This window comes from Acholeplasma equifetale ATCC 29724 (genome assembly GCF_000687735.1).
Taxonomy (GTDB): domain Bacteria; phylum Bacillota_I; class Bacilli_A; order Acholeplasmatales; family Acholeplasmataceae; genus Acholeplasma; species Acholeplasma equifetale.
The window spans coordinates 1-115,343 of the sequence record NZ_JHXL01000003.1; the positions used below are offsets into that span (position 1 = coordinate 1).

A 115,343-nucleotide genomic window follows, 5' to 3' on the forward strand; every position below is an offset into this window, starting at 1 on the left:
ACAGATTATTTATCAGGTAATTTATCATACGAGAAGTTAGTTCGCGAGGATAAGTCAACAGGTATTGACTATATACCTACGGGTGGAGTTACATCTGCAGTTGTTAACCTTTTAGAAGCTCAAAAATTAAAGGATTTAATAGCTAAATTAAAAGGATTATATGATTATGTTTTAGTTGATAGTCCTCCGGTTATTGCAGTTTCTGATGCGCTATACATTTCTAAATTGGTTGATGGTGTTATCTTTGTTGTTTCACAACATGAAGCAAAACGATCAATTATTAATGAAGCTATTCAAACTTTAAGACAAAATAACGTGAATATCATAGGTACAATCTTTAAACAAGTAAATGTACGTGATTCAGAACTTTATACATATGCATATAGTTATGAATACGGCTACTTAAATCCCAAAAACAAAGATTAAGGTTTAATTAAGTTATGTTTGATATTCATAACCACATTTTACCGAATGTTGATGATGGTTCTAAATCAATCGAAGAATCTTTATTGATGATTGATATGCTTTATCAACAAGGTATTAAAAAAATTGTTTTAACACCTCATGTTCAAAATAGCGTACAAAAAGTATCATCCAAATTATTTCCAGAAAAGTTTAATGCCTTTAAAGATATCGTTAAATCGCATAACCCAGATATTGAATTATATTTAGGTTATGAAGTACGTTACGATCCATCAAAAAATACAGATTATGAAAAATTTGTATTTCAAGGGTTTAGTCAAAAATATCTTTTAATCGAATTTTCAACAAAAATAGAAGAACCAATTGTTGATATAATGTATAATTTAAAAGCAAAAGGATTTCAACCAATATTAGCACATCCTGAAAGATATATATATATTAATGAAAAAGATATTGCACGAATGAAACAAGATGGTATTTTAATCCAAGTAAATGCAAATGCAGTTTTGGGTATTGATGGTAGAATATATAAAAAGCGTGCATTAAAGTTTTTAAAACTACAATTAGTAGATTTTATAGCAACCGATGCACATAATAGTACAGATAGAAAACCTAATTTAGGATTAGCACTTAAAAAGGTTTCTAAAATTTTTTCAAATAAGGAATTGTGAGGGGAAAAAATGAATCCATTTGTAATCGTAACAGATTCAACTTGTGACTTACCAGATCGTATTGCACAAGAATATAACCTAGTTGTTATGCCGTTAAAGTTTCATTTAGGGGAAACAGCATATGTGAATTATTTAGATAATCGCGAATTAGATCCTAAAGAATTTTATGATTTACTTCGTGGTGGTGCCAAACCAACAACATCTCAAATTAACCCAGATGAATATGTTGAAACATTAACACCAATTTTAAAGGAAGGTAAAGATGTTTTAATTCTTTCATTCTCAAGTGCATTATCAGGTACTTTTAATAGTGCTAGAATTGCAAAAGAAATGTTATTAGAAACATTCCCTGAACGTAAAATAATGCTCATTGATACAAAAGCAGCTTCATTGGGTGAAGGGTTATTAGTTTATCAAACAGCAAAAGAAGTTAAATCAAAAAATTTATCATTAGAACAAGCTTATGAATTTGCACTTAATTTAGCACCACAAATCGCACATTGGTTTACCGTTGATGATATCGAACATTTAGTTCGTGGTGGTCGTATTACTAAAACTGCAGGTATTGTTGCAAAACTTGTAAATATTAAACCAGTCATGCATGTAAGTGACGAAGGTAAACTTGTTGCACGCCAAAAAGCAATAGGACGTAAACGCGCAATAAAAGCGTTAGTTGATGAAATGGAAAAATCAGCTAAACCTGGTAAACAAGTTGTCTTCATTGGACATGGTGATGATTTAGAAAGTGCTGAAATGTTAAGAGATTTAATTCGAGCTAAATTTGATGTTGAAGAATTAGTTATCCATATGATTGGACCAGTTATTGGTAGTCATGCTGGACAAGGTGTGTTAGCACTATTCTTCATTGGTCAAAATCGATAAAATAAGAAGATGTCTTAAGACATCTTTTTTTTGTTTTAATATATCTATTCTCTAAAGTTTGTTATAATAGATAATAGTCAATGAATAATATAAATGGAGTTTATATGCAATTTACAGTATTAATGTCGGTTTATCATAAAGACCAACCAAAATGGCTAGAAGAAGCACTAGATAGCATTCTAAATCAAACACTTATGCCAAATGAAGTTTTAATTATGATTGATGGGCCTATAGGTGAATCTTTAAATGACGTTTTAAATCAATATAAATCAAAATATAGTATTGTAAGAACACATCAACTTGAAAAAAATATGGGTTTAGGTTTAGCATTAAAAATGGGTGTTGAACTTGCTAGTTACCCACTTATTGCTCGTATGGATTCTGACGATATATCAATACCTACTCGATTTGAACAACAAATCAAACATTTTTCATTATATGATGTTGATTTAGTAGGTTCTGTAATTTTAGAATTTGAAGATAAACCTGAAACTTCAAATATTATTCGTAAATTACCAGAAAAACATGAAGAAATTGTTGAATTTAGTAAAAAACGAAATCCAATTGGACATTCTTCGGTCATGTTTAAAAAAGAAGCAGTTTTAAAAGCTGGTAATTATAGAGATTACTATTTAGTTGAAGATTATGATCTTTGGATACGAATGATTGAAACAGGTTCAAAAATGTATAATTTTCAAGAACCAATCACATATATGAGAATATCAAAAGATTTTTATAAACGTCGTGGTGGTTTAAAGTATTATAAATCTATACATAGATTTAAAAAAGAAATGTATAAGAAAAAATATATTACTTATCCTCAATATCTAAAAACAAACTATGCATCATTTATTGTAACGATGATGCCAGGATTTTTAAGAAGTTGGATCTATAAAAAATTATTAAGAAAGAAAAAGTGATTAAATGTCATTAAAAATATATATTGCAGCTCATAAACCATATCCAAAATTAACTAAGTATATTGATGATGCCTATCAATTTATTCAACCTGGTCAAAAAGGAAAAAAGCTTATCGAAGGTTATATTTCTGATGATTTTATAGGTTCAATAAGTGATAAAAATCCATATTATAGTGAACTTACTGCATTATATGCAATTTGGAAAAATTTAAAATCGGATTATGTTGGATTAGTTCATTATCGTAGAATATTTTCAAATAAGAAAATCACATTATTTAAGTATCAAGGATTAAAAAAAGAAAAAGCTTTAAAAATACTAAAAAATTACGATATGATCTTACCTTTAAAAACTTATTTAAGAAAAACTAATTATAAAAACTATGAAGAAAATCATTATATTGATGATTTATTAAAAGTTGAAGCAATCATTAAAAACTTATATCCTGATTATTTAGATGCGTATTATACATTTTTAAATCAAAAAGAAGCGTATTATTATAATATGTTTGTAATGAAATGGGATCTTTATGATCAATATATGAAATTTATGTTTGATATATTATTTGAACTAGAAAAAGCTGTTAATATAGAAAATTATGATGACTATCAAAAACGTATTTTCGGATTTATTTCTGAAAGATTATTTAATATATGGTTAATTAAAAATCAGCCAAGAGTAAAGGAAATGGATGTAATTTTAATTGAAAAAAATCCATTTGTTGTTACAATGAAGAGGTTTTTATCTAGAATATTTGGAGCATCAGGGAAGGTTAAATGATGAAAATAAAAATATTACATATATTAACTGAATTACAACTTACAAATGGTGTAACTAGTTATGTGATGAACCATTATGAGCGATTAAACCATGAAGAATTCGAAGTGGATTTTTTGATTGTGGGTAAGGCAGATCAAAAATATATCGAAATGATAGAAAAAAATCAAGATAGAATTATTTATGGCATCGAACCAAAGGTTAAAAACTATAAATTAATGAAAAATCATGCGAAAAAATTATTTGATGAAAAAATATACGATATTATACACTCACATGTATTTAATTGGAGTGTTCCGTATTTAAAAGAAGCAAAAAAACGTGGGATAAAGATTCGTATTTTACATGCGCATGCTACACAAAGCTCACCATCACTTATTAAACGTATTCGAAATGGTTTATTAATTCCTAAAGCGTTAAGCTTTGCTAATCAATATTGGAGTTGTAGTAAAGTTGCTGGGGATTTCTTTTTCAAAGACAAACCATATTATTTATCGCATAATGCAATAAACGCTGAAAAATTTTTATTTAATGAAGAGAATAGAAGTGATATAAGACAGTTATTAAATATTGGAAATGATAAAAAAGTAATTGGTTTTTTTGGACGATTTGATGATCAAAAAAATCCATTATTTATTTTAAAAGTTTTCCAAGAAATTGTTAAAAAAGATTCTAATATTTATCTATTAATGGTAGGCTCAGGAAAAAGAGAAGCAGAAATATTAAAATGGATTGATAAAGAAAATTTAAAACGAAATGTAATCGTATTTTCTCCAAGAAGAGATATATATAAATTTTATTCCGCAATTGATTTATTATTTTTACCATCCTTATATGAGGGGTTACCAGTTGTAGGGGTTGAAGCTTTATTTAGCAATTTACCACAACTTTACTCAACATATATTACACAAGAAATTAACCTTTTAAAATCTATTAGCTATGTCGATTTATCATTACCAATCGATAATTGGGTTAATAAAGCGATTGAACTGTTAAATAAAGATGTTATACGATTTACCAAAATTGATGAAAGATTAAGTATTTATGATATTCAAAATTCAGCAAAAATTGTTGAAAATAAATATAAGGAACTTATAAAAAATGAAATTTGAGTATGATTATTTAGTTGTAGGAGCAGGTATATTTGGTTCGGTTTTTGCATATGAAGCCAAAAAACGTGGTAAAAAAGTATTAGTCATTGATAAAAGAGACCATATTGGCGGTAATATGTATACAAAAAACATGGATGGTATTCATGTGCATTATTATGGTGCACATATTTTCCATACATCAAATAAAGAAATTTGGGATTACATTAATCAATTTGCTGAATTTAATAATTACATTAACTCACCAATTGCTAACTATAAGGGAAAACTATATAATCTACCATTTAATATGAATACTTTTTATCAACTTTGGGGAACAAAAACACCAAAAGAAGCAATGGATAAAATTGAAGAAGATAGAAAAAATCATTTTGTAGAAAATCCAAAAAATTTAGAAGAACAAGCAATTAATTTAGTTGGATTAGAAATTTATGAGAAATTAATTAAAGGCTATACAGCTAAACAATGGGGGAAAGATCCAAAAGATTTACCAGCATTTATTATTAAAAGATTACCTTTAAGATTTACATATAACAATAATTATTTTAATGACCGATATCAAGGTATTCCTATTGGCGGATATACTCAAATATTTGAAAAAATGTTAGAAGGCATCGAAGTTAGACTTAATACAGACTTTTTTGAAAATAGAGAAAAATTTGAGCATATTGCAGAAAAAATACTTTATACAGGTGCAATTGATGAATTTTTCAATTTTGAGTTTGGACATTTAGAATATCGTTCATTAGCATTTGATCATCAAGTATTGGATGTTGAAAATTTTCAAGGAAATGCAGTTATAAATTATACTGATTTAGAAACACCTTATACTAGAATTATTGAACATAAACATTTTGATGATGCAAAATCAAAACATACCGTTATTACATATGAGTATCCTAAAAAATATGAAATTGGTTCTGAGAAATATTATCCAGTGAATGATGATAAAAACAATGAAATTTATAAACGTTATAAAGAAAAAGCAGCAAAAGAGTCTAAATACTTATTTGGTGGTCGACTAGCTGAGTATAAGTATTATGATATGCACGCAGTCATCATAAGTGCTTTGGCGATGGTGAAAAATGAATTTAGAGACAAAGAATAGTTTATCAAAAAACTATATTTATAATTTAATTTATCAAGTATTAGTGGTAATCATTCCACTAATACTTATTCCGTATATCTCTAGAACACTTCAACCAACTAATGTTGGTGTTTATTCATTTGCTCATTCTATTACAACGTATTTTAGTCAGTTTGCTCTACTGGGGGTAAACTTATACGGAACAAAAATTATAAGTACAAAACGCGATAAACCAAATGAATTAAAGAAAAATTTCTGGGAAATTTTCGTAGTTAAAGGTATTGTTGCAATAACAATAATCTTACTTTTTTATACGTTCTTTACGTTCTTATATGATTTACCTTTGTTTAGTGTAGATGGAAATTTAATCTTCGAACATCCAGAAATTTATTATATTTTTGGGATCATCTTATTTTCAAATTTTATTGATATTACGTATTTATATACAGGTACAGAAAAATTTAGTAGTATTGTTATTCGTAATTCAATGATCAAAATACTCACATTAATTTTTGTATTTGTATTTGTTAGAAAATCAGAAGACTTATGGGTATATGCATTAATCATGGCATCAGGTGAACTCATAGGTCAAGCCATTTTATGGTTTGGTTTAATGAAAACACCACTTTTTATTAAAGATGAAAAAATAGAAGGATTTCATCCTTTCTCTCATCTTAAAGGTTTATTTACGTTATTTTTACCACAAGCAATTATTTTACTTTATACAAGTTTAAATGTTGTAATGATTGGTATATTATCTAATGAACAAGAAGTTGCGTTTTTTGATATGTCATCAAAAATCATTAATACCGTATTAGTGATAGCAACCGCTTTAGGAACAGTTGTTGTTCCAAGAATTAGCGCTTTATTTGAAGAAAATGATTTTGAAAAAATCAAAGATATTCTTAAAAAAGCTATTCAAATATCGACTTACCTATCATTTCCTATGATGTTTGGATTAATTGCTTTATCTTATGAATTTGTACCATGGTTTTTTGGAAATGAATTTGAACCTGCAATCATTGTTTTATCACTTTATACAATTAAAGTTGTTTTTGTAACAATTACAAATGTTATAGGTATTCAATATTTAATACCAACGAATCAAAATAAAAAGTTTACATATTCAGTTTTAGTAGGTGCTGTAATTAATCTTATTTTAAACATCATATTTATTAAAAATTATGGAGCAGTAGGAGCAGTTATTGGTTCACTCATTTCTGAATTTGGTGTATTGATTTATCAATTAATATCAACTAAAAATGAAATACCATTTGCAAAATATATTATGCAAACTTATAAGAGTTTATTAAGTGCCCTAGTAATGTTTGGAGTAGTATATTTCGTTAAGATAAGTACATATGACACTTTACTTCACTTTATGATGAATATTTTAAAACATGATTTCATAAGTGGATTTATTACATTAGCTTTATACGCAGTATTAGGTATTGTAGTTTATGTAATTACATCTCAACTTTTAAAGAATTCAATTCAAAAAATAATTATTACAAGATCATTTGATAAAATACGTGGAATTTTTAATAAAAATGATTAAGACATCTCAAGTTTTGAGATGTTTTTTTATGGTTTAAACTAAAAAAGAAAATAAAGATATTTGTCATTTTTATAAAAATTCGACAAAAATAATCAATAAATGGTATACCTAATAAATAGTATGAATGTATTTTTATATAGTATCATTAAAAATCCTGCTTTTAAAAGTTTCATGCTAAAATAAACTTAAAGAGGAAGATTGGGGATTTTGAAAACATTTATTATACGAACATTAATCGTTTTTGGTTTTATTTATGTTATGTTAGCTTCAATAATTATATCAATCACCCATTTATATCAAAGTGATTTTAGTGATAAAGTTGCACTTGAATATGGATATAAAGAACATGATATTGAAGGTATACAAAATCAGTCAAGTTTATTCTACTTTACTGCACTTAATAATCAGATTAATTACCGATTTGGACGAAATATGTCTGGGGCATATAACTTTAATATCATACCGCCGATTTATCAAGGTGAAACAGAAGGTTCACTTATTCAAGGTGAACGTTATCAGTACACAATGTATCTTAAGGAATATGGTGTAGAGGATTGGTTTGATCCAAAATATGAATTACCTGAACTAGATTCTGAAGGTCTTTATACAGGGAAATATTTCTTCATTTTAAGTCAAACAACGCGTCCTATAACAAGAGAGTTCGCGATTGTTATTAAACCTATAACACAGTCAGGATCATGGGGATTAAATGATGAAAATACTTCATGGGATCAACAAAAAAATAAGGCTTAACTATTAAAAGTTAAGCCTTTTTCTTATTCATTACGAACTTTTCTAATAAACATAAGTATTTCTTTTTTTAGTTGACGTTCAAGTGTTGTATGCTTACCATTTAACGTAACAAATGTTACACGGAGTGTTACTTGATGTAATAATGAATCTACAACTCCGACCAATTTTGGAGCTTCAAGCATATTTACATTATCGTTAAATTGATTTAAGATAGCTTTAAATTGATCAGTTTCAAAAAGATTTAAATCAAAGTTTGGTGATACTTGGAATTCAACAACTCCAACACTCTCACCAATTGAGAACTGAGTAATTGTACGAATATCACCATTATTAATCAAACGAACTTCATTTTTATAATTGACAATTTTAGTACGGCGAATACCAATATCGATAACAGTTCCTTTGAAATTATTTACCTCGATGATATCACCAACATTAAAAGCTTGTTCGAAAATGATGAAAAAACCACTAATTAAGTCTTTAATAAGTTCTTGAGCACCAAATCCAACAGCAAATCCTAATATACCAGCACTGGCTAATATAGGTGCTACATCAAACCCCATTTCTAATAAAATCATCATTATGATGATAAACCAAAATACATAGCGAGTAATTGAAATGACTAAAGCAGCAATTGTTTTTTGACGTTTAACAAGTCGTTTTTCTTTAGCTTTCATGCGTGCGACTAAAAACTTTGTTATAAAGTGAACAAGATAACCAATTAAACACCAAACTATAACCATTAAGACTTTTACAATTAAATTTGTAAGTTGAGTTTGATTGGATAACCATTCAGAAAATAAATTTGATAAAAATTCTCTTATTATATCCATAAAAAAACACCTCTTTACTGATAATAATATACCATACTTTAGAGGTGTTTTTGTTATATTCGTTAAAATGCAGGAATTGCAGCGTAACCGTAATTATCAATAATCCATTGTTTCACTTTTTCACTTGTTAAAATTTCAATGAATTTTTGAATTCTTGAATCATTTAACATAGAACTTCTTACAACAAATGAAATTGCATAGGTTTGAGTAATTTCATTGATTTCTTCATTAAATAGGAATTCGCTATCATCACCTAAATTAATAGCTGTTTTAGCATAACTAGGATACATGATTGCTAAACGTTTACCACTATCGCGATATTTAAAAGCAGTATCTAGTAATCCGTGTTGTTCAAATTTTAAATTTTTCGGATTTGATACAATGTCATCTAATGTCGCATCAGTGGTTTTACCTTCTTTTAAAGTGATCAAACCAGCACTTTGTAAGAGTAGCAATGCTCTTGATGTATTAACAACATCAATAGGCATATAAATAGTTTCGTTTTCTTCAATATCTTCAACAGATTCGTAGTAAGCACTATATAACGCAAATTTTGAGTGATATACAGGTTGAGCAACAACTAAATCAGCATTTTGTGCGTTATTAAAGAAATTCATAAAATGTTGATGTTGAATTAAATTACCATCCATTTCATTTCTAAAGAGAAGTGCGTTTTGAGCATTGTAGTCCATTTGAAGTTTACGAACCTTTATACCTTCTTTTTCTAAATCGGATTCAATTAAATCAACAATTTGTGGCATTGGATAAAAATCAACACCAATGATAAGTGCATCATCATTACTACATGAAATAAGTAATAATGATAATAATAATGTAAATATGATGTATAGTTTCTTCATGTTATAAACCTTTCTTTTTCTTTTTGTTATAATGATTTGCAAGTATAGAACCAAGTAATTGGATAAACTGTACTAATAGAATGATAATAATGATTGAAAACCACATGAGTTCTTCACCGACAGGAGAATAATAACCCATTTGAATTGCAGTAAAACCCAATCCACCACCACCAATTATATAGACGACGGTAGAATATGCTAATAAACTAATTAAAGATGAAGTGTAACCGAGTATTAAAGAACTCTTAGCTTCTTTGAAAATAAAATATTTAAATAATTGGAATTTTGATGCACCATATGCATAAGCTAAATCAAAAATATAAGGATTTAAATCAATAATCGATTGCTCAACGAGTCTTGCGACTGTTGCGATGCCAATTAAACTTAATGAAAGTATGGATGGGATAAAACCAATACTTGTACCAAATAATGTATAAGATACTGGGATAATTAAGATCATAAGAAGTATAAATGGAATTGAACGAATGATACTAACACTGATAGATAAGAACGATGCTATCCATTTATTTTGATAAGGGCGATTTTTTCCATAAAGAGCAAGTATAAAACCAACAATTGTGCCAAGTGGTAAAGAAATTAGAAATGAAATAAGTAATAGGTATAATGTTTCAATAGTCGCTTGTGTAAGATCACTTTGAAGTGAAAATGTTATGATTGCCATAAAAGTTCCTCGTAAGTATATGATTTTAATTTGTGATTACTTATTTTTTCTATGCGTTTAACTTTACCATTTTCAAGCAACATGACACGCTCACATAAATATTTAATTGCATCAATTTGATGTGATATAAAAATGATTGTTGGTTTAAATGTTTTATGGATTTTTAATATTAAATCTAAAATATCAAAACTTGTTTCTAAATCTAAAGAAGAAGTGATTTCATCTAAGAATAATATATTAGGTTCTGTCACTAAAGCTCTTGCAATTGAAATTCTTTGAGCTTCACCACCAGATAGAGTAATTGGATATTCATTTGCTTTGTGACTTAATCCAACAAACTCTAACATTTCTTTGGCGCGTTTAATTTGAACGTCTTTTGGAACCTTTAAGATTTTTAAAGGTAATAAGATGTTGTCTAAAACAGTCAAATTATATAATAAAGAAAAGTTTTGATATACAAAAGATGTTGAACGTAAAAATGTTGTCTTTTCTTTTGTGTTGAATGTTAAAGTGTTCTTATTATCTATAAAATATTCGCCGGTATCTGGTTTTAATTGAAGTGATAAAATCTTTAATAAAGTTGACTTACCTACACCGCTTTTACCAACTATTCCAAAGATTTCACCATCTTGAATTTCTAAGTTTATGTTATCTAGTGCAATCTGTTTTTCTTTGTTGGTATAAAAATATTTAGATATATTTTTTAATTTCAACATATAGATCCCTCTTAGTTTCCTACACTATTATACTTAAAAGGATATATGCTATATTCTTAACTTGCATAAAAAACGAAAATATCGTAAATATTATAGTATAATACTAATATAACAGTAAAAAAGAGTTGATAAAAGTGAAAATATCGAAAATAGTTATAAGTAATTATAAATGTATTAAAGAAAGATTTGTTTTAGAACTTGATAATGTATCAACTGCAATATTTGGTAATTTAGGTACTGGAAAAACCACACTTGTTGAATCACTATATGATTTTTATCAAGGCTTTTCAAATGGTTTTAAATATTCTAAAAATCAAGTTGATAATCATACAAAATATACATTTGAATTTCATATTCAAAATATAATTTACGCATACGAAGTAGTCATTAATTTTGAGCGTAATGAAATAGTTGAAGAAATACTATTTAATATATCTAAAAAAGAAATATATTTTAAAAGAAGTTCGAATGATCTTATTTTTTCAGCACTTAAAAAATTATTTAATGAAACAGACTTTTTAAGACTTCAGACATATATGTATGATCTTCGATTTGATAGAAGAAGTTTGATACTATCTGAACTTTATCAAAAAGATTTTAGTGATTCGCCTCAAACGAAGTTTATAGACTATATTGGTCAATTAATTCATAAAATGTATATTGATTATGATAATGATTTTATTAAATTTTATTCGAACATTACTGATAGTCACTATAAAGAATTGATTCAACTTTTAACGAAATTAAATTTACCAATAGAAGCAATCAAGTATAAAAAATTAGAATTAGATGATTTGAGGATGTTGCTAAATCGACATCGATATGATCATTTAATTGATATGTATCGAAATGAAATGATATTATCGAATAAAAATGAATTTTTCGTATATAGTTATGGATATTTATTAAAACTTAAGGGGCAAAATTTCGATGATTTAGATATCAATATGCTTGAATTTCACTTTAAAGACGAAAGTGTTTTAAATTTTCATCAGTTATCAAGAGGATTAAAAAATCTTTTAATTAAGCTTATGTATTTATTAAGAACTGAAAGAAATGTTTTATATATCGTTGATGATATGTTTGATTCAATTGATTATAAGTTATCTTTAGAAGTTATTTATTATATAAAAGAAAGATTGAAAAACTTCGATTCAGCAATTCTTTTTACAACAAATCAGTATTTATTATTTGATCAAAATGTATTTAATCAAAAAGAGATGTATATATTAGAATACAAGAATAATCTAAGACTTAGTAGGCTTGATACGCTAGGCATTCGAAAAGATAAAAAATTATTAAATTGGTATCTTGAACAATAAAAAAATCGGTTTAATACCGATTTTTATTTTCCAATAATCTCATCAATCATTTTAAGTTCTTCATCAGTAAATTCTAAATTATCTAAAACTTGAAGATTTTCATAAAGTTGAGAAAGTTTAGAAGTAGATATTAAGGTTGATGTCATTTTGGGATTTCTAATGACCCATGCTAAAGCCATTTGTGCGATAGATTGATTGCGTGCTTTGGCAATTACATCTAATTGTTTTAGTTTGTATCTTACTTCTTCAGTAATATCTTTTTTCGTAAACCAAATTGAATTTGGATTGTTAGCTCTTGAATCTTTTGGAATATCATCAATGTATTTATTTGTTAATAGACCTTGTTGAAGAGCGCTATAACAAATTGATCCACCACCTAACTCGTCAAATTGGGTATCTAATAAACCATCATGTTCAATCCAACGATTTAACATTGAATAACTAGGTTGTGTAATCACGTATGGTACATTAAGAACGCGTAAGATTTTGTAAGCTTCTTTAAGCTGTTGACTATTATAATTAGATAAACCAATATATAAAGCTTTACCCTGTAAAACAATATCTCTTAATGCAAGCATGGTCTCATAAAGATCCGTTTCTTCATCAAATCGATGATGGTAAAAGATATCAACATAAGGGATACCTAGACGTTCTAATGATTGATCAATTGAACTCATTAAGTATTTTCTAGAACCACCATTCTGATATGGTCCTTCCCACATTTTAAAACCAGCTTTTGTTGAAATAATAAGTTCATCTCTATAAGGTAATAATACCTCTTTTAAAATTCTTCCAAAAACCATTTCGGCATATCCTGGAGGTGGACCGTAGTTATTTGCTAAATCAAAATGAGTAATGCCGTGATTAAAAGCTTCGATAATCATTTTCTTACAAAGTTCATAATCGTTATCTTTAGAAAAATTTTGCCATAAACCAAAAGATAAAACCGGAAGCTTAAGTCCGCTTTTTCCGAGTTTACGATAAATCATTTTATTGTATCGATCAGGATTAATCATATTACACCCCTTTTTTATTATTATATATTGAAAAAATAAAAAAAGCCATTGCTGGCTTTTCATGAATTAGCAATTTCTTGAACTAAATAAGTAAGTATTTCAACAGCTTTTTCCATTTGGTTGATACTTGCAAATTCTAAACGACCATGGAAATGGAATGCACCTGTTCCAAGGTTTGGACATGGAAGACCGCCATATGTTAGTCTTGCACCATCGGTACCACCACGAATGGCTTCAAATTTTGGAGTTATGTTTGCTTTTTTAGTTGCATTTACAGCGTAATCAATAATATACATGTTTTTCTTTATAATTTCAGCCATGTTTAAATATTGTTCTTTAATGACTAGTGATACGGCTTCGTATCCATATTTTTGATTTAAGTAATCTTTTATTACGTTGAATTCATGAATTTGTTGTTTAAATTCATCTAAATTGTGATTTCTAATAATATATTCTGCAACTGCATATTCAACAGAACCTTCTGTTCTTGTTAAGTGGTTAAAACCTTCATAACCTTCAGTAAAAGCTGGATTTTTAAATGTTGGTAACATATTAAAAAATTCCATACTTAAATGCTGAGCATTAATCATTTTATTTTTTGCAGAACCTGGATGAATGGACTTTCCTATAAATGAAACCTTAGCAGAAGCGGCATTAAAGTTTTCGTATTCAATGCCTCCAACTTCAGAACCGTCCATTGTATACGCAAATTGTGCTTTGAACCAGTCGTAATTAAAACGATCCGCACCTTTACCAATTTCTTCATCAGGAGTGAAGCAAATGTAAATATCACCGTGTTCAATTGAAGGGTTTTCAATTAAACGTTCGATTAATTCCATAATTTCTGCAACACCAGCTTTATCATCAGCTCCAAGCAACGTATTACCATCGGTTGTAATAATATCATCACCGATAACTTTAGCTAATGAAGGATATTGACTTGGTTCCATACTATAATATTCGTTTAATTGAATTAAAGAACCATCATATTTTTTAATGATTTGTGGGTTAACAGGATAACCTGGTGCATCAAAAGATGTATCAACGTGAGCGATTAATCCAAAAGCTGGAATATTTTTTTTAGAATTTGATGGTAATTTAGAATAAACATAGCCGTCTTTATCTAAAAATGCATCTAATCCCATCGCTTTTAATTCATCAACTAACATTTTTGATAAGTTTAATTGTTTTGCTGTTGATGGAAAAGTATCTGAATTTGGATCAGATTGTGTATCAATTTTTACATATCTTATAAATCTATCAACTAATCTTGACATAATATCACCTTACTATTTTCTAACTGTTATTAATTATATGCTAAATTAATTAAAAAATCAAAAAATCGAAGTCTAAAAAAGGTAAAAATAAAAAAAATTAATCGACAAATTAAAAAAATTAATTTTTACTTTATCATTTTTGTTGACAACCCATAAAAAAATAAATAAAATTAAACTATCAATTAAAAAAATTAAGGAATTAATAGATAAAAATGAAAAAAATTAAAATATTGAAAAAATTATCTAAAAGAAAATTATCAATTGAAGAAACTTATCAAAAGTTATTTATTGATCAAAAATATGTGAAACAAAAGCGATCAAAAGTAAAGATTCATATAAAAATTAAAGAACATCGATTAATTAGCTTCTTTATAAATTTTATTTTTATCTTTCCAATTTCTATAAAAAGAATTAGTAAAATTCTAAAGAAAAATGAGAATTTTGAATTTGATATGACAGATATTGAAGAATTATTAAATTGTAAAGGGGTATCAATTGAGGTTATTAGTGATGAAGCAAATATTAATATAAAAACAGTATAGAAAGAGGTAAAAAAATGAAAAAGAAAATGCCAGTTATTACTTGTTGTCCAATTTGTAATCATGATTTACATATTACACAACTTAAATGCGATCATTGTGAAACAGAGATTAAAGGTGAATTTACATTCTCTAAATTTAATTATTTAGATTCAGAAACGCTTTATTTTATTGAATTATTTATTAAAAACAGAGGAAATATTAAAGCTGTTGAAAAAGAAATGAATGTTAGTTATCCAACAGTTAAGAAATATTTAGAAGAAGCAATTATATCTTTAGGGTATACAGTTGAGGAAGACGATGAAAAAGTAGAAGAAATATCGAAAAATATTCATTTAAGTATTTTAGATCAAATTAAAGAAGGTCAACTTAAAGTTGATGAAGCAATTGAAAAAATTAAAAAATTAAAAGGAGAATAAACATGGCTGATTTATTAAAAGAAGAAAGAATGAAAATTTTAGAATTATTAAAAGAAGGGAAAATTACCGCTGAAGAAGCAGAAAAATTATTAGAAGCTTTAAGTGATTCAAAAAATGAAAAAGTTGAATCAAATAAAAAGAATCCATTTAAAATGTTAAAAGTTCTAATTGATTCTGAGGATGGCGATAAGGTTAGAATTAATATACCTATTGAATTTGCAAAACTTCTTAAGAATGGTAAATTTGGAAATGTTAACCTTGATGATTTTGAAATAGATGTGGATTCAATTGTATCAATGGTTCAATCCGGTGTTAATGGAGAAATCATTAATATTGAATCAGAAGATGGCGATATTGTAAAAATTATAGTAGAATAATTACAATATGCTTTGAGGAAAGAACTTAATTATTTTAAGTTCTTTCTTCATAAAATAGGTAGAAAAGGAAAATGCATTATGATATTTTTAAAACACTTCCGTCATTACTACATTAAATATGGGTGGGCATTTTTATTAGGAATTTTAATATTGGTTGGAATTGACTATTTTCAATTAGAAATACCTAGAATGCTTAGAATTATTGTAGATGGTGTAGATCCTGAAAAACCCGTTTTTACAAATGTTGTTGAGATTATGCCAATTATTAATTATGTTGTAATGATTGTTATTGGTTTGAGTTTAGGCCGATTTTTATGGCGTTATTTACTATTTGGTACAGGACGAAAAATAGAAACAGATATAAGACAAGAGATGTTTGAACATGCGACTCGCCTTGGACAAAACTTTTATTCAAAAGAAAAAATTGGTGGATTAATGAGTTATTTTATTAATGATTTAAACGCTGTAAGAGAATTATATGGTTTTGGATTATTAATGTTAGTTGATGGCGTAGTATTAGGATTATTTGTTTTATATCGTATGTTTAATTTAGACTGGCTAATGACATTATATGCATTTATACCAATTGCATTAGTTGGTGTATTAGTATTTTTTATTAACATACGTATGGAACAAAAGTTCAAACAAAGACAAGAAGCTTTTGAAAAAATGAGCGATTTTACTCAAGAGTCATTTACAGGTATTCAAGTTATTAAAGCTTATGTTCGTGAAATGAGAGAAGCATTAACATTTAAGAAAAAATCTCAAGAAGTTTCTGATAAAACAATTGATCATATGCGATATGCAGTGATTGTTAACAATATTATTGATGCAATGATTTCATTAGTTGTTATCGCAATTATTGCATATGGATCATATTTAATGGCAAGAACAGAATTAACTGGTGGACAATTAACAGAATATATTTCATATTTCTTCACATTATTATGGCCTGTATTTGCTATTGCATCTTTCTTGAACTTAAATGGACAAGCTCAAGCATCAGCAAAAAGAATATATAAGTTTTTAGAATCACCTATTGATATTTTTGATAAAGATGACGCCATTGATGTTTCAGAATTAAAAGGTGGTATTAAGTTTAATCATTTAACATTTAAACATGAAGATAGTGAAGAGCCTGTTTTAAAAGATATTAGTTTTGAGATTAAACCAGGCGAAATGGTTGGCATACTTGGTAAAACAGGTAGTGGTAAATCGACCATTGTTGAACTTTTATTAAGAACATATAATGTTGATGATCAAATGATTTATTTTGATGATTATGATATTAATCAAATTAAAGTTAAATCTCTAAGAAGTCATATTGGTTATGTTCCACAAGATAATTTTTTATTCTCAGATACAATTAAAAATAACATTGGGTTCGCATTTGATTCTATTGATGATGAAAAACTAATTGAAGTAGCAAAACTTGCAGATATTCATGATAACGTCATGGAATTTCAAGATCAATATGAAACAATATTAGGTGAACGTGGTACAACTGTTTCTGGTGGTCAAAAACAAAGAATATCAATTGCTCGTGCATTAGCTAAAGATCCAACAATCCTAATACTCGATGATTCAGTTTCAGCAGTTGATACTAAAACCGAAGAAGCAATTATATCTAATCTTAGAAAACTTAGAAAAGGTAGAACAACAATCATGATTGCTCATCGTATATCTACAGTTAAAAAGTTAGATAAGATTGTGTTACTTGATCAAGGGAAACTTATTGGTTTTGGAACTCATAAAGAATTATTAAAACAAAATAGTGTCTATCAAGACATGGTCAAACGACAAGAATTAGAAGCTTTAGTAGGGGAGGTATAACGATGAGAGACTTTGCAGATCAACACGAAGCACGTCGTGATTCTCAACTAACTAAAAGACTATTAGGGTATGTTAAACCATATATAGGTCAATTTATATTAGTTTTCTTCTTAATGATTTTCTCAGTTGCAACTTCAGTTATATTACCTTCTGCAACTGGGATTGCAATTAACGTGATGAATGATTCAAACATAACTTATGAGGATAAAATTATATTTATCATCATAGGAACTTCATTATTAGTGGTAGTCTTATTTGTATCAATTATCATTAATTATTTTTTAACAATGATCCTACAAAAAATTGGACAAAAAATTACTCATCAAATAAGAACAGAAGTATTTACACATATTCAAAACTTATCAATTGGACAAATTAATATGTTACCTGTTGGGAAACTTGTTACGCGAGCTACAAACGACCCAGGTAATATAAGTGATATGTTTACGAACTCAATTGTTAATTTAGTTCGTTACATCTTAATGATTTTAGTTATGGGGGTTGCATTATTTGTTATTGAATGGAAAATGGCTTTAATAACAATGATAACAGTACCGTTCATTATTACAGCATCATTATTATTTAGAAAATATTCAAGAAAAGCATATAGAGAAGTAAGAAATAACGTTTCAGAAGTTAACGGTTACTTATCTGAAAACTTATCTGGTATGAAAATTACACAAGTATTTAATCAGCAAGATAAGAAAATACAACAATTCAATAAAGTCAATAAAAACTTACAAAAAAGTTATATCAAAGAAATTTTAGTATTTGGTATCTATCGACCAATTATTTGGTTATTATCAATGGTTGCAACCATCTTAACAGTATATTTAGGTGCAGAGAATATATTAACAGGTGGTGGATTGTCAATTGGTGCATTCGTATCATTTTATGTTTTTGTTGGTCAATTTTTTGAACCAATTCAACAAATAGCTGAACAGTTTAATACACTTCAAAATGGCTTTGCAAGTGCAGAAAAGATATTTGATGTATTAGATACTAAACCCGATATTGAAGATGAAGAGGATGCTATTGAATTAAATGAATTTAAAGGATCAATTGAATTTAAAGATGTATGGTTTAGTTATATACCTGATGAATGGGTGTTAAAAGGAATATCATTTAAAGTTAATCCAGATGAAACTGTAGCATTTGTAGGTGCAACAGGTTCAGGGAAAACAACTATCCTACAATTAATTGTTAGAAACTACGATATTCAAAAAGGCGAAATTTTAATCGATGGTATTGATATTAAAAAAATTAAACGTTCATCACTAAGAAAATTTGTTGGTCAAATGTTACAAGATGTATTTTTATTCTCTGGTACAGTCAAAGATAATATTACATTATTCGATGATTCAATCAGCGATGAGAGAGTTATTGAAGCTAGTGAATATGTTGGTTTAAATCATGTACTTAATCGCTTACCTGATGGTTTAAACCATGAAGTTAGAGAACGAGGGAATAATTTCTCAAGCGGTGAAAGACAATTAATTTCATTTGCTAGAGCAGTTGTTTATAAACCATCATTGATGATTTTAGATGAAGCAACAGCGAATATTGATTCAGAAACTGAAGCAATTATTCAAGAGTCTTTAAAGAAGATGATGAACATTTCAACAATGCTAATTGTGGCTCATAGATTATCAACAATACAACATAGTGATAAAATAATAGTGATGCACAAAGGTGAAATCAAAGAAATGGGTAATCATCAAGATTTGCTTAAACGTAAAGGGTTGTATTATAATCTATATCAACTACAATATGATAATCAGGAGGTCATAGAAAGTGTTTAATTTAACAAAAGAGCAATTACATGAATTGTTACAGTTAGGGTTAGAAACAGGTGCAGATTTTTCTGAAATCTTTTTAGAAGACACTAATCAAAGTTCAATTCGTGTAAGTAATGGTGATGTTATTGCCACATCAACTTCAAATATACATGGTGTAGGTGTTCGCTTATTACAAGGTATTGATGAAGTATATGGATATTCAAATGAAGTGACTTATGAGTCTATTCAAAAATTAATGTTAAATTTGCGTGGATCTTTTAAAGGAGAAGCTCAAAAAGCATTACCACTAGGTGATAAAAAACCATATGTGAATGATATAAAAATTCCAATGGACGCATTATCACCAAAAGAAAAGAGTCAAAAATTAATTCATTTATCTAATTTAATGAAAAATTATGATGATAGAATCATTCAAGCGGGTACAAATCTTATTGAATGGCATCAAAAAGTTTTAATAGCTAATAGTCGCGGAGTTTATCAAGATGATGAAAGAACATATACACGTGTCTTTTTAAGTTGTGTTGCTCAAGATGGTGACCTTATGCAAGATGGATATGATGCACCAGGACGTAATATGGGATTTGAAATTTTTGATCATATAGACTTTGAAGCACTTGCAAAAGAAGTTGCTCAATCAGCTATCACTTATCTATATGCAGATAATATGGAACCACAAGAAATGCCAGTAGTTATTCATAATGGATTTGGTGGTGTTATTTTCCATGAAGCGGTAGGTCATCCACTTGAAACGTCTGCTGTATCCAAAGGATTAAGTCCATTTGCCGGAAAACTCGGACAAAAAGTAGCATCAGAAGTTGTTACAGCATATGATGATGGTGATGAACCAGGCCAATGGGGGCGTTCAACATATGATGATGAAGGTAACAAAACAAGAAAAAATTTATTAATTGAAAAAGGAATTTTAAAAGGGTATCTTTCTGATTATCGTAGTGGTAAGCGCATGGGCTATGAATCAACAGGTAGTGGACGTCGTCAAAGTTATAAGTTCGCTCCAACTGCTCGTATGAATACAACGTATATTGAAAATGGTACTGATAATTTTGAAGATATTATTAAAGATACTAAATATGGATTGTTTGCTAAAAAGTTAGGTGGAGGAACTGTAAATCCAGCTACAGGTGAATATAACTTCGCAGTATTAGAAGGTTATATGATTGAAAATGGTCAGATTACAAAACCAGTTCGTGGTGCAATGCTTATTGGTCACGGTGCTGAAACTATAATGAATATTGACCGTGTTGCAAACAATAAATCATACGGTCAAGGTATGTGTGGTGCTGGTTCAGGATCAATTCCTGTCGACGTAGGTCAACCAACGATTCGTGTATCTAAAATGCTTGTTGGTGGACAAGGAGGTAAACGTTAATGTTTAAAGAGTGGATTGATTTAGGATTAAAAATGGGTTTTAGCGATATTGAATTTTATTCATCACGCTCAAAAACATTAAGTATAACTGTATATCAAGGAAAAGTTGAAAATTTTGAAAATTCAGATGTTACAGGGGTTAGAGTTCGTGCTATTTATGATGGCAAATTAGTATCTGGAAGAATTGAAGATTTAACACCAGAAGGAATGAAAAGTTTCTTTAAAAAATTAAAATTAAATGCAGAAGCATTAACTGTTAAAGAACCAGCAATTATTTTTGAAGGTTCTAAAGAATATCCAACAATTAAAGAAAATAATTATAATTTCGATCTTATTCCTGTTGAAAAGAAAATTGAATATTTAGTTCAATTAGAAAAAGAAGTATTAAAACATGAATTAGTGACACAAGTTGAATCATCATTTTATGAAGAAAAATATGGTGAAACACATATTGTTAACTCTAAAGGGTTAAATCTTCATAAGAAATTTAACTTAGCATACGCTGGCGCATCAGCTATCTTTGAAAAAGATGGCGATATCAAAACAGCTTATGAAATAAAATTAGCAAATAGTTTTGAAGAGTTTGATGCAAATACTGAAGCAGAAGCGGTTATTAAAGAAGGTTTATCAAAGATTGGTGGACAACCACTTAAAACTGGAATCTATGAAACTGTGTTTTCTTCAAAACGCTTTGCAGATATGTTACAAGTCTACTCAGGATTATTTTCAGGAGAAGCGGCATATCGTAAAGTTACAGCTTTAAAAGATAAAGTAGGTAAGCAAATTGCGAATTCTAACTTTACACTTTGGGATAACCCATTACACGAATTAACACCATATCCAAATGCATTTGATGATGAAGGTGTTGCATCATTCCCTAAAAAAATTATTGACCAAGGTGTATTTACTGGATTCTTGCATAATTTAAAAACAGCTGCATTACTCAATGAAGCACCTACAGGTAACTCATTTGGTGGTGGTATTGGACCTGCTGGTATGTATTTAGAACCTGGAACTCAATCATTTAATGAACTCATTAAAGATATTAAAGAAGGTTTCTATGTTACTGACTTAGTTGGTTTACATGCCGGTGTTAATGATACATCTGGTGACTTCTCACTGCAAGCTGCAGGTATTTACATTAAAGATGGTAAATTAGATCATCCTGTGAAAATGGTTGTATTATCAGGAAATTGGTTTGAACTCATTAAAAATGTGAAAGCTATTGGTAATGATCTTAAATTCCAATTATCAGGCGTTGGATCTCCAACTGTCTATGTAGGACCATTAAGTGTTGCTGGCGAAGAAAAATAATTAAGAATAAAAGGTACTCAAAATGAGTATCTTTTTTTATGTAAAAAATACATTTTTTCAAATGAAAGCGTTTAAAAAAAACATTTATGTGTTATAATCGGAAATAGATTTTAAATCGTTTTAAGAAATTATCAAAATTAGAGGATGGTGTTAATGTACAAGAAGTTATTGTTTGATAAAATTAAAGAATCTTTTATGGCTGTTTTACCAATGGGAATAGCTGTAGTATTGGTAAGTTTTTTTTCTGGACTTGAAAGTCAATTGATATTTAATTTTGTTGTAGGAGCATTATTATTAGTTTTGGGTTTGGCACTCTTTTCTATCGGTGCTGAAGCTTCAATGATGGATATTGCATCAAAGATAGGTGAGTTTTTAGTTAAAAGTAAAAAATTAATCCTAATTATTGCTATAGTATTTGTATTAGGATTTCTTGTGATGTTTGCTGAACCTGCTTTATATGTGTTAACAGAACAATTTAAAAGTGTTCCCGCATGGTTATTGATTTTAGTTGTATCACTTGGAATGGCCATATTTGTAACGATTGCAGTATTACGTATTATTTTCCAAATATCATTACGTGTTGTAGTTTGGATTGGATATGGATTAGTTTTCTTATTAGGATTAATTGTTACTATAGTTAACCCTGATTTTATTGCAGTTGCATTTGACTCAGGAGCTGTTGCAACAGGACCATTATTAGTTCCATTTATTATGGCACTTGCTTATGGGATTACAAAAAACATTGGAAATAAAGATGCTGAAATGGATTCATTTGGATTAATTTCAATTATTAGCCTAGGACCTATTTTTGCGGTATTAATATTAGGATTATTTAACGATTCAAATGCACCTGATCCAGCATTAATACCTTCAAGTATGTTTGAACTTTTCATGTATTATTTAGGTTCAAATTTCAAAGATATGTTACTTGCAATTACACCATTTGTCGCATTCTTTTTAATTTTCCAATTTACAGTCTTTAAATTTGATATTAAGAAAGTGATTAAAGTATTAGTTGGATTTTTATATATTTATTTAGGGTTAGTATTATTCTTAACAGGCGCTAACGCTGGATTGGTTCAGTTAGCGACAGAACTTGGAAACACAATTGTTCAAGCGGGTGCTAGTTGGATATTAATTCCAATTGGTATGTTGTTTGGATCAATTGTAGTCGCTGCTGAACCTGCTGTAATGGCACTTAATAAGCAGGTTGAAGAAGTATCTGCTGGTGCTGTATCTAAAAAATTAATGATTGCAAGTTTATCTATTGGTGTAGCAATTTCAGTAGGATTAGCGGCAATAAGAGTTTTAACGGGAATAAGTATTTGGTGGATTTTAGCACCAACTTATGCTATTATTTTAGTGTTGCTTATTAAGACACCTAGAATGTTTTATTCAATCGCACTTGATGCAGGAGGTGCTGTATCAGGTGTATTGACAACAACTTTCCTTATGCCTTTTATATTAGGTGCAGGACAAGGTGCTGGTGCAAATATTTTAACTGATGCATATGGATTAGTTGCATTCATTGCAATGACACCAATTTTAACAGTTCAAATCATTGGTTTACTTGTTACTGAACGTCAACGTCGAATAGATCTTGCTTTAGGCGTTGATAATGAGGTTATTAACCTTGAAAGTGAGGATGCATAAAATGAAATTGATGATTATGATAACAAATCGTCATGAATCAGATGCGATTATTAAAGAAATTAGTATAAATGATCATATGTTAAAATCAATTACATTCATGGGTCATGGTACTGCAACAAGTGAAATATTAGATGCTTTAAATTTAGAAGCTTCTGATAAAGATGTTGTCTTGGCAATCGTTGAAGATAATCATGTTCAACCGATATTTGAAATTTTAGAAGAAAAATTCCAATTTTCAAGAAAAGGAAAAGGTGTAGCACTTACAGTAGCATTAAATGGTATTAGTGCACAGACATTTAAACTACTGACAGAAGTCAAAGGAGAAGAGATATAATGGAAAATCAAGTAAATAAATCACTTGTAATCTATGTATGTAATCACGGTTTTGCTTATGATGCAATGAAAGAAGCTAAAAAAGTTGGTGCTCGCGGAGGAACAATTCTTCATGGACGTTCATCTATCTCGCATGAAAAAGCTAAATTTTTTGGATTATCATTGCACCCAGAAAAAGACATGTTATTTATCGTTGTTAAAGAGAATCAAAGAGAAGCGGTTATGAAGGCCTTATGCGATAAATATGGTGTAACAAGTGAAGCTAGAGGTTTATGTTTCTCACTAAAAGTTAGTGATGCTATTGGATTTAGTTTTGAACCTTTAGAATTAGAGCATGAAAACGAATAGGTAAACTTAAAAAAGTTTACCTTTTTTTGTATTCTTTAATCCCTTTTTTACATTGCATGATAAAATATAGTCAAAATAGATAACAAAAGTAAGGTCTTTGCAAATGAAAAAACGATTATCTCCATATGTAATTATTCCGTTATCATTCGTAGTTATAAATTTGATTGGAACTCTAATTTTATATTTACCAATTTCTCATCAAGAAACAGCAGATGTTAAATTTGTTGATGCTTTTTTATTATCGACATCTGCATTGACTGTAACTGGACTAACTTCAATCATGGATATTAGTATGACTTTTAATACATTTGGTAAAGTAGTTATTGCGGTACTCATTCAAATTGGTGGGTTAAGTGTTATTACAATCGGTGTTTTTCTAATGATTTTAATTGGTACAAAAATTAATATTTCAAATCGTCTTCTAATTAAAGAATCGATGAACCAAGTAAGTGCTAAAGGTGCTGTAAAACTTGTTAAAAACATTGTATTAATTACACTATCTATTGAATTCATAGGATTCGTGTTGAATCTGTTTATTTTTATGTCGTATTATCCTTTTTGGGAAGCGGTAGGTTATAGTGCTTTTCATTCGATATCAACTTTTAATAATGCAGGATTAGATATATTTGGAAGTCAGAATATGATTCCTTTTAGTGGTGAAATTATTTTATTAATCATTTCAATGATAATGATTATGATTGGTGGGTTAGGCTATGTTGTTATTTATGATATTCTCACCAAAAGAAGGTATAAAAAACTTAGCATTCACTCAAAAATTGTATTGAAAGTTAATCTTTGTTTATGGTTATTTGGATTTGTAATGTTTATGATAGGGCAACTTCAAAGTAATCAATATACACCGCTTGAGGCAATGTTTTTAAGTGTTTCAGCAAGAACTGCTGGATTTAAAGTAACGGATATGACAAGTTTATCCACATTGTCAATTGTTGTTTTAGTATTTTTAATGTTTATCGGTGGATCACCTTCATCAACAGCAGGTGGTATAAAAACAACATCTTTATATGTGATTTATAAAAGTATAAAGGGTTATGCATTTGGTAAAAAAACTATAACATATAATCGATATATTGCAGATGAATCAAGATACAAAGTTTATATTTTAGTTACATCAATGCTAGCGATAATATTTACATCAATCGTTGTAATATTAATTATCCAACCACTTTCATTAGAAGAAGTTTTAGTTGAGGCAGTTTCAGCAATTACAAATACAGGACTAAGTATGGACACAACTCAAAAACTATACTCAACATCCAAAGTAATAATTAGTTTATTAATGTTAGTTGGACGTGTTGGTCCATTAACGGTGTTATTAATATTTAATCGAAATTGGCCTTTAAAAGAATCAAAACATGTGAAATATTTAGAAGAAAGAATTATGATTGGGTAGGTGAAAAAGATGAAAAAAAGTATTGCGATTATTGGACTTAGTAGATTTGGCTTAAATTTAGTTCAAAGTTTTTCAAAATTATCAAATGTTGATATTATTGCTATTGATAAAAATAAAGAAGCTGTTGAACATGCAAGTGAAATTATTCCAAATGCATTTATAGCTGATTCAACAGATGAAGTAGCATTAAAAGAATTAGGATTTAAAAATGTGGATCATGCAATTATTGCGATTGGACAAGACAATTTAGGAAATCTTGGTCAAACAATCATGACAATTTTAAAACTTAAAACACTTGGTGTGAGTGAAATTACAGCAAGAGTTGATGATGGTGAATATGCGGAAGTTTTAAAATTAGTTGGAGCGACAAATATTGTTTCCCCATTATTTATCGCAAGTGAGCGTATTGCAAATAAAATTGCTGCTGGAAATGTTGTTGATTATTTCAACATAAAAAGTAATTATGACGTGTTTGAACTTAAGTTACCACCACATTTTAAGCCATTACCGGTTGTAGAATTAGATTCAAGAAGTAAGTTTAAAATTAATATTTTACTTATTGAAAGAGTCAATGAATTAATTACACCAGATAAAGAAACTGTCCTTCAACCAAACGATGAAATATTCATATTTGGTGATAAGAAAAACATTCGTCGTATAGCTGATTTTTTCAATGTATCTGAATAAGGTAAATTCGCGTAAATTGTTTTAAAAAAACAATAAGCATGATACAATATAATGCGTAGGTCACTTTTAAAACAACATAATAAATATTAGATATCATGTATAGATATACATGAGTTTTCATAAATATACATAGACAGGGGGAAACTGTTTTGAGTAAATTACAAGAGATTATTGCTTTAGAGTTAAGCATGAATCAAAAAATTGAAGAAGCTAAAGCAAACGCATCAAAGTTATTAGAATCTAAAAGAAAAGAAGCTCAAAAAGTTTTAGATGAAGATAAAAAAGAAATTGATGCTTATTTAACTCAACTTAAAAAAGATGCTGAAAAACAAATTGATGAACTTAAAGCTCAATTTGAAAAAGATAAAAAAGCACTTCACGAACGTATTCAAAACGAATACCAACAAATTGTAAATAAATATATACAATTACTTAAAGATGAGGTAAATAAGATATGATTGTTCCTATGAAAAAAGCAAAACTCTTTTTCATGGATCAAGAATCTAAAAGAGTTTTAAAGATATTACAATTACATGGCTTAATTATGCCGGATAGTCAGTATCTTCAACAATCAAATCCATCTTTAACTTTAATTGAGACGCAAAAAGCGATTTCTATTATTGAAAAATACTTAAAGAAAAAATCATTTGGTAATAATGAAGTTTTTAATAAAGATGAGTTTATTGAAATTAATGATAAATCAATTCAAGATGTTAAAAATATTTTATCAATCCAAGATGATTTATTGATGCACGAGGATATACTTAAATCTTTAGTAGAAGAAAAGAAAAAAATTACCCCATTCGAAACATTTGATATTCCAATTAAAAATATTTCAATGTTAACAAATCTTTTGGTTGTTATGGGGAAGATTAATATAGAAAAAAAAGATAATTTCTTAGGTGCAATTCAATCATTAGATTTATATTTTGATGAAGTATCCTTAACTGAACATGAATCTTATTTAGCAATTGCAGTACTTAAAGAAGATTATGAAAAATTATCATCAATCATCCGTCAAAGTGGATTCATTGTTGAAACATTTAATTTATATGATGCTAAGTTTAGTGAAGTACTTATTAATTTAAATGAAAAAATACAACAAGAAAAGAAAGCAATTGAAGAAGCTAAAGAAAAACTTGAATCAAATATAGATAAACTCCCTCAATTGAAGTTATTACATGACCAATTATTGAGTGATGAAAAACTAAATGAAATTAAACTTAATTCAACTGAAACGACAAAATACATCGAAGGATGGATTCGTAGTGACCAAGTTGATTTATTAAAAAGATTACTTGATGATGAAAAAATTGCATATGAACTTGACTTAAGAGATCCATTAAAGGAAGAATTAAGTCCAACAGCACTTAAGAATAATACTTTTGTACAACCTTTTGAAAGTATTACAAATCAGTTTTCTATTCCAAATCCTAAAGAAATGGACCCGAACCCAATGATGAGTTTCTGGTATTGGATTATCTTTGGTATCATGATGGGGGATATGGGATATGGATTGTCAATGGTCATTATTTTTGGATTAGCACTTAAGTTTTTAAAACTTAAAGGTACTGTAAAAGATTTAGCTAAAATATTCTTATTTACAGGTTTTACAGCAATTTTAGCAGGACTTATGTTTGGTTCATTCTTCGGAATAACAGTTATAGATAAACCATTATTAGATCCAATAAATGATCCAGTACCAATGCTTATTGTTTCAATAGGGATAGGTATCGTCCATATTATATGTGCTTTAGTGATGAAGTTTATATATTGCATCCGAGAAAAAGATATACTAAGTGGATTAAATGATGCAGTAAGCTGGATATTAATTTTATTAGGTATTAGTTTGTATGCATCAACGATTGCTGGAATTTATAGTGAAACGATGTTACCAATTATTAATTACTTATCCATTGGTATGATTTTATTAGGGGCATTAATTATTGTTTTACTTAATGGCCGAAATTCTAAGAGTATAGCAGGTAAACTTGTAGGGGCATTTACAGGTCTATATGGTTCAACAAGTTATTTATCAGACATACTAAGTTATTCAAGAATTTTAGCATTAGCATTATCTAGTGGTGTTATTGCATATACATTTAACCTTTTAGGAGGAATGGTTTGGAATTCAATCCCGATTTTAGGATATGTATTAGGATTATTGATTTTCATTGTAGGTCACGTATTTAACTTTATTATGGGCTTACTATCTGCATATGTTCATGCGGGAAGATTACAATACTTAGAATACTACGGTAAATTTTATGAAGGTGGAGGGTTCTTATTTGAGCCATTGCAACTTCAACTAAAATATGTATATCAAGTAAATTTAGAAGATAGAAAGAATAAATAGGAGGAAATATACAATGCCATTTGTATTTATGGAATTTGATGGAATGACATGGGCACTTTTAGGTGCCGCTTTAGCAGCAGCATTAGCAGGGGTAGGTTCTGCAATTGGTGTTTCATTAGGAGGTAACGCATCAGCAGGTGTTCTTAGTGAAAAACCCGATTTATTTGGTAAAACTTTAGTCTTACAAGCATTACCTGGTACACAAGGTATTTACGGATTCTTAGTTGCAGTTTTAATGTTAGTTCGTTTAGGTTGGATTACAGGAAATCCAATTGCATTAACTCAAGATCAAGGATTAATGTATTTTGCAGCAGCAATGCCAATTGCAATCGGTGGTTTATTTTCAGGAATTTATCAAGGTAAAGTTGCAGCAGCATCTATTTTAATGACAGGTAAAAGACCAGAATTATCAACACGTGGTATTACTATGACGGCGTTAGTTGAAACATATGCGATTTTAGCATTACTAGTATCTATCTTAATGTGGATTAATTTACCACAATGAGGTTGATAATATGTCTAAACTAGAAGAAAAAATTGTTGCAAAATCTGAAGAACAAATTAAATTTATTAATGAACAAGCAAAAATAGATGCTCAAAAATTGTTTGATAATTTAATCAAACAAGGTAAAAAAGAGTTAGAAGAAACTAAAAATAAACAAACTAAAAAAATAGAAATAGAAGTACATAGTATTAAACAAGAATTAGAACGAGAATTAAGAGATCAAAGTGCTATTGCAAAGCAAGGATTGATTGCTTCAGTTTTTGAAGAAATTCAAAAATATTTAGAATCACTAGATGGTGAAAATTTATTTAATTATTGTTTAAAAGCTATTAAAAATGCTGAAGTTACTGGTAATGAAGTGATGAAAGTAAGCAAAAAAGATTATAACAAGTACTTAAAGGCACTTTCTACACAGACAGGAAGCATTGTTTCATTAGATAAATTAAATGATAAATTGGGAAAAGATTTTAAGTTAACACTTAGTAAAGAACCTGCTTTAATTGAAAATGGTTTTATTCTTGAAGGTGAATATTTTGATTTAAACTTTTCGTTTGATGAAACCTTAGAACAATTAGCTAAGCAATATGAAAAGAAAATTTATGAGGAAATGAATTAATGATGGATTTAACATTTGTTTATGGTCTTATTGCTGCAAAAGAACATATTTTAACTCAAAAGGAAATTGATGGATTAAAAGAATTAGATAAAAATGGTTTTTTAAATGCACTTTATGCTCATCAATTTGGGTTAGGATTTCAAAGACCATTTGAACTCATGATGTTAGAAGAAGAATTAAAACTTAAACAATTTTTAGAATCTGTTCTTAAAGATCAATTATTGTTTAAAGTTTTATATATCAAATTCAATCATTTATTCTTATCAGGTTTACTTAAATCACATCATCTTGGTGTAAAGTTTAATGAATCTATTGAAGGGTTATCTATTTATCCTGAATATCTATATCAGCAATACTTAATTTATGGTATCGATAAGGGGTTAAATCTTGAGGATAAAGTGTTTATAGATAATTTGATTAATAAAACAAAAGATTTAGATGCTCAAAGTATTTCTGATATAGTCATTAATACATTAAATCAAGAGATTATTGAATCTTTTGATAAGAAAACAGATAAATATTTAGTAAAATACTATAAACATGAAATAGCGATGCAAAATATCTTACTTCTTATACGTTCTAAACGATATAAACTTGATAAATCATATTTTGTTTCAAATTTATTAGAAGGATCTGCAATCGAAAATTATCGTTTAGTTGAACATTTTGATAAAACTTTAAGTGAAATTGGCGACTACTTAAGTTTTCATTTAGAACCATCAATTAAAGATATATTGTCTAAAAGTGATAGTTTACATTTTATGCAAGATGTTCAATTTGAGCTTGATAAAACATTATCAAAAATATTAAATGATTTTACATTTGAACAAACAAGCTACGGTGCAATTATTTCATTTGTACTTAAAAAACGATTAGAAATTGTTCAAATAAAGAAATTATATTATGAGAAGGTGTAATCATGAAAGATATTAAAGCGATCAGCACCAACTCTTCATTTTTAGTTTTAACATCCATTGGTATCGATGTTGAAATTGTACAAAAGGAAGAATTAAAGAAAGCATTTCAAAAATCTGTAAAAGATGATTTTAAAATTGTCATTTACGATAAAACGGGTGAAGAAATATTAAATGAGATGCTTGATAGATATGATGAATCACTTTACCCAATATTTTTAAAATTACCTACAGGACTAGAAGATGAAGATACTTTATTGGAATTGAAACGAATCATCGAAAAATCCATTGGTATCTCAATAATCTAAGGGGGAAAACATGGCAAAACACGGAGTTATTACAAAGGTATCCGGTCCACTTATTGTTGCGTCCGGTATGGAATCAGTTCAAGTATATGACGTTGTTCGCGTTTCTAATAAAGGTTTAATTGGTGAAGTTCTTGAATTAAGAGGTGATCTTGCATCTATTCAAGTTTATGAAGAAACCGCTGGTATTGGACCTGGAGAACCAGTCTATTTTACAAATGAACCTTTATCAGTTGAACTTGGACCAGGTTTAATAGAAGCTATTTTTGATGGTATTGAAAGACCACTTGATAAGATTTATGAATCACATGGAGCGAATATCCCACTTGGTGTTGATATACCTAAATTAAATCGTGATCGTATTTGGTCATTTACTGCTACCAGAAAGGTAGGATCACATGTTTCTGGTGGAGACATTTTAGGTACTGTTCCAGAAACGGAATCAGTTTTACACAAAATTATGGTTCCACCTCTAATTTCAGGTGAATTAATTGAACTTGAATCAGGAGATTATAAAATTACAGATGTTATTGGTAAAATTCGCTTAAAAGATGGCACGATTTATGAACTAAAAATGTTACAAACATGGCCAGTTCGTAAAAAACGTCCTTTTTCAAAAAAATTAGCACCAAAAGAACCAATGGTTACAGGACAAAGAGTTATTGATACATTATTCCCAATTTCAATTGGTGGTATTGCTGCAATTCCTGGACCATTTGGAAGTGGCAAAACCGTTGTTCAACACCAATTAGCAAAATGGGCTGATGCTGATATTATTGTTTATATTGGTTGTGGTGAACGTGGTAATGAAATGACTGACGTTTTAATGGAGTTTCCGGAACTTAAGGACCCAAGAACTGGCCAATCATTGATGAAACGTACGGTTTTAATTGCAAATACATCAAACATGCCAGTTGCTGCTCGTGAAGCAAGTATTTATACAGGAATTACAATTGCCGAATATTATCGTGATATGGGATATAAAGTAGCAATTATGGCTGACTCTACATCTCGTTGGGCAGAAGCTTTACGTGAGATGTCTTCACGCTTAGAAGAAATGCCAGGTGAAGAAGGATATCCTGCTTATTTAGGTTCAAGAATATCAGAGTTCTATGAACGTGCGGGTATTGTTGAATGTTTAGGTGATGACCAAAGATTAGGTGCAATTACCGCAATCGGAGCTGTATCACCTCCAGGTGGTGACACTTCAGAACCAGTCTCTCAAGCTACTCTACGTATCGTTAAAGTATTCTGGGGGCTATCTGCAAGTTTAGCGTATCGTCGTCACTTTCCAGCTATTGATTGGTTAAAGAGTTATTCCTTATATTCTGAGCAAATGAAAGATTTCTTTGATACAAATGTTGATAGAAACTGGAGTAATTATGTTCAAAATATTATGACACTCTTACAAGAAGAAGCTTCACTTCAAGAAATTGTTCGTTTAGTTGGTATTGATGCTTTAGGATCATCTGACAGACTAAAACTATTAGTTGCACAAATGATTCGTGAAGACTATTTACACCAAAATGCTTTCCATGAAGTTGATACCTATTCATCTCTTAATAAGCAATTCCAACTTATGAAAATGATTTTAACATTTAATGAAAAAGGTAAAGAAGCTATTCAAAATGGTATTCACTTTAAACAAATTGATAAACTTCCAATTAGAGAAAAAATCGGACGATTCAAATATGTGAAAGAAACAGACGTTAATCAAGTTGCACAAGACATTCATTTAGAAATGATGCAACAATTTGAGTCTTTAGTAAAGGAGTAGAGGTATGGCAATTAAAGAATATAAAACCATTAAAGAAGTTGTCGGACCTTTAATGCTCGTTCAAAAAACTAAAAACGTAAAATATGATGAATTAGTTAAGATAAAGTTAGCTAATGGAGAAGAACGTTTAGGAAAAGTATTAGAAGTCTCTGAAAGTGAAGCATTAGTACAATTATTTGAATCTAGCCAAGGTATCAAAATTGATGATGCTAAAGCTGTGTTTTTAGGACATGGTCTAGAACTCGATGTATCACCTTTAATTTTAGGTAGAGTATTTTCAGGTATGGGGCGTCCTATGGATGGTAAAGGTAAAATCATTCCTGAAAAGAAAATTGACATTAATGGGTCACCTTTAAATCCTGTTGCACGTGACTATCCGAGTGAATTTATTCAAACAGGTGTTTCTGCAATTGATGGATTAAATACATTAGTACGTGGACAAAAATTACCAATATTTTCAGGGTCAGGTTTACCACATAACCGTTTAGCTGCAATGATTGCAAGAAACGCTAAAGTTCTTGGTAATAATGAACCGTTTGCTGTTGTTTTTGCAGCGGTTGGTATTACATTCGAAGAGTCAAACTTCTTTATTGAAGAATTTAAAAAATCAGGTGCAATTGATAGAACAGTTATGTTTATCAATCTTGCAAATGACCCAGCGATTGAACGTATCGCGACCCCACGTATGGCGATTACAGCTGCTGAATACTTAGCGTTTGATTTAAATATGCACGTATTAGTCATTATTACAGACCTAACAAACTATGCTGAATCACTACGTGAAATTAGTGCAGCGCGTAAAGAAGTTCCTGGTCGTCGTGGTTATCCTGGTTATATGTATACTGATTTAGCAAGCTTATATGAGCGTGCTGGACGCGTAAAAGGTAAAAAAGGCTCAATTACACAATTACCAATTTTATCAATGCCTGAAGATGATAAAACACACCCAATTCCAGACTTAACAGGTTATATTACCGAAGGACAAATTATTCTTTCTCGTGCTTTACATCAAAAAGGTATTATGCCACCAGTTGATGTATTACCATCATTATCTCGTTTGAAAGATAAAGGTATTGGTAAAAATAAAACACGTGCAGATCATGCAGATACATTAAATCAATTATTCGCATCATATGCTCGTGGTAAAGAAGCAAAAGAACTTGCAACTGTATTAGGTGAATCAGCATTATCTGATATTGACCGTTTATATGCTGAATTTGCTACACAGTTTGAACAACAATATTTAAATCAAGGATTTGATTCAAATCGTTCAATTGAAGAAACATTAGATTTGGGATGGAAATTATTAAGAATTTTACCAAGATCTGAATTAAAACGTATTAGAGAAGAGCACTTAAACGAATATTATAAAGAGGTATAATTATGCAAAATGTCGTTAATGCGACTAGAATGGAGCTCACTCGTCTTAAAAATCAATTAGCAGTGACAAGAAAAGGTCATCAATTACTAAAAGATAAACAAGATGAGATGATGCGTCAATTTCTAGTTCAAATTGAATCGTACAAGAAATTGCGAGCATCTGTTGAAAAAAGATGGTTAGAGGCATTAAAAACTTATGATCAAGCCAAAGCATACCATTATGAAGATGAATTGAAAGAAAAGTTTTTAGTACCTGCAACTACATTAGACCTCGTTTTTAAAACTGAATCCGTTATGAGTGTTTCAGTACCTAAGATTGAACTTAAAAAAGAAGCAGAACCTAAAATTACTTATTCATTTCATGGAACACATCCAATATTGGATGATGTAGTGATTATGCTTTCAAAACTCTTGCCTGATTTAATTAAATTAGCAGAACAAGAAAAGAAAAATCGTATTTTAATTAAAGAGATTGAAAAAACAAAAAGAAGAGTTAATGCGATTGAACATATAATTATTCCAGAAATAATGGAAAATATTAAAGACGTTCGAATGAAAATTTCTGATGCAGAACGTAGTAATACTGTTCGTATCATGAAATCAAAAGATTTAATTATAAAAAAGGCTTTGGAGTCTAAACAAGATAAGTAATTAATACAATAAAAATCAAAACATTAGATGTTAGTAGATTATGTTCTACTAACATTTTTTTATGATAAGACAACCTTGATGAATATATAATGGTCATTAAGTAGATAAAATCATATATTTCCCTTATAATAGTAACAAGGTTGTTTTTAATGAATGTGATATACTTTTTACATGTTCTTATCTATACAATCAATAGTTATCAACGAAGGAGAAAAGAAGATGTTTGAAAAATTAAGAGAAATGAGCAAATCAGGAAATGCACTAATTGTGTTATTAAGTATATTTGTTTGGTTTGAATTTTATCAAATATCCAGACTTGTTCAATTTTTGGATTTTAGTAATTCAATTAGTGTATATACATTAATAGTTACAGCTCTTACTATTTTTATTAAAACGATTATTATATATATTTTTGAAAGAAAACAAAGTTTTTTTGTTTCAAATTTATTATTACTTATATTTTTTGTTCCAGAAGATTTTAAGAATATTTTTTCAATTTTTCAGTATCGTGATGAATTTTTCTCTTTAATACCTATAATTTTGAATATATCGATTGCAGTTTATGCTATATTAAAGATTTATGCACATAAGGATGAATTAAATTATTCAATAAAGAAACCAGATCAAAAAACATTTATTCTTATTACACTATCTTTAATTTCTGTATATTATGATTTCGATATAGCTACTTTAGCATTATACATTTTATTGTATATTGCAATTTTAATGAATGCTCGACCAATAGAAACTTTATTACTATCAGCATACATTTATATCATTAGAATTTTCTCCGATATTCGAATGTTAATCCTATATAGTGGTTTCAATGAAGTTAGTATTCGAATGATTATAAATCTTGTTATAAGTAGCGTGATTTTATACTTTATTATTAAAACATATTTAGATCAACAAAAAAATAAAATTTCATATGATGACTATTTGAATTAAAAATATATATAATCTATTCATAAAAAAAGATGTTAGTCGTGTATTTGACTAACATCTTTTTTAAATTTATTCTTAAAAGATGATTAGAATTTATCGAAGTAAATAAATTCTTCAGGCATACCTTTTTCTTTTAGAACTTTAATACATGCATCAATCATACCTGGGCTACCACATAGATATGCTTCACTACCAGATAAGTCACCTGTTAATCTTCTAACAACATCAGTAATTAAACCAATTTCACCATCCCAATTATCTTCCTTTTGTGGATCAGATAATGCGGGAACATAAGTGAAATTTGGATACATCTTAGATACTTCTTGGAAGTATTCTGTATAGTATAAGTCTTTTTTAGTTCTTGCACCAAAGAAGTACATCGCTTTTCTAGGCATATTTTGATCCATTAATTTAAAAATGATTGAACGAATAGGAGCTTTACCACTACCACCTGCAATCATGATGATTGGACGAGTAGATTGTTCTTGTAAGAAAAAATCACCAAAAGGTCCAGTAATTTTTATCTTATCACCTGTCATTAAAGCTTTATGTATAAATGATGTTGCAACACCATTTGGAACATATCGAATAATGACTTCTGGATGATATAAATCTTTTGAATCGGATGCAATAGAATAAGCTCTTGTTGTTTCAATACCGGGAACTTCGATTTGAAGATATTGACCAGGTTTGAATTCAAATGGTTCAGTCATTTCAAATTTAATACGTTTGATATCATGTGTTAAATCTTCAATTTCAACAACTTTAGCCATAAATGGTTTTGAATTTAAAGCAGAAGCTGGGACTTGAACTTCAATATCATGAGTTACCTTAACTTGGCAACTTAAGCGATAACCTTCTTCAATTTCTTCTTTTGATAAAAATGGAAGTTCAGTTTGGCGAGGTGGCTCATGATCACCAATTAAACGGAATTTACATGTTCCACATGTAGCTTTACCACCACAAGAAGAAGGTAAGAATACTTTATTATTAGTTAATATATTAAGCGCAGTGTCATCACCCGTAACAGTAATGACATTATCTTTATTGACGATAATTTTTCTTTCGCCACCGCCACCAAGTAATTTATCAATTAAAATTACAAATAATGTAATGATAACTAAAACACCTAATAAGATAACAATTGTCCAGATTGGATTCATTGCAATTCCTCCTTAATTAATAAATGTGACGCGTCCAATACCTGTGAAACCAATGAACGCTAATGCAAGAATACCTAAAATAATGAAGGCAATTGCGCGTCCACGTAATCCTTTTGGTAAATTGGATACACGATACATTTTTTGTCTGACACCTGCAAGTAAGATCATTGCGAATGCCCAACCAATAGAAGATCCTAATGCGAATACAGTTGTTTGAGCAAATGTGTATTCACGTGTTTGGAAAAATAATGAAACTGCTAATACAATACAGTTAACTGTAATTAATGGTAAGAAAATTCCAAATGCTTCGTAAATTTTAGGTGAATATTTTGCAAGAAACATTTCTAAAAACTGTACAAAAGCAGCAATAACAATAATAAATACGAGTAAAGATAATTGAGTTGTACCAGTGGCTTTTAAAAGCTCATAAATTGGCCAGTTAATCATTGCAGTTAAAGTTGTAACAACAATAACAGCAACACCCATGTTAACAGAGTTTTTAATTGAAGTAGAAACGGCAATTAATGAACACATACCAAGAATGAAAATAAGAGCAATATTATTAGATAACATTGAAGCTAAGAATAATTCAATAAGTTCCATCATTGTACACCATCCTCTTCATATTTGCCCATTAAAGCTCTAAATCCCCAAGCTATCATTCCTAAAACGAAGAATCCACCTGGAGCTAATGCCATAACGTTCCATTTAATCCAGTTTTCAAATCCTGGAATAGTCATACCAAAGTATTGTCCAAATGCTAAAGGTTCACGAACAGAAGCAATTAATACTAATACAAGCATATAACCTAAACCGTTCGCCAAACCATCAAAAAGTGTATATTTAACTGGATTTTTAATAGCGAACGCTTCTGCCCTACCCATAACAATACAGTTTGTAATAATTAAACCTGTATAAGAGCCTAATCTATCAGCGACTGTTGGAACAAATGCTTGTAAGAACATTTGAACAACAATTGTAAAGACAGAAATAATTACCATGTATGCAACCATACGGACTTTACTTGGAATCAAGTTTCTAAGTAAAGATACTAATGCGCTTGACGCGATGATAACAAAGGTTACACCTAATCCCATGAAAATAGCATTTTCAACACGGTTTGTAACAGCTAAAGAAGAACAAATACCAAGGACAGTAACGATAATTGGATTTTCTTCAGTTAGTCCTCTTCTTAATAGAACAAACCATTTTTTATATTGAAGTCTTAACCAGGTGCTTGGTTTCTTTTTAGATTGATCCATTATTGGTTACCTCCTTGAAATGTAGTGTAGTAAATTTGATATGTATCATTCATTCCATTAATGAATTTAGTTTTTGTTTGAGTTGCTGTGCTAAAACCATCTAGCACTTCATTTTCGTTATTTGGATCAGTTGTAACAATTATGACTGGTTTGAATTTCTTACCAACATAACCATCAAAAAATGTAGGATTATTTTGAATAATAGCACCCTGGCCTTCAGATTGTGATAAGACAGTAATTTTATGAATTGTTACAAAATCTTCTTTTAATGTAATTACAGCCTCAATCGGACCTCTAAATCCTTCAGTTGTAAATGCGTATGATTTATAATTTGTAGTCTTGTTGACATAAAGAGTTAAGTTATTTTTGTTAACAACTTCAAAGTGTGTATAGAATACAGAATTATAATTATCATCATTATATTCAATTGTATGTTGAGATAAGATGGCTTTCTTAAGTGGTGCTAAAATATCTTCACCAGAGAATGTATTATAGTATTTTCTAAAATTAGTATTTAATAACCCAATAAATGCATTGGTTGTACCAGTAGCACCAGTAATTGCATCTACCTCTTGGTTTGTTGTTGCACCATTTTTAACAGCTTTTAAACCAGTGTCACCAAATTGTTTTCCAACATAATTACTTAAATACTCAGGTTCTGCAACAACCCCACCTAAACCTGGAGTTTCAGCTTGTTTAGTAACAGTAATAGCAACAACCGTATTAAAGTCTGGTTCTAATGTAATAACTCCTTCGATTACATCCCATAAACCATTACCAAAAAATCTAAATGAAATACGATTGTTTACCTTATTTGTGTAAAGTGTTAATGTATTACCATCTTCATAAAATTCAGTTTGAACAGTAAATGACTCATCAAATACTTCAGAAAAATCAAGTTGTGTATGTGGAATTTCGTGATGTTCTAAAATCGAATGTTTCCAAGCATATTCAGCATTTTTTGCTATATAATCTTTTGTTATCTCGTTAGCACCAACTAAAATACCAGAAGCAACTAATCCTAAGACAATAACGAATAGCATCATTTGTAGATATTTTTTCATGCTTCAACCTCCTCTAATAGAGGGATATCCTTAACTTTAGGTGTTGTCCAAACATCAATTAAACCTGTCATTGCATTCATGAATAATATAGCATAGATTGTTCCCTCTGTATTTGGTGCGGATGGATTAAATAACCAAGTATTTTGGATAATCCATGATACAAAACCTAATAAAACACCGTAAATAATTCGGCCTTTAGTATATAAAGGTTGAGTTTGAGGATCTGTAGCCATAAACATTGCTACAAATAATAAGTGTCCCATTAATACTGAATAGAGGGCATATAAGAATGAATCGCCACCCATTCCACTTAATAGGAACTTAAGTAAAGAGAATAAGTAGTATGTACCTAAAAATGTTGCTGGTATTTTCCAATCAGAAATTTTTAGGATCATTAACACTAATCCTAGTAATAAAATTCCTAGTTTAAATGTAGTTCCCATGGCACCAGCATATTGACCCATAAGTAAGTCAACGAGTGATGTTGAACTTACAATTGCTGCAGGTGTATTTTTAAAGATAGTTGCAAAAGTAGCTGGATCAACAATTTTAGTAATTGGATCTAAGAATCGGTTAACTTGAACTGGGAATGCTAACGCGATAAAGACTAATCCTAAAGCTGCTGGATTGAAAATGTTTTTGCCTTCGCCACCAAAAATTGTTTTAGCGAAAAACACACCAAATGCAGTTGCAACAATTACCATCCAAAAGTCTGAGACAATTGATGGTGTTGTCATCAATGTAATAATGAGCGGAGTAATTGAGAAAGTAGTTGGGTCGAACTTTTCTTTTCTCAATTGACTATTTAATAATTCAATGACAAATGAAGTCACTAATGCTGCTAATGCTACAAGCAATACATGAGGACCAAAAATCACTGATGCAGCAATAAGTAACACTATTAGTGACCCTGTCACTATTAGTCTGTTTCTTTGTTGTGTATTCATTCTGACTCTCCTTCGTTTGTTATTAGTTTTATTTTAACATGAGATACTATAAATCTTTATTATGTTGCACCAAGAAAATTAGAACTTTAAATATATATTTAAAACGCTTAAAAATGCAATTTTAATAGATCATTTTTTATGATGTATCAATTTTAATGCTATAATGAATAAGAAAGGAGTTGATATGATGATTATCCCCGAAGATGATTACTATAGTTATAAGCATATAAAAAATCTTTATAAAGCCAATATTCATCATATGAAACTCACTTTTAAAAAAGGATGTTTATTGGCTTAACTTTATAGGAGGTAAGCCATGTTAAAAGATTTAATAAATCGCTTAACTAGCGATGAATTAAAAGATATATTAGAAATTCAGCATGCCTTTGACATAGCGCAAGCATTAGATGAATTAGATGAAGAAGAAAAAAAGACTGTCATTAACTTATTAAGTATGGATAAGTTAACTGAAGTTCTATCATATCTTGAACCGGAAATTGCAGCAGACATATTATCAACTTATAGTTTGTTACATCAAAAAGTTTTAGTAAGTGAATTAGATCCAGATGATGCAGCAGATATTATTAATGAATTGGAAGAAGAGAATAAAAACGAGTTATTAAAAATACTTGATAAAGATGAAGAGGTTTTATCACTTATTCAATACGATGAATCTTTAGCTGGTGCGTATATGACAAACGCATTTGTTAAAGTAAATATTTCTGATGATGTTAAACAAGCAACAAAAAAAGTAATCGATATAGCTGAAGATGTATCTACGATTCAAACAATTTTTGTTGTTGACCATGATAATCATTATTGTGGTGAAATACCTTTAAAAACTTTACTAAAGTCAAAATATCCACTTACAGTTAAAGAGATATTAACTGTTGAACCAACATTTCATGTAAATGACGGTATTGATAACTTACTCAAACACATTAAGCATTATGGTAATACAGAAGTAGGTATCGTTGATGAAGAAAATCGATTACTCGGTATTATTACACAAGATGATGTATTAGATATCTATTTAGAAGAAACTCAAGAAGACTATGAAAAATTAGCAGCATTACCAGACACCGACTTTAAAGAGGGGTCTTTTAAAACCGCAATGCATCGTATACCTTGGTTATTGATATTGCTTACAATATCCATTCCAAGTGCATTTGTTACAAGTAATTTTACTGGCATTTTAGGTACCTTTGTCATTCTAGCTTTTTTTCAACCGCTCATATTGGATGCAGGTGGAGATGTTGCAAGTCAAACGCTTGCAGTTACATTAATTGAACTTACCAAAAAAGATTCAAAAGTTATATCTAATGGATTTAAAGAAATCTTAACTGGGGTAATCAATGGATTTGTCATGGGATTAATTTCATTTTTAATCACCATCATATTTTCATATGTTTTACATTTTGATCATGGTGTTTGGATTGGATTATCTGTGGGATTATCTTTATGGATAACCGTGATCATTGGACCAATTTTAGGTTTTTTTATACCACTATTTATTAAAATGTTAAAGTTTGACCCTGCGGTTGCATCAGGGCCATTTATAACTAACTTAATTGATATACTTTCAAATGTTGTGTATTTTAGTTTAGCAACTATAATTTTAGGAGGTTTTGTCGCATGAAACATATCGATTTTAAACTTTCTGATGCTAAATTAAAAAATATACTTGCTAAACTTCATGAAAGCGATATCGCACAATTATTTGAAGAAAATAGTGATGAAAGAGAAAGAATATTTAAACTTATTGGTATTAAAAAGTTTAGTCTGGTATTCACTGAATTAAATGAAGAGTTAGCTATGAAGACTTATTTAAGATTAAGTCTAGATGCAAAAAAATCTTTATTGCGTCATTTAGAAATTGATGATATTAAATCATTTGTTGAACTTTTTAAAATTTCTTATCATGATGAAATTATCAAACTATTAAATAAATCAACACAAGAAAAAGTTAGAAAACTTTTATCATATGATGGTGATAAAGCTGGTTCAATTTCATCTCCGCACTTTATAGTCACAAATTTAGATGATAAAGTAAAAGATGCAACAAGAATGGTTATCAAAGAATCAACTGAAAAAGATGAAATCGGTGCAATCTTTGTTAATGATGAAGAAAATAAGTTTGTTGGTGGTATCGAACTAAAAGATTTAATTATTGCTAGAGGCAATACAATAATTAAAAATATAGTAAATGAAAGTTATCCGTATGCATTTGAAGATGATTCTGTTGAAAGTGCATTAAGAAAAATTAGAGACTATGACATTCAAGTATTACCAGTTCTGAATAGTGATTACATATTAATTGGTGTAATTACTGCAGAGGATGCTTTAGAATTTATGGAAGAAGAACATATTGATCGTGTTGAAAAGTTAGTTTCAATTGAAAGCCACGATGAACTATCTAATCCTTTTAAACGCAGTATGAACCGATTACCATGGTTATTAATATCAGTTGTACTTAATATTATTATTGCTAGTTTTTTAACTGTTTTCTCTGGAACGATTGATCAAAATGTAGCATTAGTGTTATTTCAACCAATGATACTTGGTATGGCTGGTAATATTGGTACACAGAGTATTGCAGTAACTATATTAGGTATTAATCAAGATATCATTGAGCCTAAAAAACATATTTTAAGAGAAATAAAAGTTGCAAGCATTAATAGCTTATTATCAGGTATTATCGGTGTTATCATTGTATATCTATTCTTAATCATTCTTCCTAACAGTTATGGTGATATTCATATTATTGCTTTAATTGTTGGGTTATCTTTAATGTTATCAATGTTTATTTCTGCATTAATTGGTGTGCTGATTCCGTTTGGATTAAGAAAAGTTGGTGTTGATGAAAAAGCAGCATCTGGACCAATTATTTCCACAGTCAATGATTTTAGTGCATTAGGCATTTACTTTTTAATTGCAACATTCTTGTTAATGCTTATTTAAAAATGAATGTTCTTAAAAAGAGTATAATAGGATAGATAATAAATAATAGGATTGGTGAAATTATGAAAATACATTTAATGGGATTAGGAAAAATGGGTGCTAATTTAGCATTAAACTTAATGGATCACAAATATGATGTATTAGGATTTGACATATCTAAAGATGCAAGAGAACTAGCTAAAAAGTCAGGTATTAAAGTTGCTGAATCCATGAATGAATTTTTAAGTAGAAAAAATAATGAACGCATTCAATTATTCTTATTTATTCCAAACCAATTTGTTGATGATGTCATACAACAATTAATGCCATATTTACAACACGATGATATTTTAGTTGACGGTGGTAATTCAAACTACAAGTTATCATTGAAAAGATACTATGAATTAAAGGAAAAAGGTATCCATTTTGTTGATATGGGAACTAGTGGTGGAACACATGGTGCTCGTTTTGGGGCATGTCTTATGATTGGTGGAGAGAAAGACATTTATGAATACTTAAAACCAGTTTATGAAGCCATTTCCGAAAAAGATGGATATGAATATATGGGAGCACCGGGTGCTGGACATTTTGTTAAAATGGTACACAATGGAATTGAATATGGCATGATGCAAGCAATCGCTGAAGGTTTAGAATTAATGGAAGCCTCAAATTTTGATATTGATTATGAAAAAGTAACAAAGGTTTGGAATCATGGTTCAATTATCGAATCAAATTTAGTGGGATATGTTCATGAAGCATTTAAGAAGAATGCCCGATTAGATGAAATTGCTGGAAGAATTGATGATTCTGGTGAAGGTCGTTGGATGATTGAAGAAGCACTTAATTTAGGTGTTTCGATGCCTGTTATTTCAAATAGTTTATTTGTTCGATATAAATCTAGAGACGATTTAAAATTTGGAGAAAAAGTGGTTGCTGCAATGAGAAATGAATTTGGTGGCCATAAAGTATATAAGAAGAAATGAAAAAAGATATTATTATTACAATATTTGGATCAACAGGTGATTTGACTGCAAGAAAATTATTACCTGCAATATCCAAACTATATCAATCAAAATCAATTTCTCAAAATATTTTAGTTATTGCATTAGGACGACGTCCATATGATACAAATAGTTATTTAAATGCAATGCAATCATTAACTAAAGAACCATTAAATTTAGATGTTTTAAGTAAAATTGTTCATTATTATCCAATACAAATTACTTCGTATGAGGAATATAAAAATCTAAGTGAATTTATTTCAGGATACAAGACTACTTATACAAAAGAACTTTATTATTTAGCAATTGGACCTGATATATTAGCTGAAGTTGCAAGTCACATTAGTAAATCTGGTTTAATTCAACAGAATAATTTAAACCAAGTTTTAGTATTTGAAAAGCCTTTTGGTCATGATTTAGATAGCGCACGCGCAATAAACCGTATGTTATGGAAATATTTCGATGAATCTCAAATATATAGAATAGATCATTACTTAGGTAAAGAAATGATACAAAATTTAATGACTGTTCGTTTTGCTAATCGTATTTTTGAAGAATCATGGGATAATCAATCTATTGAATCTGTGAAAATTGTTGTCAAAGAAAAAGAAGGTATATTAAATCGTGCGGGATATTATGATAAATCGGGTGCTTTAAAAGATATGGTTCAATCACATTTACTTCAAATCTTAAGTTTAATTGCAATGGATATACCTAAAGCATATGAATCACAATTTATTACAGATGAAAAAGTCAAAGTTTTAAATGCTTTAACTTTTGATGAAAAGTCTGTTATCATGGGACAATATGAAGGTTATTTAAATGAACCAAATATACCTGGTGATTCAAAAACCGAAACTTTTGTCTATTTAAAAGCATTCGTTAATACAAAGCGCTTTAAAGGTGTACCTTTTGAGATTATGACAGGTAAGAAAATGGATAAGAAAGAAAGTTATATTGAAATTACTTATCTACCTACAAAAGAACAAGAAAAATGGAAACTTCCAGTTTTACAAAATAAACTTGTTATAAGAATTCAACCAAATGATGGTGTTGGATTAACAATTAATTCTAAAAAACCAGGATTAAAGAATAATTTAGAATTGGTGGAACTTAATTATCAATTACCAAAAAGCGTTGAAGGAAACATACCTGAAGCTTATGAAAAACTGTTCTTAGATGTAATTAACGGATCAAAGACTTTATTTACAAGATGGGATGAAATTGAATCGTCTTGGAAATTTATTGATTTAGTTAAAGAAAAGTCACAAGAACTTACAATTTATAAAAACGAAACAGAAATTATAAACTATATTATGAAAAAGAAAGCGTTATAAGCTTTCTTTTTTAACGAAATATGTATGAATTTTCCTAATTTTATCCTATAAAATGTTATAATAAATTGAAATTATCAATAATAAAAGGAGTACTTATGGAAACCTATATTAAAATCTATGAAGAAATGAGAAAAAAACTCAAGGCATATGGTTATGCGATGTGGGTTTTAGGTTTTGATTTAGAAACAGAAACACCTGTTGGTGGGATTAAATATCGTAATGAACAAATCAAAATTTTAACAGAAGAGATATATGCTCTAGAAACAAATAAAAAATATTTAGATGCGATTGATAAATTATATGAAAATCGTGAATCACTCGATCCACTATTAAAACGTGAAATCGAAATGGTTGAAAAACAAAATCGTCTACTTAAGAAAATGCCTAAAGATGAATATATTGAATATCAAGTTTTATTAAATGAATCAACATCTATTTGGGCAAACGCACGTAAAAATGATGATTTTTCTCTATTTCAATCAACATTAGAAAAGATTGTACACTATCAACGTAAAATCGTTAAATACTTACAAACTGATGAACTTAAAGGTTATGATGTTTTACTTGATATGTATGAAGAAGGGATGACTTCTAAAGAATATGATCAATTTTTCGAACTATTAAGAACAGAATTATTACCTTTTGTTTTATCTGCAACAAGTGGTAAGAAAACATTATCAAGAAAATTAACAAAAGGATATTTCCCTCAAGATCAACAGCGTAAGTTTAATCAGTATTTATTAGATGTTTTTAAGTATGATAGAAATCGCGGATTACTTAAAGAAAGTGAACATCCATTTACATCAAGTTTTTCATCGACTGATGTTAGAATCACAACACGATATTTAGATAATGTTTTAGAATCTGCAATTTTTTCAACGATTCATGAAATGGGTCATGGAATTTATGAATTAAATGTTGATGAAAAATTAATCAATACAAGATTAAATACTGGAGCTTCTATGGGGATTCATGAGTCTCAATCAAGAATGTATGAAAACATGATTGGTAGAAGTTATGCATTTTGGGAAGTCCATTATGACAAACTTAAAGAAATATTTAAAAAAGAATTAAAAAATGTAACACTATTAGATTTTTATCAATATATTAACCGTGCTGAACGTTCTTTAATTCGTACTGAAGCAGATGAATTAACTTATCCATTCCATATTATGGTTCGTTATGAATTAGAAAAACAACTAATTTCAGGCAAATTAAAAGTAAAAGATTTACCTAAAAAGTGGAGAAAATTATATCAAGAATATGTTGGAGTACGTCCAAAAACAGATAAAGATGGTGTACTTCAAGATATTCATTGGGCATGTGGAAACTTTGGATATTTCCCAACATATGCTTTAGGAAGCGCATATGCTGCCCAAATTTATCATGCAATGAATAAAGATTTTAATATAGAAAATGCGATTTCAAATAATCAAATCGAAAAAGTAAACAACTGGCTTAAAGATAAAATTCATCAATATGGTGCGTCTAAAACACCAAAAGAATTAATTTTAAATGCGACTGGTGAACCATTTAATCCTAAGTATTATGTGGATTATTTGAAAAGAAAGTTTTCTAAATAAGGTGATAATATGAAAATTTTAGTTATTGGTGGAGCGGGTTATATAGGATCTCATGCTGTATATGAATTATTACGAGCTAATCATAAAGTAGCAGTTATGGATAATTTATCAACAGGTGATGCATCCTTTGTTCCAAAAGATGTTCCTTTATATATAAAAGATATTACAGTAAAAGAAGATATAAAATTTGTATTAGAAACAGAAAAACCAGATGTTATCATGCATTTTGCTGCAAAACTCATTGTTCCTGAAAGTATGGTTAAACCACTTGAATATTATCATAATAACGTTGAAGGTGTTCGATTACTTTTAGAATCAATGGTAGAAACTAATGTTAAATATATTGTTTTCTCATCAACAGCAGCAGTTTATGGTGAACCAGAAAAAGGTATTTGTGTAGAAACAGATCCTGTTTTACCAATCAATCCATATGGTGAATCTAAATTAGCATGTGAAAGATTAATTCATTGGGCTAGCTTAGCTCATGGTTTAAAATATTGTATCTTTAGATATTTTAACGTTGCAGGTGCAGATAAATCATTAGAAATTGGTCTTAAGAAACAACAACTTACACATTTAATTCCTGTAGCTATCGAAGCAGCTTTAGGTATTCGCGAAAAATTAACAATTTTTGGAAATGATTATCCTACAAAAGATGGAACAAACATCAGAGACTATATCCATGTGTCAGATCTTGCTAGAGCACACGTTTTAGGGGCTGAGTTCTTAGTTAAAGAAAATCGCTCTGAAATCTTTAATTTAGGTAGTGAAAAAGGATATTCAAATTTAGATGTAGCTCATACAGTTAATGAATTATTACCATTAAAATTTGATTTTGGGCCAAGAAGAGCAGGAGATCCTGCGGTTTTAACAGCGAACGCATCTAAAGCATATAAAGTATTAGGTTTTAAAACAGAATATTCTTTAAAAGATATTGTCGCATCTGATTTGGCATATCGAAAGAAGTTGAAAGGAACTTTATGACATTTGAAGAAGGAAAAGTCATTGAAGTAACTGCGTATGAAGTTGACCGTTTTGGTAAAGGTGTTTCAAAAGTAGATGACTTTGTCATCTTTACTGATGGTCTTTTAGAAGGTGAAACAGCTAAAGTTGAAATATCAAAAGTAAAGAAAAATTTTGCTGAAGCTAAAATAAAAAAACTTATCAATCAATCACCTTTACGAAAAACATTTACTTCAAAACTTGGAGCATTAGATTTATATCATTTAAAAGATGATGAACAAATTAAGTGGCAAGAAACAATTACGAAAAACATATTGTCACGTTCATTAGGTGTAAATATAGAACTATCCAACCCAATTTTCGGGTCATCATTAAATTATCGAAATAAAGTAGTTTATCATGCTTTAGAAGATGAAATTTTAAAACTTGGTATGTATCAAAAAGATCCGATTGAGTTAATTGAAGTTCATACATTTATACTTAATCATCCACTCATTCAAAGGGTTGTATCTAAAATTCAACAACAACGAATTTTGGTTGATTATGAAGCACTAAAACATATTGTTTTTAGAACAAACGGTCAAAAAGTTTTAGTAACATTGGTTAGTTATAAAGAACAGTTTAAAGGTTTAAATGAATTGGTTCAATTAATTAAGACATTCGATGAAGTCATAGGTATAACATTAAATATTAAACCGTCTGATAAAGTCATTTTAGGACCACATGCTAAAGTATTATTTGGAGAAAATCAATTAACATATCAATTCAATCATCTAACATTGAAAATTAATGATCGTTCATTTATGCAAGTTCATACTGAAGTGATGTTAAGTGTTTATGAAAAAATATCAAAATATATTACTCAAAATGATGTTGTAATTGATGCTTATAGTGGTGTGGGTTCAATTGGTTATTCAATTGGTGAATCAGCTAAGAAAGTAATTATGATTGAAAATAATCCAGAGAACACCAAAATGGCTAGGGAACTTAAAAAACACCATAAAGGATCATATGAAATTATTGAAGGTAATGTTGAGAAAGAATTAAGAAAAGTTCGAGGAGATATCATTATTTTAGATCCACCAAGAAGTGGTTTAGATCCGAAAGCATTACCAATAATTTTTGAAAAGAAATTTAAACGCATTATTTATTTATCATGTGAGCTTAATACATTACAAAGAGACCTAAAAGTTTTATGTAATAATTATGATATCAACGCAATTCATGCTGTTCGTATGTTCCCACAAACAACATCAATTGAAACTTTAGTCATATTAGATAAAAAACACTAGCAAATCTGCTAGTGTTTTATTTAGTAAAAGGATTATGTTCTTTTTCATGTCCAATGGTTGTTGATTCGCCATGTCCAGGATAGCAAATTGTGTCATCTGGTAATGTATATAGCTTTTTTGTAATTGAATCTAATAATTGTTGATAATTTCCAAATGGAAAATCGGTTCGACCAATGGACTCTTTAAATAATGCATCACCAGTGAATAAATGTGGTGCACAATATAGCGAAGTAGAACCTTCTGAATGTCCCGGAGTTTCAATAACTTCGAAAATTAGACCTTCAAATTCTATTTTATCGTTTTCTACAACAAACTGATCAACAGGAATCGGTTCTTTCCAATGATTATAAACAGAATCAGACATCCAAATTTTATCTTTAAGTGGTGCATAAACTGGAATATGATAATGTTCTTTAATTGTTTTTACAGCACCTGTATGGTCATAATGTCCATGTGTTATATAGATGAATTGGGGAACTAATTTTTTAGACTTAATATAATCAATAATTTTATCTGCTTCAAATCCAGGGTCAATAATAAAACACTGCTTGTTAACAGTTATGATATAAGTATTTGACTTTAAATCTCCCAATTCAAGTCTTATGATTTGCATAAAAAATCACCAGAAGTTATTATACAACATAACTCAAAATAAACCAAGTCTTAAATTTATTTGAGATGAAAACAGGAGTATTTTTAGCTAAAAAATCTTGAAATATATATATTTTATATATCAAGAGTATTTAAAAACTTGATTTTATATGAACTATTCGTTATAATGAGTGAGAAGAAAAAAGGAGTTTATGCAATATGTTATTCCCAGATTATGTGATTTTAGTTTTAAGTATATTTATCATTGCTGTTTCTGCATTACAAACTACTCGTGAAGATGTCATGGAAGCTTTTACTGGAAGTAACCAAGATTTATTCAAAAATAAAAAACAAATGGGCGCTGAATTAGTACTCAACCGCGTTATGTTAGTTCTAGGTATTTTATTCCTAATTATGGTAATTTGGAGTAATTCATTAGATCGTTTCTTTAACGTTTAATAAATCTTAGGTACTCATGAAGAGTACCTTTTTTATGAGGTATTTATGCAACGTTATTTTTTAGAAAAAGAAACCAAATTTTATAAAGATGACATACATCATATACTCAATGTCATGCGTTTTAAACAAGGCGATCGTGTAGAAGTGTGTTACGATGGGATATGTTATTTAGTTGAACTAAACATCAATCAAAAAGATGTTTCTTTTAATGTTGTTGAGACATTAAAAACAAATAAACAATTAGATATAACGCTTGTACAAGGATTACCTAAAGGAGATAAAATTGATTTTGTTGTTAAATCAGCGACGATTTTTGGAGCAAAAGAAATCGTTTTTTTACCAATGAAACGTAGTATTGCAAAACTTTCAAATATAGAACATAAACTAGAAAGATTAAGAAAAATTGCTAAAGAAGCAGCTGAATTAGCAAAATTAAGTTTTATACCTCAAATTAAATTTTTAAATTCTATCAATGATTTAAGTTTAGATTATACACATAAATTTTTGTTAGATGAAGAAGAGACGAGTTTACAACTTGAAACAATAGAATTTAACCTTCAAAATCGCGTAATTTATATTATTGGACCTGAAGGTGGAATTGATATTGATGAGCGTAATATATTAAGAAATAAGGGATTTTTGACACTAAGTTTAGGTCAAACAATATTGCCAACTGAATTAGCACATATTCCACTATTAAATTATATGAAATATCGTAAAAATCTTTGACATATCTTTAAAAATGATTTATAATGATAAAGGTTTGATATATCAAACGGTTTGGAAGGAGGGCAGACATGCCTAAAACAGAAGTACGCAAAGGTGAATCATTAGAAGACGCATTACGCCGTTTTAAACGTAATGTTTCTAAAGATGGAACCCTCCAAGAAGCACGTAAGCGTGAATTCTATGTAAAACCAGGCGTTAGTCGTCGTATGCGAGCTAAAGCAGCAAAAAGTAAAAAACGTTAATCTATAAAAATGATGATAAGAAATGCACCTTTAAAGGGTGCATTTTTATCGCTTTTAAGGTAAAATATTAAGAGAGTCTCAACGGAGGAATTTAATGAAATTAAATTTGAAAGTTAAACATATAGAAACTGAGAAAATTTTAGTTGGAGTTGAAGATCGAAATCTCTTAGTATTTAAAACACATTTTGGTTTTGATGTCAGTATATTTAATGGTGATATTATTGTTGATACGGACGAATCAAAAAGAGAATTACTTGAACAAATTTTTAAAACATTAATTCTTTTAGCTGAACATAAAATTTTACTCACGGAAAGAGATGTTATTTATATTATCAAAATGGCTGAGGTTGATCAGCTTGACAACATTCTTTCATTATATAAAAATCAAGCTAAAATTTTAGTCACCGAATCTGGTAAAACAATTAGTGCTAAGACCTTTAATCAAAGAGCGTATAGTGAAGCATTAGATAAATATCCTTTAGTTTTTGGAATTGGACCAGCTGGAACAGGGAAAACTTATTTAGCTGTTGCACATGCTGTGAGTCGTTTAAAAAAAGGTTTAGTTAAAAAAGTAATTCTTACAAGACCTGCAGTTGAAGCAGGTGAATCTTTAGGGTTTTTACCGGGAGATTTAAAAGAAAAGGTTGATCCTTATTTAATTCCTCTATATGATGCACTTTATGAGTTTTTAGGAGTTAAAGAAACAACACTTCTTATGGAAAAAGGTGTAATTGAAGTAGCTCCACTTGCATATATGAGAGGAAGAACATTAGAAAATGCATTTATCATTTTAGATGAAGCTCAAAACACAACAAAAAGTCAAATGAAAATGTTTCTAACTCGGTTAGGATTTTCTTCTTATATGGTTGTAACTGGAGATCCAAGTCAAGTTGATTTAGGATATAAAAAAGAATCCGGGTTAAAAGATGCAATTGAATTGGTAAAAGGAATATCTGAGGCTAAGGTTATACAATTTGATAAAGTTGATGTCATTAGACATCCACTTGTACAAAAAATTCTTGAAAGATATGAAGCATATGAAAATTGAATTCCATGATTATACACAAGAAAATATTGTAAAACACTATGTTAAAGTGATTAAAGGTGTTTTCAAACATGTAGAAAATTCAAAAAACATGCATGTTATTTTTGTAACAAATGAACAAATCCATGAATTAAATAAAAATTATCGAAATGTTGATAGACCAACTGATGTCTTATCGTTTCCAAATGATGAAGATGAAGAAACGTTAGGTGATATTTTTATTAGTATTGAGAAAGTTGTAGAACAAGCGAATGAATATGGTCATTCAATTGATCGAGAAGTTGGATTTTTAGCTGTTCATGGATATTTACACTTAATGGGTTATGATCATCATACAAAAGAAGAAGAAAAAGAAATGATGGAATTAACAGAAATAATATTAGAAAAATCAAATTTAAAAAGGGGTGTTTAAAATGCATTTAAAGGAAGCTTTAAAAGCAAGAGAACGTGCATATGTACCATATTCACAATTTAAAGTAGGTGCTGCAATTCGCTTAAAAGATGGTACATTTGTTTTAGGTGCAAACATTGAAAATAGTAGTTATGGTTTAACTTGTTGTGCAGAACGTAACGCATTATTTTCATTGATTAGTCAAGGTTACAATAAAGATGATATTGAATCAATTACTGTAACTGGCGATACAAAAGGGCCAATTAGTCCATGTGGTGCATGCCGACAAGTCATGAAAGAATTAGTTCCAAAAGATGCAAAAATCTTTTTAACAAATTTAAAGGGTGATGTTCATGAAACTAAAGTTGATGAATTATTACCTTTTGGATTTGATTTAAATGACGATAAAAGCGTATGACAAAAAGTGCATTTATAGCAATTGTTGGGAAACCTAATGTAGGGAAATCAACCTTACTCAATGCACTCATAAATAAGAAAGTTGCGATTGTATCACCAAAAGTTCAAACAACACGTTATAACATTACAGGTGTACTTACTGAAGGGGATAATCAGTTTGTATTTATTGATACACCAGGTATGCATAAACCTATACATCAATTAGGAAGTATCATGGATAAAGGTGCAGAAAATACACTTTATGATGCTGATGTTGTATGTTGGGTAGTTGATCGTCCATTTCATCAATCTGATGAACGTGTTTTAAAACGCATCGAAAAAAGTGGATTACCTGTTATATTAGTAATTAATAAAATCGATAAATTAGAATCAAAAACGCATATTGATGAAATTATATTATCATTCATTCATCGTTATGATTTTAAAGAAGTTATTCCTATTTCAGCATTAAGTCAAACACATATTGATAAATTAAAAGAAGCATTAACTCAATATCTAATTGAAGGACCACATTATTTTCCAGATGATGAAGTTACCGATCAAAATGATGAACGACGTATGGCTGAACTCATTCGTGAAAAAATTTTATATCATACTGAAGAAGAAGTTCCTCATAGTGTTGCAGTATTTATTGAGCATTTAGAACAAAATAAAGAATTAAATACAATTGATGTCAATGCAGTTATCATTGTTGAACGTGATAGCCAAAAAGGTATATTAATTGGTAAAAACGGAGAACGTTTAAAACGTATTGGCACGGAGGCTAGAAAAGATATTAATCGCATCCTTAATATGAAAATTCATTTAACACTTTGGGTTAAAGTAAAAGAAAACTGGAGAAACGATCCAGGATCTATTGAACGTTATGGATATGGAGAATAGATTAGAGGGTATTGTTCTTAAAGTGCAAAGTTATAAAGAAAATGATCGACTAGTTTTTCTTTATACTAAACGAGGTTTTATTACATTAGTTGCAAAGGGTAGTCAAAAAGTTACAAACCCCCTAAGAACAATCGCTCAGTATATGAATTTAATCGAATTTAAGGATTCTAAAGATAAAAACATGTTCATGATGCAAGATGCTAAACTTATTTATGACTTTCAACATATTAAATCTAATTATTATGAACTTAAAGAAGCATCAATCATGTTAAATTGGATACAAAGATTTATAACTGACAATGATTCACATGATGAAATTTATACACTTATTCGTGAAGCATTATTAGATTATAAAAAAGAATGTGTTTTATCATTTTCTTTTAAACTGCTTAAGTATATTGGTTATCCAATCCAGTTAAAAGCTGATGGTAGACCAATTAAAGGTTTAAGTTTGACAAAAAGAAGTATCATATATTTAGAAGAAAATGAGAAAATTAACTTAAATTTAGTTGAAACAACACAACTATTAAAACTAACCTATTTATCTTATGATAAAATAGAAAAGATAGAAGATGAACTTTATAACAAATTAAAGTCATTTTTATATGATTATTTAGAATATCACACAGACATCAAACTAACATAAGGCAAGGGAGATACCATGGTTACATTAGAATATTTAGTTCAATATGCCAAACAAACTGGATATATATTTCAAGGTTCTGAAATTTACGGTGGATTAGCAAATACTTGGGATTACGGTCCATTAGGTTCATTACTCAAGAGAAACATTAAAGAAGCTTGGCTAAAACGCTTTTTAAGAGAAGGACCAAATATTGTTGGATTAGATTCATCTATTCTGCTAAATTCATTAGTATGGCAAGCATCTGGACATATTGCAGGATTTTCAGATCCATTAATCGAAAATAAAACATCAAATCAACGTTATCGTGCAGATAAACTTATTTTAGAACACGATCCGAATGCTAATCCAGATAAAATGACAATGGATGAGATGTATGACTACATTATTAAAAACAATATTAAAGATCCAGTAAGTGGTACTACAGATTGGTTACCAATTCGTAAATTTAATATGATGTTTAAAACACATCAAGGTGTTGTTGAAGATACTGCAAGCGAAGTATATCTTCGTCCTGAAACAGCACAAGGTATTTTTATTAACTTTAAAAACTTAATTCGTACAACAAGAAAGAAAATACCATTTGGTGTTGCACAAATTGGTAAAGCATTTAGAAATGAAATTACACCAGGTAACTTTATTTTTAGAACTAGAGAATTTGAACAAATGGAACTAGAATTTTTCTGTAAACCAGGTACTGAATTGCAATGGTTTGATTATTACTTAAATGAAATGAAGCGTTTCTTATTTGATCTAGGTATTGATAAGGATTTAATTCGTGCAGAACCTCATGCAGTTGAGTCATTAGCACATTACAGTAATGCAACAACAGATATAGAGTTTAAATACCCTTGGGGATTTGATGAATTATGGGGCTTAGCATCTAGAACTGCATTTGACCTTACACAACATCAAAACCTAAGTAAAGAAGATATGTCTTATTTAGATCCAGAAACAAATGAACGTTATATACCATATGTTGTTGAACCATCTGTTGGGGTTGAACGTTTATTATTAGTTTTTTTACTTAATGGTTTAAGTGAAGAAACATTAGAAAATGGAGAAACAAGACAATTATTAAAACTACATCCAGCTTTAGCACCATATAAAGCAGCAATCTTACCGTTAGTTAAGAAAGAACATGGTGAAAAGGCACAAGAAATCTATGATATGTTACGTAAAGAGTTTGACGTTGTTTATGATGAGACTCAAAATATTGGTAAACGTTATCGCCGACAAGATGCGGTTGGTACACCATTCTGTATTACAGTTGACCATCAAACTATGATTGATCAAACCGTTACTGTAAGATATCGTGATTCAATGGAACAAGAAAGATTACACATTAGTCAATTAGAAAACTTCATCAGACGTGCAATTAAATTTTAGTATGTAAAGAAAGGTGGTTGAATCATGAGCGATAAAGCGCTTATAGATCGAATCAACAAAGAAACAGACATTGTCAAATTGGTTTCTGAGTTCGTATCGCTTGAAAAGCGTGGCAAAAACTACATGGGTCTTTGTCCGTTTCATGATGAAAAGACACCTTCTTTTTCTGTTTCACCCGAGAAAAATTTAGCCGTTTGTATGGGTTGTAGAAAAGGGGGGAATCCTGTTACGTTTTTACAACTCATTAAAAATGTATCATATGAAGATGCTATTAAAGAATTAGCAGATAGATTAGGTATTGAAGTTAAAGTAGAAAATAAAAAGAAAGACCCTAACGAATCTTTATATAACTTAATGGATGAAGCAACAGCCTTTTATCAATATGCATTAAAACATACAAAAAAAGGACAAGAAGCTTTTCAATATCTACTTGATCGTGGATTGACTGAAGAAGATATTAATCATTTTCAAATTGGTTTTGCACCTCATGCAGATAATTTATACAAACTATTACGTTCTAAAGGCTATCCTACAACCGATATGATGAAGTTAGGATTAGTCTCACAAAATGAAGAAGGAAAATACTATGATATTTTTCGTTCAAGAGTAATATTTCCTATTAAAGATTCTTTGGGTCGAATTGTAGGGTTTTCAGGACGTACTACAAAAAAAACTGAACCAGCAAAATATATCAACTCAACAGAAACACCAATATTTAAGAAGGGTGAATTGCTATACCATTTAAGTGATGCAAAATTACATTCAGTTAAACAAGGATTTGTAGTATTAAATGAAGGTTTTTTTGATGTTATTCAAACATTTAAAGCAGGATTAAAATCAGTTGTTGCTACAATGGGAACAGCTTTAACTAAAAATCATGCACAACAGTTAAAAAAGATTACAAATCATGTTGTAGTTGTTTATGATGGTGATAATGCTGGTATTGAAGCAACATTAAAATCAATTCCTATATTAAAAGATGAAAAAATTAATGTATCTGTTTTACATTTAAAAGATAAATTAGATCCAGATGAATATATCAAAAAAAATGGATATGAATCTTATAAATCATTATTTAACGATTCATTGCAAGATCCATATCAATTTGGATATCAAATTTATCTAAAAGATAAAGATTTTAAAAGATCTGTAGATGTTGAAACCTTCAAAAAACAAATGTCAGCACTTTTATATAAAGCAGATCCGGCAATAAAAAAACAGTATGAAGCAGATATTTATCAAAAATATCACATTCAACTTAATTTAGGATTTGTTCAATATGAACTTCCGCCTAAAAAGAGTGTTCAAGTCAATAAACGAGTTATTACGAAAGCAGAAAATGCAATTGATTTAATATTAACAGATTTATTAATACATCCAAAAAGATTGGAACAATTCGTTGAAAAGATAGGAAAAGATAAACTTATTACATCACTTCAACAAAAATTAGCAAGTGATATATATAAATATTACTTAACAACAAATGATGATCATGTCAATTTAGAATATTTTTACGCTATGATTGATTATCCTGAAGCATTAAAGATTTATCTTGATAAAGAGGTTTATAAAAGAAAACTCAAATTATCAGATAATGATTTCAATCATTGTCTAGAAGCAATTGAAGAGTATCATCAAAACTACTTACAAGTAGAAACACTGATGAATGAATTGCGTACGACAAATGATGAGCAACGAAAGCAAGAAATTGCTCAAAAAATATTAGAAATACAAAAGCGAGGTAAGGTATAAATGAATTTTGATGAAATTCTAGAGACTTTAATAAAAAAAGCAGGTAAAGAAAAAACATTACAAAAAAGTGATTTGGAAGAATATTTTGAAGATGGCACAGATGAGTATATTGAGCTTGAAGAAAAATTAAGTAAAAAGAAAATTAAAATTCAATATGAAGATGATATTGAAGGAAATGAACAAGATGAAGATTTAGTTTTAGATGAAGATTTTGATGATTTGGATTTACAAGAAGAAGAACCAGATGAATTTTCATTATCTAACCTTGAAGTTGAAGATATTAAGGAAGAAGAACTTTTAAGTATTGATCAAATGATGTCAACAATTAAAGTTGATGATCCAGTTCGTATGTACTTAAAAGAAATTGGTCAAATTCCTCTACTCACACTTGATGAAGAAAAGAAATATGCAGTATGGGTATCTGAAGGAAGAATCGCAAATGAACAATTAGAAGCTTATCGTCGTGGTGAATTAAACTTATCTGATGAAGATATTCAAACGCTTGAAAATTCAGTTCGTAAAGCACAAATCGCTAAAGATCGATTAGTTGAAGCAAACTACCGTTTAGTAGTCTCTATTGCTAAAAAATATACATCTCGCGGATTGTTATTTTTAGACTTAATTCAAGAAGGTAATATGGGATTAATGCGCGCTGTTGATAAATTTGATCATGAAAAAGGATTCAAATTTTCAACATACGCAACATGGTGGATTCGTCAAGCAATTACACGTGCAGTTGCAGACCAAGCTCGTACAATTCGTATTCCTGTTCATATGGTTGAAACAATCAATAAAATGATACGTATTCAACGTCAACTAGTTCAAGAATTAGGTAGAGAACCACAAATTGAAGAAATTGCTGAAAAAATGGGTATTTCACCGGAGAAAGTTCAAAACATTCAACGTATTTCAAAAGAACCAATTAGTTTAGAAGCACCTGTTGGTGAAGAAGAAGATTCAACATTAGGTGATTTTATTTCTGATCCAAATGCATTGAATCCACATGATTATATGATGCAAGAAATGGTTAAGAAAACGTTAGATGAAGTTTTAGAAACATTAACTGATCGTGAAGAAAAAGTTTTAAGATTACGCTATGGATTACTTGATGGTAAAACACATACTTTAGAAGAAGTTGGTCGTGAATTTGGTGTTACTCGTGAACGTATTCGTCAAATAGAAGCAAAAGCATTAAGAAAATTAAGATCTCCACAACGTCAAAATAAATTAAAAGAATTTTACGTAGCTAAAAAATGAATCGAATAGAATTTATAGCAGAACTAACTAAAGGATATGACGTCGTTTTAGATATAGGTTCTGACCATGGCCTTGTATTAAAATATGCATTTGATAAAGGTTATATTAAAAAAGGCATGGCAAGCGATATAAATCCTAATCCTTTAAAAGCAGCTCAAAAAACTCTCACTGGTTATCCAGTGGAGTTTTATTTATCAAATGGTTTTGAATCAATTGATAAAACATTTGATTTAGCTATTATTACAGGAATGGGACCTCATTTAATTAGTGAAATATTAATTAATCGCAATAACCCAAACGAAACATATCTTTTAGGGCCTAATCAAAAGGTATATATTTTAAGAGAGTTCTTAATGCAAGAAGGTTTTGAAATTATTGATGAATATGTTGTTTATGATGGTTTTTATTATTGCTTTTTAAAAGTTAAAAAAGGAAGAATGCAATTGACTGATGCTGAAAAATATATTGGACCAAAACTAAAAACAAAAAAAGAAGCAATACCATATTATGAACATATGGTGACTCATTATGAGAATTTAATACCACAATTACCAACAAAGTTACGCAAAAATAATATAGAAATTTTAAATTACTTTAAAGAAACGCTAAATCAACTTAAAAATGCATAAAATTTGATATAATTAGCAAGAGTAATTTTAGAAAGAAGTTGATGACTATGATTAAATCATTTCGATATCTAAAACCGTATATTGGATCTGTCATCCTTATCTTTACGCTGATTGCTATTAGAGCTGTATTATTACTTTTATTACCTAAATATTTAGGTAATTTAATAGATATTGTAAGTAATACAACTTTATCACAAGCAGAACGTACAGAAGGTATGGTCTATTATGGCGGATTAATGATAGGTGCTACGATTTTAAGTATCGTTGTTATTGTTATTAGTAGTTTTTTAGAATCACGTACATCAAGTGCGTTTGCAAAAACACTACGATTAGAAGTTTATAAAAAAGTACAAAGTTTTTCAATGACTGAGATGGATAAATTTACAACCTCATCATTAATTACACGTACAACAAACGATATTAACTCATTACAAAATACAATTAATATGTTGTTAAGAATGGTTGTTATGGCACCATTTATGGCTATTGGTGCGATTGTTATGGCAGTTAATACCAACCCAACCATTTCAACAGTATTAATTTTCTCTATTATAATTATTTTGGCTGTTATTACAGCTATTTGGTTAACTGCATTCCCTAAATTTAAGATTATTCAAAGACTAGTGGATAAATTAAATTTAGTGACAAGAGAAAATTTATCTGGGCTTCGTGTTGTTCGTGCATTTAATACACAAAATGTACAAGCACATAAAACAAAATTAGTGGCAGAAGAATCTATGGAAAAAGGTATTTTTGTTAACCGTGTGTTTAACTTAATGTGGCCTGTTATGGGGTTAGTTCAACAGCTAACAACTGTTGCAATGTATTATGTTGCAATACATTTTGGAATCATTCAACCAAGCAGCGCATTTACACCTGGGGATTTATCTGCAATTATCCAATATGGAACTACAACACTAATGAATTTCATGATGCTAACATTTATAATTACGATGATTCCACGTGCATCAATTTCAGCTAAACGTGTTATGGATGTTATTGATCAAGATTTATTAATCAAAGATCCTGATGAACCAAAAACATTAAAACACGTTGAAGGCGAAATTGAATTTAGAAATGTAACATTTAAATATCCAAACTCAGAAGAGCCTGTGCTAAAGAATATTAACTTTGTTGCAAGGAAAAATCAAATGACTGCATTTATCGGATCAACTGGTAGCGGTAAATCAACACTTATTAATTTAATACCTCGTTTCTATGATGTTACAGAAGGAGAAATTTTATTAGATGGTGTTGATATTCGAGAATATAGTCGAAAAGATTATTTAAAACATATTGGTTTTGTTCCTCAAAAAGCAAACTTATTTAAAGGAACAATTGAAACGAATATTGCTTTTGGACAAGATGAAATCGATGAAGAAGTCGTTAAAAAAGCTGCAGAAATCGCTCAAGCGAAAAGTTTTATTGAAAAGTTTGATCATCAATACCAATCAGCAATATCACAAGGTGGAACAAACGTTTCAGGTGGACAACGTCAACGTTTAAGTATAGCCAGAGCCATTGCAAAACAACCAAAAATATATATTTTTGATGATTCTTTCTCTGCATTAGACTATCAAACAGATAAAAAATTAAGAAAAGAATTAAAAAAACATATTAATTCTACAATGCTTGTTGTTGCACAACGTATTAATACCATTCGTCATGCTGACCAAATTGTTGTACTTGATAAAGGCGAAGTTGTTGGTATCGGTACACATGTTGAGCTCATGAAAACATGTCGTGTATATCAAGAAATTGCTGAATCACAATTAAGTAAGGAGGAATTAGGAAATGAATAGAAGACCTCCTAGAGCAAAAGTACAAGTTGCTGACTTTTCAGGAACAATGAAGCGATTATTCCGTTATCTTGGTAAAAATTGGATTATTCTTTTAATTGCTGCGCTATTTGCGATTGTTTCTGGTGTTATTTCAACAATTGTACCAATTTTTGTTGGTAACGCATTATCAAGCTTATACAACCTTTATGAAGGTGGTAATGGTGTCATTAATATCATTCCTGAATATTTAAATTTTGAAGTATATTTAGATTTATGGCAAACACTTAATTTAATTGTTATATTTGCGTTTTTATCTTCATTACTTGGATATTTACAAGGATATATGTTAATTGGTATTACACAACGTTTAACATATAAAATGCGTTCAGATTTAGCTGATAAATTAAATACATTACCATTAAGTTTCTTTGATAAATTTAGTTATGGTGATATTTTAAGCCGTATGACAAATGATGTTGATACCATTAACCAAACATTATCAAGTAATATTATTGAAATCTTTAGAGCAGTTACATTAATTGTGGCAATTGTAACATTTATGTTTGTTCTCAGATGGGAAATGGCAATTATTGCAGTCGTTATGGTTGTATTATCGTTTTTAGTTGCTGCAAGATTTGTAAAAATCTCTCAAAAATTCTTTATGCAACAAGCTAAAAACAGCGGTGACATGAATGGACATGTTGAAGAACACTATAACGGTCACTTAATTGTAAAAGTATTTGGTTATGAAGAAAAAGCATTAACAAACTTTAATGAAATTAACGAACGTATTTATGATACGAGCTGGAAAGCACAATTCGTTTCAGGTATTATGATGCCAGTTCAATTTTTCTTCTCAAATATGGCTTATATTATTGTTGCAATTGTAGGTGGATATTTGGTCATGGATGGTAAGATTTTACCTGGTTTAATTCTTACATTTGTTCAATTTATGAGACAAGTATCTAACCCTATTCAAACAATTGGTCAAACAGCATCTGTTCTTCAAATGACTGCTGCATCCGCTGAACGTGTTTTCTTTATCTTAGATGCTGAAAGTGAAGAAGATGAATCTCATAAACCACAAATGTTAAATGGTATTAAAGGACACGTCGTCTTTAAAGATGTATATTTTAGCTACGATAAAGAAAGACCTGTAATTCAAGGCTTTAATGCTGAAATTAAACCTGGTCAGACGGTTGCTATTGTTGGACCAACAGGTGCAGGAAAAACAACAATTGTTAACCTTTTAATGAGATTTTATGAAATTGATCGTGGTGAAATCTTAATTGATGGTGTTAATATTAAAGATATGAAACGTGATGAAGTAAGAAGTTACTTTGGAATGGTTTTACAAGATACATGGATTTTTGAAGGCACTGTTTATGACAACATTGCATATGGTAAAGAAAATGCAACCAAAGAAGAAGTAATAGAAGCAGCTAAAAGATCTCAATCTCATCACTTCATACAAAGTTTACCTGATGCGTATAACTTTATGTTATCTGAAGATGGTTTAAATATTAGTGCCGGTCAAAGACAATTACTAACAATCTCTCGTGCAATGCTTGCAAATAAGCCAATGCTTATTTTAGATGAAGCAACTTCAAACGTTGATACTCGTACAGAAATTTTAATTCAACAAGCAATGGATAACTTAATGAAAAACCGTACTGCATTTGTTATTGCACATAGATTATCGACGATTAAAAACGCTGATGTTATTTTTGTGATGAGAGATGGAAACATCATTGAACAAGGAAATCATCAATCATTGATTGAACAAAATGGTTTCTACGCACAACTTTATAATTCACAATTTGAAAAATAAAATTAGTTACATCTTCGGATGTAACTTTTTATTATAATATAATCTTAAAATATCGCTTAATAATGCATTTTTTACTATTTTTAAATATTCATTTATGATATAAAGATTTAAAAAATGTAATCGTTCATTTTATTATCAAAAACACTTTACATATTATTTATTTTTGGTATAATAGATTTTGCTGAAACACGTCTGAATAGCTCAGCTGGATAGAGCAATAGCCTTCTAAGCTATCGGTCGGGAGTTCGAATCTCTCTTCAGACGCCATTTTGATATTTATTAATGCTGCCTAAAAGGGCGGCATTTTTTTATTTATCCCACTGATTATAATATTCATTTAATTTATGTTTAAATTATACATTATTTTATTTCGTTTGTAGACAGCCAATGGTGTACAAATAATATAATTTTTATTAATAATTATTGTTTCAAACTTTTAATTACAAGGGTTTCTATAGATTATTTCAAAAAACAACTAAAAATGCTATAATACATATAAATATTAACGATTTGAATTAGAAATGAAATATTATGAAATAATAAGTTTAAAGGTATTAATTGGGGGTGAATAAAATATGAAAAAATTAACAGAAGAAGATGTTAAATTTAGATATATTGATCCAGCAATTGAAAATATAGGTTGGAGAAAATCTCAAATCAATAAAGAGTACTATTTTACTGATGGACAAATAAAAGTTTCTGGAAAAAAGGTTAGACGTGCAAAGGCGAAAAAAGCAGATTACCTATTAAAAAGTAGCCATGGTGAAATTCCGCTAGCAGTCATTGAAGCAAAAGATCTAACTCAAAGTGTTGGATCTGGTATGCAACAAGCAATTGAATATGCAAAAATACTTGACATACCTTTTGCTTATTCATCCAACGGTAATGGTTTTTTAGAGCATGATTTTTTTACTGGACAAGAAAGAGAACTAAAGTTAGATGAATTTCCATCTGAATCTGAGTTATGGGATAGATACTTAAAAGGTAAAGGATTTAATAGAGAACAAGAAGACATTATATCTGAACCTTATTATTATGCGCCCTTTAATACTAAAACACCAAGATACTATCAACGTATTGCAATTCAACGCACAATAGAAGCAATTGCAAACGGTCAAAAACGAATTTTACTTGTAATGGCTACGGGTACAGGTAAAACATATACAGCCTTCCAAATAATACATAGACTCTGGAAACAAAGAAAAGTAAAAAGAGTTTTATATTTGGCAGATAGAAACATATTAATCGATCAAACGATGCAACAAGACTTTAAACCTTTTGAAGAGGTAATGACCAAAATCAAGGGTAAAGAATTAGACAGTGCTTATGAAATATATATGAGTTTATATCATCAACTTGCAGGTGATGAGAATGAAGAACCATTTAGAGAATTTAAAAAAGATTTTTTCGATTTAATTTTAGTTGATGAAGCACACCGTGGAAGTGCTAAAGAGGATTCACAGTGGCGTAAGATTTTAGAATATTTTTCATCAGCAATCCAAATTGGTATGACGGCAACTCCTAAAGAAACTAAATATGTAAGTAATATTGAGTATTTTGGAGAACCAGTTTATACATATAGTTTAAAACAAGGTATTGATGATGGATTCTTAGCACCATATAAAGTAATCCGAGTAAACCTTGATAAAGACTTAGAAGGTTGGAGACCATATAGTGGACAACTAGATATGTACGGTCAAGAAATAGAAGACCGTGAGTATGGATCGAAAGACTTTGACAGAAACATAATTATTGATGAAAGAACTAAAATGGTAGCTAAAAGAATTACAAAGTGGCTACATGATAATGGAAGATTTAGTAAAACCATTATTTTTTGTGTGGATATTGATCACGCTGAAAGAATGAGACAAGCACTTGTCAATGAAAACACGGATTTAGTCAAAGATAATGAAAAATACATTATGCGTATTACCGGAGATAATGATTACGGAAAAGCACAACTAGATTATTTTATAGATCCTTTTGAAATATATCCAACTGTTGTTACGACATCTAAACTATTAAGTACAGGTGTTGACGTTAAAACTGCAAGACTTATAGTTTTAGATAATAATATCAACTCAATGACTGAATTCAAACAAATAATTGGTAGGGGAACTAGACTATATCCAGATCAAGATAAGTATTATTTTACAATAATGGACTTTAGAAATGTAACAAGATTATTTGCTGATGAATCATTTGATGGCGATCCTGTAAGTATCTTTGAACCAAAAGATATTGATGACGTAGAAGGAGAAACATCAGTGGATGACTTTGATTTAGATGTTGAATATGTTGAACCAGAAGAAATTGTTGGTGACCATAAAAAATATAGAGTTAATAATGTAGATGTTACAATCTTAAGTGAACGTGTACAATATTATGATAAAGATGGAAAACTAATTACTGAAAGTTTAGTTGATTATACACGTAAAAACATCTTAAACGAATATGCAACTATGGATGATTTCATCCATATGTGGACTGAAGCCGAAAAGAAAACGGCCATTATCGAAGAACTATTAGAACGTGGTGTGTTCCTAGACGCATTACGAGATGAATCAAAAACAGATTATGATGATTTTGATTTAATTCTTCATATTGCATATGACAAAAAACCTTTAACAAAATCAGAACGAGTTAAAAAGGTAAAAGAAAAAGGATACTTAGATAAATATAGTGAAGTATGCAAAGATGTATTATCATCACTATTAGAAAAATATATGGATGGTGGTATTAATGATCTAGAAGATACAAAAATACTAGAAACACATCCATTCAGTGAAATAGGTCGTCCAGCAAAAATAGCTAGACTATTTGGTGGTAGAAACAATTACTTACAAGCTGTACAAGAATTGCAGCAACAATTATATATAACAACATAGGAGTGAACAAAAATGAGTTTAAATGGGTTTGTAAAAACTATACAGAATATTATGCGTGTAGACAATGGTATAAACGGAGACGCACAAAGAATCGAACAAATGACATGGCTTTTATTCTTAAAAGTCTATGACACAAAAGAGGAAGACTGGGAGTTTCATAATCCAAATTATGTTTCTATCATTCCAGAAGAATTAAGATGGAGAAATTGGGCTGTAGATAATAAAGATGGTGAGTCTATGACAGGAGAAGAGTTATTAGATTTTGTCAATAATAAATTATTTCCAACATTAAAGAATTTAGAAATAACAAAGAATACACCAATTAAACAAGCAATTGTTAAAGCGGTGTTTGAAGACTCTAACCAATATATGAAAGACGGCATTCAATTACGTAAAGTTATTAACGTAATTGATGGTATTAATTTTGATGATCATAAAGAAAAACATGCATTTGGTGAAATCTATGAAACCGTGTTAAAAGATCTACAAAGCGCCGGTAATGCAGGTGAGTTTTACACACCACGAGCTGTAACTGATTTTATGGTTCAAATGATTAAACCTAAGTTGGGTGAAAAGATTGCGGATTTTGCATGTGGTACAGGTGGTTTCTTAACATCAGCATTAAAAGAATTGGAAAAACAAGTAAAAACTGCTGAAGATAAACGATTATATGATGAGAGTGTTTTCGGTATTGAGAAAAAACCATTACCTTACCTACTTGCAATAACTAACATGTTAATTCATGATATTGATTCGCCTCAAATTATTCATGGCAACTCTTTAGAAAGAAATGTAAGAGAATACAAAGACCATGAAAAATTTGATGTAATCTTAATGAATCCACCATATGGTGGAACAGAAAATGAAATTGTTAAAAGTAATTTTCCAGCAGATTTAAGAAGCAGTGAAACAGCTGATCTTTTTATGTCTGTTATTATGTATCGCTTAAAGAAAAATGGTAGAGCTGCAGTTATTATTCCAGACGGTTTCTTATTTGGAACTGATGGAGCAAAAACAGAGCTAAAGAAAAAACTCTTAAATGAGTTTAACTTACATACTATTATTAGATTACCAAAGACCGTCTTTGCACCATACACATCTATTACGACTAACATATTATTCTTTGATAATGGCTCTAAAACAGATAAAGTATGGTTCTATAGAGTAGATTTACCAGAAGGTTATAAAGCATTTTCTAAAACAAGACCGATGCAATTAGATCACTTTAAAGATGCAATTTCATGGTGGGAAAATAGAGTAGAAATTAAAGATACTGATATTGATACATTCAAGGCTAAAAGTTATACAGTAGAAGAATTAGTTAATAGAGACTATGATTTTGATTTATGTGGATATCCTACATTTGAAGAAGAGGTTTTATCTCCTGAAGAAACAATTAGACAATTTCATGAGAGAAGAAACGCTTTAAATGCAAAAATTGATAAGAGAATCAAGCAAATTGAAGAATTGTTGGGTATCAAGAAATGATTGCAGAGAAGTTAAGAAAAGCAGTTCTTCAAGCTGCGATGGAAGGAAAGTTAACAGAACAATTAGATAATGATAGTTCCGTTTATCAATTAATCACAGAAGTACATAAGATTGATAATGATTATTTATGGGAAATACCTAAAAAATGGGCATGGGTTAAATTTGGTGATTTAGTCGACTTTAAAATGGGGAAGACACCAGAACGTGCAAATCCGATTTATTGGGGTAATGATGTACCGTGGATATCAATAGCAGATATGAATAATCAATCATTTATAATGGAGACGAAAGAAAAAGTCTCTAATAGTGCACTTGAATCAATCTTTAAAAAACAAATATCACCCAAAGGAACATTAATAATGAGTTTCAAATTAACAGTTGGTAGAACATCTATATTGGGAATTGATGCTCTACATAATGAAGCAATTATTTCTATATTTCCTAAAAAAGAACCGGACACACAAAAAAAATATTTATATTTTGTTCTCCCGGAAATTGCAAATATGGGAGAGACAAAGGATGCTATCAAAGGGAAAACACTGAATAGTAAAAGTATATACAATTTGTTGATACCATTACCTCCAATTGAAGAACAAAAGCGTATTGTTGAAAAGTTAGAGGTTTTGCTTGCAGAGATTGACAAGTTAGAACAAGATGAAAAAGCATTGAAAGAACTGGAAGATAAATTTCCTGAAAAACTTAAAACTTCAATATTAAAATCAGTAATGGAAGGGAAACTAACAAATCAATTATTAAATGACAGTAAAACAATAATAACTATTGATAAAAAATATGCTCAAATCCAACAAGAACAAATTCCATATACAATTCCGGAAAACTGGAAGTGGTTTAGAGTAAAGGAGTTATTTATAATTAGAAATGGGTTTACTCCCTTGAGATCTAATATGGATTTTTGGAACAGTAAAGATGTTCCATGGTTTACGGTGAACGATATTAGAAATCAGGGTCGTGTTATTACATATACAGATCAGTATATAAGTAACTTGGCAGTTACAGATAATAAAGTTGTTCCAAAAAATAGTATTTTACTCTGCTGCACAGCATCTATTGGAGAATATGCACTAACAAAAATTGATTTAACTACTAATCAGCAATTTAATGGAATGACAATAAAAGATAAATATCAAGAATTTATTGATATTTGGTTTGTGTATTATTGGGTACAAACTATAAAAGAAGAGATGATTAGTAAAGCAGGTAAGACTACATTTCCATTTTTGTCTGTTACTAAATTAGGAGATTTTTTAATACCGTTACCTCCAATAGAAGAACAAAAACGTATAGTTGAAAAGTTAGATAAGTTATTTGCTATTGATTTATTAAATATTTAGGGGATAAAAGATGAATATTATTGTAATTATTTTCACAACAATAAACTTTGTGTATCTATTATATTATCTAAATAAAATGATTAAACAAGGTAATTTCAAGAAGATAATGAATAATCTTAACTTCAAGCAAAAACAGGGTAATAAAATAATAGGAAAAGAAATAAACAAGATTCAATCATTTATTGTTGCTATCATAACATTGATTTTTGGAGTTGTTATTGCGATTATTTCAATTGCCTTAGCAACCATAGTTATTTGGTTACCTCTGGTTATGGGTATTATTTATACTTGGAGGTTTGGCATCTTAATTTTCCTATCTATAATGATTTTAGTATCAATTATTTGGACTACAATGATTCTTTATAATAAAGAAAAGATTCACGATAGTCAAGAAGCTGTTGTAAGAGAAACTTTAATGTTGTTATTTTGGTTTCAATCAGGATTTTTGATTTATTTTTTAGGAGAAGGAAACTTGATGAGAATGATGGAGTTCATTTATTCAAATGCCTATTTCTTTAATAATACATTTACTATACTGTTCCCAATTATCTTGTTATCTAGTTTAATCTTAAATTTGTATTTATATATCCAAGATTTAAGAATAAAATTTATAAAAAATAGCATCTGGATAGTTAAGAGAAAAGATTTGATTCTGATATTTATTATATCTAGTTTTGTTGGTATACTTTATATCACAGAAATAGATAGATCCTTTATTAATGATGTTGAAAAATTTTACAAAACACAAGATATAATAATGGTATTTTTAACAGCAATATTAATACCTTTAGTTTTTAATAAGATCAATAATAAATGACCTAACAATACTATAGAACAGGATAAATAATAATTTGTGAAAGGATTTGTTAATAAATAATGTCAAAGTCAAATAAATTAACATTTTCTATTGTCAATAGGATAGCAGTATCTGAGTTACTATATAAGCCAAACAATAATGATTGTTTGTTTTTTACTACTGGTGAAACTTTTTATTCTATTGAACCATCCTTTACAATTTTTTATAAAAATAATAGTAGATACAATGAAGGTAAATATATTGTTGGTCGTAATGAAATTACCGATATAAGAGTTAGATGTGATGTAAGTGAACTGAAGTTAGATGATATCACTAAAGAATATCACAAAAAAAAGTACAAAAGAAAAGCTAATAAGACATTTCACTTAAACAATGATTTATTAAACTTTATATCAAAACTGCAAGCATTTATTTCATCCAATATCATTGATATAGATTTTAATGAGCAAGACTATACTATTGATTTTACTAGTATGAGTGATTATGTAGTTGTGGAAAACTCAAATAAATATTCTATTGACCAAATTTCAAAAGTGATTAATACAATAAATAACTTAGAGTATCTTAATTTAGGTAGAACAATAATTTTGAATAAAACTTTGACAAGTTTTAAAAATGCCCTAACACATGTTATGAATAAAAGTGAACATGAAATAAGTAAAGTTTTCAAAGAATATAAAGAAGTGCTTCCTTTAGTATTACTTGGATACGACGCGACATTAGAATTTGAATATAAAATTGAAGAAGTTGGGGATGGAACAACAAAACCAGATATATTTTTACTAGACGAACAAAATGAAAGAGTTACTTTAGTAGAATTGAAAAGAGCAGATGCTATAATGTTTGGTGGTAAATACAGAGTTGACACATTAAGAGTTAAAACTGAATTTTCAAATGCAATTCACCAAACAAACATACAAAGAACAAAATTATCACAAAGTAATGATAACTATCATTATAATATTCCTAAATCAATATTGGTATATGGGAATATTGAAAACGAAATAACGGATGAAGTTGATATTGATCTAGTTAAAAAAAACTTAAATATTCTCAGGTATAATAATAAAGATTTAATAATCATGACTTATAATGAAATATTCGAAAGAATTGATTTAATATTAAAAGACGAAAAATAGTTTTTTATTATCAAGATATCACTGGGTAGCAAAATGAAAACATACAATATTTGATTTGTTGCAAAAGCGACACACCAGATTGAAAGTTTGTAGCATTTCATTTACAGCAAGACATAGTGGAATTAAATAATGCTACACTTCGGTGTGGCATTTTTTATTTATATATAATGGAGTTATAAGCCTGATAAAGCCATTTGTTTAATTAATAGTATAAAACAATAAGAAAATTAAAAAGTATATAAAAAGAAATATAAAGAAAAAAACGACTTTTACCAGTAGTTGGTACGTCGTTTTATTTTTTGATTTAAAAGGGTATTCGAGATTACATTTGAAAGGCTATTCGTATTTAAGTTAAAAATAATTTCCAATTTATATTTAAGTTTAGTCTTGTTTGTATAAAATCATATGAATCTTCATAAATCGGATTTGATTGTAGTACCACATAGTAGTCTATATCTAGATCTGATTGATTAGATAACTTTAATATTATATTGAGATTTTCTCTATCAGTTGCTACAACACTTATGAATAACTCTTTAGCTTCATAATCATTGATATTCTTTAATTGTTTCATAAACAACCTAAAACAACCATCGTAGTTAAACGCCATTAGATACTTATGGTTTAGTTTCATTAATTAACTCTTCAATGTTTTTCATTTGTAATGTAATATGAGATTTTTCCTTAGTTTTCTCGAAATGAGAAATAACCTTGTTTTTGAAAAAACTTATATTTTGGATAGGCTACAATAAGTTGTAACAAAAAGATAAGGATTTATCAAATTAGGTCACTATGGGTTGGTTATGATCCATGGAACAGTCAATATTGGACTAAAGAAATGGAAGAACTCGGATTTAACATGGAAAAGATAAGACAGGGAATATACACTCTATCTGAACCGATGAAACAACTAGAAGCTGATTTAAAGAATGAAAACGTCATTTATAACAATAATCCAATACTTAAATGGTGTTTATCAAATACTCAAGCTAAAGTAGATGTTAATGGAAATATCCAATCTTTAAAGCTTAATTCAAGATATAAAAGAATTGATGTGCTGTTGCATTAATAATTGCTTATGCAGTTCTAAATAGATATAAATTAGAGTATGAAAATATGCTATAATTGAATAAAAGTTGGGAGTTGTTTTTAATGAATATTTTTGATGTCCTAAATCATGAAAAGTTTGAAGCATATAAAGAAAATGAAAGTGCTAGCGAATATGATAATATTAGTTTAGTATTAGCAGTAATTGATTCTATATTTTCAATCTCCGCTAAGTATGAAACAACCGTAAAAGTAGTAGATAGATTTGCTGAATATGTCGGAATAAATAAAAAAAGCGATGATTTTACAATTACAGAATTTATGAATAAATTTAATGATTTTAGTCCAGAACAACTAGCAAATGATGTATTTAATAATAGGCAAAGAACATCGGCTGTTAATGGAATATTAAAAGCAGAAGCAGTTAAAAGTGTCATTGAAGTTTTATATAATAATAAAATCGATACGAAAAAAGATTTATTAAATTTTCAAAATCAAGAAAAACTTGAGCTAGAAATTAGAAAAATTAAAGGACAAGGCAGTGGTATTACATTCCATTACCTTATGATGCATGCTGGAGATGTAAATAGATTTAAGGCCGATAGACATATTTATACCTTTTTTGAATTGTATTTAGGTTATGGAAAACTAGATGAAACTACACTTAAAAAAGTATTTAATGAAGAGTTTTTAATTGTAAAAAATAAATATCCACACTTCACTGTAAGAACTTTGGATAATTTGATTTGGAACTTCATAAAAGAAAGAGAAAACCATTTCACAGAAACAGAAGCACTAAATATTGTAGAATTTAGATTTCAAGAAAATAAAAAATGGTACGTTTTTAATAAACATACAAATAAATATTTTATAACAAATAGTGCGCCTAAAAGTGTATTTGAATCTTATGAAAAATATTTATCTAACTTTGATAAAGAGCTATTGGTGCAGATTTTGGAAACTGTAGAACAATTAGACCATTACATTGGTGAGAAATTGTTTGAACCAACTAAAAACATAATTAAAAAAATGTTAACCAAATAATTAATTTACGGAGGTCTCAATGGCCATATTTAAAAGAAAGAAAAAACAGGGCTCTACGGAGTCCTTTAAATTAGTAAGCGACTTTAATAGTCCACACGTTCCATTTGGAAGTAACATATCCAAATCGGATGTAGTAAAGATTGCTATTGATAGGATTGCAAGTTAATGCGCAAAACTAAAACCAAGATATATAAAAACATTAAATGATAAGACAGTTACGGAGAATGATGTGATACCTCTAAAGTAGACACAGGAAATAATATAAATTAAAAACTATATTATTACTGTAAATACTTGGAGGTATTTTATTTTGAAAAAAAACAAACGATTAAGTTATGAAGAAAAATTAAAAATTTGTGAACTATATGATAAAGGTGAAGGGACTCATAGGAGTTTAGCAAAACAATTTGGTATAGATAAAACTACAATACAACAACTCTATTTTAAATATAAAAATTTTGGTGCTGAAACATTACATATGAAGCGAACACATCAAAGCTATACTGAAACATTTAAGCATATAGTCATTGCATCATATAAAAATGGTGAAGGTAGTTATTATGATTTAGCCATAAAGTATGGTATTGATAATCCTTCATTAATAGCCAGATGGGTATTAGGGTATAATAATATTAAAACTACACATAGTGGATCAGGTGGTATCAATATTATGGCCAGAAAAACAACCTTAGAAGAAAGAATTAAAATTGTTGAATATTTGATTAAGCATGAGCTTGATTATCATGGCACCGCTGTAAAGTTCAATGTAAGTTATCAACAGATATACACATGGTACAAAAAGTATCAATCCTTAGGTGTCAATGGACTTAATGATAACCGTGGTCGAAGAAAGCAAACTAAAGAACTATCAGAACTTGAACAATTAAGGCGCGAAAATGAAAGACTCAAAAAAGCATTATATTTAAGTGAAGCAGCCAAGGAAGTTTTTAAAAAAAAACGAGACTTGGAGGAAAAAGCCCGCTTAACAAGCTTAGGAACCAAGCCACGTACGAAACAATAGATTATTTTAAAGATGTATATGATATTAAGTGGCTCTGTGAACTGTTGGGTATAGCAAGATCTGCATATTATAAATGGTCAAATAGAATTAAACCAGCATATGAAATAAAGAATGAAGAAACGCTAGATGTTATACAAGCCTACTATAAACATTTCGATAAGAAATACGGCTATAGACGTATTAGAGATAACATCAATAAATATACTGGAAAAAATCATTCGGAAAACTACATTTATCGTTTAATGCGAGCCTACAATTTAAAATCTATTATCCGTCGTAAACGTCCAGGTTTCTTGAAGACTAAACCTGAACAAGTTGGACAAAACATATTAAATAGAGAATTTAGTGCATCCAATCCAAATGAGAAATGGTTAAGTGATGTTACAGAATTTAAATATGGATACAGTGGTCAAAAGCTTTACTTATGTGCGATATTAGACTTGTATGACAATAGTATAGTCTCTTATCATATACATCATAGAAATGATAATCATCTGGTTTTTACAACCTTTAAGAAAGCAATAAAAAGTAATCCAAAAGCTAGCCCAATGTTTCATAGTGATCGGGGATATCAATATACAAGTAAAGCATTTAAGAAACTACTAGATAAACATAATATCGTACAAAGTATGTCTAGAGTAGGTAAGTGTATTGATAACGGACCCATCGAGAACTTATGGGGAATTATAAAATCTGAAATGTATTATTTAGAAACGTTTGATTCATCAGAAAAACTCACAAAAGCAATTAAAGATTACATTAAGTTCTATAATCAAGAAAGAATACAACGTAAATTAAAAAGCCATACACCTTAGAATATAGGTATATGGCCATCTAATTTTATATTATTTACCGTGTCTACTTGAAAAGGGGCTGTTCAAACTTGAGTTTTAATTAAAGGGTGATTTTATCGCCTTATTTTTATGCAATATTTATTATAAAGATTATAAAGCTTAATTATAGGATTTTGTTCATATTCAACTTGACATCTATATTAAATCAGAACTATAAACGTGTTACAATAAAATAGAAGCTATTATTTTATAGAAGGGAACAGATTATGAACACATTAAGAAATATAATATTAGATTTTTTATTACAATTAAATTTTAGTGAAACAATCAGAGTTATTATTGCTGATACTATTTTATTAATTGGTCTTTTAGTAATTAGTATTATTAGTTACTTTATTTTCAAATTAATTTTTAAATTAACAATTAAAAAAGCCGGTTTAAAAAGTAATACAATTTTTATGAAGGGGTTGGTTGAAAGTAAGGTTATTCCTAATTTATTGAAATTAATTCCAACAATCTTTTTAATCCAACTTATTGAATATATTCCAACCTATCAAGCCTTTATTGATTTTATTTTAGTAATAGTAATAGCATACTTTGTTATAAAGATAAATATGTCAATCATTGATTTTATCAATGATTTATATAACAAGTACAATAAAAATGCTCGAAATAAACCAATTAAAGGAATACTAACAGCAATTAAGATTGTTATTGTAGTTATTGTCGTAATAGTTGTTATATCTAATTTATTAGGTGAAAGCCCAACCGTTATATTAGCAGGACTTGGAGCAATGTCAGCAGTATTAATGTTAATCTTCCAAGATAGTATTTTAGGGTTAGTTGCTGGTTTTCAAATGTCAGCTAACGATTTAGTAAGAATTGGTGATTGGATTGAAATGCCAAAATATGGGGTTGATGGTCATGTGATCGATGTAACGCTAACCTTTATCCAAGTTGAAAACTGGGATAAAACAACTGTTACAATCCCAGCCTATAAATTAATATCAGAATCATTTACCAATTGGCGAAGTGTCTTTGATAATGGTGGAAGAAGAATCAAAAGGTCAGTTAATATTGATGTTAAAAGTGTTAAAATCTTAGATAAAGAATTATATGATAAATTAATGAAAGTAGACTATTTAAAAGAGTATTTAACAACAAAACAAACTGAAATTGATCAGTACAATAAAGAGCGTAACATTGATACAACGGTTGCTTTAAATGGAAGAAGATTAACTAATTTAGGTGTTTATAGAATATATTTAACCGAGTATTTAAAAAATCACCCGCATATTCATCCCGAAATGTGGCGAATAGTAAGACAACTACAAACAACTAATAAAGGTGTTCCTTTAGAAGTATACGCGTTTTCAAGTAAAACAAGTTGGGGTGATTATGAAGCAATTATGGCAGATATCTTTGATCATATTTATGCGACAACTACATATTTTGAACTAAAAATATACCAAGAACCATCCGGTGATGATATAATTCAAAGAATTAATAAGAGTTAAAAATTTAATATTTTATACTTTAAGAGCCTTAATGAATGTAAATTCAGCAGGCTTTTTAAATACTACTTTTCTGACAACAGATGCTATAAGAAGCATTAATAAAGCCATTAAACTAAATCCTAATACATAAACAATTAAGAATATGAAATGTGGCACATTAGGTTCAATCATCGATAGTACTGGGATTTCTGTACCGTATTTAGGATTAATAAAGAACATATTGAATGTAACTGTGTCAATAAATACATTAAATAAAATGTTCATCATATAAGCGATAGTAACTAATATAACAAATACCGACATACCTTTTAATAATGTTTTGTAGTTAATTGGTACAGATGTTAATAATAAAGCTAATCCGACTGCAGCTATTAATCCATGATGTACCATTGTTTGGATATTAATTCCAATTGTAGGGACAAACACACTTGAAGGGTATAGCATAACTGAAACCCCTGCAAATGTTCCGTAAGTTGCTAAAAATGCGACTAAGTAAGATGCGATTTTTTTATTTTTTGTAAATCCTAAAATGATATATAAATACATTGGTGTTGAACAAAATTGGAATGGAAAAGCGTACCATTGATAATGATTTTCTTGATATGTAAAAATGATTTGTTTATATACTTCCAATAAAAGCATAACAATACCAAGTATCAAAATTGTTTTTTTAATTTTTGGTATGTCACCTTTTTTAAATATCTTTAATAAAAAATAAAAAACTATTGCTGTTAATATTAATGATAAATAATGGAACCAACTTGTTTCTAAACCAGTGTATGCTACCGGTGTTGTCATTTCAGAATTTAAAAATTCTAATATTTTATTCATAGTAAGTACTCCTTAAGCACTAACTCAATATTGTAACATTTTTTGAATCGTTTTTATATAGCGTTAATAAAAATTTTAACGTTTCATATAATTTATATGCAAAAATAGTTAATTTATAAATGTGTTCATTTGATAAGTATCTAAAATGACTATATAATAGAAAATAGGGTGATTTGAAATCAAATATAGAAAATTTGATTTCTAATCAAGTTAAATATGGTAGGGAATTATGAGTAAAGAAAAATTATTTAAAGATATCGAGAAAAAATTAAATAAAAAGTTTATTAATCTTAAAGAAAATGAAGTTATCTTAAGAGAAGATGACTTTGATGATGGTAAACTAACCAAATCTGGATATATCAGTTTGAAACAACAATCAGATTATATTTCTGTTAATGAAGATATAGAAATACGTATACCAAAAAGTTATTTACCTAATTTTAAAGAACAATTAGAGTATATGGCAACAAAAGAACTCATACGTATTAAAAAAGATATTAGAGATTCAAATTGGTCTGCAGCTATATTCTTTTTAACAGGGTTATTTTTATTATCTTTACAAGGATTTACTGAATTTTTTAATATCAAAATTATAAATGATATTATTATCATTATTAGCTGGGTTTTTATATGGGCATCTATTGAAAAAAGATTTTTTGATTTACCTAAATTAAAGGGAAGAAGAATCAATATACTTCATATTTTATCAAGTAATGTTTATCCATATAAAAGAGAAGAAGAAATAATTGAACCAGTAAGTGAAAGTGAGTTTCATGAATAAAATATCACTAAAAAAAACTAAAAAAAATTAAGGAATGACATTTATGAATATTGAAATAATTAAGAATTATACACCGAAAAATGAACAAGAAAAAGTAGATAAAGAAGCTATGCTAAGTTTTGCAGAAAGAAATCCTGATGCATTCTTACGAACAAATTTAACTGCTCATTTTACAAATTCTGCGATTATTACTAATATAGATAAAACTAAAGTATTATTTGTAAATCATTTAATTTATAAATCATGGGGATGGGTTGGTGGACATAACGATGGAAACCCTAACTTTTTAGATGTTGTTTTAAGAGAGTCGCATGAAGAAACAGGCATTAAAAATGTAAAACCATTATTAAAAGAACCTGTTTCGTTGGACAACATTTTTGTTCCAAATCATATTAAAAATGGACACTATGTAGGTGATCATATCCATATGAATTTATCGTTTTTATTAGTCGCAGATGAAACAGAAGAACTTATTACAAAAGTTGATGAAAACAGTGGTGTAAGATGGTTTGATATTGACGAAGTATTAAACTATGTAACAGAAGAAAGAATGGTTTATATTTATAATAAGATTTTTAAGATTTTAAAAGGATTAAAATAAAAAAACTTCTTAAGTTGTTATGAACTTAAGAAGTTTTTAAATTAATCTAATATAGACACTGCAATTCCAAGTGCTTCAGGACCTGTGTGAATTGCAAGTGCAGGTGTTATTTGAGCGATTTCAAAGTTTCTTATATATGGTAAAGCTTCTTTAATTTTTATTGACAAACTTTCTAAATCCTCTAAAGAATTGCTGTTCATAAGCGTGATGTCATATTTTTTATGATCACCAACAAAAATTAAAGTTTGAGTAATTAATTGATTGATGGCGTGCTGATAACCACGTTGTTTTTTAATGGTATAATAAACACCATCTTCATTACAGGAAATCACAGGTTTAATTTTTAGTAAATCTGCAACAGTTGCAGATACTAATCCAATGCGTCCCCCACGTTTTAAATAAGTTAATTTATCAACAGTAAAGAAAACTTTTTTATATGTTAATCGCTCGTTAATCGTTTTTACGATTTCATCAAAATCTTTATTAGCATTAATAAGTTCTAATGCTTCTAAAGAACTATATCCACTTGCCATACTGATATTTTTAGTATCAATAATTTCGATTGTTAATCCTTCAAAATCTTCTGCAACTTGACGAATGATATTCATTGTTCCACTTAACCCTTTTGAAATAGGAATACAAATTACATGTGTATATCCATCACTTTTAATTTGATTAAGTGTATCAAAAATATCTTTTGGACTTGGAAGAGAAGTTGTTATTTTTTTATGATCAAGTTGGCTTAATACTTCATTTAATGAAATTTCTTTTTTATCGATGTATTCTTTTCCATCAATGATTATTCTAAGTGGAAGAATATATAATGGTAATCCTTGTTGATTAATGTTTATGTCAGACCCAGAGTCTGCTAGAATTGCAATTTTTTGCATAGTTTTAAGTGCTCCTTATAATTTATTTCTAGAAAATAAATATCTAGATAACATAACTGATGTGAATGCTATAGTCGCTGTTTTTAAAGGTAATAAATCTAAAGATACAGCTTTTGTATAATAAGATGAATTTGGTTTTTCTGTCAATTCTAATACGGATGCTTCAAGTGAATTTTCTAAAAAGTCAATGAAAGTGTTGTATGCTAATTGATGACCTAAAACCCTTTTTAAATACACAATACCTTTATGAACATCTACTAAATTGCCAACCTGTTTTAATACAGTAATGGTTAATATATATGCTATATGCCCTTGATAGTATTTTTTATTAATTGGGGAGGGCATAATTTTATTTTTGACATAATTATTAATCATTGATGGAGTGACTAAATAATCTTTTTGATTGTTATAATCTAAAAAGATTTTTTCTAAATAGGAATTAATATAAGCCAAAACTTGTTCAGAATATAATCCTATACTAGGTAAATCATTCCATTTGGGTAAATCTAAGTGATTGATGTTGTCAATCCATTTCTTAAGTTCAGTTTCCATAATAATCTCCATCTAGTTATTAAAACAAGATTACCACGTTTTGATAACTTAATCAAAATATTTGCAAAAATAAATAAAATTTAAGGATTAAAATGAATTTTTTTATTGTATATTTAAAAATTTGATCTAGTTAAGTATCAATTTATAGCATTTAAATGTAAAATTGTGTGCTTTGTTGTAAAAACTTATATAGTACAAATATCAAGTTCAAAAAAACATTATTTTTCAATAAATATTTATTAAGAGTTTGATGGTTATTGAATAAATATAATCGATTTATATAAGTTAAATGTAATCTTATATGAAATCATATATTTGCTTTATGAAACAAAAAAATAGAGTAAAATAATAATTATATCTATAGCTTAATATATTAGAAAAATTGAGGTAAAAAAATGGTATACGAAAGACTAAAAGAAGTATTTGACATTGTGGGTGTTATCGATGTTGAAAAATATTTAGTAAAAAAATTTGATCAAAATTTAATTGGATATAAATCCATTTTTGTTGTTGGATTAGGATATCCTAATATTTATTTAAAACAAGAAAAAGATCGATTTGTTGCCTCTATGTATACTTATGGTTATGATTATCACGATGTTTTAAAATCTAGAATGGATAAAGCTTTAAGTGATTTAGATGTTCAATATAAAGCATTAGTTGATAATCATACAATTGATGAAAGACTATGTCTTGAGATGACTGGTTTAGCATTTAAAGGTAAAAATGATTTAATGATTAATAAAGATTTAGGGAGTTACTTTTTTATTGGATTAGTCATAACTAAAGAAAGATATAAAGAAGTTATAGAAGAAAACACATTATCTTGTGGCTCTTGTAATTTATGTATTAAAGCGTGCCCTTTAAATGCATTAGAAAACGGATTTAATATTGATCGATGTATGAGTGCTTATAATCAATCTAAACGTAGTTTGAAAGAAGAAGAAATTAATAAAAACCTATATTTATTAGGTTGTGATATATGTCAAAGAGTATGTCCATTTAATAAACATGTTAATTCAATGAATGTTGATGAATTCTTACCAAAAGAAACCGCTTATGTGGAAATAGATGATTTATTTAATTTATCCAATAAAGATTTTTTAAATAAATATGGAAAACACGCGTATACATGGAAAGGAAAAACAATTTTATTAAGAAATGCATTAACATTACTGTTAAGATTAAAAAATACAGATTATAATGAAAAAATCAAAGAAACGTTAAATGATTCAAAATATCCAGAATGGTATAAAGAAGATGCTAAAAATATCTTAGAAAGTTTAGAAAAAATTAAGCAGAGTAAAGGTAATTAGAATGAATCAAAAGAATAATGAACGAATTTATTTAATGTCAATGGAAGAGATTTATCATTTATATCTTCAAAAAATAATAAGAAAGAATAGAACAGAAGAAGAATTGATTCAAATCATTGAGTGGCTTACAGGTTATAACTTAAAAATTGAAAATAATGCTTTAAAAAAGACAGTAAAAACATTTTTTGATGAAGCACCAAATTTCAACGAAAGATCAAATCTCATAACAGGTGTCATTTGTGGTGTAAGAATAGAAGAAATTATAGACCCTACAATGAAGAAGATTCGTTATTTAGATAAATTGGTTGATGAACTAGCTAAAGGGAAGGCATTAGATAAAATTTATCGATAGAATTATAACATGAAACTTATAAAACTTGATCAAACATATAAAAATCAATTATTTAATATGATGGAAGAATGGCTTCCTATCAATAAAATATTCAACATTTTTTTATATGATGAAAAAAACGGTAAATTAATTGGAGCTGTTAATATTCAACATAGTTTTGATGAAAGACTATTGAGAAATATGATGACAAAATTCATCAAAGATATTGGATTAATCTTTATGAAATTCTAGAGTAATTAAAAACCGATTTGATCGGTTTTTTTATGATGATTTAAATGTTGGTAAAACGATAACAGCTTTAATATAATATGGAAACGCTCTCTTATATAGTTTAAACAACACACATTTTTACACTTGATATAATAAAATTAACTGCTACATAGAGGTAAAAACAATGGGGATTATAGAGTTAAAAAATGTAAAGAAGAATTTTAAAAAACCGGTTCGCAAACCCGGTATTATTGGTATGTTTAAAACGCTTTTTAGTTTTAAATATACAGTGACAGAAGCTGTTAAAGACATATCATTTAGCATCGATGAAGGTGAGATTGTTGGTTATATTGGTGCTAACGGTGCCGGTAAATCAACAACAATTAAGATGATGAGTGGTATTTTAACACCGACAGAAGGGGAAATATATATCGATGGTTATTTACCTTATCATCCTAAACAAAGAAATCATGTATTAGGTAGAATTGGTGTTGTTTTTGGTCAAAGAACACAGTTATGGTGGGATTTACCGTTAATTGAATCAATGACAATTTTAAAAGAAATATATGAAGTACCAAAAGAAGAATATGAAGAACGTTTTAACTATTTAAAAGAAGTTTTAGATTTAGAACCTTTTTTAAATCAACCAGTTAGGACTTTATCATTAGGACAACGTATGCGTGCGGATTTAGCAGCAAGTTTAATACATAATCCTAAAATTTTATTTTTAGATGAACCAACGATTGGATTGGATGTTTTAGTAAAGGACCGTATTATTCATGCAATTAAAGAAATACACAGCAAATACAACACAACAATAATTTTAACAACGCATAACATGGATGATATTACAGATTTATGTAAGCGTGTTATTATTCTTGATGAGGGGTCAATACTTTATGATGGTTCATTAGCTCAAATTAAAAAACGTTTTGGTGATCATCGACATGTTAAATTTACAGCTCAAGGTGAATTTGATTTGAATCGATTTAAGAATGAATTTGGTGATTTAATTGATATTAACAATGATGGAAACTCATATAATGTTTCATTTGAAATTTCTAAATTAAGTGTTAACCAAGTGCTTAATGCCATCCTAGAAAGTACTACGGTTACAGATATCCAAATTAGTGAAAATTCACTAGAAAGTATTGTTAAACGCATATATGAAAATAAAAAGTATTAAACCATATAAAGCCTTTGTTAAAGGTGGTATATTGAGTGGTTTTGCATATAAGTTTAGTTCATTTGGATGGTTATTAGGGGATATTGTATCGCTATTAATTATGTATTTTTTATGGGTAGCGATTTATCAAAATTCACCTACAGAACTAATTAATGGTATGACATTCCACCAAATGTTTTCTTATTTAATTTTTGCAAGAGTGGCTACAACATTAGTTTATGCTTCCCCCGCATTTTGGATTATTGGTGAAGATATATATGAAGGCGCTATTGCAATCAACTTACTTCGACCATTAAGTTATCGTTATCGTATATTAGCTGTTGGGCTTGGTGGTTACATTTCAGCGTTTATTTTAATGTTTTTACCATTAATGAGTTTGGCAATGGTAATTTTATACTTTGTTATTGGTACGAGTATTCCATCCTTCTTGTCGATTATATTATTTATAATTAGCAGTTTATTATCTTTTATTATTGCAGATGCCTTAAACTTTTTAATAGGTGAAATTTCAATATTTACTCAAGCTTTATTCGGTTTGATGATGATAAAAAATATTACATTATCATTTTTATCTGGTAGTTTGTTACCATCATCATTTTTTCCTGAATGGTTAAGAACCATATTAAATTTTTTACCATTCCAGAGTATGGTCGAAAAACCGATTATGATACTAATGGGTCAATATGATGTAAGAACGATTCTTGAAACTTTTTTAATTCAAATCATTTGGGTGATAGTACTTAACATTTTATGTTCGTTCACGTTTAATCTAATTAAAAAACGCGTCGTGAGTGTAGGGGGATAATATGAAAAAATATATAAAACTTTATCCTTATTATGTTTCAAAAAGTATTAAAGCACGACTTCAATATAGATTTGATGCATTGATTGGTATTTTAGGTTTTTTACTTGAAAATGCGATATTGTTTTCTACAATGTATTTAACAATTTCAGCGATTCCTTCATTAAATGGATGGACATTAGATATGATGGGATTTTTATACGGCTATTATCTAATCCCTAAATCAATTGACCACATTTTATCAGATCAAATTTGGCAACTTAGTAATGGTGGTATTACAAGAGGTATTTTAGATAAATACTTAACAAAACCATTAAATCCTTTATTTCAACTTATTGCAGAGATGATTCAATTAGAAGGATTTGGTGAATTTATTTTAGGTATTGCATTTTTAATTATATTTACACCACAAATGATGATTACATGGACTTTTGGAAAAATATTAGCTTTAATCATTTGTGCACTTTTTGCAACACTTTTCTTTTTCTCAATTAAACTTATTTTTGGATCATTATCTTTTTGGACAAAAAGAAGTATTGAAGTTATGACAACTGTTTATGACATTTCAAATTTTGCAAAATATCCAATTGATATATTTAATAAGTTTATTCGTATATTCTTAACGTTTGTTATTCCGTTTTCAGTGGTTATATTTTTCCCAGTTAGAGCAATTATATTTAATGAAAATATTTGGCTAACAACCTTATATGTTGTTACAGCGAGTCTTTCAATTCTTACAATTTCTTATATTATATGGAAAAAAGGATTAAAGCATTACGAATCAGCAGGTAGTTAATTATGATATCAAATTAGATGTTATTATATTATAGATTGACATCTATCTTTGTTATGTTTAAAATAGACTAAGTAAGCAAAGAATGGATTAATTATGGATGAGAAACTCGATTATCAGCGATTTAATTTATACGTAGGTAAAACAATTGAATATGCTCAAACAATAGAACATGATATTAAATGGTTGTATTGTTTATTAATTGGTGGTAATCTAGATGAAATGATGACTCAAATTCGTTCGTGGACTTTAGGTGAAACCATTAAAGAAATAAAAGTATTAGATGATAAAGGTTATGATGTGAAATTTAGCGATAAAGATTATCGAATATTATCAAATCTCACAAAAGATCGTAACTATGTATGTCATGAAATTTATCGTAGTTTTTTATATGCGGATAATTGGTTGGAAAGTGTTGAATATAAAAATGCTTGTCAAAAATTACTTATCATTCTTCAAAATTTCAAAGACGTATATAAAGAAATTGAAAAATATCGATTGAATTTAGCTAAAATTCGATTCAAACAATTGAAGCACTCGAAATGATAAAAAATGTGATTTTTTTATAATCCATAACATAATTTAAAGTGATAGTAATAAACTATCGCTTTATTTTTTTAGGATAAAAATTTATTTATTTTTTGGTAAAATAATAAAAAATTATATGCTACAATCTATAAATGCTGATAAACTTACGCATTTTTGACTTTCTGGGGGGGGAGGAAAAGTATGATTAGTTATCTAGATATTTATTCTATATTTTTAATATTGATTGGTCTAACATATATAGCATTTTTATTTTTAGCTTTAAATAAGAAAGGTACATCGCTTACCTTTGTTTTATTATTTTTAAGTTTGTTCGGAATTATTTATATTACTGGTGTTATTTTGCAATTATATGCAAAAACAACAGAACAAATGATGTTTTATCAACAAGTTAAATTTTTGGGAGCACCATTTATACCTTTTTTTATTCTACTTTTTTCATTTAAAACAAAATACAATCGATATCCTAAACCTCGCATTTTGGTTTTACTCATTTTAATTCCAATAAGCATTTTATTTTTACTATATACAAATAATTACCATCATTTATACTATAAAGATTTTGTAATGACAGAAGTAGAAGGGTATCACATATATTCACGAACTCCTGGTATGTTATATGGTTTTTCACAAGCGTTTATTGGATCGGCTGTATTGTACAGTTTATCTATACATATAGATTTATGGATTAAAGAAAAAAGAACAATTAATTCATTTAACTTCATCATGATTATTGGTATTTCATTGGCGTTTTTAATTGGTGCTATACATGTATTTAGAATATTACCAACAGGTGTAGACTTAATACCTTTTTCATTCTTAGCAATTGCTCTATCAATGGGGATATCTATTTTAAAATATGATATTCTTGACTCAAGAGAACTTTATGATTTAAAGGTTTATCCTATTTTAAAAGAAGGTATTATTGTTACAAATAAAAATTTTATAGTAACGTATGTAAATCATGCTGCAACAAACTTAATCAAAACAATCGATATATCCATGATTGGAAAACATTTAACAGAAACAGAATTGGGCAGAAAGATTTTTGAAAATGGTAAAAATGATTTAAATATCGATTATCTTGAATTTATCAATCGTGCAGATAAAGCGTTATATAAATCAAAAATTAATGGTAAAAACAAAATTGTCTATTATGAAAAATAATTTCAAAAAATGAATGAAAAGTCTTATGTTAACATAAGACTTTTTTATTTAGATATATTTTAAGCAAATAAAATGAAACCGCTTTTACTATCTTTTATAATAATTTTATATAAATGTGGAGGTAAGTAACTTAATGCATCACTTAATTAAAGATACAAATAGAGTATTCATAGGCGATCAAATTCCTGAAAAATATTTAATAGATAACAACGTTAAAAATGTAAATAGACCAAAAGCGGTATTTTTACCTTTAAATGAGGATGAAGTTGTTGAAATTGTTAAATATGCTCATACGAATGATATTAAAATGATTTGTCGAGGAGCAGGTACAGGAGCTGTGGGATCTCAAGTGCCGGTTTTAGGAGATGAGTTTATTATTGATTTAAGTTTAATGAACCAAATTAAATCATTAGATGAAGAAACTTTAACATTAACTGTTGGACCAGGTGTGTTATTAGAAGAAGTCCAAAAGTATGTTGAAAATAAAGGATATTTCTATCCACCAGACCCGGGTTCGAAAATGTCAACAATAGGTGGTAATGTATCAACAAATGCTGGTGGTATGCGTGCATTAAAATATGGAACAACAAGAAATTATGTTCGTAGCATGAATGTTGTTTTATCAGACGGAACTAAAGTCAAATTAGGTGGTTTAACAATTAAAGATTCTAGTGGATACGATTTAAAAGATTTATTCATCGGTTCTGAAGGAACATTAGGTATTATTACAGAAATACAATTAAAAATAATACCTAAACCTAAGCATCAAAAATCAATGATTTTAGCATTTAATAATGTTGTTGAAGCTACAGATACGGTTCTTTCTATTTTGAAAAATGGGTTCATGCCTACAGCTTTAGAATTATTAGAAAAAGAAGCAGTTTTATATAGTGAATCTTTCTTAAAACAAAAATTTCCAAGTCAAGTTGGAAATGCTTATATTCTTGCAACTATTGATGGTAATGATTTAAAAGAGATTGAATCAACGATTTTAGTCATCAAACAACTTGTAGAGAAACAAGTCATTGATTTTATTATTCTAGATGAAGCAGATGAAAAATTAGCTTGGATGATTAGAGATAATATTTTATATGCATTATACGCTTTAACACAATTTGAAATGTTAGATGAGGTTGTACCAATTAATCAATTTGGTAAGATGATTCGTTACACAAAAGAACTTCAAGAAAAACACAAAATAGAGGTCTTAAATTTTGGTCATGCTGGAGATGGAAACATTCATACGATTATTCTTAAAAAAGATTATTCTGATGAGACATGGAAAGTTAAACGCGTTGAATTCTTAGATGATTTATATGACAAAGTTAAAGAATTAGGTGGATTAGTTTCAGCGGAGCATGGTATAGGTTATACAAAAAAATCATATTTCTTAAAGATCACAGATTCTAATAAAATTGAAATAATGCGTGCAATTAAAAACGCATTGGATCCTAAAAATTTACTTAATCCAACAAAAGTCTTTTAAAACATAAGTCCTAAAACAAATTTAGGACTTTTTTATTGATACATGTTAAAATAAGTTAACACATTTTTGAAGGTGGTTAGCAACAATGAACAAACGCTTAATATCAACATTTATTATAAGTATCTTTTTATTACTAATGTTATTTTTTGTATATGCATTTTTAAAAGAAATTGATTATCAACAAAAAATTTATCAACAAACTCAAGATGATAATATATTAGATATAATTGACACATATTATATATTTTTGTACCAATTTTTAGTTATCGGGTATATATTGTTGGATTTATTTATAAAATTGGATAAGTTAGTTATTTCAAAAACAAGAGTTATCAATGATCAACATAAAGGGACTTTCTTTGTTTTAATGGGGATGAGTTATGTTGTTTTATTTTTAACACTTTATGTAATACCATTTAGTTCATTTGAAGTTTTTTCAAATATCATTCTTTTTGAAATTTTAGCATTTATTTTGCTTAATACAGTAGTTATTAGAAGATTTTTTGTTAAATTTGAATATTTTTAAAAACATAAATCTTTTAGGAGGTCACTGTTGAAAAAAGTAATTATTATAGGTGCTGGTACAGCTGGTTTAGCTGCAGGTATTCGCTTAAAAACATTAGGGTTTAATGTTGATATTTATGAAAAAAATGAAAAAGTTGGGGGAAGGATGTATCAAATTGAAGAACAAGGTTTTAAATTTGATGTCGGACCAACAATTATTATGATGAAAAAGGAAGAATTTAAAAGAGAGTATTGAATACATTAAAGTATTTACACCGAAAGACTTTGAGAATCAATTTAACTTAAAACATGGAACAACTTTCGGTTTAAAACCAACATTAAAACAAAGTAACTACTTTAGACCACAAAATAAATCAAGATATGTTGATAATTTATATTTTTGTGGTTCAAGTAATCATCCAGGGGCAGGTGTTCCAATTGTATTAACATCTGCAAAACTTGCAGTTGAAGAGATTATGAAGGATTTTTCAAATGAACATAAAAAATGATTATAAGAAAGCAGAAAAAGTCATAAAAAAACATTCGAAATCTTTTTATGCTGCATTTTCAACAATTTCAAATTTAGATCAAAGAAATGCTATTTATGGTATTTATGCTTTTTGTCGATATGCAGATGATATTGTTGATGAATCAAAAGATATAACTAAACTTGAAGAACTAAAAAATCAATTAGATTTATTTATTCAAAATAAAGAAACACCCAATTATATATTTAGACTTTTAAAAGATATATCTTGCAAATATTATGATGAAAATTTTAACTATGAACCTTACTATGATATGATTGAGGGACAATATTTTGATTTAGATTTTAAAGAAATTAAAGATTTGAATCAATCAATATGGTATTCAACTAAAGTAGCAAGTAGTGTTGGTTATATGTTGATGGATATTTTAGCCCCCAATATAAGAGACGATAGAAAAGGTTTTGTTGCCTATCATTTGGGTATTGGTATGCAGATTACAAATATTTTAAGAGATATAGGTGAAGATTTAAAGCGAAATAGAGTTTACCTTCCAAAGGAACTTATGGATAAATACCATGTGACTATGGATGATTTAATTCATAAAAATATTAATGACAATTTTATCAATTTATTTGAAGCATTAGCTAAAGTGGCATTCGAACATTATGAAAAAGCGTTATTAAGTATAGATGTTTATCCAAAAGAAACAAGAATACCGCTTAAACTTTCATTATATATTTATAGAGAAATTATTAATGAATGTAGAAACAATCAATATCAAGTTTTTCAAAAGAGAAATAAGGTATCAAAGAAAAGAAAATTAGAAATTATACGTGAGGTTTTAGAGCGTGAATAATATTTTAGGATTAGTGTTATCGTTTATTTTTGTATTTGTTGTCATAGGATTATCAACATTACTACAAAAATTAAACGTTTTAAAAGAAGAAGGTGCTAGAAAATTCATCCATATTGGTGTTTCAAATTGGTGGTTTTTTGTCAACTTTATGTTTGATAATATTTGGTGGGCGATCATAGCACCAATTGTATTTATCGTATTAAATTATTTATCATATCGATATAATTTGATTAAATCTATGGAAAGAAATGGAGATGGAAACTTAGGTACTGTGTATTTTCCAATTTCATTATTAATTTTAACTATTGCAGCATTTACATTTTTAAATCCTTATATTAGTGGTATAGGTATATTAGTATTAGGATATGGTGATGGATTAGCTGCAGTGATAGGGAAGATGATTCCCTCTAAAAAAATATTTGGAAATAAAAGTTTAAGTGGTACTTTAACAATGTTTTTAGCATCATTTATCGTTATCGTATTATATACATTATTAGCGACTAATATAAATCTTATTGTTGATTTTTTAATGATTAAAATATTAGTGATTTCACTTGCTGCAGCAGTGATTGAATTATTTACACCAAATGGACTTGATAACTTATCAATTCCAATATTGGTAAGTTTATTATCATTTTTACTTATTTAGGTGATATATGGATTTTTTGATTGGATTATTATTAAGTATAGTTATCGCATTCATGGCATATCGAAAAAAATCACTTGATACAAGTGGTTTTATTAGTGCCACTGTTGTTGGAACTTTACTTTACGTTTTTGGTACGTATATTTTATTTTCATTACTTATATTTTTCTTTATTTCTTCGAGTATTTTCACAAAAATTAAAACGAATGTAGAAGATAAAAAAGGTAGAAGCGCAGTTCAAGTTTTAGCAAACTCATTAATGGCTTTAATATTTTCAATTGCTTTTTATATAACAAGTCGCTATGAATTCTTATATATTGGGGGAATTGCAATTGCTGCATCAACATCAGATACATGGGCATCTGAGATAGGTAAATTATCTAAGGGTAAAGTATTTTCTATTTTAAATTTTAAAATGATGGATAAAGGCGAATCAGGTGGTATAAGTATATTAGGTTTATTTGCATCATTTGTAGGTAGTTTTATGATAAGCATATTATTTATCTTATTACTTAGTACATATACAACAATATCTTTAAATGATTGGTGGATTGTTGTTGTTATGACTATTGGTGGATTATTAGGATCAATTCTTGATAGTTATCTTGGTATTTTAATTCAAGAAAAATATATTGATCATCAAGGGCGTATTTTAGAAAAAGTAAAATCAAGAAAAATGTTTAAAAAATTATCAGGTATTTCGTTTATTAATAATGATTTTGTAAACTTTTTAATGACTTTTATTATTACATTATTATTTAGCCTCATTCTTATTAAATAAAAATTATAAATAAGATTTTATTTGTTATAAATAAACTCTTATTTTATAATATATGTTATAATAAAAGTATAAAAGAAAGGATGGTGTATATGAATCAATTACATCAAGTTTTAAATGTAGAGGTTGCTAATTTCAACGTGTTATTCACGAAATTACATTATTATCATTGGTATGTGAAAGGACAAGAATTTTTCACATTACATGCATTGTTTGAAAAGTATTATGACGAAATTAACGAATTTTATGATGAATTTGCAGAAAGATTATTAACAATAGGTGGAAAACCAAAAGCTACCTTAAAAGAATATTTAGAAATAACTACACTTAAAGAAGTAGATTCAAAAGTTACTACAAGTGTAGAAATGGTTAAGGATGTTTTAAAAGATTTTAACATCATTATTGATGAGCTTAAAAAAGGTATTGAAATATCAGGTACTTTAGGTGATGATGTCACTCAAGATATGTTTATTTCAACAAAAGCTAAGCTTGAAAAACATGCATGGATGTTAAGAGCATATCTATAAAAATAATATAAATAGGCTGAAAAGCCTATTTATTTTTGTAAACTTTTGGTTGCATAATAAGCATTTCATAATTGCTTGATATAATTTATTCGATATGGGATAATGTAAAAGTCTAGATACGAAAGGGGAATAAAGTATGACAACTGGAGAAAAAATAGCTAAGTTAAGAAAAGAAAAAGGCTATACACAGGAAGCGTTAGCTGATTTATTACACGTTTCACGTCAATCTGTATCAAAATGGGAACAAGATTTAAGCTTTCCTGAAACAGATAATTTAATTTTATTATCAAAATTGTTTGGATGTAGTATTGATTACTTATTAAATCCTAATTTAGAAGATGAATCAATTAAAAAAGAGGAATTAAAAGAAGATAATGAATTAGAAAAAATGATTAAAGATCCACAATTTTTTACAACCGTTTGGACACTTGGTTATTTTATACTAATGGCTATAGCTTTTACAATGACTTATGCATCTACAAAAATTAGTTATGAGTTTATGTTTGGCGATGTTTATATTCATTTTAATGTCTATGATTTTTTATTCTCTTCATCTAAACAATTTAATAATTACGTTATGATATTTGGTGTGTTATTAATGATGTTAGAAGTTGGTGTAAGTTTATTTATGCTATTTGATAAATCAAATTTAAAAACATGTTATAAAATTAGGAAATTAGCTTCAGTGACCGAAGCAGTTATATGGTTATATTTACTAATTATATTAATTTCAAATGTAGCATATGGAGCATTCATAATTTTAACATTATCAATTGTTAATGCAGCATTTATCTGGTTTTATAAAAGACATCAATACATTGAAAATAAAATAGAATAATAACTTATTGTGTTAATCTTTAATGGATTAACACTTTTTTTTGGAAATTAATTTCAAAAGATAAAATACACTAAAGATTTCAATAAATTAACATAGATTTATGTTAAGATAAACTTGTTGAAGGGAATGATTTTATGAAAAAACTGAATGAAATGACATTAGAAGAAAAAGTTGGTCAAGTCTGTATGTTCGGTTTTGATGGATTAGATCTTAATGATGATATTATCCATTTAATCAAAAAGTACAAGTTAGGGAATGTTATTTTATTTGCACGAAACGTAAAAACACCAGAACAATTATTTAAACTCAATCAAAATCTTCAAAAATTAGCTTTAAAAGAAATTGGTATACCGATGCTTATTTCAATTGATCAAGAAGGTGGTATGGTTACTAGAATTTTTAATGGAGCTACTTTTTTTCCTGGTGCAATGACAATAAGTGCTACAAAGCATACGAAGAATGCATATGAAGTTGGACGCAAGATGGGTAGAGAGCTTAATCTTTTGGGTATAAATATGAATTTAGCACCTGTGTTAGATGTAAACAATAATCCGAAAAATCCTGTCATTGGTGTTAGAAGTTACAGCGATGATCCAAAAATAGTTGCAAAATACGGTATTGAATATATTAAAGGATTACAAGAAGAAGGTGTAATTGCAACCGCTAAACATTTTCCTGGTCATGGTGATACGAATGTTGATTCTCATTTAGGATTACCAGTTATTCATCATGGATTAGAACGATTAGAAAAAATAGAGTTTTACCCATTTAAAGAAGCGATCAAAGCAGGCATTAAAGGTGTTATGAGCTCACATATTAATTTTCCTATGTTGACACATAATGATGAACCAGCAACTTTAAGTAAAACGATTATGACAGATTTATTAAGAAATGAATTTAACTTTGAGGGTTTAATCATCTCAGATGGTATGGGCATGAAAGGTGTTGTGGATAAATATACAACCGAGGAAGCATGTGTTAGAGCACTAATTGCTGGTATCAATTTAGTTTGCGTGTGCCATGCACATCAACCGAGAGAAGCAACAATAGAAGCGATTTATCAGGCTATTAAAGATAATCGTATTTCTATTGAAATGTTAGATAAACACGTAGAAAAGATACTTAAATATAAAGTTGAATTAAAGATTAATTTAAATTTAAATTATAAGGATATTCAGCCAATTATTGAAAATGAAGAAACTAAAAACTTTAGCTTAAATATCGTTAAAGATGCAACAACGTTAGTTAAAGGAAATCCAATTCATTTAAAGGAAAGAGTTTTATATATTGGAATTCTTCCACAAGTACTAAACATTGCAGATGATGATATTGAGAAAAAAGATTTTTTAGAACCTATTAAATCAATTTCAAATTTAGATATTGAAATTGTATCTTTAGACCCAACCAAAGAAGAAATTGACAAAATGATAAATTTATCAAAACAATATGAGCAAGTTATATTTACAACATATAACGGTAACCAATTTAAAGGCCAAATTCATCTTATTGAAGCGTTAAAAGATGTTAAAGACTTGCATGTTATCGCATTAAGAAATCCATATGATTTATATGAAACAAATGTTATTAAAAATTATGTGGCATTTTATGAATATACACCAAATTCATTATTAGCACTAAAGTCATATTTACTTGGTGAATTTGAACCGAAAGGTCAACTTCCATTTCAATATAAAAATTAAAAGTTTAAGAGTTAGCAATAACTCTTAATTTTTTATTTTATTGATTTACTTTTTATAAATTAGAATGCATGTTATACTATACCAAAATAGAAAATATGAAAAGGATAGGAAAATGAAAAAAATACTTGTAGTAATTACACTACTTATGGGCGTATTTTTAGTATCATGTGAAGAATCAAACAGTAAGGAATTTAGTAAAAGTGGAATAACAATTACTTTAACTGACGACTTTTATGAAAAAGAAATTATAGCTGCACCGTTTTATTTAGAATCTCAAGATAATATCTTTATGGGAAATAGAGAAGATAAATCTTTATTTAGTTCAATGATGACACTAGAAAGATATACAACATTAGTTTTAGGTCAAGCTGAAAAAACAACAGATATTGAAAAATATTTAGATGATAATATCGAATATTATTATGCATATTATGAAGCAACTGTTGATGGAAGAACTTTCGGTTATATGCTTGTTACTTTAGAAAGTGAAACACACTTTTATCTTATTAATTTTGCATGTTTAAAATCAAAATTAGAAGGAAATAAAGATCTTTATCACTCATGGGCAAGATCAATAAAAGTTGAATAAAAATAATGAAACCTTTATTAAAGGTTTTCTTTTTTATATTATAATAAGTATCAAGGATGTGACATAATGAATGTTCAGTCAAAAATTAAATCAATTTTAAATGAAGGTGTTAAGAAGAAAGATTTTGTTGGTGCATCTTATGGTATTTATATTAATCAACATCGTTATTTAGGTGTTACTGGATACTTAGATCATCATTATAAAGAAAAGGTCAAACCATATACTTTATATGATGTTGCATCTCTTACAAAAGTTATTGTTACAACACCACTTATCTTAAAATTAATTGATGATAAAAAATTAAGTTTTGATACTGAAATTAAATCAATTTTAAAAGATTTTAAATATCAAGATATCACAATAAAAGATTTACTTATTCATGGTTCTGGTTTACCTGCAGATATTATTTCTTCTAAAACTTTAAAATCAAAAGAAGAATTGATTGAAAGAATTTATAAAGCAGAAGTTATTTATCCAAAGCATTCAAAAATTGTTTACTCAGATATTGGGTTTTTGTTGTTAGGATTAATCATTGAAAAGATGTATCAAATGCCAATCAATGAAGTGGCAGAAAACTATATTTTTAAGCCACTTCATATGTATCAATCAACATTTAAACCTAAAAGAATCTTTACAGCACCAACGGAGTATAGAAAAGATTCGGTATATCAAGGGCTTCTTAAAGGCAAAGTTCATGATGAAAAAGCTTTTGCAGCAAATGGATTAACAGGACATGCAGGATTATTTTCTACACCGAATGATATTCTAAAGTTTATACAAGCAATATTAAGCAATAAGTTCATTTTTTCAAATGAAATGGTGGATTTGATGTTTCAAGAACAGTTGGTTTATAAAACAGATAAAGGAGATATTTTAAGACGAGCTTTAGGATTTCAAAAACCATCTTTAAATATGTATTTTGGTTCAAACTATATATATGAAGACACGATAGGTCATACAGGCTTTACAGGATGTCACCTAATTATCGATCGAAAGCGTCAAATAGGTGTTGTTGTATTAAGTAATGCTGTACATCCCTATCGCGACTTAAATAAAATATTTACATACCGAAAAAGAATAAGTGATTCAATATTCACATAATTACATTTTCCTTGACTTTAATCATTTAATTACTTATAATCATAGCGTTTATTTAAGGGAGAAATTATGAAACTTTTAGAAGAAAACCACATTATACTTGACGTTACATGTGAATCCAAAAACGAGCTATTTGAATTTCTAGCTCAAACACTTTATGATATGAATAGAATCACTAGTAAAGAAGCTTTTATAGAAGCACTAAATCAACGAGAAAAAGAAATTACAACAGGTATAGGTGAAGGTATTGCAGTACCTCATACAAAAGATATGAGTGTATTATTTCCGACACTAATTTATGTTCGTTTAAAAAATGAATTAGAATATGATTCTATTGATAATATTCCAGTAAGACACGTATTTTTAATCGCAATGCCAACGATATATTATAAAGAACATTTAGAAGTGTTAAGTAAAGTATCCGTTATTTTAATGGAAAAAGAAAATCGTGAATTTTTATTAGAAGCATCAAAAGATAAAATATATGAATTGTTTTCAAGTCAAATAGGGTGAGTTCCATGATGAAAGTCGATGTTTGGTTTGATTATAATGATGAATCATTTGTTATGATTCAAAATTTAAATCAAGCTTTAAATACATTTCAATACAAAGAAGATGTTAAAGTAGTGTATCGTTCTTTTATTAAAAAAGATGATAAGTTTTATCATGAACTTTTCCATTATGGAAGAAAAAAACAACTCGGTTTAGAATATTTATGCGATTGTTTTAGTCTTTATAAAGAGGGCAATAATTCTTATGATGATTTATTTAAAAAGTACAATTTATCTTTAGAAGAATTTTTAGAATCAAAAAATCATGGAAAACTTAATAAAATCATTTGTAACCATGTTGAACATGCTGATTTAATGAATTTAAAAATAGCACCAACATTAACCTTTTCATATGGTTATAGAATTGAAGGGTTAGCTGATCAACAATCGATTAAAGACACGTTAATTAAAATGTATGAAAAAGAGTCTGGTATCGAATATTGTGAGGGTGATGATTGTGAAAGATGATGGGAAATCATCTTTTTTTTGTCTTATGACTATGAAATTAATTTTTTAATGGTATACTTATATGGGCAAAAAATTAAAAATATAGAAATAGGGTATAAGCCATGTCAATTTTATTCAAAGAATTACCAATTAAAGAAACCATTAAAGAAGCATTAGAAGGATTAGGATTCGAAGTTCCAACACCTATCCAAGAACAAAGTATTCCATTAGTGCTTGATGGATTAGACATAATTGGACAAGCTCAAACAGGAACAGGTAAAACATTCGCATTCGCCATTCCAATGATTGAGAAAATTAATGTAAGCGAGTCTAGTATTCAAGGACTTATTCTTACACCTACAAGAGAACTTACAACACAAGTTTATAAAGAGATACTTAAATTAATTAAATATGAACCAAAAATCAAAGTCACAACCATTGTTGGTGGTGAATCATATGACAAACAATTTAAAGAATTAGCAAAAAAACCACATATTATTGTTGCAACACCAGGACGTATCATCGACCATATTAATCGTGGGACAATTGATTTATCTAAAGTTAAATTATTAACTTTAGATGAAGCAGATGAAATGTTAAATATGGGTTTCCAAGAAGATATTGAAATCATCTTAAAAACAACACCAAAAGAAAGACAAACAGTTTTATTTTCTGCAACTATTCCGCCATTTATTAAAAAGGTTGCAAAGATGTATCAAAACAATCCAGAAATCGTAAAGATTGATGCCAAAGAATTAACGGTCGATAAAATTGAACAAGGATACTTTATTGTTAAAGAAGAAGATAAACCAAATTTATTAGTTCGTCTTTTAGATTTAGAACAACCAAAAACAGCAATTATTTTTGCAAACACTAAAAAAGATGTTGATCAAATTGCAGAAACATTACAACATAATAAATATATGGCTGATGCGTTACATGGTGATCTAAAACAATCACAACGTAATTATGTTATGACTCGTTTTAGAAACAAACAATTAAACTTATTAATCGCAACCGATGTAGCTGCTCGTGGATTAGATATAAATGATGTTGAATTAGTTATCAATTATGATTTACCTACACAAGATGAAGTTTATGTTCATCGCGTTGGACGTACTGGTCGTGCCGGTAAAAAAGGTAAAGCGTATAGTTTTGTATCACCTCGTAAGCGTGGCATGATTGAATTCTTAGAAAAATTTATTAAACGTGAAATTAAATTTTTAGATGTTCCTACAGAAGAACAAATATATAAGTCTCAAACAAAAACATTTAAAAACCAATTAAAATCTGCAATGAGTCAAATTGAAACAATCGATTTATCATTAGTTAATGATTTATTAATTGATGAAACATCAAAAGATAAATTAATTTATGCATTACTACAAGATAGAATGCCAGTTCAAAAAAATTATGCTCCAATAGAAATTTATCAAAAATATAGTAAATCTAAATCTAATAATCAAAAAAATAATTCTAAGTTTGATCGAAATAATAAAAATAAATCAAACAATGGAAAATATGTTGAATTACTTATTAATCTTGGAAAAGAAGATAGCATGAATCCACAAAAATTATTTAAGATATTAGAAAAAGATTATGGGATATTCTCAAGAAACATTGGAGATATTCAACACTATAAAAATGAAACAAAGTTCGAACTCAAAGTTGAGCAATTAAAACGAATTAATTTAAATAAACGCATCCAAATAGGAAAAAAACAAGTTTTAATTAAAAAAATTTAAAGAGAAAAGTTTTATTCATTTTATGAGTAAAACTTTTATTTTTTTATAGTATCATATAGAATATGATAAAGTTATATATTAAAAGTTAGTATTTATTAATATTTAGTGATACAATTAAAGAGACAAAAAATATAGGAGGACGCCTGTGGCACATCTTTTTGAAAGAATACCAGAAACACTTTTTACGGTGTTATCCTCTCCTAATAGAAAAATATATGTTGATTGTTTATTTATCATTTATGATGCAACGAATAGTATAGAAGATGCATTTCAAGGGGAAAGAAACTACGTAATAGGAAAATTAATAGATTATTTTGATGAACAAAAATCAGATTTACGTATAGAAGAGGATGAAGAAGCATCAACTTCAAGACAAAAAGCAGTTGCAGTCATTAATGTATTGAAAGCAAACGGATGGCTTGGTGAAGAAGAACTAGGTGACTATAAAACCTCATTAAATCTTTTTGATTATTCGATCAAAATTATTGATTTATTAAAACGCATTCAACAGGATGAACAATTAGAGTATACTGGTGAAATCTATACTGTGTACTCTCTTTTAGCGTCTTTCGAACTAGAGAATGGATACACCATTATTGAACAAGCGTATCATAAAATTGATGATGTTTTAAGAACGCTAAAAACTTTACGTGCAAATATTTATCGCTATTATCATGATTTAGTCAAATCTAATAAAAAAGATAACTTGCAAGAAGTTTTAGAAAGATTATTAGTTGATTATAAAATAAACTTTTTTGATAGTGCTTATTACAAACTTAAAACGACTGATTCACTACCGAGATATAAACGTTCAATTATGGAAAATATAAATAGAATTTATAACAGTGAATCTATGTTAGAAGAGTTGGCACTTCAAGCAATGAAAGCTAAAAATTATGCAGAATTTAATGATGCATTTAATTATATTGAAGCACGTATTCGCTATATTAGAGATTCAATCGAAGCGATGGAGTATTTAATTAATTCGATTGATGAGAAAAATGAAATGTATATTAATGCAGCAGCATCAAAAATTATGTTCTTGACGAATACATCTGAAGATTTCGAAGGATTACTTAATCGATTATTCCAAATAATACTAAAAGAAAAACAATTTGATTATAGTCAAATCTTCAACCTTTTTAGAGCAAGAAATTTAGATGATGCATCACTTTATACAGTAAGAAGAAAGCGTGTTGACCCAATCCCTGAGGAGATTGATTATGATCAAGATATCCCAGAAGACATCAAACGTGAAAAATTAAGAACAATCATGAAACAAAATGTCTTTTCTAAAGTAGAAATCAATAAACACGTTAACTATTTATTAGAAGATAAAGAAGTTATCAAAGCTTCTGAAGTACCACTAGAAACCAATGAAGATTTTGTTAAATTGATTCTCATTTTCTTATACAGTAAATCAATTGGTATGTCCTATGATGTGAGACTTTTAACATACGATGTCAAAATTGGGGATATTCGCTTCAGCGAATTTGAAATTATGAAGAAGGGGACTAGACGATGATTCCAAAAAATCAGGCAATTAAAAAATTAACCGAAGAATACCCAAGTTTAAAAGAAAGTGAGAAACAAGTTTTTTCACGTATTTCAAATAAACTTTTACAAGTTAATTATATTACACGTAAAAAAATCGGTGATGCTAATGATTATCGTTTCATTCTTGCATATAAAGAAATCTTTGAAGCGTTTTTCGCATTAGCTGATTTTGAATTAATTATTGAACGACATGATGAAGTTGTATATATTAAAAATGAATCAAGTTTTAATCATTTAAGACTTAAAAAAGAAGAAAGTATTTTACTTTTAATTGTACGTATGTTATATCAATCCAAGATGGATGTAATCACGTTAGATGAGAATGTTGAAATTTATCTATCTGAAATTCATGATGAGCTTGCAAAAGTTGGTTATTTAGATAATAAGCGCATGACAAAAGATAAATTAAAACCAAGTTTACAATTACTTAAAAACTATAACATCATTGACTTTATGGATGTTAAACTTCATGATGATGCAAGAATTAAAATTTATCCAACAATTCTTTATGTTGTAAATATGAAAAACATTAAAGAAGTTTTAGACCAACTTGATCAATACTTAGAAGGAGGTAGCGATAATGAAGAGATTGACGAAGATTAAACTGCTTAATTGGCACTTATTCTCAGATCAAACCATTGAGATTAATGATAACACGTTAATATCAGGTGAAAATGGTAGTGGTAAATCAACCCTTCTTGACGCCCTTCAGTATATTTTAGTTGGTGGTCGATCAGGTGTTAAATTTAACATTGCAGCAACCGATGAAGCAAAAAGAACTTTAGAAGGTTATATTCGTGGTCGAATTGGTGCCGAAAATAAAGAATTTATTCGTAATGGTGATGTTGTTTCACATGTAGCATTAGAGTTTTATGATGACCAAAACGAAGAATATGGTGTTTTAGGTGTTATTTTAGAATTACCTAAATTAGGTAGTTTAAAAGAAAGATTTTACTTATTACACGATATAAATATCCATGATGACATGTTTATGGATAAAAAAACACCAAGAGATTATAAATCTATGAAAGCTTACTTAAAAACGCTTAATATAGACTTAGAACCCTTCAATACTCAAAAAGATTATCGAGATGCAATGGCTAAGTATTTTGGAATAGATGCAAAAAAATATGCAAAGATCTTACCAAAAGCTTTAGCATTTCGTCCGATTGACTTACAATCATTTGTATTTGAGTTTTTATTAGACGATGAACCAATTGATATTCAATCACTTAAAAATAATGTTGAACAATTAAAACGTGTTGAACAACAAATACAACTTGATAAAGAAAAAGTAGAAAAACTTGAAAAAATCGTTAAACTTGGTGAAAATTTAAATCAAAATCTTGATCAACTTAAAATCAATGAATTAATTGAAAAAATGAGTTTTATTGAAAAAAGAGAATCTATTATTAGAAACTCAGAAAACTTATTAGATAAAGTCAATCAAAAATATGAAGCATTAAAAGTTAAAAAAGAAGAAATCGATCGATTAATTGAAGAAAATGATGATCAAATTTTAGAATTAGAATCATTAAGAAGTCATAACGATTTAGCAAAAACACTTTATAACTTACAAGAACAACTTGAAAAAAAGGTAAAAGCTTATGAAGAGTATCGTGAGTTACTCAATGAACTAAAAGAACAATTAACAAAAGAAGCTAACCTATTAAAAACATTTACTCAATATTATCCAAATACACATATAGATGCTTTTACAAAATATTACTTAACACATTCTGATCATAAAGTTGAAGAACTTAATGAATACATGAATGGTGCGAAAAATGCATTAGAAGGTATTCAAACAGCATTAACTATTGAAAAGGTTAATATTGAAAAAGAACGTGATGAGGCATTAAAGAATTTAAACATTGCTAAACAACGTTTAAATGCGTTAAAACGTAATATTAAAACGTATCCTCGTCATGTTACGCTACTTATTGAAAAATTAAATGAAGAATTATCTAATTACTATAAAAAAGATATACGTGTTCGTCCATTCTGTGAACTTATTGAAGTTGAAGATGAACAATGGAGAAATGCATTAGAAGGATATTTAGGTGGACAAAGATTTGATATTATCGTAGAACCACTTTATTTTAATGATGCTTTAGAAGTATATGATCGTGTTAAAGTCGAATTAGGTATTTATGGTGTGGGTTTAGTTAATACAAACAAAATTACTGAATATACAAACTATTTACCAAATTCACTTGCTGCAAAAGTAAAAACAGAGCATCCATATGCTAGATATTATGCAAATATGCTAATGGGACACGTAATTACTGTTGAAAATTTAGCAGATTTAAAGAACTATGCACGTTCAATTACCAAGACATGTATGACTTATTCTAACCATACAGCACGTCAAATTAATCCTAAAACTTATGAAGTTCCATATATTGGACAAAATGCAACCAATATTCAAATTGAACTTGATCAAAAATTAGTCGATGAATTAGAAAGTAATTTAAGTGAAGTATCAAAACGATTTGAAAAAGCTAACGATTCATTAAGATTAATCCATCAATCTAAAATTTCTCAACTCGTTCAAACAAATCAAACAAGATTTATTGAATTAACTAAACAAACAAGAAAAGAAATGATTGAATTAGAAGAAAAGGTTCAAAAACTTACATCGAATCCAGAACTTAATAACATCAATAAAAATCTTGAAGATGAACGTACAAAGAAACGACAACTTAAAATTGAACATGAAGACATTGTATCTAAGATGGCTGATTTAAGAAGCGAAAAAACTCGCATTTTAGAATCTATTGAAGATGCAAGAGACTCATTAAGAAGTCACTTAGAAGAACAAAAAACTTGGAATGAAACATATCCACAATTAATTCAAAGTGCTTATAGCCAGTTTAATGCACTTAAACAAAAATTTGCGAATAACTATGACTTAATTGCACGTGATATTGCAGAATCGACAACAAAGATTCAAGCTCAAAACACACGGGCAGAATTAGAAGTTATTAACTTAATGAAAGCATATATAGTTCAATATCATTTTGGTGCTGCACCAGATATTAGTGAATTAATTCACTTTGAACGTGAAATGAATTTAATTAAAGATAATAACTTAATGCAATATGAACAACAGGCAATTGAATTAAGACGTCGAAGCGAAATTGGATTTAGAGAAGAATTTGTAGGAAAACTTCGTGCATCTATTGAAGCTGCTCAAATTCAAATTCAAGAATTAAATATGGCACTTGAAGGTAAGAAGTTTGGTGCTGATACATATCAACTCGTCACAAAACCAAGTGAGAATCCAGAATTCAAAACTTATTATGACATTATTATGGGTAGTGATGCAGTATATAACCATACATTATTTACTGAAAACTTATCTAAAAAACATGAAGTCGTATTAATGGAGTTATTTAATAAGATTGCATCATTTGATCCAGAAAATGATAAGTTTGCATTACAATTTTTAGATTATCGTTATTATATGAGTTATGATATTGAAGTCACATCAGAAAATGGTAATAAATCATTTTTCTCTAAAGTATCAAGAGAAAAATCTGGTGGTGAAACACAGGTTCCATTCTATATTGTTATTGCAGCAAGTTTCCAACAATTATTAACTAAAAATAAGCGTGTTGATTCAGGTTGTATCGTTTTATTTGACGAAGCATTTAATAATATGGATGAATCAAGAATTGATGCGATGATGAAATTCTATAATTCATTATCGATTCAATTATTTATCGCTGTACCTCCACAAAGAGTATCTAATATTATTAACTATGTAACAACATCATTAGCAATAGTAAAAGATAACGATTTTGCAATTGTTGAGTCATTTACTAGAGAGGTTATGTAATACATGCAAAAAACTTTTAAAGGCATTCCCACCTCAGGTGGGATTGCTATTGCAAAAGTTCATCATTTAACACAACAATTAACTTCTAATCAAGAGGGAAGTATTGGTTTTTTATATGAACAAAACCGTATAAAAAACGCTATTTGCGATGCTGTTTTTGAAATTGAATCGATGCTTAATGAAAACTTAAGCGTTGAAGCAGAAGGCATTTTACTTACACAAGTTGCAATTTTAAAAGATCCAGAGCTTATTTCAAACATTGAAAATAAAATAAGAAAAAATAGAATTAATGCAGCTCAAGCATTTGAGTTAACAATGAATGAATTCATTGAGGTATTTAAAAACTCAAATAATCATATGATTAGTGAAAAAACAGCAGATTTAAAAGATATTAAATATCGCGTATTAAAAATATTAAATCAAGAAAATAAGCAATATGAGTATAATGAAGAAGTTATTCTAGTAGCTGAAGAATTATATCCATCTGAAACCATAAAATTAGATAAAACTTTTATAAAAGGCATTATTACAGAAAAAGGATCAAAAACGTCTCACGCAGCCATTTTATCTAAACAAATGGGTATACCTTCTATTTCAGGTATAGATATTCATACATTAAAAAATGATGATTTAATTATTCTTGATGGTGATGAAGGTCTCATTATTGTTAATCCTAAAGATGAAACTATTAGAAAGTATCAATCAATCAGAGAGAATTTTTATCAACTTAAAGAAAAGATGAAATATGAGTTAAAGTGTTTAACAGAAACTCAGGATGGTAAAGAAATACATCTTTTATCAAATTTAGGTAGTACAAATGAAATACCTAAAGCACTCAAAAATGGTGCATTAGGTGTTGGTTTATATCGAAGCGAAAATGATTATTTTAATTTAGATAATTTACCAAAAGTATCTGAATTAAAAAAAATATATCAAAAAATACTATCAAGTTTTAAATCAAAAGTTATTATTCGAACACTTGATGTTGGTGGTGATAAAATGTTACCATACTTAGAACCTTTAAATGAATTAAATCCATTTTTAGGTAAACGTGGTATTCGTTTTTCACTTTCAAACATTGACATATTTAAAACGCAAATAAAAGCTTTATTATTATCAAACGAAACGCAAAACTTACATATTATGTTACCAATGATTTCTACTTTAGATGAACTCCTTCAAGCAAAATCCATCATTGAAGAAGTAAAATCAGAATTAAAAAATGAAAATATTCAAATATATGAACCTAAAATTGGTATGATGTTGGAAGTTCCAAGTGCATTACTTGCAATAGAAGATTTACTACCAAATATTGATTTTATATCTATAGGAACAAACGATTTACTTCAATATTTATTTGCAGCAGATAGAATGAATGATGAAGTATCATATCTTTATCAACCTTTCCATCCAGTAGTTATTAAAAGTTTGAAGTATGTTGTTGACAAAGCCAAAAAATATGGTATAAATATTAGTGTTTGTGGTGAAATGGCATCAGATATAACAACAGCATTAATGTTAATAGGACTAGGAATTGATGAATTATCTGTTCATAGTAAAATGTATCCACAAATGAATTATGTCATTAGAAGATCAAAGATGAAAGAATTAGAAAGTTTAGTTGAAAAAGCAATGAAACTTAAAACAAATCAAGAAGTCTTTGAATTATTTAATCAATATAAAAATGAGCTTATGATTTCATAAGCTCTTATATATGGAACAATACCCAAGTGGTTGAAGGGGCAGGCTTGGAAAGCTTGTAGGAGTTAATAGCTCGCGTGGGTTCAAATCCCACTTGTTCCGCCATATAAGCACAACAGTGTTGATACAATAGTATCGAACTTATAGAATACGAAAATAGGGAGAATATCCCTTTTTTCTTTCCAAAATACGAGTCTATGAATCACATAATGTAATTGGTTTGTAGACCTTTTTATTTTTATACCCAATAAAAACACGATAGGTCAATTAAAACACAAAAGGTCAGCAAAAACACGAAAGGTCTATAAAAACATAAAAGTACTAAAATAAACTATAAAATATTGTTATATATAAAATAAGGTAAATTACCTTGCTAAAAATGCTATAAAATGCTATAATTTAGAAAAACTATTGGAGTGATTTTTTTTATGGATTATCTAAAATTAATAATTCAAATTAGAGCTAGATTAAATTTATCTCAAAGTGACTTAGGAAAGTTAATTGGAGTATCTTTTTCTACCATAAATAGATGGGAAAATGGTAAATCGATTCCAACAAAAAAACATTTATGTATGTTAGAAAACATTTGTAAAGAGAATCGTATTGAAGTAGAGGAAGGAAAATAAGTTATTAAATATGGAAAAATTAATTGGGCTGTCGTTATTTGCTAATATAGGTGTTGCAGAAGCTTATCTAAAAGATATTGGAGTGACTATTGCTGTAGCAAATGAACTACTTGAAAATAGAGCGAAGTTTTATCAAGAAGTATATCCTGAAACAGAGATGATTTGTGGAGATATTACACAAAAAGAAATATATAATCAAATTATATCGAAATCAAAAGAAAAAAATGTCAATTTTGTCATTGCTACTCCACCATGTCAAGGTATGAGTACTGCGGGAAAACAACATCCAAATGATGAAAGAAATTATTTAATTACATATGCACTAAATGTCATAAATGAATTAAATCCAAAATTTATTTTACTTGAAAACGTTCCTCAACAACTAAGAACAACTATATTAGTCAATGGTAAAAAGGTTTTAATCCCTGATTATATTGTGGAATCATTAAAAGAAAAATATGTTATTAATGCAGATATAGTGAATTCAGTTGATTATGGTGTCCCCCAAATGAGACAAAGATCAATGTTTTTAATGGTTCGAAGAGATTTAAAAATTAAATGGAATTTTATAAGTTCTAATGAAAAAAGCAAACCTATCACTTTATTTGAGTCTATTGGTGATTTACCATCGCTAGATCCTCAAATTCAAGGATTTTCTTTGAAGGAACAACTGGAATATTTTCCCGATTATGAAACCAAACGGAATAATGGATTAAAAATATCTAAATGGCATTATCCACCAATACATAAACTAAGACATGTTGAGGTAATGAAATATACTCCAGAAGGTTGTTCAGCTCTTGAAAATACATTTTATTATCCCAAAAATAGCTCTGGCACAAAAGTGAAAGGTTATAAAAACACATATAAGAGACAGTGGTGGAATAGACCAGCGTATACTGTTACTACTTACAATGGTGCTATATGTTCACAAGACAATGTTCATCCAGGTAGATACATAGGTATAGACACAAATGGGGAAAAATTGTACTCTGATGCTAGAGTTCTAAGTATTTATGAATTGATGATTGTAATGTCTATTCCTAGAGATTGGCCAATACCTTCTTGGGCATCTGACAGTTTGATTAGACACTCTTTAGGAGAAGGTATTCCACCACTTATTATTAAGAAATTATTTGAAAATCTACTTAAGGAGTTGAGCCAAGATGACGAGAATTAAAGGTCTGTCGCTATTTTCTAATGTTGGAGTAGCTGAAGCTTATCTTGAAAGCATAGGAGTTGACATTGTTGTTGCTAACGAACTGGTTAAAGAAAGAGCTGAGTTTTATCAACATTTATACCCAAAGACAGAAATGATTTGTGGTGACATTACATCAGATGAGATTAGAGCTAAAATTGTAGAAAAATCAATTTCTAAAGGTGTAGATTTTATACTAGCTACTCCTCCATGTCAAGGTATGAGTAGACATGGAAAGAGAGACCCAAATGATGAAAGAAATTACTTAATTATATATGCTGTTGATGTTATCAAAAAGATAAAACCAAAATTTATTTTGTTAGAAAACGTTACTAAAATTTTAGTTACTAAGATAACCGTCAATGATATTACAATGCATATTCCTGATTATTTAATTCAAGAATTGGGTAATGATTATATTATTTATGACGATAACATTTTTAATGCGGAAGATTATGGTGTTCCACAATCAAGGTCAAGATGTATCATTAGAATGGTTAGAAAAGACTTAAAGATAATTTGGGCGAGACCCGAAATACAAGAAAAAATCACTTTGAAAGATGCGATTGGACATTTGCCAAGTTTAGACCCATTAATTAGAGAAAAAAACATGCGAGATTTTTTCCCTGAGTATGAGATAAAAAAAGAACAAGGACTTAAAGTATCAAAGTGGCATTATCCACCGACTCATAGTTGGAATCATGTTTTGTGGATGACAAATACCCCTTCTGGGAAAACAGCTTTTTATAATGATGTATATTATCCACAAAAAAAGGATGGAACTAGAATTATTGGGAGATTATCATGTTATAGACGTTATTCTTGGGATAAACCAGCGAATACGATAACTCAAAATAATGGGGTAATATCATCGGCTTGTTGTGTTCATCCAGGAAGAGAAATCAAAACTCCTGATGGGAAAACACTTTACAGTGATGCTAGAGTATTAACTATTTATGAATTATTAATAGTAACTTCATTACCAACAGATTGGAATATACCTGATTGGGCTGATGAAAGATTGATTCGAAATGTAATAGGTGAAGGTATTCCACCTTTGATGATAAAAGCTATTGTTTCAAAACTTATTAACGAAATTAGTAAGGGGGTATAGCATGGGTAAAAAGGGATTAATTAAATTGGTTCTACCAAAAAATTCAGGTAGTTATGAATTATTTAATGAAGCTATTGAAATTGTAGGGAAAAATCATGCTAAGATGGAAATGAGCCAATTTATCAACGATTTAACTGCTAGTCTCTCAAATTTAGATATAACATCACTTTATCATAAATCCGTTATGCCAAGATATTTTGGACTGTTATTTTATGAAAAGAGTTCAAAAATATTATATTTGACTGAACTAGGTATGGCATTTTATCTAGCTTCATCATTAGAAGAAAAAATTGATGTATTATTCGATGCTTTATCTTGTATAACTTTTGGTAGACACAATAATGCTGTTGATTCCGATTCGGACATTGAAGCACCGTTAGTATTTTTAAAGGCACTATTAAAAATGGGTAGTGCATCAAATGTTGAATTAGGATGTATTTTATATTATATGGAAGTTGAAGAAATCAGTTTAGATGATGCAATTCAAAAAGTTAAAAGAAGTTCTAACGTTGACAACGACAGAGCTAAGATAAAAGATGAAGGCGGTAATAAATTCTTCGATTTAAAGTTCAATGTTCTTTTTGAAGAGATGAACATTATAAAAAAAGTAGATGGAGAATATAAATTATCAGACTATGTGTTAAGAAATTTTAGTGATACAATATCGGATTTTGTGGAGGTTAATATGATTGAAACATTATATGGTAGTGAAGCAGAGTATACCCCATCTTTAACTGAATACAACCCGGGGATTACAAAAGAGCAATGGGTAGAATTTATAAGTAATAATAAAGAAACATTAAAAGAATCATTACATCTTATTAAAGCCATTTATGATTGTGGTGGTGAATGTGATTATATTACCTTATCAAGAATATTAAAGAAAAATGTTGTTTCTTCTAGTATTGGGGCTTGTGGTTTTTTTGGCTTAAAAGCTAAAGAATATTTTAATGTTCCTGCTTATATAGAAGATGGAAAGGAAAAATATATTGCTATACCTTTTCAAGGAAGATATGTTAATGTAAATTCAAAACCGTTGTACTCCTTAAGAATTAGACAAGAATTAAAAGAAGCTATTAATGTGTTAAATCTTGGAGATGACAAAGATGTAAATCAGTTATCTGAATATGATAACTGTGACAGGCTAAAAGGTGGAACTAATATAATTATATATGGAGTACCAGGAGCTGGTAAATCATGGACAATTAAGAATGAATATTGTAATGATGATAATATGATGGAAAGAATAGTTTTTCATCCAGATTACACTTACTCAGATTTTGTTGGTCAAATATTACCAAAACTTGGTGATGATGGATCTGTCAGTTATGAATTTACACCTGGACCATTTACAAAATTATTAAAAAAAGCATATACAAATCCTAGTGAGATGTTTTATCTTGTTATAGAAGAAGTAAATAGAGGAAATGCACCAGCTATTTTCGGAGATATATTCCAACTATTAGATAGAAATATAGATGGTAGAAGCGAATACGAAATAACAAATAGTGATATTGCAAAGATTGTATATGGTAATGAAAATCATAAGGTATCAATCCCATCAAATATGTCAATTTTATGTACAATGAATACAAGTGACCAAAATGTCTTTACACTTGACACTGCATTCCAAAGAAGATGGAGTATGAGATTAATAAAGAATAAATTTAAAGAAGGTAAAGAAAGTGAACTTGCTAATGCACGAATTCTAGATTCAAATGTTACTTGGGAGAAGTTTTTTACTGAAATAAATAAAATAATACTTCAAAAAAACATAAGAATGACTTCTTCAGAAGATAAACGCCTGGGGACACATTTCGTTTCACTAGAGGATTTAAATTATGCTCAAGGCGATGAAAAGCAGAATAGTAGGTTTCCAGAAAAAGTAATCAAATATTTATGGGACGATGCTTTTAAATTTACTAAAGAAGACATCTTTGATTTAGATAATGTAAAAAGTTTAGAGGATGTTATTGAATACTTTGTAAATGCACAAGGTGATGAACGATTCAAAGTCTTTAAAGAGAACATATACAACACTCTAGTAAGAAATTAATGGGGTGAGTATATTACATGCCAATAGATCGTGATCATTTTAATTTGCGTGAACACTGTCACGTAAATAGTAACGAAGATGGAGATAGATTTGTCGGAGTAAAGGCTGATAGTGATAATGTTGTAATCTATTTTCCAATGGGGTATGAATTACCTACAAGCGAAGATGAACTAAAAAGGGATATAAAAAATCTATTTAATGTTTTAGCTACTTTTACAGATAAAACAGATAGAATTCTTCATATGGATAGGTTTACCGCTCCACATTCAGTTGAATTTCCTATACAAGCATATCTAAATGTTATTAATTACTATTTAGATCATAATGGAAATTATTATACAGAAACAGAATCAACTTATAAAGTGGACAAACGAGGAAAGACTGATTGGAGTAGAACAATTAAAACTCAAACTCCAATGATTCAAGGTAAATCACTTTTATACTTTAATCAGGTGGTCAGAGTTTCTTCCCAAAATGCAAATCGACTAATTACACGAATACATAAATATTGTGTTTATGAAAGTTTTGAGAAAATCGGTTGGCTTTATACTACGAATAAGCCTGAACAACCAGATATTGTTTTTGATAAAACAAAATTTATTGCGACCTTAAATGATAAATTGTCTAATACTAATAATGACAATGATAAGAAATTATTTAGATCAATGATTGCCATGATTGAGTTCATGGATGATAAAACAATTGATAAGCAATTTTACTTTGGAACAGATAGATTTGAGACAGTTTGGGAAAAACTTATTGATAAGTTTTTTGGTGAACCCAATAAACATGATTATTTCCCACATGCACAATGGACTGAGAAATACGGACCAGCTAAAGGTAGACCTACATCGGCTCTTGAACCAGATACAATCATGATTTATAGAGATAAATATTATGTCCTAGATGCAAAATACTATCGCTACGGTATATTGCCTAGATTAGGTATCAATGCATTACCACAGTCATCTGACATTAATAAGCAAATCACTTATGGTCAGTATGTAAAGAATAATAAAGCACCAGTTGGTTCAGAAGTGTTTAATGCTTTCATTATGCCTTTTAACAAATCAAATAATGATTTTAAGATTACTGGATGGTATGGTAATGTTGCAGAAGCCATTGGCGATTGGATTAGTACCCCTCAGGTTTATGAACGAATCCAAGGTATTGTTGTCGATACACGATACCTACTAAAAAATTATGATGGAAATCATGATTATGATAAAGAACTTCTAAGTATTGAAATAGAAAAAGTATTAACTGAATAATAGAGAAAAGAGAGATTACAAAAATCTCTCTTTTTTTATATGCTGATTTCTTTTTTTCTAGCTCTATATCTATTTTGATTTGCTCTGTTAGCACATTCTGGACAACAATACTTTTTCTTTAGTGAAGTTCTACTTACTTTAAAATATCGACCACATTTTGGATTTGCACACAAGCGAGTAAGTTCAAGATTGGGTTTCATATAGAAAATAGAAAAGTAAAGTGCACTCATTAAAGATTCGACTCGCCATCTTGGTTCCATAATTACACTGTCGTATTCAGGATAAACCCCAGTAATATTTGAATTAATCTCTTCAGCTATTACAATTTTTGTAACCTCTAAAAGAGCTTTCTTTAATTTATCATCAAACTTATCCCATTTAGGTTCTTGAGCAAAATTAATATTATCAAATGAAACTGACCAAAACCATCCTATATCAACAAAGGTATGGAATAAAAACTCAATTATCAATCTTGCATCTTCGTTAGCGTCTTGATGATTGACATAAGAATGAACTATTTTTCTCCAAAAGTTATCTAGTAAATCGTCATCATACATAAAATGTCTATATGAATCAAGATCTAACTTATATTCACCATATATAGAGTCAGTTATTTTTATGTTGTAATCTTTATCAACTTTTAATTTACTTTCATCATCGTTAATTGATGCAGAAATATTTAGTTCATCATATAACTTTTTATGTTTGCAAGTTTTATATTGATGAGGTCCGATTTGAATGGTTGTTTCTGGACTTAATAACAAAGCCAAAGTCAATGTTAATATTCTGTCATAATTTTTTCTCTGAATCTCACTTATTTGACTCATTAATTCTACAGTGGCTTTCATTCTAGAGATAATTATTAATAATGAATCGTCATCGATTTCTTCAAATTTATCGATATTAATTGGAAAGAAGAATCCGTTTTTTTCAAAAAATTTTTTATAGTTTTCAATTTTATCTTCATTAATGGACAAGAGTGAACTTAGAATATTTCTTTCCTCCACTGCACCACTTTTTAAAGATACACGTACAAGTCCATCATTAGGTTCAAAAGCAAATTTCACAGGTTTGTTTTTTTGAGAAACTACTTTAATTACATTTCTAGCTTCATCTGGACTAACATTTATTGTGTCGACCGCACAGAAACAAGCAAAACTATCAAATGTAAAAAGGCTATTTTGATAAAAATTTTCACTTAAATTCATATTTTTTTTCATTTTTTACCTCCAAAACAAGGCCATTATTAGGTGCATAAATTATGCATTTAATAATGGTGTTTTTATTTATTCTAATTTAACTAATGATAAAACTAATAGACACTCAATATTATAGCACAAAATATACAAAAACCATATATATATTAAATTACAATTTTTCATAAATAATGGTATTTTTGACTATATTCAATTATTTTGTTGATGGTGATAGACTACACTCAGTAAGATAAATCTTACGTAAATTTACTACTTTTTCACTTCTGCGATGGCATGATCACCCATCAAGCAGTTCCTTAATTTCATTAAGTAGTAACCAATTAATAGTGGAATGCTCTCCTAAGGAAAGAGCGTACTACAAAAACAATTCGAGATGGATGAATTCCAAAAAAATCGAGGTTTTGTGTACGTTTTTTCAGCATGCCCAAATTCCAAGAACTTCCGTCTCGAGAAATCAAACGGAGGTTTTTTATATGAAGATTAAGTATGTTTTTACAGATGGTACTGTTAGTGAAGTCGAAGTAGATGAAGAGTATGGTCGTTTACATTTGGAAGCTGAACGAAAGATCGAAAATGACAATCGTAGATGGAGATATCACGTTAAAGCATCTCTTGACAATTGCGATTATGAAGGTGAATGGTTCCAAGATCCAAATCCAACACCACACGAACAAATGTTGATAGATACCGAGTATGCAGAATCAGAAAAGAAAGTTCAAGAATTCAAGAAGACTTTAACTGATATTCAATTAAAAAGATTAGAAATGCTCGAACAAGGAGTGACACAAAGAGAGATTGCTGATAGAGAAGGTGTCAACTTGAATGCAGTTCAAAAGTCCATTGAGCAGATTAGAAAAAAATATAGAACATTTTTTGACAAATAGGGTGGTCAAAAGGTGGTCGAAATCTCCATACAGTGAGGGACAAAGATATCCCCAGAAAGGAGATACAAGATGAAACACAAAATGAATATTAATGTTTCAAAGGAACAGGAATCAAATGGTGTTCTGACTTGTAAAAAGGTGAAGATGAAAAAAGGCTTATTTAAAAAGTTTTTTGGAGACTCACAAAAAGTAACAATCATTATTCCAGGAGATTCAGTAAGTGATGTCACGATTAGTGAAATCAAAGAGAAGGGTGATGGTGGAAGCGGTGGCAGATAAATTACATTCAAGAACTCATTCACCAAGTAAGTCATCTATATATTTCACATGTCCAGCAAGCACAAGGTTTATAGCAATGTATCAAGAAGAACCAGGACCAGAAGCTATATATGGAACAGAAACACACACATTAGGTGAAACATTACTGAGACAGTCACTTCGATTATACGATTTTGACAATAAAGAG

General features: G+C 28.7%; 116 protein-coding genes, 2 tRNA genes and 1 pseudogene (1 of these 119 running past the window's edge). 102 read left to right on the forward strand and 17 right to left on the reverse strand.

Annotated elements, in window-relative coordinates; all coding sequences use genetic code 11:
- The 9 genes from T434_RS07880 to T434_RS0102380 all read left to right on the forward strand — a co-directional run.
- The coding region (locus T434_RS07880) for a tyrosine-protein kinase family protein (RefSeq protein WP_026399733.1) at positions 1-426 on the forward strand (426 nt) is incomplete at its 5' end.
- Between the two features lie 14 nt (positions 427-440).
- A complete protein-coding gene (locus T434_RS07885; protein WP_162150635.1) occupies positions 441-1,094 on the forward strand; it encodes a tyrosine-protein phosphatase in 654 nt (217 codons plus the stop codon).
- Positions 1,095-1,103: 9 nt separating this feature from the next.
- Positions 1,104-1,976: a DegV family protein gene (locus tag T434_RS07890; RefSeq protein WP_026399734.1), complete on the forward strand. Its 873-nt coding sequence runs from the start codon at positions 1,104-1,106 to the stop codon at positions 1,974-1,976.
- Positions 1,977-2,080: 104 nt separating this feature from the next.
- Positions 2,081-2,896: a glycosyltransferase gene (locus tag T434_RS06625; protein ID WP_162150636.1), complete on the forward strand. Its 816-nt coding sequence runs from the start codon at positions 2,081-2,083 to the stop codon at positions 2,894-2,896.
- A 4-nt stretch (positions 2,897-2,900) separates the two neighbouring features.
- On the forward strand, positions 2,901-3,674 hold the full coding sequence (locus T434_RS0102360; protein WP_162150637.1) for a DUF4422 domain-containing protein: 774 nt from the start codon (positions 2,901-2,903) through the stop codon (positions 3,672-3,674).
- Positions 3,671-4,783, forward strand: coding sequence for a glycosyltransferase (locus tag T434_RS0102365; RefSeq protein ID WP_162150638.1), 1,113 nt, complete (start codon positions 3,671-3,673; stop codon positions 4,781-4,783). The genes T434_RS0102360 and T434_RS0102365 overlap by 4 nt, the downstream gene beginning before the upstream one ends.
- Positions 4,773-5,888 (forward strand): UDP-galactopyranose mutase, encoded by a 1,116-nt coding sequence (glf, locus tag T434_RS0102370; RefSeq protein ID WP_026399737.1) that lies wholly within the window; start codon positions 4,773-4,775, stop codon positions 5,886-5,888. The genes T434_RS0102365 and glf overlap by 11 nt, the downstream gene beginning before the upstream one ends.
- Positions 5,866-7,425: a flippase gene (locus T434_RS06630; RefSeq protein ID WP_035358130.1), complete on the forward strand. Its 1,560-nt coding sequence runs from the start codon at positions 5,866-5,868 to the stop codon at positions 7,423-7,425. Before glf ends, T434_RS06630 begins: the two co-directional genes overlap by 23 nt.
- A 207-nt stretch (positions 7,426-7,632) precedes the next feature.
- Positions 7,633-8,178, forward strand: a complete 546-nt coding sequence (locus tag T434_RS0102380; protein ID WP_026399738.1) for a hypothetical protein — start codon at positions 7,633-7,635, stop codon at positions 8,176-8,178.
- A 23-nt stretch (positions 8,179-8,201) separates the two neighbouring features.
- On the opposite strand, the gene T434_RS07415 is transcribed toward T434_RS0102380, so the two are convergent.
- From T434_RS07415 to T434_RS0102400, 4 genes are all read right to left on the reverse strand, one after another.
- Complete coding sequence (locus T434_RS07415; protein ID WP_051614333.1) at positions 8,202-9,011, reverse strand: mechanosensitive ion channel family protein; 810 nt, start codon at positions 9,009-9,011, stop codon at positions 8,202-8,204.
- Positions 9,012-9,073: 62 nt separating this feature from the next.
- Positions 9,074-9,871 carry a MetQ/NlpA family ABC transporter substrate-binding protein gene (locus T434_RS0102390; protein ID WP_035358131.1) on the reverse strand — a complete coding sequence of 266 codons (798 nt, stop codon included), beginning with the start codon at positions 9,869-9,871 and terminating at the stop codon, positions 9,074-9,076.
- 1 nt (position 9,872) lies between these two features.
- A complete protein-coding gene (locus T434_RS0102395; RefSeq protein ID WP_026399740.1) occupies positions 9,873-10,553 on the reverse strand; it encodes an ABC transporter permease subunit in 681 nt (226 codons plus the stop codon).
- On the reverse strand, positions 10,541-11,269 hold the full coding sequence (locus T434_RS0102400) for an ATP-binding cassette domain-containing protein (RefSeq protein ID WP_026399741.1): 729 nt from the start codon (positions 11,267-11,269) through the stop codon (positions 10,541-10,543). Before T434_RS0102400 ends, T434_RS0102395 begins: the two co-directional genes overlap by 13 nt.
- A gap of 134 nt (positions 11,270-11,403) precedes the next feature.
- On the opposite strand from T434_RS0102400, the gene T434_RS0102405 reads away from it, so the two are divergent.
- Positions 11,404-12,591, forward strand: a complete 1,188-nt coding sequence (locus T434_RS0102405) for an AAA family ATPase (RefSeq protein ID WP_026399742.1) — start codon at positions 11,404-11,406, stop codon at positions 12,589-12,591.
- Positions 12,592-12,614: 23 nt separating this feature from the next.
- Here the strand turns inward: T434_RS0102405 and T434_RS0102410 are convergent, their stop codons facing one another.
- Both T434_RS0102410 and pepT read right to left on the reverse strand, forming a co-directional pair.
- Entirely contained in the window at positions 12,615-13,607 is a 993-nt protein-coding gene (locus tag T434_RS0102410) for an aldo/keto reductase (RefSeq protein ID WP_026399743.1), read from the reverse strand.
- A 59-nt stretch (positions 13,608-13,666) separates the two neighbouring features.
- On the reverse strand, positions 13,667-14,884 hold the full coding sequence (gene pepT, locus T434_RS06640; protein ID WP_162150639.1) for a peptidase T: 1,218 nt from the start codon (positions 14,882-14,884) through the stop codon (positions 13,667-13,669).
- Positions 14,885-15,096: 212 nt separating this feature from the next.
- Here pepT and T434_RS0102420 point away from each other — a divergent pair, with 212 nt between their 5' ends.
- The 22 genes from T434_RS0102420 (at position 15,097) to T434_RS0102525 (ending at position 36,435) form a co-directional block, all read left to right on the forward strand.
- On the forward strand, positions 15,097-15,426 hold the full coding sequence (locus T434_RS0102420; RefSeq protein WP_026399744.1) for a hypothetical protein: 330 nt from the start codon (positions 15,097-15,099) through the stop codon (positions 15,424-15,426).
- A gap of 14 nt (positions 15,427-15,440) precedes the next feature.
- Positions 15,441-15,842, forward strand: coding sequence for a DUF2089 domain-containing protein (locus tag T434_RS0102425; RefSeq protein ID WP_026399745.1), 402 nt, complete (start codon positions 15,441-15,443; stop codon positions 15,840-15,842).
- A gap of 2 nt (positions 15,843-15,844) precedes the next feature.
- The gene (locus T434_RS0102430; protein ID WP_026399746.1) at positions 15,845-16,219 is read left to right on the forward strand and encodes an SHOCT-like domain-containing protein; all 375 of its coding nucleotides are present in this window, start codon (positions 15,845-15,847) and stop codon (positions 16,217-16,219) included.
- A gap of 78 nt (positions 16,220-16,297) precedes the next feature.
- Positions 16,298-18,052 (forward strand): ABC transporter ATP-binding protein, encoded by a 1,755-nt coding sequence (locus T434_RS07420; protein ID WP_051614335.1) that lies wholly within the window; start codon positions 16,298-16,300, stop codon positions 18,050-18,052.
- A 2-nt stretch (positions 18,053-18,054) separates the two neighbouring features.
- The gene (locus T434_RS0102440) at positions 18,055-19,854 is read left to right on the forward strand and encodes an ABC transporter ATP-binding protein (RefSeq protein WP_026399747.1); all 1,800 of its coding nucleotides are present in this window, start codon (positions 18,055-18,057) and stop codon (positions 19,852-19,854) included.
- Complete coding sequence (locus T434_RS0102445) at positions 19,847-21,238, forward strand: TldD/PmbA family protein (RefSeq protein WP_026399748.1); 1,392 nt, start codon at positions 19,847-19,849, stop codon at positions 21,236-21,238. The genes T434_RS0102440 and T434_RS0102445 overlap by 8 nt, the downstream gene beginning before the upstream one ends.
- Positions 21,238-22,551: a TldD/PmbA family protein gene (locus tag T434_RS0102450; RefSeq protein ID WP_026399749.1), complete on the forward strand. Its 1,314-nt coding sequence runs from the start codon at positions 21,238-21,240 to the stop codon at positions 22,549-22,551. The genes T434_RS0102445 and T434_RS0102450 overlap by 1 nt, the downstream gene beginning before the upstream one ends.
- 153 nt (positions 22,552-22,704) lie before the next feature.
- Positions 22,705-24,204: a DUF1538 domain-containing protein gene (locus T434_RS06650; protein ID WP_035358134.1), complete on the forward strand. Its 1,500-nt coding sequence runs from the start codon at positions 22,705-22,707 to the stop codon at positions 24,202-24,204.
- A 16-nt stretch (positions 24,205-24,220) separates the two neighbouring features.
- Entirely contained in the window at positions 24,221-24,538 is a 318-nt protein-coding gene (locus T434_RS0102460) for a hypothetical protein (protein WP_162150640.1), read from the forward strand.
- Positions 24,538-24,885, forward strand: coding sequence for a hypothetical protein (locus T434_RS06655; RefSeq protein WP_026399751.1), 348 nt, complete (start codon positions 24,538-24,540; stop codon positions 24,883-24,885). The genes T434_RS0102460 and T434_RS06655 overlap by 1 nt, the downstream gene beginning before the upstream one ends.
- Positions 24,886-24,988: 103 nt before the next feature.
- Positions 24,989-26,296 (forward strand): TrkH family potassium uptake protein, encoded by a 1,308-nt coding sequence (locus tag T434_RS0102470; protein ID WP_051614336.1) that lies wholly within the window; start codon positions 24,989-24,991, stop codon positions 26,294-26,296.
- A 9-nt stretch (positions 26,297-26,305) separates the two neighbouring features.
- Positions 26,306-26,983, forward strand: a complete 678-nt coding sequence (locus T434_RS0102475) for a potassium channel family protein (protein WP_026399753.1) — start codon at positions 26,306-26,308, stop codon at positions 26,981-26,983.
- A gap of 149 nt (positions 26,984-27,132) precedes the next feature.
- Positions 27,133-27,441, forward strand: coding sequence for an ATP synthase subunit B family protein (locus T434_RS0102480; protein ID WP_162150641.1), 309 nt, complete (start codon positions 27,133-27,135; stop codon positions 27,439-27,441).
- Positions 27,442-27,449: 8 nt separating this feature from the next.
- Positions 27,450-29,339, forward strand: coding sequence for a V-type ATP synthase subunit I (locus T434_RS0102485; RefSeq protein WP_162150642.1), 1,890 nt, complete (start codon positions 27,450-27,452; stop codon positions 29,337-29,339).
- 13 nt (positions 29,340-29,352) lie between these two features.
- The gene (locus T434_RS0102490) at positions 29,353-29,844 is read left to right on the forward strand and encodes a V-type ATP synthase subunit K (RefSeq protein WP_162150643.1); all 492 of its coding nucleotides are present in this window, start codon (positions 29,353-29,355) and stop codon (positions 29,842-29,844) included.
- Between the two features lie 10 nt (positions 29,845-29,854).
- Positions 29,855-30,460, forward strand: a complete 606-nt coding sequence (locus tag T434_RS0102495; protein ID WP_026399757.1) for a hypothetical protein — start codon at positions 29,855-29,857, stop codon at positions 30,458-30,460.
- On the forward strand, positions 30,460-31,377 hold the full coding sequence (locus tag T434_RS0102500) for a V-type ATPase subunit (RefSeq protein ID WP_026399758.1): 918 nt from the start codon (positions 30,460-30,462) through the stop codon (positions 31,375-31,377). Before T434_RS0102495 ends, T434_RS0102500 begins: the two co-directional genes overlap by 1 nt.
- 2 nt (positions 31,378-31,379) lie before the next feature.
- Positions 31,380-31,682 carry a V-type ATP synthase subunit F gene (locus T434_RS0102505; protein ID WP_026399759.1) on the forward strand — a complete coding sequence of 101 codons (303 nt, stop codon included), beginning with the start codon at positions 31,380-31,382 and terminating at the stop codon, positions 31,680-31,682.
- Between the two features lie 10 nt (positions 31,683-31,692).
- On the forward strand, positions 31,693-33,456 hold the full coding sequence (locus T434_RS0102510; RefSeq protein WP_026399760.1) for a V-type ATP synthase subunit A: 1,764 nt from the start codon (positions 31,693-31,695) through the stop codon (positions 33,454-33,456).
- A gap of 4 nt (positions 33,457-33,460) precedes the next feature.
- Complete coding sequence (locus tag T434_RS0102515; protein ID WP_026399761.1) at positions 33,461-34,837, forward strand: V-type ATP synthase subunit B; 1,377 nt, start codon at positions 33,461-33,463, stop codon at positions 34,835-34,837.
- Positions 34,838-34,839: 2 nt separating this feature from the next.
- Positions 34,840-35,487: a V-type ATP synthase subunit D gene (locus tag T434_RS0102520; protein WP_026399762.1), complete on the forward strand. Its 648-nt coding sequence runs from the start codon at positions 34,840-34,842 to the stop codon at positions 35,485-35,487.
- A 219-nt stretch (positions 35,488-35,706) separates the two neighbouring features.
- Positions 35,707-36,435: a hypothetical protein gene (locus tag T434_RS0102525; RefSeq protein ID WP_026399763.1), complete on the forward strand. Its 729-nt coding sequence runs from the start codon at positions 35,707-35,709 to the stop codon at positions 36,433-36,435.
- Between the two features lie 83 nt (positions 36,436-36,518).
- Here T434_RS0102525 and T434_RS0102530 read toward each other — a convergent pair whose 3' ends face one another.
- Genes T434_RS0102530 through T434_RS07430 form a run of 5 tightly spaced genes read right to left on the reverse strand, consistent with a single transcriptional unit; the run spans position 36,519 to position 40,868 of the window.
- Positions 36,519-37,595: an NADH:ubiquinone reductase (Na(+)-transporting) subunit F gene (locus T434_RS0102530; RefSeq protein ID WP_026399764.1), complete on the reverse strand. Its 1,077-nt coding sequence runs from the start codon at positions 37,593-37,595 to the stop codon at positions 36,519-36,521.
- A gap of 12 nt (positions 37,596-37,607) precedes the next feature.
- Positions 37,608-38,201, reverse strand: a complete 594-nt coding sequence (locus T434_RS0102535) for an Rnf-Nqr domain containing protein (protein ID WP_026399765.1) — start codon at positions 38,199-38,201, stop codon at positions 37,608-37,610.
- Positions 38,198-38,857, reverse strand: coding sequence for an Rnf-Nqr domain containing protein (locus T434_RS0102540; RefSeq protein WP_162150644.1), 660 nt, complete (start codon positions 38,855-38,857; stop codon positions 38,198-38,200). The genes T434_RS0102535 and T434_RS0102540 overlap by 4 nt, the downstream gene beginning before the upstream one ends.
- Positions 38,857-39,921, reverse strand: a complete 1,065-nt coding sequence (locus tag T434_RS07425; protein ID WP_026399767.1) for an FMN-binding protein — start codon at positions 39,919-39,921, stop codon at positions 38,857-38,859. The genes T434_RS0102540 and T434_RS07425 overlap by 1 nt, the downstream gene beginning before the upstream one ends.
- Complete coding sequence (locus tag T434_RS07430; RefSeq protein ID WP_162150645.1) at positions 39,918-40,868, reverse strand: RnfABCDGE type electron transport complex subunit D; 951 nt, start codon at positions 40,866-40,868, stop codon at positions 39,918-39,920. The genes T434_RS07425 and T434_RS07430 overlap by 4 nt, the downstream gene beginning before the upstream one ends.
- A 316-nt stretch (positions 40,869-41,184) precedes the next feature.
- Here T434_RS07430 and mgtE point away from each other — a divergent pair, with 316 nt between their 5' ends.
- The 7 genes from mgtE (at position 41,185) to rlmD (ending at position 49,984) form a co-directional block, all read left to right on the forward strand.
- The gene (mgtE, locus tag T434_RS0102560; protein ID WP_162150646.1) at positions 41,185-42,507 is read left to right on the forward strand and encodes a magnesium transporter; all 1,323 of its coding nucleotides are present in this window, start codon (positions 41,185-41,187) and stop codon (positions 42,505-42,507) included.
- Positions 42,504-43,829: a magnesium transporter gene (locus T434_RS0102565; protein ID WP_026399770.1), complete on the forward strand. Its 1,326-nt coding sequence runs from the start codon at positions 42,504-42,506 to the stop codon at positions 43,827-43,829. The genes mgtE and T434_RS0102565 overlap by 4 nt, the downstream gene beginning before the upstream one ends.
- Before the next feature lie 62 nt (positions 43,830-43,891).
- Positions 43,892-44,791, forward strand: coding sequence for a phosphogluconate dehydrogenase (NAD(+)-dependent, decarboxylating) (gene gnd / locus T434_RS06670; RefSeq protein ID WP_162150647.1), 900 nt, complete (start codon positions 43,892-43,894; stop codon positions 44,789-44,791).
- Positions 44,788-46,146 (forward strand): glucose-6-phosphate dehydrogenase, encoded by a 1,359-nt coding sequence (gene zwf / locus T434_RS06675; RefSeq protein ID WP_051614337.1) that lies wholly within the window; start codon positions 44,788-44,790, stop codon positions 46,144-46,146. The genes gnd and zwf overlap by 4 nt, the downstream gene beginning before the upstream one ends.
- 95 nt (positions 46,147-46,241) lie before the next feature.
- Positions 46,242-47,729: a carboxypeptidase M32 gene (locus T434_RS0102580; protein ID WP_035358136.1), complete on the forward strand. Its 1,488-nt coding sequence runs from the start codon at positions 46,242-46,244 to the stop codon at positions 47,727-47,729.
- A 9-nt stretch (positions 47,730-47,738) separates the two neighbouring features.
- The gene (gene galE, locus T434_RS06680; RefSeq protein WP_162150648.1) at positions 47,739-48,713 is read left to right on the forward strand and encodes a UDP-glucose 4-epimerase GalE; all 975 of its coding nucleotides are present in this window, start codon (positions 47,739-47,741) and stop codon (positions 48,711-48,713) included.
- The gene (gene rlmD / locus T434_RS0102590; RefSeq protein ID WP_026399772.1) at positions 48,710-49,984 is read left to right on the forward strand and encodes a 23S rRNA (uracil(1939)-C(5))-methyltransferase RlmD; all 1,275 of its coding nucleotides are present in this window, start codon (positions 48,710-48,712) and stop codon (positions 49,982-49,984) included. Before galE ends, rlmD begins: the two co-directional genes overlap by 4 nt.
- Before the next feature lie 16 nt (positions 49,985-50,000).
- Here rlmD and T434_RS0102595 read toward each other — a convergent pair whose 3' ends face one another.
- The gene (locus tag T434_RS0102595; protein ID WP_026399773.1) at positions 50,001-50,597 is read right to left on the reverse strand and encodes an MBL fold metallo-hydrolase; all 597 of its coding nucleotides are present in this window, start codon (positions 50,595-50,597) and stop codon (positions 50,001-50,003) included.
- Positions 50,598-50,794: 197 nt separating this feature from the next.
- Here T434_RS0102595 and secG point away from each other — a divergent pair, with 197 nt between their 5' ends.
- From secG to T434_RS0102695, 20 genes are all read left to right on the forward strand, one after another.
- Complete coding sequence (gene secG, locus T434_RS06685; RefSeq protein ID WP_051614339.1) at positions 50,795-51,034, forward strand: preprotein translocase subunit SecG; 240 nt, start codon at positions 50,795-50,797, stop codon at positions 51,032-51,034.
- Positions 51,035-51,079: 45 nt separating this feature from the next.
- Positions 51,080-51,763: an RsmE family RNA methyltransferase gene (locus T434_RS0102605; RefSeq protein ID WP_162150649.1), complete on the forward strand. Its 684-nt coding sequence runs from the start codon at positions 51,080-51,082 to the stop codon at positions 51,761-51,763.
- Between the two features lie 68 nt (positions 51,764-51,831).
- The gene (rpsU, locus tag T434_RS0102610; RefSeq protein ID WP_026399775.1) at positions 51,832-52,005 is read left to right on the forward strand and encodes a 30S ribosomal protein S21; all 174 of its coding nucleotides are present in this window, start codon (positions 51,832-51,834) and stop codon (positions 52,003-52,005) included.
- A gap of 94 nt (positions 52,006-52,099) precedes the next feature.
- On the forward strand, positions 52,100-53,053 hold the full coding sequence (locus T434_RS06690; protein WP_162150650.1) for a PhoH family protein: 954 nt from the start codon (positions 52,100-52,102) through the stop codon (positions 53,051-53,053).
- Positions 53,043-53,462: an rRNA maturation RNase YbeY gene (gene ybeY, locus T434_RS0102620; protein ID WP_026399776.1), complete on the forward strand. Its 420-nt coding sequence runs from the start codon at positions 53,043-53,045 to the stop codon at positions 53,460-53,462. Before T434_RS06690 ends, ybeY begins: the two co-directional genes overlap by 11 nt.
- Position 53,463: 1 nt before the next feature.
- Positions 53,464-53,859 carry a cytidine deaminase gene (cdd, locus tag T434_RS0102625; RefSeq protein WP_162150651.1) on the forward strand — a complete coding sequence of 132 codons (396 nt, stop codon included), beginning with the start codon at positions 53,464-53,466 and terminating at the stop codon, positions 53,857-53,859.
- Positions 53,856-54,740, forward strand: a complete 885-nt coding sequence (gene era, locus T434_RS0102630; RefSeq protein ID WP_026399778.1) for a GTPase Era — start codon at positions 53,856-53,858, stop codon at positions 54,738-54,740. The genes cdd and era overlap by 4 nt, the downstream gene beginning before the upstream one ends.
- Positions 54,730-55,386: a DNA repair protein RecO gene (gene recO / locus T434_RS0102635; protein ID WP_162150652.1), complete on the forward strand. Its 657-nt coding sequence runs from the start codon at positions 54,730-54,732 to the stop codon at positions 55,384-55,386. Before era ends, recO begins: the two co-directional genes overlap by 11 nt.
- Positions 55,387-55,401: 15 nt before the next feature.
- Positions 55,402-56,772, forward strand: a complete 1,371-nt coding sequence (locus T434_RS0102640; RefSeq protein WP_026399780.1) for a glycine--tRNA ligase — start codon at positions 55,402-55,404, stop codon at positions 56,770-56,772.
- Positions 56,773-56,796: 24 nt separating this feature from the next.
- Complete coding sequence (gene dnaG, locus T434_RS07650) at positions 56,797-58,524, forward strand: DNA primase (protein ID WP_084301045.1); 1,728 nt, start codon at positions 56,797-56,799, stop codon at positions 58,522-58,524.
- On the forward strand, positions 58,525-59,781 hold the full coding sequence (gene rpoD / locus T434_RS0102650; protein ID WP_162150653.1) for an RNA polymerase sigma factor RpoD: 1,257 nt from the start codon (positions 58,525-58,527) through the stop codon (positions 59,779-59,781). It abuts the gene before it with no gap.
- The gene (locus T434_RS06700) at positions 59,778-60,410 is read left to right on the forward strand and encodes a tRNA (adenine(22)-N(1))-methyltransferase (protein ID WP_084301046.1); all 633 of its coding nucleotides are present in this window, start codon (positions 59,778-59,780) and stop codon (positions 60,408-60,410) included. Before rpoD ends, T434_RS06700 begins: the two co-directional genes overlap by 4 nt.
- Before the next feature lie 47 nt (positions 60,411-60,457).
- Positions 60,458-62,212 carry an ABC transporter ATP-binding protein gene (locus T434_RS0102660; RefSeq protein WP_026399782.1) on the forward strand — a complete coding sequence of 585 codons (1,755 nt, stop codon included), beginning with the start codon at positions 60,458-60,460 and terminating at the stop codon, positions 62,210-62,212.
- Positions 62,205-64,022, forward strand: a complete 1,818-nt coding sequence (locus T434_RS0102665) for an ABC transporter ATP-binding protein (RefSeq protein ID WP_026399783.1) — start codon at positions 62,205-62,207, stop codon at positions 64,020-64,022. The genes T434_RS0102660 and T434_RS0102665 overlap by 8 nt, the downstream gene beginning before the upstream one ends.
- Positions 64,023-64,212: 190 nt before the next feature.
- Positions 64,213-64,289 (forward strand) — tRNA-Arg (locus T434_RS0102670).
- Positions 64,290-64,597: 308 nt separating this feature from the next.
- Positions 64,598-66,910 (forward strand): EcoAI/FtnUII family type I restriction enzme subunit R, encoded by a 2,313-nt coding sequence (gene hsdR, locus T434_RS0102675; RefSeq protein WP_026399784.1) that lies wholly within the window; start codon positions 64,598-64,600, stop codon positions 66,908-66,910.
- A 12-nt stretch (positions 66,911-66,922) separates the two neighbouring features.
- Complete coding sequence (locus T434_RS0102680; RefSeq protein WP_162150654.1) at positions 66,923-68,398, forward strand: class I SAM-dependent DNA methyltransferase; 1,476 nt, start codon at positions 66,923-66,925, stop codon at positions 68,396-68,398.
- The gene (locus T434_RS07435; protein WP_051614341.1) at positions 68,395-69,750 is read left to right on the forward strand and encodes a restriction endonuclease subunit S; all 1,356 of its coding nucleotides are present in this window, start codon (positions 68,395-68,397) and stop codon (positions 69,748-69,750) included. The genes T434_RS0102680 and T434_RS07435 overlap by 4 nt, the downstream gene beginning before the upstream one ends.
- A 10-nt stretch (positions 69,751-69,760) precedes the next feature.
- Positions 69,761-70,567, forward strand: coding sequence for a hypothetical protein (locus tag T434_RS0102690; protein WP_162150655.1), 807 nt, complete (start codon positions 69,761-69,763; stop codon positions 70,565-70,567).
- Positions 70,568-70,626: 59 nt separating this feature from the next.
- Positions 70,627-71,706, forward strand: a complete 1,080-nt coding sequence (locus T434_RS0102695) for a Shedu anti-phage system protein SduA domain-containing protein (protein WP_026399787.1) — start codon at positions 70,627-70,629, stop codon at positions 71,704-71,706.
- A gap of 346 nt (positions 71,707-72,052) precedes the next feature.
- On the opposite strand, the gene T434_RS0102700 is transcribed toward T434_RS0102695, so the two are convergent.
- A complete protein-coding gene (locus T434_RS0102700) occupies positions 72,053-72,280 on the reverse strand; it encodes a hypothetical protein (protein WP_026399788.1) in 228 nt (75 codons plus the stop codon).
- Positions 72,281-72,487: 207 nt separating this feature from the next.
- Here T434_RS0102700 and T434_RS0102705 point away from each other — a divergent pair, with 207 nt between their 5' ends.
- From T434_RS0102705 to T434_RS0102730, 5 genes are all read left to right on the forward strand, one after another.
- Entirely contained in the window at positions 72,488-72,775 is a 288-nt protein-coding gene (locus T434_RS0102705; protein WP_281172673.1) for a terminase TerL endonuclease subunit, read from the forward strand.
- Positions 72,776-72,858: 83 nt separating this feature from the next.
- Positions 72,859-73,797 carry a hypothetical protein gene (locus T434_RS0102710; RefSeq protein WP_026399790.1) on the forward strand — a complete coding sequence of 313 codons (939 nt, stop codon included), beginning with the start codon at positions 72,859-72,861 and terminating at the stop codon, positions 73,795-73,797.
- A gap of 310 nt (positions 73,798-74,107) precedes the next feature.
- Positions 74,108-74,818, forward strand: a complete 711-nt coding sequence (locus T434_RS06710) for a helix-turn-helix domain-containing protein (protein ID WP_051614342.1) — start codon at positions 74,108-74,110, stop codon at positions 74,816-74,818.
- Between the two features lie 23 nt (positions 74,819-74,841).
- A complete protein-coding gene (locus T434_RS0102725; RefSeq protein WP_026399791.1) occupies positions 74,842-75,633 on the forward strand; it encodes an IS3 family transposase in 792 nt (263 codons plus the stop codon).
- A gap of 245 nt (positions 75,634-75,878) precedes the next feature.
- On the forward strand, positions 75,879-77,129 hold the full coding sequence (locus tag T434_RS0102730; RefSeq protein WP_051614343.1) for a mechanosensitive ion channel family protein: 1,251 nt from the start codon (positions 75,879-75,881) through the stop codon (positions 77,127-77,129).
- 12 nt (positions 77,130-77,141) lie between these two features.
- Here the strand turns inward: T434_RS0102730 and T434_RS0102735 are convergent, their stop codons facing one another.
- On the reverse strand, positions 77,142-77,960 hold the full coding sequence (locus T434_RS0102735; protein WP_026399793.1) for a TMEM164 family acyltransferase: 819 nt from the start codon (positions 77,958-77,960) through the stop codon (positions 77,142-77,144).
- A gap of 229 nt (positions 77,961-78,189) precedes the next feature.
- On the opposite strand from T434_RS0102735, the gene T434_RS0102740 reads away from it, so the two are divergent.
- Together T434_RS0102740 and T434_RS0102745 are read left to right on the forward strand one after the other, a co-directional pair.
- Entirely contained in the window at positions 78,190-78,741 is a 552-nt protein-coding gene (locus T434_RS0102740) for a hypothetical protein (RefSeq protein ID WP_026399794.1), read from the forward strand.
- 43 nt (positions 78,742-78,784) lie between these two features.
- On the forward strand, positions 78,785-79,342 hold the full coding sequence (locus T434_RS0102745; RefSeq protein WP_026399795.1) for an NUDIX hydrolase: 558 nt from the start codon (positions 78,785-78,787) through the stop codon (positions 79,340-79,342).
- A 41-nt stretch (positions 79,343-79,383) separates the two neighbouring features.
- On the opposite strand, the gene T434_RS0102750 is transcribed toward T434_RS0102745, so the two are convergent.
- The gene (locus tag T434_RS0102750) at positions 79,384-80,232 is read right to left on the reverse strand and encodes a DegV family protein (protein ID WP_026399796.1); all 849 of its coding nucleotides are present in this window, start codon (positions 80,230-80,232) and stop codon (positions 79,384-79,386) included.
- A 15-nt stretch (positions 80,233-80,247) separates the two neighbouring features.
- Positions 80,248-80,784, reverse strand: a complete 537-nt coding sequence (locus T434_RS0102755) for a DUF1836 domain-containing protein (protein WP_026399797.1) — start codon at positions 80,782-80,784, stop codon at positions 80,248-80,250.
- A gap of 395 nt (positions 80,785-81,179) precedes the next feature.
- Between T434_RS0102755 and T434_RS0102760 the strand changes: the two genes are divergently transcribed.
- The 33 genes and pseudogenes from T434_RS0102760 (at position 81,180) to T434_RS0102915 (ending at position 112,776) form a co-directional block, all read left to right on the forward strand.
- Positions 81,180-82,100 (forward strand): epoxyqueuosine reductase, encoded by a 921-nt coding sequence (locus T434_RS0102760; protein ID WP_026399798.1) that lies wholly within the window; start codon positions 81,180-81,182, stop codon positions 82,098-82,100.
- A 1-nt stretch (position 82,101) separates the two neighbouring features.
- Positions 82,102-82,452 carry a DUF2200 family protein gene (locus tag T434_RS0102765; RefSeq protein WP_026399799.1) on the forward strand — a complete coding sequence of 117 codons (351 nt, stop codon included), beginning with the start codon at positions 82,102-82,104 and terminating at the stop codon, positions 82,450-82,452.
- Between the two features lie 9 nt (positions 82,453-82,461).
- Positions 82,462-82,683 (forward strand): hypothetical protein, encoded by a 222-nt coding sequence (locus T434_RS0102770; RefSeq protein WP_026399800.1) that lies wholly within the window; start codon positions 82,462-82,464, stop codon positions 82,681-82,683.
- Between the two features lie 169 nt (positions 82,684-82,852).
- Positions 82,853-83,848 carry an ABC transporter ATP-binding protein gene (locus tag T434_RS0102775; protein ID WP_026399801.1) on the forward strand — a complete coding sequence of 332 codons (996 nt, stop codon included), beginning with the start codon at positions 82,853-82,855 and terminating at the stop codon, positions 83,846-83,848.
- The gene (locus T434_RS0102780; RefSeq protein WP_026399802.1) at positions 83,829-84,653 is read left to right on the forward strand and encodes an ABC transporter permease; all 825 of its coding nucleotides are present in this window, start codon (positions 83,829-83,831) and stop codon (positions 84,651-84,653) included. Before T434_RS0102775 ends, T434_RS0102780 begins: the two co-directional genes overlap by 20 nt.
- Before the next feature lies 1 nt (position 84,654).
- On the forward strand, positions 84,655-85,446 hold the full coding sequence (locus tag T434_RS0102785) for an ABC transporter permease (protein WP_026399803.1): 792 nt from the start codon (positions 84,655-84,657) through the stop codon (positions 85,444-85,446).
- 93 nt (positions 85,447-85,539) lie between these two features.
- Positions 85,540-85,989 carry a hypothetical protein gene (locus T434_RS0102790; RefSeq protein ID WP_162150656.1) on the forward strand — a complete coding sequence of 150 codons (450 nt, stop codon included), beginning with the start codon at positions 85,540-85,542 and terminating at the stop codon, positions 85,987-85,989.
- 183 nt (positions 85,990-86,172) lie between these two features.
- Positions 86,173-87,156, forward strand: coding sequence for a histidine kinase N-terminal 7TM domain-containing protein (locus tag T434_RS0102795; RefSeq protein WP_026399805.1), 984 nt, complete (start codon positions 86,173-86,175; stop codon positions 87,154-87,156).
- A 133-nt stretch (positions 87,157-87,289) separates the two neighbouring features.
- Positions 87,290-88,642 carry an FAD-binding oxidoreductase gene (locus T434_RS0102800; RefSeq protein WP_035358141.1) on the forward strand — a complete coding sequence of 451 codons (1,353 nt, stop codon included), beginning with the start codon at positions 87,290-87,292 and terminating at the stop codon, positions 88,640-88,642.
- Between the two features lie 85 nt (positions 88,643-88,727).
- A complete protein-coding gene (locus T434_RS0102805) occupies positions 88,728-89,168 on the forward strand; it encodes a hypothetical protein (protein WP_026399807.1) in 441 nt (146 codons plus the stop codon).
- A gap of 27 nt (positions 89,169-89,195) precedes the next feature.
- Positions 89,196-89,402 carry an NAD(P)-binding protein gene (locus T434_RS0102810; protein ID WP_162150657.1) on the forward strand — a complete coding sequence of 69 codons (207 nt, stop codon included), beginning with the start codon at positions 89,196-89,198 and terminating at the stop codon, positions 89,400-89,402.
- A gap of 4 nt (positions 89,403-89,406) precedes the next feature.
- A pseudogene (locus T434_RS08075) lies at positions 89,407-89,655 on the forward strand (phytoene desaturase family protein); the annotation flags it as partial.
- Entirely contained in the window at positions 89,639-90,490 is an 852-nt protein-coding gene (locus T434_RS0102820; protein WP_026399810.1) for a phytoene/squalene synthase family protein, read from the forward strand. The pseudogene T434_RS08075 and the gene T434_RS0102820, both read left to right, overlap by 17 nt.
- A complete protein-coding gene (locus tag T434_RS0102825) occupies positions 90,483-91,139 on the forward strand; it encodes a diacylglycerol/polyprenol kinase family protein (protein WP_026399811.1) in 657 nt (218 codons plus the stop codon). The genes T434_RS0102820 and T434_RS0102825 overlap by 8 nt, the downstream gene beginning before the upstream one ends.
- Before the next feature lie 7 nt (positions 91,140-91,146).
- A complete protein-coding gene (locus T434_RS0102830) occupies positions 91,147-91,917 on the forward strand; it encodes a DUF92 domain-containing protein (protein WP_026399812.1) in 771 nt (256 codons plus the stop codon).
- A gap of 89 nt (positions 91,918-92,006) precedes the next feature.
- On the forward strand, positions 92,007-92,441 hold the full coding sequence (locus T434_RS0102835) for a Dps family protein (protein ID WP_026399813.1): 435 nt from the start codon (positions 92,007-92,009) through the stop codon (positions 92,439-92,441).
- A 136-nt stretch (positions 92,442-92,577) separates the two neighbouring features.
- Complete coding sequence (locus T434_RS07440; RefSeq protein WP_051614344.1) at positions 92,578-93,279, forward strand: helix-turn-helix domain-containing protein; 702 nt, start codon at positions 92,578-92,580, stop codon at positions 93,277-93,279.
- Positions 93,280-93,413: 134 nt separating this feature from the next.
- Positions 93,414-94,979: a beta-N-acetylhexosaminidase gene (nagZ, locus tag T434_RS0102845; protein ID WP_026399814.1), complete on the forward strand. Its 1,566-nt coding sequence runs from the start codon at positions 93,414-93,416 to the stop codon at positions 94,977-94,979.
- Positions 94,980-95,091: 112 nt separating this feature from the next.
- Positions 95,092-95,568, forward strand: coding sequence for a hypothetical protein (locus tag T434_RS0102850; RefSeq protein ID WP_026399815.1), 477 nt, complete (start codon positions 95,092-95,094; stop codon positions 95,566-95,568).
- Positions 95,569-95,634: 66 nt separating this feature from the next.
- A complete protein-coding gene (locus T434_RS0102855; RefSeq protein ID WP_026399816.1) occupies positions 95,635-96,669 on the forward strand; it encodes a serine hydrolase domain-containing protein in 1,035 nt (344 codons plus the stop codon).
- 66 nt (positions 96,670-96,735) lie between these two features.
- Positions 96,736-97,179, forward strand: a complete 444-nt coding sequence (locus T434_RS06720; RefSeq protein WP_162150658.1) for a PTS sugar transporter subunit IIA — start codon at positions 96,736-96,738, stop codon at positions 97,177-97,179.
- 5 nt (positions 97,180-97,184) lie between these two features.
- The gene (locus tag T434_RS0102865; protein ID WP_162150659.1) at positions 97,185-97,685 is read left to right on the forward strand and encodes a hypothetical protein; all 501 of its coding nucleotides are present in this window, start codon (positions 97,185-97,187) and stop codon (positions 97,683-97,685) included.
- 101 nt (positions 97,686-97,786) lie between these two features.
- Positions 97,787-99,409 (forward strand): DEAD/DEAH box helicase, encoded by a 1,623-nt coding sequence (locus tag T434_RS0102870; RefSeq protein ID WP_026399818.1) that lies wholly within the window; start codon positions 97,787-97,789, stop codon positions 99,407-99,409.
- A 145-nt stretch (positions 99,410-99,554) separates the two neighbouring features.
- Positions 99,555-100,934, forward strand: coding sequence for a Wadjet anti-phage system protein JetA family protein (locus tag T434_RS07800; protein WP_162150660.1), 1,380 nt, complete (start codon positions 99,555-99,557; stop codon positions 100,932-100,934).
- Positions 100,931-101,569, forward strand: coding sequence for a DUF4194 domain-containing protein (locus T434_RS0102875; protein ID WP_026399819.1), 639 nt, complete (start codon positions 100,931-100,933; stop codon positions 101,567-101,569). Before T434_RS07800 ends, T434_RS0102875 begins: the two co-directional genes overlap by 4 nt.
- Complete coding sequence (locus T434_RS0102880; protein ID WP_026399820.1) at positions 101,547-104,810, forward strand: ATP-binding protein; 3,264 nt, start codon at positions 101,547-101,549, stop codon at positions 104,808-104,810. Before T434_RS0102875 ends, T434_RS0102880 begins: the two co-directional genes overlap by 23 nt.
- Before the next feature lie 3 nt (positions 104,811-104,813).
- Complete coding sequence (gene ptsP / locus T434_RS06725; protein WP_051614346.1) at positions 104,814-106,514, forward strand: phosphoenolpyruvate--protein phosphotransferase; 1,701 nt, start codon at positions 104,814-104,816, stop codon at positions 106,512-106,514.
- Positions 106,515-106,526: 12 nt separating this feature from the next.
- Positions 106,527-106,616, forward strand: a tRNA-Ser gene (locus T434_RS0102890).
- Positions 106,617-106,939: 323 nt separating this feature from the next.
- Entirely contained in the window at positions 106,940-107,137 is a 198-nt protein-coding gene (locus tag T434_RS0102895; protein ID WP_026399821.1) for a helix-turn-helix domain-containing protein, read from the forward strand.
- Positions 107,138-107,147: 10 nt separating this feature from the next.
- Positions 107,148-108,317 carry a DNA cytosine methyltransferase gene (locus T434_RS0102900; protein WP_035358147.1) on the forward strand — a complete coding sequence of 390 codons (1,170 nt, stop codon included), beginning with the start codon at positions 107,148-107,150 and terminating at the stop codon, positions 108,315-108,317.
- A complete protein-coding gene (locus T434_RS0102905) occupies positions 108,304-109,449 on the forward strand; it encodes a DNA cytosine methyltransferase (RefSeq protein WP_035358148.1) in 1,146 nt (381 codons plus the stop codon). The genes T434_RS0102900 and T434_RS0102905 overlap by 14 nt, the downstream gene beginning before the upstream one ends.
- Position 109,450: 1 nt before the next feature.
- On the forward strand, positions 109,451-111,505 hold the full coding sequence (locus tag T434_RS07445; RefSeq protein ID WP_051614347.1) for an McrB family protein: 2,055 nt from the start codon (positions 109,451-109,453) through the stop codon (positions 111,503-111,505).
- Between the two features lie 17 nt (positions 111,506-111,522).
- Positions 111,523-112,776, forward strand: coding sequence for an LlaJI family restriction endonuclease (locus T434_RS0102915; protein ID WP_026399824.1), 1,254 nt, complete (start codon positions 111,523-111,525; stop codon positions 112,774-112,776).
- Positions 112,777-112,811: 35 nt separating this feature from the next.
- On the opposite strand, the gene T434_RS0102920 is transcribed toward T434_RS0102915, so the two are convergent.
- Positions 112,812-113,996 (reverse strand): CGNR zinc finger domain-containing protein, encoded by a 1,185-nt coding sequence (locus T434_RS0102920; protein WP_026399825.1) that lies wholly within the window; start codon positions 113,994-113,996, stop codon positions 112,812-112,814.
- 470 nt (positions 113,997-114,466) lie between these two features.
- On the opposite strand from T434_RS0102920, the gene T434_RS0102925 reads away from it, so the two are divergent.
- From T434_RS0102925 to T434_RS0102935, 3 genes are all read left to right on the forward strand, one after another.
- Positions 114,467-114,877 (forward strand): hypothetical protein, encoded by a 411-nt coding sequence (locus tag T434_RS0102925; RefSeq protein ID WP_026399826.1) that lies wholly within the window; start codon positions 114,467-114,469, stop codon positions 114,875-114,877.
- 69 nt (positions 114,878-114,946) lie between these two features.
- On the forward strand, positions 114,947-115,156 hold the full coding sequence (locus tag T434_RS0102930; RefSeq protein ID WP_026399827.1) for a hypothetical protein: 210 nt from the start codon (positions 114,947-114,949) through the stop codon (positions 115,154-115,156).
- A protein-coding gene (locus T434_RS0102935) for a DUF2800 domain-containing protein (protein ID WP_162150661.1) crosses the window boundary here: on the forward strand, positions 115,146-115,343 show its 5' end (the start). 993 nt of this gene lie beyond the right edge of the window; only the first 198 of its 1,191 coding nucleotides appear in the window; its start codon is at positions 115,146-115,148; the stop codon falls past the right edge of the window. The genes T434_RS0102930 and T434_RS0102935 overlap by 11 nt, the downstream gene beginning before the upstream one ends.

Coding starts and splice junctions, on each gene's coding strand:
- T434_RS07885 (WP_162150635.1), top strand. CDS start 441: ATGTTTGATATTCATAACCACATTTTACCGAATGTTGATGATGGTTCT.
- T434_RS07890 (WP_026399734.1), top strand. CDS start 1,104: ATGAATCCATTTGTAATCGTAACAGATTCAACTTGTGACTTACCAGAT.
- T434_RS06625 (WP_162150636.1), top strand. CDS start 2,081: ATGCAATTTACAGTATTAATGTCGGTTTATCATAAAGACCAACCAAAA.
- T434_RS0102360 (WP_162150637.1), top strand. CDS start 2,901: ATGTCATTAAAAATATATATTGCAGCTCATAAACCATATCCAAAATTA.
- T434_RS0102365 (WP_162150638.1), top strand. CDS start 3,671: ATGATGAAAATAAAAATATTACATATATTAACTGAATTACAACTTACA.
- glf (WP_026399737.1), top strand. CDS start 4,773: ATGAAATTTGAGTATGATTATTTAGTTGTAGGAGCAGGTATATTTGGT.
- T434_RS06630 (WP_035358130.1), top strand. CDS start 5,866: ATGAATTTAGAGACAAAGAATAGTTTATCAAAAAACTATATTTATAAT.
- T434_RS07415 (WP_051614333.1), bottom strand. CDS start 9,011: ATGGATATAATAAGAGAATTTTTATCAAATTTATTTTCTGAATGGTTA.
- T434_RS0102390 (WP_035358131.1), bottom strand. CDS start 9,871: ATGAAGAAACTATACATCATATTTACATTATTATTATCATTATTACTT.
- T434_RS0102395 (WP_026399740.1), bottom strand. CDS start 10,553: ATGGCAATCATAACATTTTCACTTCAAAGTGATCTTACACAAGCGACT.
- T434_RS0102400 (WP_026399741.1), bottom strand. CDS start 11,269: ATGTTGAAATTAAAAAATATATCTAAATATTTTTATACCAACAAAGAA.
- T434_RS0102410 (WP_026399743.1), bottom strand. CDS start 13,607: ATGATTAATCCTGATCGATACAATAAAATGATTTATCGTAAACTCGGA.
- pepT (WP_162150639.1), bottom strand. CDS start 14,884: ATGTCAAGATTAGTTGATAGATTTATAAGATATGTAAAAATTGATACA.
- T434_RS0102420 (WP_026399744.1), top strand. CDS start 15,097: ATGAAAAAAATTAAAATATTGAAAAAATTATCTAAAAGAAAATTATCA.
- T434_RS0102425 (WP_026399745.1), top strand. CDS start 15,441: ATGAAAAAGAAAATGCCAGTTATTACTTGTTGTCCAATTTGTAATCAT.
- T434_RS0102430 (WP_026399746.1), top strand. CDS start 15,845: ATGGCTGATTTATTAAAAGAAGAAAGAATGAAAATTTTAGAATTATTA.
- T434_RS07420 (WP_051614335.1), top strand. CDS start 16,298: ATGATATTTTTAAAACACTTCCGTCATTACTACATTAAATATGGGTGG.
- T434_RS0102440 (WP_026399747.1), top strand. CDS start 18,055: ATGAGAGACTTTGCAGATCAACACGAAGCACGTCGTGATTCTCAACTA.
- T434_RS0102450 (WP_026399749.1), top strand. CDS start 21,238: ATGTTTAAAGAGTGGATTGATTTAGGATTAAAAATGGGTTTTAGCGAT.
- T434_RS06650 (WP_035358134.1), top strand. CDS start 22,705: ATGTACAAGAAGTTATTGTTTGATAAAATTAAAGAATCTTTTATGGCT.
- T434_RS0102460 (WP_162150640.1), top strand. CDS start 24,221: ATGATAACAAATCGTCATGAATCAGATGCGATTATTAAAGAAATTAGT.
- T434_RS06655 (WP_026399751.1), top strand. CDS start 24,538: ATGGAAAATCAAGTAAATAAATCACTTGTAATCTATGTATGTAATCAC.
- T434_RS0102470 (WP_051614336.1), top strand. CDS start 24,989: ATGAAAAAACGATTATCTCCATATGTAATTATTCCGTTATCATTCGTA.
- T434_RS0102475 (WP_026399753.1), top strand. CDS start 26,306: ATGAAAAAAAGTATTGCGATTATTGGACTTAGTAGATTTGGCTTAAAT.
- T434_RS0102485 (WP_162150642.1), top strand. CDS start 27,450: ATGAAAAAAGCAAAACTCTTTTTCATGGATCAAGAATCTAAAAGAGTT.
- T434_RS0102490 (WP_162150643.1), top strand. CDS start 29,353: ATGCCATTTGTATTTATGGAATTTGATGGAATGACATGGGCACTTTTA.
- T434_RS0102495 (WP_026399757.1), top strand. CDS start 29,855: ATGTCTAAACTAGAAGAAAAAATTGTTGCAAAATCTGAAGAACAAATT.
- T434_RS0102500 (WP_026399758.1), top strand. CDS start 30,460: ATGATGGATTTAACATTTGTTTATGGTCTTATTGCTGCAAAAGAACAT.
- T434_RS0102505 (WP_026399759.1), top strand. CDS start 31,380: ATGAAAGATATTAAAGCGATCAGCACCAACTCTTCATTTTTAGTTTTA.
- T434_RS0102510 (WP_026399760.1), top strand. CDS start 31,693: ATGGCAAAACACGGAGTTATTACAAAGGTATCCGGTCCACTTATTGTT.
- T434_RS0102515 (WP_026399761.1), top strand. CDS start 33,461: ATGGCAATTAAAGAATATAAAACCATTAAAGAAGTTGTCGGACCTTTA.
- T434_RS0102520 (WP_026399762.1), top strand. CDS start 34,840: ATGCAAAATGTCGTTAATGCGACTAGAATGGAGCTCACTCGTCTTAAA.
- T434_RS0102525 (WP_026399763.1), top strand. CDS start 35,707: ATGTTTGAAAAATTAAGAGAAATGAGCAAATCAGGAAATGCACTAATT.
- T434_RS0102530 (WP_026399764.1), bottom strand. CDS start 37,595: ATGAATCCAATCTGGACAATTGTTATCTTATTAGGTGTTTTAGTTATC.
- T434_RS0102535 (WP_026399765.1), bottom strand. CDS start 38,201: ATGATGGAACTTATTGAATTATTCTTAGCTTCAATGTTATCTAATAAT.
- T434_RS0102540 (WP_162150644.1), bottom strand. CDS start 38,857: ATGGATCAATCTAAAAAGAAACCAAGCACCTGGTTAAGACTTCAATAT.
- T434_RS07425 (WP_026399767.1), bottom strand. CDS start 39,921: ATGAAAAAATATCTACAAATGATGCTATTCGTTATTGTCTTAGGATTA.
- T434_RS07430 (WP_162150645.1), bottom strand. CDS start 40,868: ATGAATACACAACAAAGAAACAGACTAATAGTGACAGGGTCACTAATA.
- mgtE (WP_162150646.1), top strand. CDS start 41,185: ATGTTAAAAGATTTAATAAATCGCTTAACTAGCGATGAATTAAAAGAT.
- T434_RS0102565 (WP_026399770.1), top strand. CDS start 42,504: ATGAAACATATCGATTTTAAACTTTCTGATGCTAAATTAAAAAATATA.
- gnd (WP_162150647.1), top strand. CDS start 43,892: ATGAAAATACATTTAATGGGATTAGGAAAAATGGGTGCTAATTTAGCA.
- zwf (WP_051614337.1), top strand. CDS start 44,788: ATGAAAAAAGATATTATTATTACAATATTTGGATCAACAGGTGATTTG.
- T434_RS0102580 (WP_035358136.1), top strand. CDS start 46,242: ATGGAAACCTATATTAAAATCTATGAAGAAATGAGAAAAAAACTCAAG.
- galE (WP_162150648.1), top strand. CDS start 47,739: ATGAAAATTTTAGTTATTGGTGGAGCGGGTTATATAGGATCTCATGCT.
- rlmD (WP_026399772.1), top strand. CDS start 48,710: ATGACATTTGAAGAAGGAAAAGTCATTGAAGTAACTGCGTATGAAGTT.
- T434_RS0102595 (WP_026399773.1), bottom strand. CDS start 50,597: ATGCAAATCATAAGACTTGAATTGGGAGATTTAAAGTCAAATACTTAT.
- secG (WP_051614339.1), top strand. CDS start 50,795: ATGTTATTCCCAGATTATGTGATTTTAGTTTTAAGTATATTTATCATT.
- T434_RS0102605 (WP_162150649.1), top strand. CDS start 51,080: ATGCAACGTTATTTTTTAGAAAAAGAAACCAAATTTTATAAAGATGAC.
- rpsU (WP_026399775.1), top strand. CDS start 51,832: ATGCCTAAAACAGAAGTACGCAAAGGTGAATCATTAGAAGACGCATTA.
- T434_RS06690 (WP_162150650.1), top strand. CDS start 52,100: ATGAAATTAAATTTGAAAGTTAAACATATAGAAACTGAGAAAATTTTA.
- ybeY (WP_026399776.1), top strand. CDS start 53,043: ATGAAAATTGAATTCCATGATTATACACAAGAAAATATTGTAAAACAC.
- cdd (WP_162150651.1), top strand. CDS start 53,464: ATGCATTTAAAGGAAGCTTTAAAAGCAAGAGAACGTGCATATGTACCA.
- era (WP_026399778.1), top strand. CDS start 53,856: ATGACAAAAAGTGCATTTATAGCAATTGTTGGGAAACCTAATGTAGGG.
- recO (WP_162150652.1), top strand. CDS start 54,730: ATGGAGAATAGATTAGAGGGTATTGTTCTTAAAGTGCAAAGTTATAAA.
- T434_RS0102640 (WP_026399780.1), top strand. CDS start 55,402: ATGGTTACATTAGAATATTTAGTTCAATATGCCAAACAAACTGGATAT.
- dnaG (WP_084301045.1), top strand. CDS start 56,797: ATGAGCGATAAAGCGCTTATAGATCGAATCAACAAAGAAACAGACATT.
- rpoD (WP_162150653.1), top strand. CDS start 58,525: ATGAATTTTGATGAAATTCTAGAGACTTTAATAAAAAAAGCAGGTAAA.
- T434_RS06700 (WP_084301046.1), top strand. CDS start 59,778: ATGAATCGAATAGAATTTATAGCAGAACTAACTAAAGGATATGACGTC.
- T434_RS0102660 (WP_026399782.1), top strand. CDS start 60,458: ATGATTAAATCATTTCGATATCTAAAACCGTATATTGGATCTGTCATC.
- T434_RS0102665 (WP_026399783.1), top strand. CDS start 62,205: ATGAATAGAAGACCTCCTAGAGCAAAAGTACAAGTTGCTGACTTTTCA.
- hsdR (WP_026399784.1), top strand. CDS start 64,598: ATGAAAAAATTAACAGAAGAAGATGTTAAATTTAGATATATTGATCCA.
- T434_RS0102680 (WP_162150654.1), top strand. CDS start 66,923: ATGAGTTTAAATGGGTTTGTAAAAACTATACAGAATATTATGCGTGTA.
- T434_RS07435 (WP_051614341.1), top strand. CDS start 68,395: ATGATTGCAGAGAAGTTAAGAAAAGCAGTTCTTCAAGCTGCGATGGAA.
- T434_RS0102690 (WP_162150655.1), top strand. CDS start 69,761: ATGAATATTATTGTAATTATTTTCACAACAATAAACTTTGTGTATCTA.
- T434_RS0102695 (WP_026399787.1), top strand. CDS start 70,627: ATGTCAAAGTCAAATAAATTAACATTTTCTATTGTCAATAGGATAGCA.
- T434_RS0102700 (WP_026399788.1), bottom strand. CDS start 72,280: ATGAAACAATTAAAGAATATCAATGATTATGAAGCTAAAGAGTTATTC.
- T434_RS0102710 (WP_026399790.1), top strand. CDS start 72,859: ATGAATATTTTTGATGTCCTAAATCATGAAAAGTTTGAAGCATATAAA.
- T434_RS0102730 (WP_051614343.1), top strand. CDS start 75,879: ATGAACACATTAAGAAATATAATATTAGATTTTTTATTACAATTAAAT.
- T434_RS0102735 (WP_026399793.1), bottom strand. CDS start 77,960: ATGAATAAAATATTAGAATTTTTAAATTCTGAAATGACAACACCGGTA.
- T434_RS0102740 (WP_026399794.1), top strand. CDS start 78,190: ATGAGTAAAGAAAAATTATTTAAAGATATCGAGAAAAAATTAAATAAA.
- T434_RS0102745 (WP_026399795.1), top strand. CDS start 78,785: ATGAATATTGAAATAATTAAGAATTATACACCGAAAAATGAACAAGAA.
- T434_RS0102750 (WP_026399796.1), bottom strand. CDS start 80,232: ATGCAAAAAATTGCAATTCTAGCAGACTCTGGGTCTGACATAAACATT.
- T434_RS0102755 (WP_026399797.1), bottom strand. CDS start 80,784: ATGGAAACTGAACTTAAGAAATGGATTGACAACATCAATCACTTAGAT.
- T434_RS0102760 (WP_026399798.1), top strand. CDS start 81,180: ATGGTATACGAAAGACTAAAAGAAGTATTTGACATTGTGGGTGTTATC.
- T434_RS0102765 (WP_026399799.1), top strand. CDS start 82,102: ATGAATCAAAAGAATAATGAACGAATTTATTTAATGTCAATGGAAGAG.
- T434_RS0102770 (WP_026399800.1), top strand. CDS start 82,462: ATGAAACTTATAAAACTTGATCAAACATATAAAAATCAATTATTTAAT.
- T434_RS0102780 (WP_026399802.1), top strand. CDS start 83,829: ATGAAAATAAAAAGTATTAAACCATATAAAGCCTTTGTTAAAGGTGGT.
- T434_RS0102785 (WP_026399803.1), top strand. CDS start 84,655: ATGAAAAAATATATAAAACTTTATCCTTATTATGTTTCAAAAAGTATT.
- T434_RS0102790 (WP_162150656.1), top strand. CDS start 85,540: ATGGATGAGAAACTCGATTATCAGCGATTTAATTTATACGTAGGTAAA.
- T434_RS0102795 (WP_026399805.1), top strand. CDS start 86,173: ATGATTAGTTATCTAGATATTTATTCTATATTTTTAATATTGATTGGT.
- T434_RS0102800 (WP_035358141.1), top strand. CDS start 87,290: ATGCATCACTTAATTAAAGATACAAATAGAGTATTCATAGGCGATCAA.
- T434_RS0102805 (WP_026399807.1), top strand. CDS start 88,728: ATGAACAAACGCTTAATATCAACATTTATTATAAGTATCTTTTTATTA.
- T434_RS0102820 (WP_026399810.1), top strand. CDS start 89,639: ATGAACATAAAAAATGATTATAAGAAAGCAGAAAAAGTCATAAAAAAA.
- T434_RS0102830 (WP_026399812.1), top strand. CDS start 91,147: ATGGATTTTTTGATTGGATTATTATTAAGTATAGTTATCGCATTCATG.
- T434_RS0102835 (WP_026399813.1), top strand. CDS start 92,007: ATGAATCAATTACATCAAGTTTTAAATGTAGAGGTTGCTAATTTCAAC.
- T434_RS07440 (WP_051614344.1), top strand. CDS start 92,578: ATGACAACTGGAGAAAAAATAGCTAAGTTAAGAAAAGAAAAAGGCTAT.
- nagZ (WP_026399814.1), top strand. CDS start 93,414: ATGAAAAAACTGAATGAAATGACATTAGAAGAAAAAGTTGGTCAAGTC.
- T434_RS0102850 (WP_026399815.1), top strand. CDS start 95,092: ATGAAAAAAATACTTGTAGTAATTACACTACTTATGGGCGTATTTTTA.
- T434_RS0102855 (WP_026399816.1), top strand. CDS start 95,635: ATGAATGTTCAGTCAAAAATTAAATCAATTTTAAATGAAGGTGTTAAG.
- T434_RS06720 (WP_162150658.1), top strand. CDS start 96,736: ATGAAACTTTTAGAAGAAAACCACATTATACTTGACGTTACATGTGAA.
- T434_RS0102865 (WP_162150659.1), top strand. CDS start 97,185: ATGATGAAAGTCGATGTTTGGTTTGATTATAATGATGAATCATTTGTT.
- T434_RS0102870 (WP_026399818.1), top strand. CDS start 97,787: ATGTCAATTTTATTCAAAGAATTACCAATTAAAGAAACCATTAAAGAA.
- T434_RS0102875 (WP_026399819.1), top strand. CDS start 100,931: ATGATTCCAAAAAATCAGGCAATTAAAAAATTAACCGAAGAATACCCA.
- T434_RS0102880 (WP_026399820.1), top strand. CDS start 101,547: ATGAAGAGATTGACGAAGATTAAACTGCTTAATTGGCACTTATTCTCA.
- ptsP (WP_051614346.1), top strand. CDS start 104,814: ATGCAAAAAACTTTTAAAGGCATTCCCACCTCAGGTGGGATTGCTATT.
- T434_RS0102895 (WP_026399821.1), top strand. CDS start 106,940: ATGGATTATCTAAAATTAATAATTCAAATTAGAGCTAGATTAAATTTA.
- T434_RS0102900 (WP_035358147.1), top strand. CDS start 107,148: ATGGAAAAATTAATTGGGCTGTCGTTATTTGCTAATATAGGTGTTGCA.
- T434_RS0102905 (WP_035358148.1), top strand. CDS start 108,304: ATGACGAGAATTAAAGGTCTGTCGCTATTTTCTAATGTTGGAGTAGCT.
- T434_RS07445 (WP_051614347.1), top strand. CDS start 109,451: ATGGGTAAAAAGGGATTAATTAAATTGGTTCTACCAAAAAATTCAGGT.
- T434_RS0102915 (WP_026399824.1), top strand. CDS start 111,523: ATGCCAATAGATCGTGATCATTTTAATTTGCGTGAACACTGTCACGTA.
- T434_RS0102920 (WP_026399825.1), bottom strand. CDS start 113,996: ATGAAAAAAAATATGAATTTAAGTGAAAATTTTTATCAAAATAGCCTT.
- T434_RS0102925 (WP_026399826.1), top strand. CDS start 114,467: ATGAAGATTAAGTATGTTTTTACAGATGGTACTGTTAGTGAAGTCGAA.
- T434_RS0102930 (WP_026399827.1), top strand. CDS start 114,947: ATGAAACACAAAATGAATATTAATGTTTCAAAGGAACAGGAATCAAAT.